Origin of the sequence: Mesorhizobium sp. M1004, assembly GCF_040318795.1 — a bacterium.
GTDB lineage: Bacteria > Pseudomonadota > Alphaproteobacteria > Rhizobiales > Rhizobiaceae > Mesorhizobium.
The window spans coordinates 161907-273902 of record NZ_JAMYNB010000010.1; the positions used below are offsets into that span (position 1 = coordinate 161907).

The following is a 111996-nucleotide window of genomic DNA, read 5'->3' on the forward strand; positions in this document are numbered from 1 at the left end:
TGACAACGATCGATGCTTAAGCGTGACCCCGGAAATCGGGGGTGATTTCCGGGGTCACACATGAGGGCGCCAGGCGGGGGATCCGGCGCGCTCAATGGCCTCCGCCACCGCTGCCCGCGGGCGGCGCCGGCTTGGCGATGACCAGGGTGAAGACCGCCATGGTCGCGAACAGCACGGTCAGCATGGTGAACACGTCCATGAACGACAGCAGCGACGCCTGCTGCTGGACCATGCCCGACAGTTTGGAGATCGCCGCCTTGGTGGCGTCGAGGCCGGGAGTCTGCTGGAAGTCGAGCGTCATGTTCTGCAGCTTGGTCTGCGCCGCCGCACTGCCCCATTCCACATGCTCGGCCAGCCTGGCGTAGTGGAAGGCGCTGCGATCGATCAGCACGGTGTTGATGACGGCAAGGCCGACCGCACCGCCGAGGTTGCGGGTCAGGTTGAACAGGCCCGACGCGTTCTTCAGCCGGTCCGGCGGCAAGGTGCCGAGCGCAATGTTGTTGATCGGCACCATGCACAGCATCATCGAGCTGCCGCGCAGGATCTGCGGGATCAGCAATTCCCAGAAATCCCAGTCGGCGGTCAGATGCGTCATCCACCATGTGCCGGCAGCGAAACCGAACAGCCCGATCATCATCATGATGCGCAAATCCATCTTGCTCGACAGGATGCCGGAAATCGGCGCAGTGACGAACATCGCCAGGCCGCTGACGAACAGGGCTTCGCCGATCATCAAGGAATCGTAGCCGCGGATGCGTCCGAGGAACACCGGGTAGAGATAGGTCAGACCGTACAGGCCGATGCCGATGACGAAGGAGAACAGCGAACCGAAGGCGAAATTGACGTTGGTGAAGGCCCTGAGATCGACGATCGGCTCCTCGGCGGTGAAGGCACGCCAGAAGAACAGCGCCGCACCGACAACCATGATGATGGCGCACATGAACACGGCCTGTTCCTGCAGCCAGTCATGGTTCGGACCTTCCTCGAGCACATATTCCATGCAGCCGAGAAACGCCGCCATGCCGGCAAGGCCCCACCAGTCGAACTTGCTGAACAGGCCGAGATTGGGCTTGTCAAAATCGATCAGGGTCCAGGTCGTGACCGTCACCAGAATGCCTGGAATGACATTGATGAGGAACAGCCAGTGCCACGACATGGCATGGCTGATATAGCCGCCGACGGTCGGGCCGATGGTCGGCGCCAGCGTCGCCACCAGGCCGATCATCGGCGACACCATGGCGCGGCGCGACGGCGGGAAGATGGTGAAGGCGGCGGCGAAAACGCTCGGGATCATGCCGCCGCCGATAAAGCCCTGGATGGCGCGGTAGACGATCATCTGGTCGATGTTGGTGGCGGTCGCGGCCAGCGCGCTGGCCGCCGTGAAGCCGGCCGCGGCGCCTGCAAACAGCACGCGCGTCGACAGCATCCGGCTGAGGAAGCCCGACAGCGGGATCATCACCACTTCGGCGATCAGATAGGCGGTCTGCACCCATGGGATTTCGTCGGAACTGGCGCTGAGGCCGGCCTGGATCTCCGCCAGCGAGGCTGAGACGATCTGGATGTCGAGGATCGCCATGAACATGCCGAACACCATCGCCAGGAAGGCGATGAGGCGGCGCGTCGAGATGGTCGTCGGTACCGCCGGCATGGCAGGCGCCGGCCCCGCTCCTGCAGTTATGGTTGCGGTTGCCATGGCGTTGCTCCCGGCTTTCGCTCAGTTCGTCGTAGCCGGAGCCGTGCGGCTGTCGACGGCGACGACGACGCTCAGGCCGGCGCGCAGCCTGCCTGCCTTCAGCACATCGGCCGGCACGTCGATGCGAACCGGGATGCGCTGCACCACCTTGGTGAAGTTGCCGGTGGCATTTTCCGGCGGCAGCAGCGAGAACACCGCACCCGAAGCCGGCGCCAGCGACGACACCGTGCCTTCGAAATCATGGCCGTCCGTGGCGTCGACCGAGACCCGCACCTTCTCGCCGGGCACCAGCTTGGCCAGCTGCGTCTCCTTGAAGTTGGCAACGATGTAGAGCTTGTCCAGCGGCACCACGACGGCGAGCTTCTGGCCGGGGCTGACGAGGTCGCCCTGCTCGACCGAGCGGTTGCCGACGACGCCGTCATAAGGCGCCTTGAGCACGGTGAAGGACAGATCGCGCGCGGCCTTGTCGCGGTTCAGCCGCAGCGAAGCCAGCGTGCTGGCCGATTCGGCGCGCTGCGCTTCGAACACGCCGATATTGGCCTGTGCGGCTGCAATCTGCGCGTCGGCGCCGACGAGGGCTGCATTGGCCTGGTCGAGAGCGGTCTGGGCATCGTCCAGTTGCGCCTGTGTGCCGACATGCGTCTTGACCAGTTGCGCGGCGCGCTGCTGGGCGCGAGCGGCGTTGTCGGCTGCCGCCTGGTCGGCGACCTTCTGCGCCTGCGCCTGTTGCAGCGAAGCTTGCGCCGCCTTCGTCTGCGCGTCGATACGGTCGAGCGTCTTGGCCAGCGTGGCGATCTGCGCCTCCGCCTGGGCAACGGCTATTCTGTAGTCGCCGTCGTCGATCGTCAGCAGCGGATCGCCAGCCTTGACCTGCTGGTTCTCCGAGACCTTGACTTGATCGACATAGCCGGAAATCTTCGGCGAGACGAACGACATGTCGGCCTGGACATAGGCGTCGTCGGTCGAGATCAGGAACCGGCCGTCCGTCCAGTAATTATAGCCATACCAGGCGCCGGCGCTGAGCAGAGCGAGGCCGATGATCGGCAGCATGAACGAGCGAGCCTCCCGCTTCTTCTTGGCCGGCACCTCGGCCAAAACTTCGGCGGCAGGCTTGATGGGCGCTTCCGGCGCTTCGATAGCCGGCGAGACCTTGGCGTTGGGAAAGGGGCGGACTTCGGCGGTGGTTGGCGTGTTCGAGGACATGATATCTCGCTACCGTAGCTACATAAGGAAAATGTGTTATACTGAACCGTTCGGTTCGATGCGAACGTTGACATAGCGCTAAAGCAGGCCCATATCAAGAGCAATCGAACCGCTCGGTTCGAATTATTTCGCGAGGTGTGACTTTAATGGCCGACACGTTACCCGACGTCGAAAATGATCGGTGCGATGTGCTGGATAGTGCGCGTCGCGGCCGCCCGGCGGCGGGCCAGGATCCGGTCAAGCGCAGCCAGATCATTGAGGGCGCGCGGCGCGTGTTCATCGACAAGGGCTTCGAAGCGGCGTCGATGAACGACATTACCCGCGAGGCCGGCGTCTCCAAGGGCACGATCTATGTCTACTTCGCCAACAAGGAAGAGCTGTTCGAGGCGCTGATCGAGGAAGAGCGCGGCACCATCTTCAAGAACATGTACGACATGCTCGACCGCGCCGACGATCTGCGCCAGACGCTGGTGAAATTCGGCAAGGTGCTGTCGATGAAGATCACCTCGGCCAAGGTCATCCAGGCGCAACGCACCGTGATCGGCGCCTCCGACAGGATACCGGACATGGGCGCGCGGTTTTACGAACGTGGCCCCAAACGCGGCCACGACAAGGTGGTCAAGTTCCTCAATGCAGCCATCGAACGCGGCCTGCTCAAGATCGATGATGTCGATCTTGCCGCCTATCAATTCACCGAACTGTGCCTCGCCGGCCTGTTTCGCCAGTGCATCTTCGCCTACCGCACCACGGCGCCGAGCCAGGATGAAATCGACCACATCGTGCGGTCGGGCGTCAGCCTGTTCCTGAAGTCCTACGGCACCGAAAAGCTTGCCGAGGAAGAAAGCCATCAGATGATCGCGCTCGAGGCGAAGTCCAAGGCAAAGGCCTAGTTAGCCAAAGGTCTTTTTTCGCAACTCCGGACGGAAAACCGCTTCACACTTTTCCCGGAGTTGCTTTTAACCGCCATTGGCCGCCAGCACGATAGCCGCGCGCAGTTCGTCCAGACCCTCGCCCTTTTCCGACGACGTGGCGAGCACGAACGGAAACGCCGCCGGCCGCTTCTTGATCTTCAGTAATGTCTCTTCGATCAGCTGCGGCACGCCGGCGGCCTTGATCTTGTCGGTCTTGGTCAGCACGATCTGGTAGGACACCGCCGCCTTGTCGAGCAGCGACAGCACTTCGTCGTCCTTGGCTTTGATGCCATGGCGGGAATCGATCAGCACATAGACCCGCTTCAGCGTCACGCGGCCCTTGAGATAGTCGAAGACCAGCTTGGTCCAATCGTCCACCTTTTCCTTCGGCGCGCTGGCATAGCCGTAGCCCGGCATGTCGACCAGCGCCATTGGCGGCAGGTCGGTGCCTTCGCCGGAAAACCCGCCCGGCACGAAATAGTTGAGCTCCTGCGTGCGCCCCGGCGTGTTGGAGGTGCGCGCCAGCCCGTTATGGCCGACGAGCGCATTGATCAGCGACGACTTGCCGACATTGGAGCGGCCGGCAAAGGCGATCTCAGGCGGCCCCTCCGGCGGCAGGAACTTCATCGCCGGCACGCCGCGGATGAAGATCCACCCCTTGGTGAACAGGTCGGTGCCGATGACGGTGTTGCCCAGCGCGTTCAAATTGCTGCCTCCAGCCTGGAAATATCGGCGCCCCGGATGGCGTTGAGGTTGCGGCCGATCTTGTCCACCGGCCAATTCCACCACGCCACAGCCAGCAACCGCCGCACCGTCCTGTCGTCGAAACGCATCTTCACCACCTTTGCTGCATTGCCGGCGACGATCGCATAGGCCGGCACGTCATGCGTCACCACCGATTTCGCCGCCACGATGGCGCCATTGCCGACCGACACGCCGGGCATGATCACCGCATCCATGCCGATCCATACATCATTGCCGACCACCGTGTCGCCGCGCAGTTCCTGTGACCACGTCTTCGGGTCGAAGCCTTGCTCCCAGCCATGACCGAAAATGTTGAACGGATAGGTGGAAAAGCCGGACATGGCATGGTTGGCGCCGTTCATGATGAAGCGCGCGCCCTCCGCGATGGCGCAGAACTTGCCGATGATCAGCTTGTCGCCGATGAAGGGATAATGATGCAGCACGCATCGCTCGGCGAATTTGTCCGGTCCGTCAGGATCGTCATAGTAGGTGAACTCGCCGATCTCGATATTCGGTGCGGTGACCAGGGGCTTGAGGAAGCCGACGCGGGTGTGCATCGGGATCGGGTGTTTGATGTCTGGGTTGGGTCCGTCCATGGCGAGATCCGTCGAGAGTGGCGCAAATTAAAGCCGCCATTCTAGATGGCGTGATCCGCCCTATAGCACCAATCGCCCGATGAGCGAGCCCTGCTGGGCTTCGATGTTCAGTTCGTGCCGCGGCAGATCACGATCAGGTCGACCGCCGCCGTCGGCTAAGGCGCCCTGAAACCCAAAAAAACGGGGCCCTGCGAAGGACAAGCAGGACCCCGGTGGTGTCGAAGGCGGCTTCAAAAGAATGGCACCTCCTCGTGAGGTGGGGAAGGCAGACCGAGAAAGCCCATCGCAGCCCGCCGTCATTCCCGGTTGCGTAAAGCCGTTACTTCGGCAACAGCACCTTGTTGACGACGTGGATGACGCCGTTCGACTGGTTGACGTCGGCGACCGTCACCTTGGCGGCGCCGCCGGACTCGTCGACGATGTAGAGCGAGCCGCCCTTGACCTCGGCGATCAGCGTGTCGCCGCTGACGGTCTTCATTTCATACTTGCCACCCATCGCCTTGGCCTTGGTCATCATATCCTTGGCCGAGATCTTGCCGGCCACGACATGGGCGGTCAGGATCTTGGTCAGCTTGTCCTTGTTTTCGGGCTTCACCAGCGTGGCGACGGTGCCGGCCGGCAGTTTCTTGAAGGCGGAATCGGTCGGCGCAAACACCGTGAAAGGTCCCGCGCTTTCCAGCGTGTCGACCAGGCCGGCGGCCTTGACGGCGGCAACCAGCGTCTTGTGGATCGGCGAGTTGAGGGCGTTCTCGACGATGTTCTTGGAGGTCAGCATCGCAGCGCCGCCAACGGCGGGATTGGCGAGCGTATAGGCCGTCGTCGCTGCAAGGCCCGATAGAGCCAGGCCGGCGGAAAAGCATAATGCCTTGAGGATGGACTTTGCCATTGGAGAACCCTTCTGGTGCGACAATTGTTGATTCGATTGTCGGGAAGAGTTACGCGGCAATTGCGGGAAAGTTTCGGTGCAGAGTAAAAAATGATAATGATAACAAACTCTTAAAGGCGAATGCCCATTCCACGCGCCGCATCCCCGCGGTGGACATGACGGGGTCACGGATCAAAAACAGCGGTCTTCGGATTAGAGCTGATCGGTGTTGACCGGCCTTGGCGGTACAAGCAGCAGCCACGCCGGTTGCACGCCGCAAGTTTCGCGCCTCACGGGAACGTGATGCGCCCCTCGTGCAAAAAAACCCCGGACGAGCGGGGGCTTTGATTGCCGGAATAGCACCTTCTATTCAGCCGGCGAGGGTTTCTTTCGGAACAATGCCGTCAGATTGTCCCACAATTCGATCTTGGCGCCCTGGCGCTTCATGATCACGCCCTGCTGCAGGATCGACAGCGTGTTGTTCCAGGCCCAGTAGATGACGAGGCCGGCCGGGAAGCTGCCCATCATGAAGGTGAAGATCACCGGCATCCAGGTAAAGATCTGCGCCTGCGTCGGATCCGGCGGGGTCGGGTTCATGCGCATCTGCAGGAACATGGTGATGCCCATCACCACCGCCCAGGCGCCCATATGCGGCAGGAAGGCCGGTGGCGCGAAGGGCAGCAGGCCGAACAGGTTGAAGACCGAGGTCGGATCGGGCGCGGCCAGATCCTGGACCCAGCCGAAGAACGGCGCGTGCCGCATCTCGATGGTGATGTAGAGCACTTTGTAGAGCGAGAAGAACACCGGGATCTGCAGCGCCACCGGCCAGCAGCCGGCGAGCGGATTGATCTTCTCGGTCTTGTACAGCTCCATCATCGCCTGTTGCTGCTTCATCTTGTCGTCCGCGTATTTCTCGCGGATCTCGAGCATCTTGGGCTGCACCTTCTTCATGTTCGCCATCGACGCATAGGATTTGTTGGCGAGCGGGAAGAAGAGGGTTTTGACGACGACGGTGGTGGCAAGGATGGCCAGACCGAAATTGCCGAAGAATTTGTACAGCGTGTCGATCAGGTAGAACATCGGCTTGGTGATCCAGATGAACCATCCCCAATCGATCAGCCGGTCGAACAGCCTGATCTGGCGGTCCTGGGCGTAGGCGTTGATCTTGTTGACTTCCTTGGCGCCGGCGAAGATCTCGGTCTCGACCGTCGCCGACTGCCCGGCGGCAATGGTGATCGGGTCGGTGAGGAAGTCCGACTGGTAGCGCGGGCGGCCATTGTCGTAATAGGCATAGTGCGGCTGGAACGGCTGCTTCTCGGTCGGCACCAGGGTAACCGCCCAATATTTGTCGGTGATGCCAAGCCAGCCATCGGTCGATTTGCTCGGCGTATAGAGCTTGTTCTTCTCGATGTCGGCGTATTTGTGCTCCTGCAGGCCTTCGGTTCCCGTGACGCCGATCAGGCCTTCATGCAGCACATAGGAGCTGGCGACGGCCGGCTTGTCGAAACGGATGACGCGGCCGTAATTGGACAGCGTGACGGGGGTCGAGCCTGAATTCTGCACCGCATCGGAAACGGTGAACATGTAGTCGCCGTCGACGGAGATCGTGCGCTTGAAGGTCAGGCCCTTGTCGTTGGTGAAGGTCAGCGTCACTGGCGTCGCCGGCGTCAGCGTCGCATTGCCGTCGACGCTCCAGACCGTTTCCGGGCCCGGCACCGTGCCGGTCGTGTCGCTGCCGACAAAGCCGATCTCGGCATAATAGCCGGTGGGCAGCGCCTGCGGATTGAGCAGCTGGATCTGCGGCGATGTCTTGTCGACCGTCTCGGTGTAGTGCTTGAGCTTTAGGTCGTCGAGGCGGGCGCCGGTGAGGTTGATCGAGCCCGACAGACTCGGCGTGTCGATGTTGACGCGGGCCGTCTTGGCCACTTCCTGCGCGCGGCCTTCCGGCGTCGTGACATAGGTGCCGGGCGCGTTTGGAATGGCGCCGGGCGCTGCGGGCGCCGGCGTGCCGCCGGGGTTGGCGGCCTCGGCCGCCTTCTTCTGCTCCGCCGCCCGCTGCTCTTCGATGCGGGCCGCCTCGCGCTGCTGTTCGCTGCGCGGCAGCACATAGAAATATTGCCACAGCCCGAGGATCAGCACCGACAAGACGATGGTGATGTAGAAGTTCCGGTTGTTTTCCATCGAAAGCCCTTGGCCTATCGTGTTCCGCTGAGACGGCGGGAGAGTTCGGCCTTCAACTGGCCGAACGGAATGGTGAGCACGTCTTCACGCCCGACGATGACATAGTCATTGCCGGGCGCCATGTCACTTGCGGCATGGGTGCGCACGGCTTCTTTCAGCCGCCGCCTGACGCGGTTGCGGACAACCGCATTGCCGACCTTCTTGGTGACGGTGAAGCCGACGCGCGGCGGCAGGCCGTCATTGCGGTCGAGAACTTCGACGAGAAAAAGCCGCCCGCGCCGCTTTTCACCGCGGCGGACGGCCAGGAATTCCGCACGTTTCAGAAGCCGCTTGGGGTTTGGTCCCACTGGCTTGCCGGTTGCGGGCAACGATCTCGTCTTCCGTTCAGGCGCTGAGCCGCTTGCGGCCGCGGTTGCGGCGAGCTGCGACGACGCCGCGACCACCCTTGGTGGCCATGCGAGCACGGAAACCGTGCCGGCGTTTGCGGACGAGTTTGGACGGTTGGTAGGTACGCTTCATTTGTTTTAATACCGCGGGGTGCGGCCCTTCTTGATTCTGTCACTGTGTAACAGGAGCTTTGCCGGGCCGGCATTGGCGCGATCGAAACCGCGCCGGGACGAATGGCCCGAGCGTGAGCGGCTTATAGAAAGAAGGGTTTTGGGAGTCAATCCAGCGCGAACTATGAGTTCGTCGCAGCGCGAACGCCAGTTCGTCGCAGTGCGAACTGCCAGTTCGTCACGACGCGACACCCCGTTCGTCGCGGCGCGAACACCCAGTTCGAGGCTATCTTTATTGCTGGTACCATCGTCCAACGAAGGATGAAATTGGCAAAAAAGCCGCAATCGCCTAATCTCAACCGATCAAGCGTTTGTGAATACAGGCCTTAATGAGCGAAGTTGCATCAGCGGATGAAGGGAGCGGCCCGGCGACAGCCGATGCCAGCCCGGCGACCGTTCGCCCGGTTGCGAGCCGTTCGGTGCCCAATCGTTCAGTGCCCTTGGCGCGCGGCCTGTCGACCAAGCTGCTCTTGCTCACCATTGTCTTCGTGCTCCTGGCCGAAGTCCTCATTTTCCTGCCCTGGATCGCCAGCTACCGCCTGGCCTGGCTGAAGGAGCGGCTAAGCACCGCTGCCGCGGTGTCGATCGTGCTGGTGCAGGGCGAGCCCAATTCGCTCTCCCGCGCCGCCCAGAACGACGTGCTGATGGCAATCGGCGCCAAGGCGATCGCGGTGCGCGACGGCGGCGTATCGCGCCTGCTGGTGGTGGCCGAGATGCCGCCGCAGGTCGACGAGCATATCGACATCGCCAATGTCGGCATGATCAAGGGCATGACCGGGGCGCTGGATACGCTGTTCTTCGGCGGCAAGCGCATGCTGCGGGTGTTCGGCCCGGTCGGCGACAGCGACAAGGAATTCGAGCTGATCATGCCCGACTATTCCCTGCGCAACGCCATGCTGCGCTATTCGCGCAACGTCGCCTTCGTCTCGCTGCTGATCTCGCTGTTCACCGCAATGCTGGTCTATGCCGCGATCGACCTGATCATGATCGGCCCGATCCGCACCATGACGCGCTCGATGCTGTCCTTCTCCGAGGCGCCCGACGATCCAGGGCGCATCATCCACCCGGCCGCCCGCGCCGACGAGATCGGCGTTGCCGAGCGCGAACTGTCGCAGATGCAGGAACGGCTGCAAAAGATGCTGTCGGAGCAGAAGCACCTTGCCGACCTTGGCCTCGCCGTCTCCAAGATCAACCACGACATGCGCAACATCCTGGCCTCGGCGCAGCTGATGTCGGACCGCCTGCGCCTGGTCAAGGACCCGACCGTGCAGGCCTTCGCGCCAAAGCTGTTGCGCGCGCTCGACCGCGCCGTCTCCTATTCCGAAGGCGTGCTCCACTATGGCCGCACGCAGGAGCCGGCGCCCTCACGCCGCCGCTTGCGGCTGCGCCAGCTGGTCGACGACGTCCACGGCCTGCTCGACATCGAGGACGGCATCGAATTCGTCAATGCCGTCGAGCTCGCCTTCGAGGTCGATGCCGATTCCGACCAGCTGTTTCGCGTGCTCACCAATCTGTGTCGCAACGCGGTCCAGGCGATGGCGGCCGACGCCGAGAGCGCGCTGGTGCGCCGGCTCGCCGTATCGGCCGAGCGCATAGGCAGCGTAAGCCGCATCATTGTCACCGACACCGGTCCCGGCCTGCCGGCGAAGGCGCGAGAAAACCTGTTCGCGGCGTTTCGCGGCTCGGCCCGCAGCGGCGGCACCGGCCTTGGCCTGGCCATCGCGCATGAACTGATCCGCGCCCATGGCGGCACGGTGGAGCTGGTCGAATCGATCGGCGGACGCACCACCTTCGCCGTCACCATCCCCGACCAGCCGGTCCGCCTCGACCAGGCCCGCAGCGGCCTGCGCCGCCCGGCCTGAGCTGTATTTGATATTCAGCCGAAGTCGGACTTAGCTGAATCTCAGCACACCTTGATCGGCACCGTCGAAAGCAGCTGCGACAAAACTTTTGCCGGATTGGCTTGCTTTTCGGAAATTCAGTCGCTAGGGAACACGTCTTGTCGCGGCCGGTCGTCAGGATCGGTTAGCGGGGCTATGTAAAGCATGGCCTGTTGCGCGCCCGTAGCTCAGCTGGATAGAGCACCAGACTACGAATCTGGGGGTCAGGAGTTCGAATCTCTTCGGGCGCGCCATTTCTGCCGAATCTGCGATTTCCTGCGATCCGCTAGCCGGTCTTGGGCTCGCATATGAAGAGCAGGTCGCGGAACACGTTGCCGAGCACCGCCTCATCCGAGTGCTGGAGAACTGGACGCCGCCTATTCCGGGCTTCTTCATTTATTACCCCAGTCGTCAGCCTGACTGCGCTATAAACGCGCTGCGATGTTCTTGAAACGGGAGAGTACGCGGCGACCGTTATCTGGGCGCAGCGACGCTGAATGCTCATTCACGCCGCCGCGCAGCACGCTCACTTTTCTTCCGCCTTTCCCGGATCAGGGCCCAATAGGCCTCGCTCCAGCCAGATACCGCTCATTGTCAAACGGCTCGGCGTGGGTGCTGCCCGGGCTCCACATGTGGCGGTGGGTCTCGGTCAGATTGCCGAGATAGACATGCAGCGCGCCTGAGCGGGCGATGCCGGTGTTGGCCACCGCGTGCACAGTATCAGGGGTCATGTGCACCACCGCGGGCGCCGCGACGTCGTGGCGTTCCGGCGCATCGATCTCGCTGCCGTCGACGGGATAGATGAAGTTGGTCTCGCTGCCCTTGTAGATGCCGATCAGCGCATCCATCAGATGGTTGTGCGGCGGGTACTGCAGGCCGGGCGAAAGCGTGATGTGGTAGATGGTCAAGTCAGGGCTGGCATGCAGCAGCACCTCATCGTCGTCTTCCTCATGCGCGAGCACGCCTGATGCATGGAAGCGATCGGTGTGTTCGCGCAGCACCGCCTTGACCCGTTCGAAGGCATGAGCACCTTTGGCTGCGTTGACGATATCGGCGGTTACGGCGTAAAGAGGCGAGTTGGCGGCAAGAGGCATTTGTCGTCATCTCCATTGGGAAGCTCAACCAATACAACTGAGATGCTCAGGCTAGCGAATGCCGGCAGACCCGTCAACCGGATGGTCGAAACGGGCAAGCAGACTACGCGGGCAGACCACGCGGGCAGACCAAACGGGCAGGCAGATATGGCTCTTCCGAAATCAGTGTCACCGTCCGCCGTCAAGGCGCCGTCGACCGCCGACATATTGCGCAGCGAGGAAGCTTATGAGCAGCTGAAGAGCGACATCGTCGCCTGCGTCCTGCAACCCGGCGAAAGCCTGACCGAAAAGCAGATCGGCGACCGCTACCAGATCAGGAAGGCGACGATCCGCTCGGCTTTGGCCCGCCTGACGCAGGAAGGGCTGATCAAGAGCGAGCCGCGCCGCGGCTATGTCATCGCACCGCTTAGCCTGCGCGACGTCAACGAGATCTTCGACCTCCGCAGCCTGATCGAACCGGAAGTGTTCCGGGTGGCCGCGGCAAACCTCACCGAACGCGGGCTCGACGACATCAGGCTGGCGGCGCAGAAGGTGCTGAAGCCGGAGACGCTGCGCAGCCATGTCGCCTTTCTAGCGGCCGACCGCGCCTTTCGCCTGGCCCTGGCTGAACTCTCCGGCAATCTGCGGCTGGTTCGCCTGCTCGACCAAACGCTCGACCAGTCGGAGCGTGTCCTCCATCTCGGCTTCAAATCGCGCGACTTCACGCAAGCGATCATCGGCCAGCAGAAGGAGTTGGTGCTTGCCTGCGAGCTGGCCGAAGTCTCGGCCATCGCAAAGCTTGCCCGCTCGCAGTGCCTGTCGCTCAAGAAGCAGGTGCTCGAGGCCTTGCTCGCCGGCTCCAAGCTGCAGGACGCCAATTTGCAAAGCTTCGCCTGAGGCGCGAAGCCCGCGCTCTCTGGCCGATGCTTACTCGTCGATGAAGCGGATGTCCGCATCGGCAAGGCAATAGGGCGCGTAGCGGAAATCGCGGATATGGCTGACCTTTCCATCCTGCCAGTCGACCAGCATGAAGCCGCGCACGGCGTCATCTCCCGCTTGCGGGCTGCGGATCAGGATGGCCGGCCTGCCGTCGACGAAGCCGAGCGACAGCGCCCAATCCTGGACACGGTCGTAATTGCCGAAATAGTTGGAAACCTGCGCCTTGCCGCGCATGCGGGTGCGATTGACGACTTCAAGCTGGATGTCCTCGGTGATCAACGCGCGCACGGCGTCGAAGTCGCGCGCGTTGAACAGGTCGACATAGCGGCGCAGGCGCCGCTCGTCGTCGGCGTCGAGCTTTGGGGCAGGCGCCTGCTCGTCCTGTGACGCCAGCAGGCGCAGCTGCGACCGCCCGCGATGGAGCGCTGCCTTGGTCGCAGCCAGGGTCGCGCCGGACACTTCGCAGGTTTCGTGCAGGCTGAGGCCAAGCACGTCGACAAGGATCACGGCGCTGCGCTGCACTGTTGCCAGCTGCATGAAGCTTCGCAGGCTGGCGGCGGTGGCGAGCCTCGCATCGGCGCTGGCGGAGGGGTCTTCGATCGTCGTCATGTCGGTCTCGCTCATGCGCGCCTGCTCCCGCTGGCGCCGGCGCAGATGATCCTGCGCGGCATTGTGGGCTATGCGGAACAGCCATTGCTCCGGACGCTCGACCGCGGCGTCGCCGTCGATGGCCTGCAGTGCCTTGATCAGTGTCTCCTGGACGATGTCCTCGCCATCGATCACCGAGCCGGCCATGCGGGCGCAGTAGCGGTGCAGCTTCGGTCGCAAGGAGCCGAGCATCGCCTCCAGGGCAACGCGGTCGAGTTTTGCTGTGTTCATCCTGTCCGTTCCCAAAATGCCGGTCTTTGCATTCAAGCCGGCACGACCTCGCCGGCCAGCATACGATAATTGCCGACGATCTTTGCCGGCGATCTGGCAAGCGGCGTCGAGCGGCGTCCGGCATGATCGGCGCTGAAGGCCTTGAAGGCTGTGAGCCCCGTCAGGCCGTCGCCATCCTGGCTGACAAGATGGATGAACTCGCCATTCTCCAGTTCCAGGACGAGGTAGCGCACGGATTGCGGCTTCGTGTCGTCGAGTGCCTCGAACACCTGTGCAACCAGCATACGGTTCTCGGCGATGCTTTCGTCCTTCACGCCGTAGCGGATGAGATTGTAGCCCATTGTCGTCTCCTGTTTTTTCAACTCTGCACGGAGAAGACGTTTCGCGACCTCGAAAAGATTCGTCGCCCGGCGAATCTTTTCGATCATCCGGATCGTCTTTCCCGTGGACGGTTGCGCGGCAGCCATCGAGGAGCAGGAGAGATCCATCATGCACATCCAGTTTGCCGAATTGCCGGTGTTCGACCAGGACCGCGCCAAGGCCTTCTACACCGGCCATCTTGCTTGCCAGGTGGCGGAGGACCAGCTGATGGGCGACAGCGGCTGGCGCTGGATCGAGCTGACATTTCCCGGCGCCGTCACCAATTTGCATTTCGTCAAACGCCCCGATGACACGCCGGGCACTGAGCCCGTGTTGGTGCTCGTTGATGGCGATGTCGAGGCAACGGTCGCGGGCCTGAAGGCGCGCGGCGTCGAAATCATCACCGAGCCGCAGGAAGCGCCTTGGCAGCCGGGCCGCACGGTCGCCGAATTCCGCGACAGCGAGGGCAACCGCATGGTTGTCGCCGGCAAATGATCGGACCCGGCGCAAAGCCGAACTTTGACATGAGAACAACAGGAGAGATGGACATGACCCCCCAAACGTCGACGCTGAAAGTACCGGGCGCCAGCCTCTATTATGAGATGCGCGGTTCCGGCCCCGTACTGTTGATAATCCCCGGCGGACCGCAGGACGCCGGCGTCTTCGCCGATGTCGCGGGCTACCTCGCCGACCGCTACACGGTGGTCGCCTATGATCCGCGCGGCAATTCGCGCAGCACCTTCGACGGAGAGCCGCAAGAGCAGGACCTCGATGTCCATGGCGACGATGCCGCGCGATTGATCGAGGCGCTTGGCGCCGGACCGGCCTATGTGTTCGGCACCAGCGGCGGCGCCCAGATCGGGCTCAACCTCGCCGCCCGCCATCCCGGCCGGGTTCGTGCACTGGTGGCGCATGAGCCGCCCAGCATGATGCTGCTCGACGACCCGTCGCCGTCACTGGCCGGCATGCGCGACCTGCACGACACCTATCGCAGCCAGGGTGTCGAGGCGGCGATGCAGAAATTCTTCAGCGAGAACAGCCTGTCGGAAGGGCCGGGTCAGGATGAAGCCGGGCCGCAGGACGGACCGCCTTCGTTCGAACCGTCGCCCGAGGAGGCCGAGACCTTTGCCAGGGTCAGCGGCAATTTCGAATACTGGCTGGCGCATGGCGTCATGCCGCTGTCGCTCTACCGTCCTGATATCGAGGCGCTGCGCGGCCGCCCGGTCGTGGTCGGCATCGGCGAAGAGTCCATCGGCCAGCCGATCGACGGCATGGGCAAGGCGCTGGCCGACAGGCTCGGCAGCAAGCGCGCCGCCTTCCCCGGCGACCATATGGGCTTTGCGCCCTATCCCGATCGCTTCGCCGAGACCTTGCACCTGACGCTCAGAGGCGCGTGAGATCGTCAGTCCAATAGGAAAGGAGCGTCCGCATGCACAATGCGGACGCCCTTCTCCCATGAAATTACCGGCTAAGATTGGTGTATCAGACGGCCTCCCAGCCTTCCTTGGCACCGGCGCGGAAGATGGCGTCGATGACCTTCTGGTTGAGTACGGACTCCTCCAGCGTGAAGATACGCTCCTTGCCGCCCTGTGCCGCCCTGGCAAACGTCTCGACCTCGCGCCGGTACTGTTGCGTGCCGGGAAAGCGGAACACCTGCGCCTCGGTGTGGTTCTGGTTGTGCAATTCGATGCGGTGATGGTCGTAGAGCCCGGCATTGAACGGCGAGAACACCTCGATGAAACCCTTCTCGCCGTGGAACACCATCACCTGCCGCGCCGCCATCTGCGTCGACAGATAGAAGGACAGTTCGAAATCGCCGAAATCGGCGCGGATCGAGGAATAGATGTCGGTGCCGAATTTCTTGTCGCGCTCGATCGTCGCCTGCACGCGCAGCGGCTCCTTGCCGCTCGAAAACCGCGTCGACACCGTCGGATAGACGCCGATATCAGGCAGCGCGCCGCCGCCGAGATCGAGCTGGTTGCGCATGTTGGTGGGATCGACATTGTAATAGGAGAAGGCGCCCTGCACATGGCGCAGCCGGCCGATGGCGCCATCGGCGATGAGATCGCGCACCTTGATCCATTGCGGGTGGTAGATGACCATGAAGGCCTCGCAGACCAGCACCTTCTTGCTGTCGCGCAGCTTGATCAGCGGCGCGATGTCCTTGGCGTCGAGCGCCAGCGGCTTCTCCACCAGCACATGTTTTCCCGCTTCGATGGCCTTGGCCGTCCATTCGACATGCTGCGAGGTCGGCAGCGGGATGTAGACGCCGTCGACGTCTTTCGAAGCGAGCAGCTCCTCATACGAACCAAAGGCATGCCTGGCGCCGAACCGCTCGCCCAGGGCCTCGGCCTTCGACAGGTCGCGGCTGGCGATCGCGGACAAAACGCCATTCTCGGCCTCGACGATTGCCGGCAACAATTGCTCGCGGCCGATCTTGGCCGTCGACAAAACACCCCATCGGAACATCAGGCTTCTCCTATCGATTTACAGGCGAAGAGGTTTGCCCGAAATTGCGGGAAAAGCCAATGCGGATCGCTGGTCCTGCTAGCCTCGCTTGCCCGTCAGCGTCATGTCGAAATTGACGATATTCGAATAGATCGGCGTGCCGACATCCATGCCGTACCGGGAGCGCAGCACCTTGCCGGTGACGTGGAATTTAATGACGCCGCCCTTCAGCCCGCCGAGCTCGGCAGTGAACTTTTCCGCAAACGTCTTGCCGCGCGCCGTCAGCCGGCCGCTGACCAGCGCCATGGTGTCGCTGGTTCGGGTTACGCTGGTCGAGCGGAACTGGATTTCGGGGCTGTTGGCCACGTCGAACACCGCATCGGAGCGCAGGAAGGCGTCGATGCGGCCCTGGCCGGTGCCGACGCTTTCGGGATAGATGGTGAAGTTGACCGCGGAACGGCCGACATCGCTGTTGTCGATGCGGATAGAGCCCTTGAAGCGGCCAAAGGCGCCGTCGAGGCCGCCGCCACCGACCTTGCCGATGGAGAAGCGAATGCTGGAGCTGGCCGGGTTGACCGTGTAGCTGCCGGCAGCGTCGCCGAGGTCCACAGCGGCGGAGACAGGCATGGCAAGGCAAGCGGCAACAGCCGCCAATCCGAAGATGCGCGCATACATGGGTTTTGTCCTTCTGGGGCAGGCGAAGTGTTGCGCCCTCACTCCAATGAACGAATGCGCGGCGCGCGCTATTCCATGTCCTGATCTGACGAAGGCGTGATCATGCGCGTGAGCACGCCGTCGCGCAGCCAGAAATGATGCCGCAGCGCCGCCAGCGCATGCAGCGCAACCAAGGCAATGCCGGCATAGGCGAGATACCAGTGTGCTACCGCCCAGAAGTTTTCCGCCGCATCGGACACGCCGAGCGGCAGGTTCGGCATCACGAAAAGGTTGAACGGCATGCTGGGGATCTCCAGCATCGACACCGAAACCAGTGCCCAGCCGGACAGCGGCAGCGCGAGCTGGAAGCCATAAAGTGCCAGATGCGCCAGCGGCGCCGTCCGACGCTCCAGGCCTCCGACCGAGGCCGGCAAGGCCGGGGCCGCATTGCCGAGCCGCCAGGCAATGCGCAGGATGAGGAGGCCGAGCAGCAGGAAGCCGAAGGATTTGTGCAGCTGGATCAGCTCGAAGGCGGTGCGCTGGCTGGTCAACCGCACCATGATGAAGCCGAGCATGAACTGGCCGATGAACAGGATGCCGATCAGCCAGTGGAGGACGATCGCCGCCCAGCCGTAGCGGGTTGAGTTGTTGGTGATGAATGCCGGCATGGCTGGTGAACGAATGGCAGCTGGGCTTTCTTCCACCCTCCCCCTTGTGGGGAGGGTCGGCGCGAAGCGACGGGGTGGGGGGGTAGCGCCCTACGAAGACTCCCACCCCGATCCGCTACGCGGATCGACCCTCCCCACCAGGGGGAGGTGGCTAAGCACCGACCTTGAAGAAATCCACAAACGCCCGCAGCGCCGGGCGCATCTGGCGGCGGCTGGGGTAGTAGACGAAGAAACCGTCGAAGGGCGGACACCAGTCTTCCAGCACGCGGATCAAGCGACCGTCGGCGAGCGGCGCGCGCACATAATCGTCGAAGACGAAGGCGAGCCCTGCGCCGTCGACCGCTGCCTGGGCGATCAGATGGTCTTCGTCGAGGATCAGCGGCCCTTGCGCCGCGATCTCGATCTCTTCGCCATCCTTCTCGAATTCCCAGCGGTAAAGAATGCCGCTGGAAAAACGGAAGCGGATGCAGCGGTGGTCGGCAAGATCGCGCGGATGACGGGGTCTTGGCATGGTCGCGAAATAGGATGGCGCGCCGACCACGGCGCCGCGAAGGTCCGGTCCGATGCGCACCGCGATCATGTCGCGCTGCAGGCTCTCACCGAGCCGCACGCCGGCATCGAAGCCGCCTTCGACGACGTCGGTGAAGCGATCCTCGATGACGATTTCCAGCACGATGTCAGGATAGGCCCCGGCAAAGCCGCCGAGCCTGGGCGTCAATGCCAGGTGGGCCGCGGTGCGCGGCACGGTCAGCCGCAGGTTGCCGGCCGGCCGGTCGCGCGCCTCAATCGCCGTTTCCAGCGCCAGATCGATCTCGGACAGCGCCGGCCGCAGCCGTTCGAGCAACTGCGCGCCCTCTTCCGTTGGCGCTACGCTGCGGGTGCTGCGCGCCAAAAGCCGCACGCCGAGCCGCGCCTCCAGGCTGGACACGGCATGGCTCACTGCCGAGGGCGCGATGGCCAGTTCGCGCGCCGCGCCACGAAAACTGCCGCATTGGGCGACTGTTGCCAGTACAGCCAGTTGAGAAAGATGCGCTCGGTTCATTGCTCTATTTTATAGAACAGCCCGTGCGAATGACAGCCGATTATCGAACGTAAAGCCAGGCGCTATCTCCCTTTCATCGCAACAAGGAGACGCGCCATGAAAACCCGCAAACTTGGTACTGAACTCGAAGTCTTCCCCGTCGGCCTCGGCTGCATGGGCATGAGCTTCGCCTATGGCGGTCAGGCAGAGGTTGACGCAATCGCCACGCTGCGCCGCGCTGTCGAGATCGGCGTGACGTTTTTCGATACCGCCGAAGTCTATGGTCCCTTTGAGAACGAGATCCTTCTCGGCAAGGCGTTGAAGCCGGTGCGCGACAAGGTGACGATCGCCACCAAATTCGGCTTCAAGATCTCCGAGGAAGGCTCAGGCCTCGAACGCATGGTCGGCGTCGACAGCCGCCCGGAGCACGTCAAGGCGGTGGCGGAAGCCTCGCTGAAACGGCTCGATACCGATGTCATCGACCTCTACTACCAGCACCGCGTCGATCCCGGCGTGCCGATCGAGGACACGGTCGGCGCCATGGCGGAACTGGTGCGCGACGGCAAGGTGCGGGCGCTGGGCCTGTCGGAGGTCAGTGCCACCACCATCCGCCGGGCGCACGCCGTGCATCCGATCGCTGCCGTGCAGAGTGAGTACTCGCTTTGGAGCCGCGACCCCGAAGACGAAGTGTTCGATGTCTGCCGCGAACTCGGCATCGGCTTCGTCCCCTACAGCCCGCTCGGTCGCGGCCTGCTCACCGGCACCATCGCCAAGCCCGAGGCCCTCAGCGACGACGATTGGCGCCGCACCTTGCCGCGTTTCCAGGCCGACGCCATGGCGGCAAACGCCAAGGTCGTTGCGACGCTGGAAAAGCTGGCGGTGGAAAAAGGCGTCACCTCGGCCCAGCTGGCGCTGGCCTGGGTGCTGCACCAGGGCGACTTCATCGTGCCGATCCCCGGCGCAAGAAAGATACGCCATCTCGAGCAGAACACGGCGGCGGTCGGGATCGAGCTGAGCGCGGCTGAGGTCGCGGCGATCGGCGATGCGCTGTCGCCGGACAAGGTGGTTGGCAAGCGTTATACGGAGGAGCTGTTGGCGCTGGTGAATGGGTGAGTGCCTTTACCCTCCCCCTTGTGGGGAGGGTCGATCCGCGAAGCGGATCGGGGTGGGGGTCCTCGTGAGGCGCGGCCCCCCCCCCCCCGCGCGGGGGGGCCGCCCGCCGACCCCCCGGGGCGGGGGGGGGGGGTCCTCGTGAGGCGCACCCCCACCCCGTCTCTCTGTCTCCGCCTCGCTGCGACAGCGAGCCGACCCTCCCCACAACGGGGAGGGTAAGTCTCACCACGGCACCACCGTAATCTCCGGCCAGCACGCCTTCGCCCTCGCCCCCTTGGCCTCATGCGTGCGCCTGTTATCCATCAGCCGGTTGGGCGTGATGCGAAACGCGAAGAGGTCATCCAGCCCGAACGGCGCCACGACCTCAAGCTGCCCATCGGCATCGTATCGCACCCCGACCGCATGCGTCTTCGAAGCAAAATAGCTCACCGACTCGCTGGAACTCGTATAGCGCGGGCAGGGCTGGCCGAATTTCTGCGGATACCACAGATGCACCCGTGCCTGGTTGCGCACCTCGGCCGGCAGAGCCAGCCCCTCGAAATGCTGCGCGGCTCGACGGATGACCGCGTCCTCGGCCTCGTAGGACAGGTCGCTGTCATCGAAGTAGAAGAGATCGACATCCTTGATGCCGTAGCCCGGCGCCTTGCCGGTCAGGTGGTTCCAGACGCTGTTGTAGAGCGCGCCAACACCACCAGCCAGTCCGGCAACGCCAGCGTGCGGGCCCGCTCCAGCGCGTCGCTGACGAGCGCATCCGCCAACACCATGGCGAGAAACGCTTCGCGCTGGGCTTCGAACGGCAGACCGGAATAGCGCAGATGGTCCATCGCCCTTTGGAGAGCGATTCGCAACTGCCGGCAATCCTCAGAAGCAATTCCAGGAAAAGTGTGTAGCGGTTTTACTGGGAAAGCGCGCCGCGCTTTCCCTAAGACGCGCTTTCCCTAAGAATTGCGTGAAGTCGAAATACGTAGGGCGGCGTTAGCCGCTCTACGTTCTCAGCATGCCGCCCGTTTGCTTGCCAACATTGTCGACGATGCGCTTGGCCAGCGCCTCGAAATCCTCGTCGGTGAGCGTCTTTTCAACCGGCTGGATAGATACTTCGATGGCAATCGACTTCTTGGCGGTCCCGAGAGATGCCCCCTCGAACACATCGAACACCGAAACGCCGGTGACCAGCTTCTTGTCGGCGGCGAGCGCCGCGCGCACCAGCGCGCCGGCCTCCACCGTCTTGTCGACGACGAAAGCAAAGTCGCGCTTCACCGCCTGGAAGGCGGACAGCTCCAGCTTTGGCTTGGTTTTCGTCGGCTTGGCCTTCGGCTCGGGCACGGCGTCGATATAGACCTCGAAACCGCAGATCGGTCCGGAAACGTCCAACCCCTCCAGCGTCTTCGGGTGGAACTCGCCGAAGGTGCCGAGCACTGTCTTCGGGCCGAGCTTGATCGTGCCGGAGCGGCCGGGATGATACCAGGCCGGACCGCCTGGCTCGATCTGCAGCCTGTCGACCGGCGCGCCGCAGGCTTCCAGCGCTGCAATCGCGTCGGCTTTGGCGTCGAACACGCCGACCGGACCGGAATTGCCGGCCCAACTGCGGCCGGAACCGTCGAGCTTGGCGGTGCCGCGGCGCACACCGGCGGCAACGCGCCGCTGCTGGTCGGGGCCGTCGCCCTCATAGGTACCGGAGACCTCGAACAGCGCGACATCGCCGATGCCCTTGTCGGCATTGCGCTGCGCGGCGACGATCAGGCCGGGCAACAACGAGGGCCGCATATCGGACATGTCGGCTGCAATCGGATTAGCGAGCTTCAGCGCCGTCTGGCCGCCGCCGAACAGTTCGGCGTGTTTGGCCGGGATGAACGACCAGGTGAGAACCTCCAGCATGCCCCGCACGGCGAGCGAGCGCTTGGCAGTGCGGGTGCGAACCTGCAGCGTCGTCAGTATCTTGGAGTTGACCGCGTCATGCGCGCCGAGCGGCTGCGGCGCGATGTTGTCGACGCCGTGGATGCGCATCACTTCCTCGACCAGGTCGGCCTTGCCGTCGATGTCAGGACGCCAGGACGGCACAGCGACATCGACGACGTCGCCCGAGCCTGACGGCTTGAAGCCGAGGCGGGTCAGGATGTCGAGGCTTTCCGCCTTCGGCACCTCGATGCCGGTCAGCCGCTTCACTTCCGAGATCGGGAAGGAAACGATCTTCGGCTTGTAGCCGGCATAGCCGACCACCTCCGTCTCGGTCGGCTCTCCGCCGCAGAACTCCAGCACCAGCTTTGTCGCCAGCTCGACGCCGGGCACAATGAATTCCGGGTCGACGCCACGCTCGAAACGGTAACGGGCATCGGTGATGATGCCGAGCGTACGGCCGGTGCGGGCCGTGGTGATCGGATCCCAAAGAGCGGATTCGATCAGCACGTCCGTGGTGTTCTCGTCGCAGCCGGAATGCTCGCCGCCCATGACACCGGCGATCGATTCGACGCCATTGTCGCCGGCGATCACGCACATCTGCGGCGTCAGCGTGTATTCGCGCCCGTCAAGCGCCAGCACCTTCTCGCCGTCGCGTGCGCGGCGCACGACGAGATTGCCGGCGACCTTCTTGGCATCGAACACATGCAGCGGCCGGCCACGGTCGAAGGTGACGTAGTTGGTGATGTCGACCAGCGCGCTGATCGGGCGCAAGCCGATGGCGATCAGCCTTTGCTGCAGCCATTTCGGCGACGGCCCGTTCTTCACGCCTTTCACCAGGCGCAGCGCGAAACCGGGGCAGAGCTCCGGCGCCTCGATGGTCACCTTGACCGGCGTTTCACCTTTGCCAAGGACCGCTTCGACCGGCGCGGTCTTGAGCCGGCCAAGCCCGCTTGCCGCCAGGTCCCGGGCGACGCCGTAAATGCTGGTCGCATCCGGCCGGTTCGGCGTCAGATTGATCTCGATCACCGGATCGTCGAGATGCGCGTAAGCCGCGAAGCTGGTGCCGACAGGCGCATCGGCCGGCAGGTCGATAATGCCATTGTGCTCATCCGACAGCTCCAGCTCGCGCTCGGAACACATCATGCCATGGCTCTCGACGCCCCGGATCTTGCCGACGGTCAGCGTCACGTCGATACCGGGCACATAGGCGCCGGGCGCGGCGAAGGCGCCGATCAAGCCGGCGCGGGCATTCGGCGCACCGCACACCACCTGGACAGGGGCTGCGCCATTGCCGGTGTCGACGGTCAGCACCCGCAGCCGGTCGGCGTCGGGATGCTGCACCGCCGTCAGCACCTTGGCGATGACGAACGGCTTCAGGCCGGCCTTGTCGTCGACATGCTCGACTTCGAGGCCGATCGAGGTCAGCCTCTCGACGATCTCGTCGAGCGTGGCGTCGGTGTCGAGATGATCCTTGAGCCAGGAAAGGGTGAGTTTCATCACTATGTTCCGTTTTGTCTGTACCCGCCCGGACCTTGTCCATCGGGTCTGGGTACGCTTGTCTTCAAATGGCGCGGCAAGTCGTCGGGCATATGCACGAAGGGCAGCTGCTCGCGCACATAGGCATGGTGCGTCGGCCGGAAATAGGCCGGCATGTCCATGGCGCCCAGCATGAAATAGATGTGGTCTTCCAGCCGCTCGTCGACATAGGCGATAGGCGAGCCGCAAATGCCGCAGAACGAGCGCGTCACCGGCCCGTTCTCGTACATCTTCAGCGCCTTGCCGGTGAAAGCCACCTGCTCGGTCAGGAAGCCGACAAAGGCCGACACCGGCGCGCCGCTGGCGCGCCGGCAATCGCCGCAATGGCAATAGCTGATATGGTGCGGTTCGACTGATGCCTCGAACCGTACCGCGCCGCAGCGGCAGCCACCCGTGTGCGGCGCCGTCATGCGGAAAGACCTCCGAACAGCGTCGGCATGTCGAGCGGCCTGAAACCGTAATGCGACAGCCAGCGCACATCGGCGTCAAAGAAGGCGCGCAGGTCCGGCATGCCGTATTTCAGCATGGCGATGCGGTCGATGCCCATGCCCCAGGCAAAGCCCTGATATTCGTCGGGATCGAGCCCGCCGGCGCGCAGCACATTGGGGTGGACCATGCCGCAGCCGAGGATCTCCATCCAGTCGGAGCCTTCGCCGAATCGCACTTCGCCGGGCCGCGAGCGGTCGCACTGGATGTCGACCTCGAGGCTGGGCTCGGTGAACGGGAAAAAGGACGGCCGGAAGCGCATCTTGACCTGCGGCACCTCGAAGAAAGCCTTGCAGAATTCTTCCAGCACCCACTTCATGTTGGCGACATTGGCCGATTTGTCGATCACCAGCCCCTCGACCTGATGGAACATCGGCGAGTGGGTAGCGTCGGAATCCTGCCGGTAGGTCTTGCCGGGAATGACGATGCGGATCGGCGGCTTCTGCTTCTCCATGGTGCGGATCTGTACCGGCGAGGTGTGCGTGCGCAACAGCTTGCGCTCGCCCTTTTCGTCCGGCTGGAAAAAGAAGGTATCGTGCATCTCGCGCGCCGGATGCCCTTCGGGGAAATTCAGCGCGGTGAAATTGTAATAGTCGCTCTCGACATCGGGACCTTCTGCGATGGCAAAGCCGAGATCGCCGAAGATCGCCGCGATCTCGTCGATGACCTGGCTGATCGGATGGATGCGGCCGCGCTCGGCCGGCGATTGCCGCACCGGCAGCGTCACGTCGACCGTCTCGGCGGCAAGGCGCGCCGTGACCGCCACATCCTTCAGCTCGACCTTGCGTGTCGTCAGCGCTTCGGTGACGCGGTTCTTCAGGCCGTTGATCGCGGGGCCCTTGACCTGGCGCTCCTCGGCGCTCATCGCGCCCAGTGTCTTCAGCAATTCCGAGATCGACCCCTTTTTGCCGAGAGCCGCGACGCGCACGGCTTCGATAGCAGCCTCATCGGCGGCCGACGCGACGTCGGCCATCAGGGAGTTTTCGAGAGTATCCAAGCCGGTAGCTATGTCGTTCACGGTCAAACTCGCTGTGTTGGGAGTCAACTTTGAGGTGAAAGTCACTTTCAAGTTGAAAGTTCAGCCATAAGAAAAACCCGCGCCAGCCGTGCCAGCGCGGGTTCCCCAATCAGAATTGCGAATGCTGGGAAGCGCTGGTCTTAGGCGACAGCGCTTTCAAAAGCATTCGGGGTGGTGTTCTTCAGATATTCGAGCGCGACCTTGGCCTTGGCCACGAGTGCGGCGAACGCCTGCGGTTCATGGATGGCCATGTCGGACAGGATCTTGCGATCGATCTCGATACCGGACTTGTTGAGGCCGTCGATGAAGCGGCCATAGGTCAGGCCATGCTCGTGCGTCGCGGCGTTGATGCGCTGGATCCACAGCGCGCGGAACGAGCGCTTGCGGTTCTTGCGGTCGCGATACGCATACTGCATCGACTTTTCGACCGCCTGCTTGGCGATGCGAATGGTGTTCTTGCGGCGGCCGTAGAAGCCTTTCGCGGCTTTCAGGACCTTCTTGTGCTTGGCGTGCGAGGTGACGCCTCTTTTTACGCGTGCCATGTCATGATCTCCTTAAACGCTGTTCCTGAAACCGAATGCTCAGAGGCCGTTCGGCAGAAAATTCTTGATGACCTTCTTGCCATCCGGTTCAGCCAGAACCATCGTGCCGCGGGCATTTCGAATGAACTTGTTGGAACGCTTGATCATGCCGTGACGCTTGCCGGCCGCAGCCGACAGGACTTTACCCGTACCTGTGATCTTGAACCGCTTCTTGGCGGCCGATTTGGTCTTCATCTTGGGCATTTTGCTACTCCGTATTGGTGGCGCACAATCGCGCTTCTTGTTCGCTTCGGGCGGACCAAAGCCCGAAAAGCAAATGAAACCGCCACGGCATGCCCTGCCGGGCGGTTTTCTTGGAACGGCGGTCCTATACGTCAAAGCGGGCTGGCGCGCAACACCCGAGCGGCTGCGACGCTCTCTCCGCGATCAGGGCAGCCTAAACAGCACCGGCAGAATGCCCGATTGCTGGGCGCCATCGATGGTCTCGAACACCGGCAACGCCACCAGAAACACCAGCCCGTCGAGCAAGGTGGTCAGCAAGAGGCGCGGCTTGAAGCTGCCGGTGTCGCCTTCCTGGTAGAGCGACAGCTGGGGGAAGAAACGCGGCACCCGCGCCAGATAGGCTGTATAGGGCGCGCCGAGAACCTCCTTGAGATACCGTTCCTCGCGCAGGATGACGATGTGGAAGGCGCCGGCGCACAAAAGCGCAAACAGGACGATGCCGGAGAACGAGCCGATCTGCGCCCCGACGCCGGCGGCGGCAACGGTCGAGAACACGTAGAGCGGATTGCGGGTGATCGAATAGGGGCCGCCGGTGACCACTTCGGAGGATTTGCGCCCGCCGATATAGAGTGTCGACCACAAGCGGCCGACGACGCCAAGGAAGATCAGCAGCACGCCGACCATCTCGATCGTTTCATGCACCGGGGTATCGGGCGGGAAGGTCGACTGGCCGAACAGCAGTGCCGCAAACAGCACCACCACCAGCACCGCAAGCACCATCCGGCGCATGTGCTGGTAGCCGCCCAGCTCCTTGATGGGCGCAGGGTTGATTTCATTGGCCATGTCGGGAATCCGATCGTCGAGAAGCTTTGCCGGCGATCGCGGCGTCTGGACAGGAGAATCGGCGTCCCGCCGATCGCCGGGACGCCATGAGACAGGATTCAGGCGGATTTAGAGCGCAACGCCCGAACTGATCTAGCGCGGGGCCAGCACCATCATCATCTGGCGGCCTTCCAGCTTCGGCTCGGCTTCGACCTTGGCGATGGTAGCCGTCTCCTCGCGCACCTTGTTCAGGAGCTGCATGCCGAGTTCCATATGCGCCATCTCGCGGCCGCGGAAGCGCAGCGTCAGCTTGACCTTGTCACCTTCCTCGAAGAAGCGCCGCACGGCCTTCATCTTGGTTTCGTAGTCATGGCTGTCGATGTTCGGGCGCATCTTGATCTCCTTGATCTCGATGACCTTCTGGTTCTTGCGCGCCTCGGCCGCCTTCTTCTGGTTGGCGTATTTCAATTTGCCGAGATCGAGAATTTTGACGACAGGCGGCACCGCATTGGGCGAGATCTCGACCAGATCGAGCCCTGCCTCTTCGGCGAGCAGCAATGCGTCGTTGATGGAAATATCGCCGCGGTTCTGGCCATCGGCGTCGATCAGCTGGACCCGGGGAACCCGGATATCACGGTTGGAGCGCGGGCCATCTTTGGTGGGCGCCGCTGCTTTGAAAGGTCTGCGAATGGTCGTGGTCTCCTTGGCCGTTTCGTTCAGGGTTTCAATCTAGAAATGTTCAGGACGCGCCAATGTGGTGAGCGCGCGGGCGGAGTCAATAGCACAGCGCTGACAGAAAATCACCCTGATCGCAGGCCTGCACCAAACAAAGGATGTCGCGAGCACTTTCCGCCTCGCCTGTGCCTGTGTCAAAAGACCGGCGAGTAAAAATCAGGCTCCCACAATCAGGCCCCCAGAACCAGGATTGATCCACAGCCATGACCGCGACCGCCCTAACCCTGCTGGATGTCGACGGCATCGATATCGCGGTTCGCCATTCCTCGGGCGCAACGCCCGGCGTCGTCTGGCTCGGCGGCTACAAATCCGACATGCTGGGCACGAAGGCGCAGACGCTGTCGGATTGGGCGGCCAGGGAAGGCCGCGCATATCTGCGCCACGACTATTCCGGCCATGGCGAATCCGGCGGCGCCTTTGCCGACGGTACCATTTCGAAATGGCTTGGCGAGAGCCTCGCCGCCTTCCGGCATTTCACCGAGGGCAAGCAAATCCTGGTCGGCTCGTCGATGGGCGCCTGGATCGCGCTGCGCATGGTGCAGGAGCTGCGTAAGACGGGCGACAGCAATGTGGTTGGCCTGGTGCTGCTCGCGCCGGCGCCGGATTTCACCGCCGAGCTGGTCGAGCCGGCTCTGACGGAGGAACAGAGGCGCGACCTCCGGGAGAAAGGCTTTTTCGAAGAACCTTCGGACTATTCCGCCGAGCCTTACATCTACACAAGCGCGCTGATCGAGGACGGCAGGGCGAACCGGGTCATGACCGGGCCGATCGATACCCATTGCCCCGTCCACATCCTGCAGGGTCTGGCCGACGCCGACGTGCCGGCAAGCCATGCGCTGAAGCTGGTCTCGCTGCTGCCGGCCGACGACGTCACCTTGTCGCTCATTCCCGACGGCGACCACCGCCTGTCGCGGCCGCAGGATCTCGACATGCTGCTGAGGGCGGTGGGCGACATGGTTCAGCGGGCGGGGTAGGCGAGAATGCGCATTTCCATCCCGATATCCGCCTTTGTCGCGGCAATCGTCGGCTTCGGCGGCACGCTGGCCGTCGTCATTGCCGCCGCCAAGGCGGTTGGCGCCACGCAAGCCGAGACCGCGAGCTGGGTGACGGCAGTGTGCGTGGCGATGGCGATCGAATGCTTGTGGCTGTCCTGGCGCACGAAAATACCCATCATCACCGCCTGGTCGACACCGGGCCTGGCGCTGATGGCGGCATCGAGCGGGTTTACCATGGCTGATGCGGTCGGCGCCTTCATCGTCACCAGCTTGATGTTGATCGCCACCGGCCTGTTCAAGCCGCTGACCCAGCTGATATCAAGGATACCGGCGTCAGTCGCGTCCGGCATGCTGGCGGGCATCGTCGTCACCTTCGCGCTCAATGCCGTCAAGACCATTCCGGTCGACCCCTGGCTGATCCTGCCGCTGATCGCGGCCTTCTTCGTCATTCGCCTGTTCAACCCGGCGCTGTCGGTGCTGGCGGTGCTGATCGGCGGCGGCATCGCCGCATTCCTGACAGGCCGCGTCGGCGGACTGCCGGCGCCGGAACTGTCGACGCTGACGCTGATTGCCCCGCATTTCAGCGCCGCAGCTGTCATCGGCCTGGCGCTGCCGCTCTACCTCGTCACCATGGCGTCGCAGAACCTGTCGGGTCTCGCCGTCTTGCGCGCCGCCGGCTATCACCCCGAACCCGGCCCGCTGATCGGCGTCACCGGCCTGTTCTCGCTGCTGTCGGCGCCGTTTGGCGGCTCGACCACCAATCTGGCCGCGATCTCTGCGGCGATCTGCACCGGGCCGGACGTCCATCCCGACCCGGCCGAGCGCTGGAAGACCGGACCCTTCTATGCACTTGCCTATCTGATCTTCGCGGTTTTCGGCGCCTCGCTGGTGGCGATCTTCGCCGTCCTGCCGCAGAGCCTGATCGTTCTGGTAGCCGGCCTGGCGCTGATGGGATCGCTCGCCAACGCGCTGTCGATCGCCCTCAAGGACGAGGACCAGCGCATGGCCGCCACGGTCACCTTCGTTGTCACCGCGTCGGGGCTGACTTTGTTCGGCGTTGGCGCCGCCTTCTGGGGCCTGGTCGCCGGCCTGGTCGTGCTTTTCCTCGAAGCGCTCAAAAAGCAATAATCATTTCAGGCTGTTGTCCGGTTTTGGCGGGCGTTGTCTTGAATCGCCGTTTTTCTCATCCCATTTCGAATCCACGCAGCCGCTCTTGGCTGTCTCCAACCGAAGGAATGGGAGAAAATGAACACATCCGCATTGATCCGCCCGGCCTGGACGCCGGCGACCATCGCGCTGATGGTGATCGGCTTCATGGTGTTCTGGCCGCTTGGCTTCGCCATGCTCGCCTACATCATCTGGGGCGACCGGCTTGACGGCTTCAAGCGCGACGTCAACCGCGCCACGGACGGCATCTTCGCCGGCTGCCGCCGCGGTTCCGACAAGGCCGCGCGCTGGGGCCACGGTTCGGCTCGCACCGGCAATGTCGCTTTCGACGACTGGCGCGAGAAGGAACTCGAACGCCTCGCCGAAGAGCGTCGCAAGCTCGACGAGATGCTGAGCGAGTTCGATGAGTACGCCCGCGAATTGCGCCGCGCCAAGGACCAGGACGAGTTCGACCGCTTCATGGCCAACCGCAACAAGTCGACAGCGCCTGCGAAGACAGGCTCGGCCGAAACGGCCAAGCCCGCGACGCCCAAGCGCAAGGGCCCGAACCTGCTTGACGACTGAGGCTGCGCGCATGACCCCGAAAATCGAAACCGATTTTCGGAAAGGTTCATGCGCCGAATTAGAGTGCTACAGCGTCCTTTGCGCGTCAGAGACGCGCGGCGCTCTAAGACAGGCCTTGGCATGATGGACGGCGTCGCGCGAGCGGCGCCGTTTCTTTTTTGTTCTGGTCGTTTTCCTCGAATCGCGTATCGTTCAGCCATGTCCTTCGGCTTTTTCCGCAACCTGACCAAACCAAAACCCTCGCCTGTCGAAGAGCGAGAGCACGTCGTTGCCGGCCGCACACTGCCGCTCAGGATCGTCGAGAGCGCCCGCGCACGGCGGCTGACGCTGCGCATCGATTCGGGCGGCCAGGGGCTGCGCATCACCGTGCCGCCGGGCCTGCGCCGCGGCGAGGTGGAGAAATTCCTTCACCGCCACCAGGGCTGGCTGGAGCAGCGTCTGGCCAAGGTACCGACACGGCCGCAAGTGCGCCCCGGCATCAAGATCCCGATACGCGGCGTCGCGCATCGCATCGTCCACGAACCGTCGAAACGCGGCACCGTCACCGTGTCGCGCGACGAGCGCGGTCCGCTGCTGATCGTCCATGGCGAGCGCATACATTTGCCGCGCCGCATCGCCGATTTCCTCAGGCGCGAGGCCAAGAAGGACATCGAGAAGCTGGTGGTCAAGCATACCGAGGCCATCGGCAAGCGCGCCAAGGCTATCCGCTTCAAGGACACGTCGAGCCGCTGGGGCTCCTGCACTTCCGACGGCAATTTGTCCTTCTCATGGCGCATCATGATGGCGCCGACGCCGGTGATAAACTACTTGGTCGCGCATGAGGTGGCGCATCTCAAGGAGATGAACCACGGCCCGAAATTCTGGAAACTGTGCGAGCAGCTCTGCCCCGACACCGACCGCTGCAAGGACTGGCTGAAGCGGAATGGTGGGGCATTGCAGGCGATTGTGTTCGATTAGCCTTCGCCGGCGGCGCGCTCAATCATCATTGGCCGCATTAAGCTCTTCAGGCCGCAGCCCTTCGTCGCCATGGCGCGGCCATGGCAGGAAATTCTGCTCGAACGCATCGCTGCCGAAATAATCCAGGACCCGGTGCGCTTCCGCCCCGTCGAAGGCGGCCTTTTGCATCAGATGGGCGATGACGTCGCGCGCTTGCGCGATCTTCTGCCTGAGTTCGGCTATGCTCTGGTCGGCCATTCGTCTGCTCCGCCTTGCTTCTCCCATCAATAGGTAGCGCCTTTGGCGTTGCCGGCAAACAGCATGCTTTTTCTCGACTCTTGGCCGGTTTCGTGCCAAGCCCCGCGCCATGGCGCTCGATATCAAGATCTGTGGATTGAAGACCGATGAGGCAATGGCCGCGGCCCTGGCCGGCGGCGCCAGCCATGTCGGCTTCATCTTCTTTGCTAAAAGCCCGCGCTATGTCGAGCCTGCGGCAGCCGGCCGCCTGCGCGAGGCGGCAATCGGCAAGGCCAGGGCGGTCGCCGTGACGGTCGATGCCGATGACGCGTTCCTGGATGAGATCGTCGCAAAGATGCGCCCCGACATGCTGCAGTTGCACGGCACGGAGACGCCCGAGCGGGTGGCCGAGGTGAAAGCTCGCTACGGCCTGCCTGTCATGAAGGTGTTCTCCGTCAGTGAGGTAGCCGATCTCGAGCGGCTAAAGCCGTTCATCGGCGTTGCCGATCGCTTCATGTTCGATGCCAAGCCACCAAAGGGCTCGCAACTTCCGGGCGGCAATGGCGTCGCCTTTGACTGGCGCATCCTGGCCGGCCTTGACGCCGGGCTCGATTACATGCTTTCCGGTGGGCTCAACGCCGCCAATATCGGCGACGCCCTGATATCAGCCAATCCGCCCGCGATAGACATTTCGTCGGGGGTGGAAAGCGGCCCGGGCGTCAAGGATCCGGCGCTGATCGAGCAGTTCTTCCGGGCCGTCAGGGCCGCGCGCGACGACCGCGCTGCCTGAGGCACTTCTTTCGAACCCGAGCATGTTCCGGAGAAGTGGGAACCGGTTTTCCGATAAGACATGCTCAGAACCAAGACCAGGAGATCGGCGATGAACAAGCCGGCGACACCCAATTCCTTCCGCACGGGACCCGACGAACAGGGCATGTTCGGCATCTTCGGGGGCCGCTTCGTGGCCGAGACGCTGATGCCGCTGATCCTCGACCTCGAACGGCACTGGAACGAGGTCAAGAACGATCCGGACTTCAAGGCCGAACTGACCGACCTGTCGACCCATTATGCCGGTCGGCCATCAAAGCTGTATTTCGCCGAAGGGCTCACAAAACACCTTCGTGAGGTTTCCTCGGCGAAGGGCCTCGGGGGCGGCGCCAAAGTCTACTTCAAGCGCGAGGATTTGAACCACACCGGTTCGCACAAGATCAACAACTGCCTCGGCCAGATCCTGCTGGCCAAGCGCATGGGCAAGAAGCGCATCATCGCCGAGACGGGCGCTGGTCAGCACGGCGTTGCCGCGGCCACGGTCGCGGCGCGCTTCGGCTTTCCCTGCGTCGTTTATATGGGCGCCACCGATGTCGCCCGCCAAAGCCCCAACGTCTTCCGCATGAAGCTGCTCGGCGCCGAAGTGCGGCCGGTGACCGCCGGTCACGGCACGCTGAAGGACGCCATGAACGAAGCGTTGCGCGACTGGGTCACCAATGTCGAGGACACTTATTACCTGATCGGCACTGCCGCCGGCCCGCATCCCTATCCGGAGCTGGTGCGCGACTTCCAGTCGGTGATCGGCATCGAGGCGCGCGCCCAGATCCTCGAACAGGAAGGCCGGCTACCCGACACCATCATCGCGGCTGTCGGCGGCGGCTCGAACGCCATCGGCCTGTTCCATCCGTTCCTGGATGACAAAGAAGTCCGCATCATCGGCATCGAAGCCGGCGGCCGCGGCCTTGACGGCATCGAGCATTGCGCCTCGATGAATGCCGGCGCGCCCGGCGTGCTGCACGGCAACCGCACCTATCTCTTGCAGAACGCCGACGGCCAGATCCTCGACGGCCATTCGATCTCAGCCGGCCTCGACTATCCCGGCGTCGGCCCCGAACATTCCTGGCTGCGCGATTCCGGCCGCGTCGAATATGTGCCGATCCTCGACGACGAGGCGCTGGAAGCCTTCAAGCTGACGACGCGCGTCGAAGGCATCATCCCGGCGCTGGAATCCGCCCACGCCATCGCGCATGCGGTGAAGATCGTGCCTGATATGGACAAGGACCAGATCGTCATCGTCAACCTGTCGGGACGCGGCGACAAGGATGTGCACACAGTGGCCTCGATGCTGGGCATGGAGATCTGATCATGGTGACCCGCATCGACCGCCGCATGGCAAAACTGAAAGCCGAGGGCCGCCCGGCGCTCGTCACCTATTTCATGAGCGGCGACCCCGACTATGACACCGCTTTGTCGATCATGAAGGCGCTGCCCAAGGCCGGCGCCGACATCATTGAAATGGGCATGCCGTTTTCCGATCCGATGGCCGATGGACCGGCGATCCAGGCCGCTGGCCTGCGGGCGCTGAAAGGTGGCCAGACCCTGGTCAAGACGCTGAAGACGGCGGCTGATTTCCGCGCCACCGACAATGAAACGCCGATCGTGCTGATGGGCTACTACAACCCGATCTACATCTACGGTGTCGATCGCTTCCTCAAGGACGCCATCGCCAGCGGCATTGACGGGCTGATCGTCGTCGACCTGCCACCGGAGATGGACGAAGAACTCTGCATTCCGGCGCTGAAGGCCGGCATCAACTTCATCCGCTTGGCAACGCCGACCACCGACGACAAGCGCCTGCCCAAGGTGCTGCAGAATACGTCGGGCTTCGTCTATTACGTGTCGATGACCGGCATCACCGGCTCGGCTTTGGCCGACACCGGCAAGGTTGCCGCCGCGGTCAAGCGCATCAAGGGCCACACCAATCTGCCGGTCTGCGTCGGCTTCGGCGTCAAGACCGCCGAGCAGGCGCGCATTATCGGCGCCAATGCCGATGGCGTCGTCGTCGGCACCGCGATCGTCAACGCGGTCGCCAATGTGTTGGGACCGAAGGGCGAGAAGACCGCCGACCCGGCCGAGGCCGTCGCCACCCTGGTCAGCGGACTGTCTCAGGGCGTGCGTTCGGCCCGCCTTGCTGCTGCCGAATAGTTTCCCTACTTAGGCCTTGTGCAAGTCGTTATCCCAAAACCGGTTCCCACTTTTGGGCGACATGCACGAGCCAACTCTTCGTCAGGACAGGAGCCGAAGCGATGAACTGGATCACCAATTACGTTCGCCCGAGGATCAATTCGATGCTCGGTCGGCGCACCGACATGCCCGAGAATCTCTGGATCAAGGATCCCGAGACCGGCGAGATGGTGTTTCACAAGGACCTGGAATCCAACCAGTTCGTCATCCCGTCATCGGGCCATCACATGAAGATTTCGGCCAAGGAACGGCTGAAATTCTTCCTCGACGACGGCAAATACGAGCAGCTTGAGAACCCCAAGGTCATGCAGGACCCGCTCAAGTTCCGCGACGAGAAGCGCTACACGGACCGGCTGAAGGACGCCAAGGCCAAGACCGGCCTGGAAGACGCCATCATCAACGCGCTGGGCACGGTCAAAGGCCTGCCGGTTGTGGTGACGGTGCAGGATTTCGCCTTCATGGGCGGCTCGCTCGGCATGGCCGCGGGTGACGCCATTGTGCACGGTTTCGAGGTCGCCTTGCAGCGCAAGCGGCCGCTGATCCTGTTTGCCGCCTCCGGTGGCGCGCGCATGCAGGAAGGCATTCTGTCCCTGATGCAGTTACCGCGCACCACGATCGGCGTCGACCGGCTGAAGGAAGCCGGCCTGCCATACATCGTCGTCTTGACCAACCCGACCACCGGCGGCGTTACCGCCTCCTACGCCATGCTGGGAGACGTCCACATTGCCGAGCCCGGCGCGCTGATCGGCTTTGCCGGCCCGCGCGTCATCGAGCAGACCATCCGGGAGAAACTGCCGGACGGTTTCCAGCGCTCCGAATATCTGATGGAGCACGGCATGGTCGATATGGTGGTGTCGCGGCTGGAACTGCGCGAGACGATTTCACGGCTGTTGAAAATCCTGCTCAAACTGCCGCAGGAGCAAAAGCCGCTGGAGCCGGAAATCCTGCCGCCGTCGGTCATCCCGACGGAAGCCCGCCCGCAAGCCTGACGCGACATTTCTGGCCGCAAACCGCGATTGCGTGCACCTGCGCGCATGCGTAGGATTCGCTCATGACAACGCTTGCCGCAGATCGTGAAATCGAAGCCCTGATGGCGCTGCATCCGAAAGGCTTCGACCTTTCGCTCGACCGCATCACAAGGCTGCTCGAACGCCTCGGCAATCCGCAGGAGCGGCTGCCGCCGGTCATCCATATCGCCGGCACCAACGGTAAGGGCTCGTGCGCGGCCTTTTCGCGCGCGCTGCTCGAAGCCGGCGGCCACCTTGTCCATGTCCACACTTCGCCGCATCTGGTGAACTGGGCCGAGCGCTACCGGCTGGCGGCCGAGGGCGGCGGCCGGCTGGTCGACGACGAGACCTTCGCCGAGGCCATCGCCCGCGTCGCCCGGGCCAATGCCGGCCAGAAGATCACCGTCTTCGAAATCCTAACCGCCGTCACCTTCATCCTGTTTTCCGAGCATCCGGCTGCCGCCGCCATCATCGAGGTCGGCCTTGGCGGCCGCTTCGACGCCACCAATGTCGTTGCCCGGCCGGCGGTGTCGGTGATCATGCCGGTGTCGATGGATCACGAAGCCTATCTCGGCGACCGGGTCGAACTGATCGCCGCCGAAAAGGCCGGCATCATGAAGCGCGGCTGCCCGGTGGTCATCGGCGCGCAGGAGAGCGAGACGGCGCTGCAAGTGCTGATCGAAACCGCCGAGCGGCTGGATTGCCCGACCTTCGTCTACGGCCAGGATTTTCTCGCCTTCGAGGAAAACGGCCGCATGGTCTATCAGGATGAGGACGGGCTGATGGACCTGCCGCCACCGCGCCTGCCCGGGCGCCACCAGTTCGCCAATGCGGCGGCAGCGATTGCCGCCGTCAAGGCCACCGGTTTCGAAATCAGTCATCGCGCCACTGAGAAGGCGATGGCGAGCGTCGCATGGCCGGGCCGCATGCAGAAACTGGTACAGGGCCGGCTGATGGAGCTGGCGCCCAAGGGCGCCGACATCTGGCTCGACGGCGGCCACAATCCGGGCGCCGGCATGGTCATTGCCGAGGCGCTGGCCGAGCAGGAGGAAAAGAACCCGCGGCCGCTGTTTCTGATCTCCGGCATGATCAACACCAAGGACCAGAGCGGCTACTTCCACGCCTTCAAGGGCCTGGCTCGGCACGTCTACACCGTGCCGGTGAGCATGAGCGATGCCGGCGTGCCGAATGACGAGCTGGCGGTGCGGGCGACCGAAGCCGGCCTCACGGCCGAACCGGTCAGTTCCGTCGCCAGTGCGCTGATGCTGCTGCGCGACACCTGGGACGGGCCGGCGCCACGCATCCTGATCGGGGGGTCGTTATATCTCGCCGGCGCGGTGCTGGCCGAAAACGGCACGCCGCCAACCTGAAGCCATTTCACTGCGAGGAGCCCATCATGATCAAGGTCAAGCAACTCGCCCATGTCTGCATCTTCGCGCATGATCTGGAGGCGACGCGAAGCTTCTACCGCGACGTGCTTGGCCTCGACACGCAGTTCAATTTCCTGCGCGACGACAAGGTCTTCGGCTTCTACCTCAATTGCGGCGGCCGCAGCCATGTCGAGGTGTTCCAGAAGGACGGCACTGCATACAGCGAGCAGAACCAGATCAACCATTTCTGCCTGGAAGTCGAAGATCTCGACGCGGCGATCGCCCATATCAAATCGAAGGGCATCGACGTCACCGCCAAGAAGCACGCCTGCGACGACACTTTTCAGGCCTGGATCCGCGACCCCAACGGCGTGAAGATCGAGCTGTTCGAATACACCGCAAAAAGCGCGCAATTTACCGGAGGCGACCGCATCGCCGACTGGTAGTATTTTGGCCCGGGGAATCTATCGGGCGGTTGCCCCTCGGGCAGAAGCCCCGATATGCTTGGCCAAGCATGGAGGCAAGCTCGAATGGTTGTGAAGTGTCTTGTTACCGTCGACAACGACCCGCCGGAGGAGCTGATATTTGAATATGCTCCGCGGGTCGGCGATCATGTGATGTTACCGGGAGCCATCGAGCCACCGCACCCAATTGTTCGAGTGGCCCACAGACCGACGCGCCCCAATGATGCATCCGGCCAGCCCAGTGTCGCGTATTTCGTAAGCCGAGAGACGTTTCTCTATCGTGTGTATACGGGCGCTATAGAGGGATATGGGCAGGTCCTGAAGCCCGCGACCGGACGGAAGCCCGGCAAGCCTAGGCAGGCCAAAAAAACCGTGGCTCAAACTAAATAGACATCGGCGGCCGCGGCACCAGTCTGAGGCCTATTTCAGCTCGATCTCGATGAAGGCGTATTCGCCGTCATTGGCGCTGATGACGTCGTGCTCGACGCCTTCCTTGCGGAAGTAGGGCGCGCCCTTCTTCATTTCAGCAAAACTCTCGCCGTCCTTGGTCACCAGCTTCACCTTGCCGTCCATCAGCGGCACCACGACGTAGTCATGGCGATGCCGGTGCCAGCCGGTGTTGTCGCCGGGCTGGAAGCGGTATTCGGTGACGATGACGCGCTCATTGTCGATGAAGACGGTGGCCTTGGCGGATCCGGTCATTCTGTTTCTCCCTGTCCTGCCTCAAGCAGATGACATGGAGTGCGCCGATGCGAGGGCCAGAGGCGGCCGGGCGATGACGCCAAAGAAAAAGCCCGGCGCGAGGGCCGGGCTTCGATCTCGGGAACTAATGCAGGTCGCCCAAAAGTGGTCCCGGTTTTGGGAGGACGACATGCATCAAAACAAAGCCAGATCAGGCGAGGCTGCCATTGATCCAGTGCGACAGCGCGGTCTTCGGCGCGGCGCCGACCTTCATGTCGGCGACTTCGCCGCCCTTGAAGATCATCAGCGTCGGGATCGAGCGCACGCCGAATTGGGCGGCAAGCTCGGGGTTCTCGTCGATGTTCAGCTTGGCGATCTTGATCTTGTCGCCGAGTTCGTTGGCGATCTCTTCCAGCGACGGACCGATCATCTTGCAGGGGCCGCACCATTCGGCCCAGAAATCCACGACGACGGGCTGCGAGGCGTTGAGCACATCGGCCTGGAAATTGCTCTTGTCGACCTTGACGGTGGCCATACGAAAATCCTTTCGAAATTTATCTCGCACCAAATGTGGTGGTTCAGCAGCCCTTCTTCAAGCAGAACTTGTGTCACGCTCCCGTGAGTCGGGCAAGGGCGTCATCCATCGCTTGCACCGGCAGTTCGATAAGCCTCGGTGCCTCGGTGAACAGCAGTGCTGCCGTCACCGCGCGGCCGGGGTAAAGCGGCTGGAGCAGCGCGCGGTAGAGCGCCAGCTGCAAGATATAGGCCGGCGGCACCTGGGCCAGGCCTGCGGGCGCCGGCCGGTTGGTCTTGTAGTCGACGATCGATACGCGCCCGGGCGTCACCGCCAGCCGGTCGATCTTGCCGGAGATCGAGCGCAGCCTGCCCTTGACCTCAAGGCTGCCCATCACAGCAACTTCGGCGCGGGACGACGGCGAAAACAGCCCGGCAAAACGCGAATCTCTGAGGATCGCCATCACCGAAGCCAGCGCCTTGTTGCGCTCGGCCTCCGGCCAGTCGGCGCCGGCTCGAATGAGATACTGCGCCGCCGCGCCTTGCCGTTCGTCTTCGGCAAAACCGGGCAGCATCTGCAGCAGCTTGTGCAGCGCCAGCCCGCGCATCACCGCAAAGCCCGGCTCCGCCTCGCTGTCCAGCACCGGCGAGCGGGTATCGACAACAGCTTCCTTGGCCTCGTCGATCAGCGCCGACGCGCCGGAAGGCGACAGCGGGCGCGGCAGCTCCTCATAAGGCGGCAAGGGCCGGAACAAGCCCACCGGCAGCGGCGGCACCTGTTGCGGCAGCCGCGACTCGTCGGCTGCCGCTTGCGCCACCGGCGGAAGCTTGGTCATGACGAAACGGTGCACCGGCTCGCTGCTGGCGGGGTGGCGGCGCTCCGTGCTTTCCGGCGCGGCAAGCAGCGCGCGGCTGACAATCGAATGCCAGGTGCCGGTGCTGGGCTGACGCTTGCCGTGATAGCCGCAGACGATCAGCCGGTCCTCGGCGCGCGTCATGCCGACATAGAGCAGCCGCCGGTATTCGTCGTCGGCAAGCTCCCGCGCCCTGGCCGAGGCCGCCTTGGAGAAGCCGTTGGCGACATCGGCGGCCGAGCGCCAGAGATAGCCCTTGCCGTCGAAATTGCGGCCCGAAGCGTCGAACGGCATGAGCCGCGGCAGATGCTGGTCGCTGAACGGCGCCGAACCGCCATCGACCAGGAAGACAACAGGCGCTTCCAGGCCCTTGGCGGCATGCACGGTCATGACGCGGACCTCGTCGCGCAACTGGTCCATCTCGCGCTTGATCTCCGGACCGGTGTTCTCCAGCGTCGCCAGAAAGGCTTCCAGCCCCGGCAGTCCGGTGCGTTCCTCGGCCAGGCAGAAACTCAGGAACTCGTCGAGAATATCGCCGGCTTCCGGTCCAAGCCGGGCGATCATCTTCTTGCGCAGGCCGTCGCGCGCCAGCACCCCGGCGTAGAATTCGAACACCGGCCGGAACGCCGCCTCGTTGGCCCAGCCGTCGAGCCGGGCAACGACATCGGTCAGCGCGGTATTGTCGCCAGCATGCTGGCGTAATGAGGCGATCAGCGATGTTCCGGCTGGCCGTCCGGCGCCAAGCGTAAAAAGCGTCTCCTCCGACACGTCGAAAACCGGGCTGCGCAGCACGGCGGCGAGCGACAGGTCATCCTGCGGCTGGATGAGGAAATGGCCGAGTGCGATCAGGTCCTTGACCGCGATGTGGCCGGGCAGGCTCAGCCGGTCGGCGCCGGCGACGGGAATATCGCGGTCCTTCAGCGCGCGCGACAGCGCATGGACGAAGCGGTCGCGCTTGCGCACCAGCACAAGAATGTCGCCGGCCCTCAGCCTGCGTCCCTTGCCCTCGATGATCTCGCGGTCCTTGAGCCAGGCCTCGATGGTCGCAGCCACATGCTCGGCCACCCGCACAGCCGGCGCGCTGGCATGGTTGACCGGCAACGTCCAGTCGTCGGGCTCCTCGACGGCGTCAGCGCCGAGCGACGGCCAGACCTCGACATAGCCAGGCGCGTCGTTGCGGATCGCCTTATGGTCGAGCGGATCGGGGTCATGGCTGATGCCGCGCCGCACGCCCGGATCGGCAAAGACGCGGTCGACGGCGGCAAGCACGTCGTCGGTCGACCGGAACGACCAGGTCAGTTTCAGGTCGGCAAACGAAGCATTGGCGGCGTTCACGCGTCCGGAAAACAAGAGCCGGCTGTCGGCGAAGGAATCCGGCGCGGCACCCTGAAAGGAATAGATCGACTGCTTTTCGTCGCCGACGGCGAACACCGTGCGATTGGTCGTGCCGCGCTGGCCGTGGCCGGCAAAGAACTCCTCCGCCAGCCGCTTCACCACCTCCCATTGGTCGGGGCTGGTGTCCTGCGCCTCGTCCAGCAGGATGTGGTCGATACCCTGGTCGAGCTTGTACTGCACCCAGGGTCCGGCATCCGGCCGCGCCAGAAGGTTGACGGTGCGGGTGATGAGGTCGTTGAAGTCGAGAAAGCCGCGGCTGCGCTTCAGGCGCTCGTACCGCACGATCAGCCAGTCGGCTATGGTCAACGCCGCGACCGTGCCTTCCAGCATCCGGAACAGCGCCAGCCGGTCGGAGACCTCTGTTATCGCCTTGACGGCCGCCAGATAGCGCTCGGGAAGGTCGGGCAGCCGGCCGAGCAGCGCCTTCTTGAACAACTTTGAGGGATCATAGGGGTCGCCATCGGCCTTGAGAAAGGCTTTGCCGAGCATCTGCAGCCGGCGGGTCGGGTCCGTCTCGGCAAAGGCCAAGCGGGCATAGGGCAAGAGATTGTTGAGCACGGTGCGGGCGTCGGCGGCCTCGGCGGCACTGGCGAACACTGCAAAGAAGTCCAGCAGGAAACCCGGCAGCGGCCATACCGATGCCGCTATGTCTTCGGCGTTCTGCCCGGGGCGAAAATGGAATTCGTCGAACAGGGCACGAAAGCCGGCGCCGTCGCGCCGGACCGCATCGATGAAGCCGCGTAAGCCGTCGCGCTTGCGCACGATTTCGGCGAGCAGCGCGTCGAGCCCGTGTTCGCCGCCGCGCTCCAGCACGGTGGCAAAGGCCTCGGCCAGTCCGGTGTCTCCGGCTGACGTGCCCGAAATCATGTCGCGTCGCGCCGCGGCGAACAGCGAGGCCTCCATCTGCGGATCGAGCATTTCGAAATGCGCCGGGATGTTGGCCTCCAGCGGGAACTGGTGCAACACCGATTCGCAAAAGGCGTGGATGGTCTGGATTTTCAGCCCGCCCGGCGTTTCCAGCGCTTCGGCAAACAGCCGGCGCGCCCGCCGCATCGTGTCGCGGTCGGGCCGGCGGCCGTCCACCGCCTCAATCTTTGTGGCAAGCTCGGCATCGCCGAGTGCTGTCCATTCCGACAGGGTCGAGAACACGCGGTTCGACATGTTGGCGGCGGCCGCCCGCGTATAGGTCAGGCACAGGATCTTCGACGGATCGGTGCCGTTGAGCAGCAGCCGGACGACGCGCTGGGCCAGCACATGCGTCTTGCCCGAGCCGGCATTGGCTGACACCCAGGCCGAGTTCTTCGGGTCGGAAGCGCGCGCCTGGTTGGCGGCGGTTTCGCTCGGGACGGGATAGGCTTTTTTCATGCCTCCCCCGCCTCGTCATCGCTGTCGCCACCGGCCGACCATTCGAGCACGCGCGCCAGATGGTCGTAATCGCCATCGCTCTCGCCCTCGCGAAAAGGCAGCGCCCGCGACAGATAGCCGGTCGTCGGATCGGCATAGTGGACCAGCAGCTTTTCCAACCGCGCCCAAGCCTCCTCGGCGAGGTCTTCGGCGGTCCGGGGCTGGCGGTTGTAGTCGAGGATGGATTCCTCGAAGACTTCGCCATTCGGCTTCAGCCGCACGAATGCGAGCTGGGAGGGCTCGCGCGCGCCAAGCCCCTTGAAGGCGCCGCGCCGGAGCAGCGCCCCTTCGAGCGCCAGCTGTGGTGCCAGCAGCGTGTGGGCCTGCGCCTTGGACGGGGACGAGCCGGTCTTGTAGTCGAGAATGTCGGCCATGCCACCGGCCAAAAGGTCGACGCGGTCGGCATAGCCGGACAGCGTCACGCCGGTGCGGCCGACAGCGGTCTTTTCGGCGCGCTCCTCGGCATGCCGCCGGGCGACGGCGGGAGCGCGGCCGCGCTCCCATTCGATGATGTTGGCGGCAAGCTTTTCGAAGCGCGGCCACCACACAGCCTCGACGTCGGCGGGCAGGGCGATCTCGGCAAAGCAGGTCCGGCCGGCAGCGATGAGGCGTTCCAGAGCTTCGGGCGCGCGGGGATCCGCCACCTCTGTCGAGAACAGATGCAGGATGTCATGAAACAGCGTGCCGCGCTCGGCCGCGCCGGGGTCGCGGATCACCGGCTCGAGCGGCAGAAGGCTCAGAATACGCTTGGCATAGACCGCATAGGGGTCGCGGCGCAGCGTCTCGATCTCGGTCACCGAGAAGTGGGTGGGCCGCATGCTCAGCGGCGGTTTCGGCTGCGGTCGGGGCGCGAAATGCTGCCGCTCGCCGGCATCGAGCGCGCGCGCCCAGGCAAGCAATTCGTCGCCGCGTCCGCGCAGTGCGGCTGCAGGATCCTTGCCGATGAAGGTGAGGATGCGCTGCAACCAGCGCGACGGCACCGCCGGTGCGTCGCTGGCGCGGGCGGAGCGCGTCAGCACCACCTTTTTCGCCCCCATCGCCATCTGGAAGTCGTGGGCGGCAAGGCCGATGCGCCGCTCCGGCGGCTCGAGATCGATGCCGGTCTTCATCAACCGCGACATGAAGCGATCGCTTTCCGGCTTGCGTGGCCACACGCCTTCGTTCAGCCCGCCAATGACAAGCGTGTCGACGCTCTGCAGCCGTGCCTCCAGCGCGCCCCATATCGCGATGTTGCGGTCTGTGCCTTGCCCCGGCTTGACCGTTTCCGGTGCTACCAGCGCGTCCATCACATCAGGCCATTCGTCGGCCGGGAAGTCGAACGATGCAGACGCGGCGACCACACCGCGCAGCAGCTCGGCGAGTTTCTCGCCGGCGTCGCCGGCATAAAATTCAGCCAGGCTGCCCTCCGCCGTGCGGCCGAGATTTTCCAGCGCGGCGACGCTCGCTCTGGTCAACGCGACGAGATCGGCATTCTCTTCACCGCGAAAGGCGGTCAGCGGCGCCAGCGCCGCCACAAGCCGGCTCAGCATATCGCGGGCATCGTCGATGCCGCGCACGCTCAGGCGCGAAAACCAGAAGGGCTGGCGCTTGTCCCCGCTCAGCCCGGCGAGACGCTCCTCGAACAGTGCTGGCAAGGCGGCGATGTCGGGGCGTCCGGTGCCGCCGCGCAGCGCCACGAGTTCGATGAGCTCGGCGGCATGGCGCACGCCGGTGCGCTCAAGTCCGAGCCCGAGCAGCGGATGCTTGAGCAGCGACAAAAGGCCGACGGGATCGCCGGGCCGGAATACCGCTTGAAGTGTGAGCCGCAGCAGGCTGGCGGCAGGCGTGTTGGCGAGCGGCGTGCCGCCGGAATCGTCGGCGATCACGCCGAAGCGCAACAGCTCGGCCGAGACGCGCCGCGCCAGCCCGCGGTCGCCGGTAACGAGCGCTGCCCTTAGTCCCGGCTGTTCCACGGCGGTTTTCAGCGCGATGGCGATCGCCGCCGCCTCGTCGCGTTCGCTGGCGGCTTCGACCAGCGTCACGTCGGCGAAGGCCTCGGCGATGTCTACGGCGTTGAAGCGTATGCGGGTCTCGGCCCATAATTCCGTGGTCTCGGCCGGCCGCAGCGCCTCGCCGACAAGGGCCGCGCGGAGCGCCAGTGCGGGCTCGGCGGAGACCACTTCCTCGACGTCGCCACGCAGCACGCCAATCTTGCCGATCAGCTTGGCCATGCCGTATTGCGGGTGGCCAAGCAGTGCCGGCCGCGCACCGGGCGCCCCAATCGCGGCAAAAGACGGTTCGTCCAGCATCCCATCGAGCCCGGGCAGCACCACGGCGCCGTTGGGCAGGCTGGCGACCGTGGCAAGCAGTTCGGCCGTGGCGGGAATAGAGCCCGTCGAGCCGGCGGCGATCACCGGGCCTTTGGGCGGGTTGCGTTCCAGCCGCTTCGCCTCGCGCCGGATCAGCGCATTGCGGTGCGCGGCCGGGTTGGAGCGGTCGCGCTCCTCCAGCAATTTCGGCCAGGCCTCGGTGACGATACGGAGGAAATCGAGCGTCACAAGCCACCATCCGGCAAGATTGCCGGTGACCAGATCGGCAAGCCTGGTCCAGTCCGTGCCTTCGGTTTCGATCTCGTCCATCAGCCGGGCGAGGTCACGCGCTAGCCAGATCGCATCGGCGGCGGAGGCCGGCACGACGATCTCTTCGTTGAACATATCAAGGACATGCGCCGGCAAGGTGCGCTTCCAGGCCCGCACCAGCGGCGCCAGTAGCAGCAGGCGTTCGATGGCTGCGATCGGCGGCGCCATTTCAAGCTCGGTCGGCGTGCCGGCGTCGAAGGCGGCTTCGTCCTCGTCGAACTCTCCGAGCGGGCGGATGACCGGCAGGATCGCCGAACGGCGGCTCCCCCCCGGTCCCGAAAGCGCGTCGACAAAAGCGCCGCGCAGCGCACGGGCCGCGCGCCGTGTCGGCACATAGATGGTGACATCAGCCAGCGCCAGCGGATCGCCGTCGAACCGGAAGCCGGGCACCAGCCGTCCGGCCAGCAAGGCCTCGGCCAGAGTCGGCAGGAATGGCGCTCCGGGCGGGATCGAAAGAACGCGGCGCGCGCCGCTCATACCACCTTCGCGAGAGCGTCGGCGGCGGCCGCTTCCGCCTGCGGAATGGCGTCGGGAGTGCCGACGGTGATCCAGCTTCCGCGCATCTGCATGCCGAACAGACGGCCAGAGGCGATTGCCTTGTCGAAATGGGTGTTGAGCGAATGCGCCCCGGCCGGCGCATCCCTGAAGATGGCGGGATTGACGATTGCCGCTCCGGCATAGATCAACCCGGCCGGATCGCCTTTCGAGCGCCGCAGGCCGCCATCCGGCGCCATCAGGAAATCCGTGCCGACACCGTGTCCGGTGGCCGAGTCGAGATCGGTAAGCATCAGCAGAATATCCATTTTCGCGCCGTCCCATGCAAGGGCAAGGCGCTCGAGGCTGGGCTGGCCGCTGTCGATCCAGAACGTATCGGCGTTGATGATGTAGAAGGGGTCGCTGCCCAGCAGCGGCAATGCCTTGACGATGCCACCCGCCGAATTCAGCAGTGCGTCGCGCTCGTCGGAAATGACGATCTTTGGCGCCCGCCTGTGGGCGATATGGGCGACGATCTGGTCCGGCAGATAGTGCACGTTGACGATGGCTTTCTCGACGCCGGCCGCTTCGAGACTGTCCAGCCCCCAGTCGAGCAAGGTCCTGCCGGCGATCCGCACCAGCGGCTTCGGCATGGTGTCGGTGATCGGCCGCATGCGCTTGCCAAGACCAGCCGCCAGCACCATCGCTGTGGTCAAGGTCACGGGAGCCGTTCCTCCAGCAGGCCATGTGCCATGTAGAACTCCTTCAGCTGAGCCAGCGCCGGGTGCGCCAGCGCCCGCCTGAGATAATCGTGGATGCGCGGCAGGTGTCGGAGATAATAGGGCTTGCCGTCGCGCTTTTCGAGCCGCACGAAAATGCCGAGGATCTTTGAATTGCGCTGCGCCGCCATGATCGCATAGGCCTCACGGAAAGCGAACTCGTCGAAGCCGCTGGCGACCTGGCGCGCAGCGACATAGGCGTCGACGGTCCGCTGCTCGATATCGGGCGAAACGGTGACGCGGGCATCCATGGCCAGCGACGCAACGTCATAGGCCGCAGGACCCATCAGCGCGTCCTGGACGTCGACGATGCCGAGGCGGTCGTGGCCTTTGCGGTCACCGCGCCAGATGATGTTGGGCGAATGGAAGTCGCGCAGCATCAGCGTGTATTCCTGTGTGTCCAGCCGATCGAGAACCGCGTTCCATTCCCTGTGATAGCCGGCGCGTAAAGCCTCGCTTGCCGGGCTGCCGGTCACCATCGGCACATACCAATCGACCAAGAGATCGGCTTCGATCAGCATGGCGTCGCGATCGAAGGGCGGCACCTCGTGGAAGACGCCTGGGACGGCTTCCATGCGCTGCAGCCAGGTCTTGCCATGCATCATGGCCAGCAATTCGGCTGCTGCCGTGTAGCGCTCGGCCGCCGGCTCACCATTGCCGTCGAGAAAACCTTCCGAGCCCAGATGCTCCAGCAGCAGAAACCCTTGCTCGAGATCCTCGGCATGGATTTTTGGGACACTGACACCTTGCGCCAGCAGCGCCTTGTCGATGGCGACGAAGGCGGTGACCGACTGCGCGGTGTGGGCGATTACGGCATAGGGCTTGCCGTCGCGCACCGGCGGCCCCAGCACCAGCCGCGGCGAATTCATCAGCACGCGCGGCGCAAGGCCGGCGCGCGAGACGATCTCATAGGAGCGCGCCGAGGCGTCGCCGACGAAATGGCGCCGCGCGGCGTCGCCCCAACCGGCCGTTTTGAGGAAATCGCGCATCGCCAGCGATCGCGCCACGCGTTCGAAGGCAACGCCTTGGCCCGATAGTTTCGCCAGGCGGCCTTCGCCCTGATGGACGAGTTCGATCCAGATCGACGTCCTGGGCAGAGCGGCCTCCGCCCGTTCCGGCCACTCGACAAGGGCAGCGCCCTGCAGCAGCGCCTCGTCGAAACCCAGCTCGTCCATCTCGCCGGCCGAGGACAGGCGATAGAGATCGAAATGGTGCACGGGGATGCGCGTGTCGTAGCTTTGCACCAAGGTGAAGGTAGGGCTCGGCACATCGAGGCCGGCATCGTCGGCCAGCGCCCTGATCAGGGCCCGCGCCAGCGTCGACTTGCCGGCGCCGAGATCGCCCTTGAGCGCCAGCACGTCGCCCGGCCGCAGCGCCATGGCCAGGTCCTCGCCGAGCCTTGCGGTCGCAGCCTCGTCGGCGAGAAAACGCTCCAGCACAACAACGGTCATCGAGCGCGCTACTCGGCCGCGGCGCGGATGCCCGACGGTGCATCGGGGAAGGTGCAGATGACGGTGGTGCCCTTGTCCTTGCCGGTCTCGATGCGCACGCTGCCGCCGTGCAGCTCGACAAAGCTCTTGACGATCGACAGGCCTAAGCCCGCACCGCGCCGGCGCCCGCCATTGGTGCGCGGCTCGAAGCGGCGGAACACCGAATCGAGCAGGTCCGGCGGCATGCCGGGGCCGTTGTCATGGACGGAGAATTCCACACCTTGCTCCAAATGCCGGCAGGCAAGCGTGATAGTGCTCGCCTCCGGCGCGTAATTGGCGGCGTTGCTGAGCAGATTGTAGAGGATCTGGCGAACCCGGGTCTCGTCGCCGTGAAAACTCTTCGGCGCCGCAGCGGCGTCGATCCGGAGCTTGATCGAATGCTCTTGCAGCCGGTCGGCGACCAGTTCGGCCGCGGCCTCGATGGTGCGCTCGACGCTTACTTCCGAAATGTCGAGCTGCATGATGCCGGCGTCGACGGTGGCGAGGTCGAGTATGTCGTTGACGATGGTGAGCAGCACCGAGGATGACGAGCCGACATGCTCGACATATTCGCGCTGCTTTGGGCTGAGCGGCCCGGTCGCCGGCAGCGACAGAAGCTCGGTGAAGCCGATGATGTTGGTCAGCGGCGAGCGCAGCTCGTAGGAGACATGCTGCACGAACTCGTTCTTCAGCTGGTCGGATTTCTGCAGCGCTTCGTTCTTGTCCTTCAGCGCGCGCTCGACATTGACGCTGTCGGTGACGTCCACAAAGGTCATCATCACCTGGCCGTTGGGCAGCGGGATGACGGCGTAGCTGAGCACTGTGCCGTTCTTCAGTTCGGTCTGGCCATGGCGGTCGCGGCGCTCGTCGTCGAAACCGGTGATGGCGGCGACGAACCCGCCCCACGGGCTGTCGACGGCGCGCTGGTCGCTGAGATCGCGGATCGCCGAGACATGGACGTTGGGCTTGATCACATCCTGGCTCAGTCCCCACAGCGCGACAAAGGCCGGGTTCGACAGGCGCAGCCGCCCATCGGGACCGAACACCGCGACGCCTTCGGCCAGATTGTCGAGCGTTTCGCCCTGGACCCGCACCGCCGTCTGGTAGCGGCTTTCCAGGTCCATCTTCTCGGTCAGGTTCTCGAACACCCAGGTCACGCCGCCCTTCGGCTGCGGGTTGGCCACCACGCGGATGGTCTTGCCGTCGGGCAGATGCCACCAATGCTCTTGCGATTCCACCGCGCGGTAGGCGCCAAGCAGGCCTTCTTTCCAACGCCGCCATTCCGGCTGCTCGGCGATCTTGCCTTCGCTGCGCAGCCGGTCGAGCAGCAGCGCATTGTCGGGCGCGCTGTGCAGGAAGCCCGGGTCCAGCCCCCACAGTTTCTGGAACGCCTGGTTGAAGAAGCGCAACTTCTCGTTGGCATCGAAGATCGCCACCGCCGTGTTGAGCTGGTCGAGCGTGTCGGCATGGCTGCGCACCGTGCGCTCATATTCGCCGCGAATGGTTTCGGTGGCGCTGGTGTCGCAGGCAAGGCCGGCCGAGCCGTCCGCACCGGCGAAGTCGGTGACGGCGAACACGCGGCGGTCGCCCTCGATCACTGTCGACAGCGTTTGTTCGAAGATTGGGCGCGATTTGTGCTGCGCGGCGATCTGTTCGCGCGCTTGGGCGCCGAGGAATTCCTTGGCTTCGCGCACGGCGGTCTCGGCGTTCGGTGCCTCGACCGCTCCGGCATAGGCACGGTTGACCCATTTCAGCCGCCCGTCGGTGGCGCGCAGCCAGGCCGGCATCGGCAAGGCGTCGAGCAGGCCGATCATGGTCTCGTAGTCGGCGGCCAGACGCTGGTTCTCGATCTTCAGCCTGGCTTGGCTCCTCTGAGTTTCCGACAGCGAGACGAAGCGCACCAGCACATGCGCGGCGCTCTTGCGGCCATGCACTTCAAGCGGCGCCCCGGCCTGCGATTCGATCACGAGATCAAAGGGTTTCGCTTTCTCGCGCAGACCAGCGACGGCATTTTCGAGCGCCGCCGCCGAGCGCGGCATCAGCCAGCGGCCGAAGGCGAGGAAGGCTGCACGGTCGTCCGGCGCACCGCTTTCCAGCGGCAGCGTGCCGATCAGCTCCGGCTTCTTGTTCTCGGACGCCCAGACGATGACGCGCTGGTCACGCAGATTGAGCAGCGCCTCGGAGCGCTGCAGCGCCGCATTGATGTCGGCAATGCGGGCTCTGAGTTCGACATTCTGCGCCGAGGTGCGGGCTCTTTCGCGGATCAGGAAGATGGCCGAGACCAGTGCCGCGCCCATGACGCCGACGAACATGGCGAGCTGGATGACTTCGACCGCGCTGACCGACAGTCCGGCCTTCTGCGCAATGGCCGGCTCGGCATGGGCTGCAAACGAGGTGAGCGGGCCGGCAAGAGCTGAGGTGGCAAGAAAGCCGGCGGTGCGGGCGCCAACGCGCCTCTTCAGGCCACCGCCTGTCGTGACGGAGCCATTGCTATCGGAATCGTCATGGCCGCCGGAAACGGCCGATCCCGCGCGAGGCGGGTTTTCCCCCGGCATGCCTTGGTCCTCTTCGCCGCCTGAATGCAAGACCGCCTAGATCAGGATCACGTTTGATGGAAACGCCCTTCTGACCTAACTCTTTTCTAAAGGGCATGATCTTTTCCGAAAACCGCTTCCCACTTTTCGCTGACGCGGTCCTTCGGTTCGAATCATGCTCTCGATGCGTACGCCGGCCTCGTCCCCGGCCCACGAATCAGCACAATAGCGCGTGCTGGAATCGGCGTGAAGAATCATCCGCGCAAAAAAGAAGCCGGGCGAAAAGTCAATCGCCCGGCTTCAATATCTAGTGGTAAACGCCGCTTTGGCTAATAGCGGTAGTGTTCCGGCTTGAACGGACCCTGCGGGGTCACGCCGATATAGGCGGCCTGTTCGCCGGAAAGTTCGGTCAAGCGGGCTCCAAGCTTGTCGAGATGCAGACGCGCCACCTTCTCGTCGAGGTGCTTGGGCAGCACATAGACCTGGTTCTGGTACTGGCCGGGCTTGGTGTAGAGCTCGATCTGCGCCAGCACCTGATTGGTGAACGAAGCCGACATCACGAAGCTCGGATGACCGGTCGCGTTGCCGAGGTTGAGCAGGCGCCCCTCGGACAGCAGGATCATCCGCTTGCCGTCCGGGAAGGTTATCATGTCGACCTGCGGCTTGACGTTGGTCCATTGCAGGTTGCGCAGCGACGCGACCTGGATCTCATTGTCGAAGTGGCCGATATTGCCGACGATCACCATGTCCTTCATCGAGCGCATGTGGTCGAGGGTGACGACATCCTTGTTGCCGGTGGTGGTGATGACGATGTCGGCGGTCGGTGCGGCATCTTCCAGCGTGACGACTTCAAAGCCGTCCATCGCCGCTTGCAGCGCGCAGATCGGATCGACTTCGGTGACCTTGACGCGGGCGCCGGCGCCCTTGAGCGAAGCCGACGAGCCCTTGCCGACGTCGCCATAGCCGCAGACGACCGCAACCTTGCCGGCCATCATGGTGTCGGTGCCGCGGCGGATGCCGTCGACCAGCGATTCCTTGCAGCCATATTTGTTGTCGAACTTCGACTTGGTGACCGAGTCGTTGACGTTGATCGCCGGGAAGGGCAGCAGACCCTTCTTCTGCAGCTGGTAGAGCCGGTTGACGCCCGTCGTCGTCTCTTCGGTGACTCCGCGAATGGCTTCCTTCTGCTTGGTGAAGAAGCCGGGTGAGGCCTTCAGGCGCTTCTTGACCTGGGCGTAGAAGTATTCCTCTTCCTCGCTCTGCGGGTTGGACAGCACGTCCTCGCCGGCCTCGGCGCGGGCGCCGATCAGTATGTACATGGTGGCGTCGCCGCCATCGTCGAGGATCATGTTGGAGAGGCCCCCATCGGCCCACTGGAAGATCCTGTCGGTATAGTCCCAATACTCCTCGAGCGACTCGCCCTTGACGGCGAACACCGGGATGCCGGCCTCGGCGATGGCTGCGGCCGCATGGTCCTGGGTCGAGAAGATGTTGCACGAGGCCCAGCGGATATCGGCGCCAAGCGCCTTCAGCGTCTCGATCAGCACCGCAGTCTGGATGGTCATGTGCAGCGAGCCGGTGATGCGCGCACCTTTCAACGGCTTCTTGTCGCCGAATTCCTCGCGGCAGGCCATCAGGCCCGGCATTTCGGTTTCGGCGATATCGAGTTCCTTGCGGCCCCAGCCGGCAAGCGAGATGTCGGCGACCACATAGTCATTGCTACCTGTCATGGCAGTGCTCCGGTGTGATTTGTCTTCAGAATGCGCCTGCGCCACACGGCGCGTCGAAGGGCGCGGAATGCCGGCCTGACTAGCAGATCGCCGCCAAGACGACAATGGGATATAAAGAAATCTTTATGCGCGTATGTGTTTTACGGGGATGCATGCCGCCCAAAAGTATCCCGCGGTTTTGGGACAACGGCGTTCAAAGCAAAAACTTCAGCACTCTTCGCCGAAGCGCGAGGCGACCAGCTGCTCCAGCGCGTCCATCGCCGCTGCGGCTTCAGCGCCGCTGGCGGTGACGCGGATCGAATAACCGGGGCTCGCCGCCAGCATCATCAGCCCCATGATCGAGGTGCCGCCGACCTTGAGACCATCCTTCTCGACATGGACGGTGGCGTCGAAGCCGCTGGCGACCTGGACGAACTTCGCCGAGGCGCGCGCATGCAGGCCGCGCTGGTTGACGATCGGGAACTCGCGCACGATCTCACCGGGCGACAGCGCGTTCATTTGCTGCTCAGCAGCTGACTTGCGACGTTGATGTATTTGCGCCCCGCGGCCTGCGCCTCGTCGAGCGCGGTCGCCATGTTGTCGCCCTTGCGGATCGACGACAGCTTGATCAGCATCGGCAGGTTCATGCCGGCGATGACCTCGGTGCGACCGGATTCCATCACCGAAATGGCGAGGTTGGAAGGCGTGCCTCCGAACATATCGGTCAGAACGATGACGCCGGTCCCGGTGTCGACGCGGCCGACGGCGTCGACGATATCGCGCCGACGCTGCTCCATATCGTCATCGGCGCCGATTGCCACGGTTTCGAAATTGTCTTGTGGCCCCACGACATGTTCCACGGCATGGCGGAACTCGGCGGCCAGTTGACCGTGCGTTACAAGCACGAGTCCGATCATTCTATGGTGGCTCCCGTCATCGCCGCTTCACAGGCGCTTTTTATGCTCGCCGGCCATCCCAGGCGGCGGGAGCGCTATCTTGTCGACGCGCGGCGCGTTGACAAGCCCAAAATTGCGTCGGCCATGGCCAATTTGACGCATTGCAGCAAAAAACCGGCGGCGGATCATACGAAAGGCGCAATCGCCAGCCGCGCCATTACCGCCGGCAAAGCCGCAGTGACGTTGCGCTGAACGAGGTCGATGCGCGGCACCACACAGCCGGCAATGGTCGCGCTCGACTCTTCCTGGAAACGCTCCACAGCGTTTGCGGCAACCAGCTGGATCGTAAGGTCGATGACCCCCACAGGTTGGAACAAAAGCGGCTTCGGACCAAGCCCGGGCACCTCTGCGAGGCCGGCAATGCTGGCGGGCGCATGGCAGACCAGCCGCCCGAAACGCGCCGCGACAAACAGCTGGTCGTCGCCGATCAGCCGCGCAAACAGCCCGAGCCGGCTGAAATGGTCGATGAGCGCCAGCGCCAGCGTTGTCTTGCCCGAGCCGGACGGCCCGGTGATCAGGACGCCCCGCTCGCCAATCAGGACTGCGGTGGCATGGATGTTCTCGGGTTCCGCGGTGGGATCGGGCATGCGCAGCCGCGATCAGCCTTCTGCCGGCAGCGTAACGACGAAGCGCGCGCCCTTGATGTCGCCGGGCTTGGTGCCGGGGATGTTCTCGGCGGTCAGCGTGCCGCCATGGGCTTCGACGATCTGCCTGGATATCGACAGGCCAAGCCCCGAATTCTGGCCGAACGCCTCGCCGGCCGGGCGGTCGGTGTAGAAGCGCTCGAAGATGCGGTCGATGGCGTCGGCGCGGATTCCGGGGCCGTTGTCGTCGACGGTGACGATGTTGACCTTGCCCGAGCGTGCCAGGGAAATGGCGATATGGCCGTGGTCCTCCGGCACGAAGGAGCGGGCATTCTCGATCAGATTGGTGATGACCTGGCCGATCCTGAGATCATGGCCGGTGACGAAATAGCCTTTGACGCCTTGCGGCAGCTTGGCGGCCTTGAATTCGATCTCGACAGCCTTTTTGTTGCGCGTCGCTTCGCGCGACACGGCGACGAGATCGGTGATGAATTTCTTCAAATCGACCGTGGCGGCATCCTCACGCGCCAGTTCGGCGTCTAGGCGCGAGGCATCGGAAATGTCGGTGATCAGCCGGTCGAGACGCCGGACATCGTGCTGGATGATCTCCATCAGCCTGCCGCGTGAATTGTCGTTCTTGGCCAGCGGCAAGGTCTCCACCGCGCTGCGCAGCGACGTCAGCGGGTTCTTCAGCTCGTGCGAGACATCGGCGGCGAAGCTTTCGATCGCCTCGATGCGGGCATAGAGCGCATTGGTCATATCGCGCACCGCGACCGACAAATTGCCGATCTCGTCCTGGCGGTCGGAAAAGTCGGGGATCTCCTCGCGGCTCTTGACGCCGCGCCGCACCCGCACTGCCGCCGCCGATAGCCGGCGCAGCGGATTGGCGATGGTGGATGCGAGCAGCATCGACAGGATGGCGGTGACAAGGGCGGCGATGCCGAACACGCGCAAAATAGCCTTGCGTTCGGCGGCGACGATCTTGTCGATGTCGCCGCCTTCCGTCGACAGCATCAGCACGCCGAGAACGGCACGGAAGCGCTGGATCGGCACCGCCACCGAAACGATCTGCTCGCCCTGTTCGCTCACCCGCACGATCGTCGATGGACTGCCGGTCAGCGCCTTGACCACTTCCGGGAAGGCCGCACCGTTGCCGCCCGGCTGCTCATGGTAGACGGGCAGGTCCTTGTTGCGGAAGAAGTCGAAGACGAATTTCTGCACGCGCTCCAGCATATCCGGCTGCTCGTCCTCGACCGGCGGCAGGTCGTAGCGCAGGATTTGGCCGCGCGAATAGAGATGGCGCGAATCGAGCAGCAGATTGGCGTCGCGGTCATAGATGCGGGCCCGGGTGCGCGTCGGCGAAATCAGCCGCCGCAGCACCGGCGCGACGCGCTCGGGATTGATCGGGAAATCCAGATTGTCGAGCTGGTCGGAGCCCGGCCCCAGGCTTTCACCGGCCTGCAGTTCGAGCAGTTTTTCCGGATCGATGCTGATCGAATCGGTCTCGACCGTCGCCGACGCGGCAATGGCGCCGGCGATGATCTCGCCCTGCGTCATCAGGCTTTCGACGCGGGCGTCGATCAGCCCGTCGCGGAAGGTGTTGAGATAGAGGATGCCAGTGACCAGCACGGCGAGGCCGGCCAGGTTGAGGAACAGGATGCGCCGGGTCAGGCTGGAAAAGATGTGGTGGCCGAGGAAGCGGCGCATCGGCACCGTCAACCTCGACAGGAATGCGGGCAGAATCCGCGACCGCCTGACAGCGCTCGTCCGTCTGCTCCGCTGTACATCCACTACCATCGAATAGCAGCTCCCGCCTAGTCTTTGGTTTTATGCATGTCGTCGTCCCAAAAACCGCGACCACTTTTGGGCGACATGCATCAACTCAAGCTTCGCGGAACCGGTATCCGACTCCGTAAAGGGTTTCGATCATTTCGAAGTCGTCATCGACGGCCTTGAACTTCTTGCGCAGCCGCTTGATGTGGCTATCGATGGTGCGGTCGTCGACATAGACCTGCTCATCATAGGCGGAATCCATCAGCGCATCACGGCTTTTTACCACGCCTGGGCGCTGCGCCAACGAGTGCAGGATGAGAAATTCGGTGACCGTCAGCGTCACCGGCTCGCCCTTCCAGGTGCAGGTATGGCGTTCCTGGTCCATGACGAGCTGGCCGCGTTCCAGCGAACGGGCCTGCTGGCTGGGCGCCTTTGCCGCAGCTTCGCGGGCGCTGGCGCGGCGCAGCACGGCGCGCACCCGCTCGACCAGCAGGCGCTGCGAGAACGGTTTGCGGATGAAATCGTCGGCGCCCATCTTGAGGCCGAAAAGCTCATCGATCTCATCGTCCTTCGAGGTCAGGAAGATCACCGGCAGGTCGGACTTCTGCCGCATCCGGCGCAACAGCTCCATGCCGTCCATGCGCGGCATCTTGATGTCGAGGATGGCGAGATTCGGCGGCCGCGCCGCCAGGCCTTCCAGCGCCGACGCACCATCCGTGTAGGTCTCGACGCGATACCCCTCGGACTCGAGGGCGATCGACACCGATGTCAGAATGTTGCGGTCGTCATCGACAAGCGCGATTGTTGCCATTTCAAGCGGCTCCCTCATGAGCTGTCCCTTCTGTCTTAGAGAAGGGGCTTTTGCAGGACAAATTAGGTACAAAATGTGGCACAGGCTCCGTCCGCTGTCACGGAAGGGTTGCCGGTGACCCATCCCGCACCTCTATGCAGATTGGACGCCTGACCCTGGCCAATCCTTTGGGTAACCACTGTAATTTTTTGCATATATAAACGATTTAAACAACTTTCAATTTTTTTAAATCGATTAATGATTTGATATCATTTGGGTTTTCTGGTTCTGACCATCTTAGCCCACTTCGCGGGCCTGCCGGAAATACGACGGCAAAGTGCGGCGATTCCAGAAGAAGGGACCCTTGATGTCGGAAGTCGGCAAACGCAATTCTGCTTGCGCGATCGATCGTATCGGCCTGAAAACCACCGGCACGGTGCATTATAATTTTGGTGCGGCCGCCCTTTATGAGGCAGCGATCCGCCGTGGCGAGGCCCGGTTGACCGCCGGCGGCGCGCTGCTTGCCGAGACCGGCCAGCACACCGGCCGCTCGCCCAAGGACAAGTTTGTCGTCCGCGATGGCGCCACCGAGCCCCATGTCTGGTGGGACAACAACAAGGCGATTTCGGCGGGCCAGTTCGAAATGCTGCTCGCCGATTTCCTTGTCCACGCCGCGAATAGGGATCTCTATGTGCAGGACCTCGTCGGCGGCGCCGATGCCGAGCTGAAGCTGCCGACGCGGGTCATCACCGAATTCGCCTGGCACTCGCTGTTCATCCGCAATCTTTTGATCCGCCCGCAGGCCGCCGAACTCGAGGATTTCGTGCCGGAGATGACGATCATCGACCTGCCGTCCTTCCGCGCCGATCCGGCCCGCCACGGCAGCCGCACCGAAACGGTGATTGCGGTCGATCTCACCCGCAAGATCGTTCTGATCGGCGGCACCTCCTATGCCGGCGAGATGAAGAAGTCGGTGTTCACCATGCTGAACTATCTGCTGCCGGAAAAGGGCGTCATGCCCATGCACTGCTCGGCCAATGAGGGCCCGGCCGGCGACGCGGCGATCTTCTTCGGGCTTTCCGGGACGGGCAAGACGACGCTGTCGGCCGATCCGTCACGTACGCTCATCGGCGACGACGAGCACGGCTGGGGACCGCACGGCATCTTCAACTTCGAAGGCGGCTGCTACGCCAAGACGATCCGGCTGTCGGCCGAGGCCGAGCCGGAGATTTTCGCCACCACGCAGCGCTTCGGCACGGTGCTGGAAAATGTCGTGCTCGACGCCGACCGCGTGCCGGACTTCAACGACGGCCGGCTCACCGAAAACACGCGCTGCGCCTATCCGCTGGATTTCATCCCCAATGCCTCGAAGAGCGGACGGGCCAGCCACCCGAAAAACATCATCATGCTGACCGCCGATGCCTTCGGCATCATGCCGCCGATCGCACGGCTGACCCCGGCGCAGGCGATGTATCACTTCCTCTCCGGCTACACCGCCAAGGTGGCCGGCACCGAGAAGGGCGTTACCGAGCCGGAAGCGACCTTCTCGACCTGCTTCGGCGCCCCGTTCATGCCGCGCCACCCCAAGGAATACGGCAATCTGCTGCGTGAGCTGATCGCCCGCCACGGCGCCGATTGCTGGCTGGTCAACACCGGCTGGACCGGCGGCGCCTACGGCACCGGCAAGCGCATGCCGATCAAGGCGACGCGCGCCTTGCTGGCCGCAGCGCTTGACGGTTCGCTGAAGGCGTCCGGTTTCCGCACCGACGCCAATTTCGGCTTCGAGGTGCCGGTAGCTGTGCCTGGCGTCGAGAGCGCCATTCTCGACCCGCGTTCGACCTGGGCCGACAAGGCAGCCTATGACCGGCAGGCAGCGCGATTGGTCGGCATGTTCGCCGTCAACTTCGAGAAATTCGAGAGCCATGTCGATGCCGTCGTGCTCGGCGCAGCACCCCGCCTGCAGGAAGCTGCGGAATAGTCCAGGCATCTTCACCGAAGCATCCTTGAAAGGCGCGGTCTCGATCGGGCCTTTTCTTTTTTGGTCCGCCGCGCCATGACTGCGGCATGCCTATCGACGACATCATCATATCAGACGAAGCCGTAATCCATCCGGGCGACCTGCACGAGGATTTCATCCGCTCGTCGGGTCCCGGCGGCCAGAACGTCAACAAGGTGGCGACCGCCGTCCAATTGCGCTTCGACGCCGCCAATGCAGCTGGCCTGTCCGAACGCGTGCGCGCGCGCACGATCAAGCTCGCCGGCCAGCGCGCCACCAAGGACGGCGTCATCGTCATCGAGGCCGGCCGCTTCCGCACCCAGGAGCAGAACCGGGCCGATGCCCGGGCAAGGCTGACGGCGCTGGTCGCCAAGGCCGCGGAACCGCCGCCGCCGCCGCGCAAGAAGACCAGGCCGTCGAAAGGCTCGGTGGAGCGGCGGCTGCAAAGCAAGGCAGGGCGCGGCACGATCAAAAAGCTGCGCGGCCGGGTAGAGAACGACTAAGGACCGCGCCGACTGCGCATAAAGCGGCCTCCCCTGCCGCAGCCGCAAGGTTTCGCCATTGCCACAGAAAGGGAGGCCGACAACGGTGGCTTTCGGGTCGCCGTTTCTGATTGGCGGTGGCATGGTTTCAGTATCAACCGGAGGCGAAGTCATGCTCGTTCTGCCCAAAGGCGTCCGCCACTTGCCTGGTTATCTGTCCCGCGCGGCGCAGGAAGCGCTGGTGGAAGAGGTGAGGACCATTGTACAGCGGGCGCCGCTGTACGTGCCGGCGATGCCGCGGACCGGCAAGGAGATGAGCGTGCGCATGACCAATTGCGGCACGCTCGGCTGGGTCACCGACAAGGAGCTGGGCTATCGCTACCAGCCAACGCACCCACTCACCGGAGAGCCATGGCCGCCGATCCCAAACGCGCTGATGCAATTGTGGCAGGAGGTCGCCGCCTATCCGAATCCGCCGGAGGCCTGCCTGGTCAATTTCTATACGCAGGACGCCAAAATGGGTCTGCACCAGGATCGCGACGAAGCCGATTTCTCGGCCCCAGTGGTCTCGGTGTCACTTGGCGACGATTGCCTGTTCCGGGTCGGCCAAGTGACGGGCAGGGGGGCCACACGCGACGGCGGCACCAAATCGTTCCGCCTGAAAAGCGGCGACGTCGTCGTGCTCGGCGGCGAAGGCCGGCTCTGCTTCCACGGCGTCGACCGCATCTATCCGTCGACCTCGGCGCTGCTGAGGAATGGCGGCCGCATCAATCTGACGCTGCGGCGGGTCAATCCTTGACCTGGCGTGCCTCGGGGGTGGCCGTCTCAGTCGCTCGCGGCGACTTTTCCCGAGCCGTTGCGAAGGTAGACGCGGACGGTCCCGTCCTCAGCCTGAAGCCGATAGTTGCTCATGAAGCTGGCGAAATCGTTACGCGCCATCACGTGCGAGACCCATGATACATCCGCCTTCTGGACGATCATCAGCTCGGGCCTGGCGGTATTGAGCTCGCGGATCTTGGCGTCGAGGAAGTTGCGCTCCAGCGCGTCCAGCCGCGCCGCCTCGGCTATATCGCCTGCTTCGCGTTCCTGCTGCGCAAAGGCGGCGGCGAAGCCGCCAAGCCAGTCGCTGCAATAGGCCGATATCCACCGGCCCCCGGCCATTCGAGCGAGCGGGTGACCACTTTCGATGCCCGAGCCGATCAAGCCAACGCCGGGATGATCAGTAACGGCGCGAATGCCGGCGACGAAGTCCGCCTCCGGCTTCTGGGTGGATTGGAACGGCAGCCAGTTCCCCGCAACCACGGCGGCAAGCAGGGTTTTCTGGACCATTTCCGACCGCGCGGCATTGGGTGCCAAAGAGCGTTCGGCGAGACGGCACACGATCGCCGCCAGGATCAGAACCACCGCCGGATAGGCATGGTAGGCCCAGCCTTTGCCCTGGTAGACCAGCGGAACGAAGCCGGCGACCGATGCGATCGCCAGCACCACGACCAGCGGCGACAGCGCCCGGCCGCGACACAACAGCAGGAACAGGCAGATCGAGACCAGGTAGGTGCGGCCATAGCTGGCCAGCACCAGCGTGTATTGCTTGTAGCGCATATAAGTGTCGGCTAGGACCGGGTAGATGTCGCGCATGAACTCGGGATAGAGCCGGAGCACCGCTGCCAGATAGACGACGCAAGCGATGCCGATAACCCAGTATTCGATGGCAAACAGCGGCCGGATGCTGCGCCGGCGCCAGGCGACGTAAAGCGCCGGCGCGAGAATCATCACCGCATAATAGGGTTTCACCAGCACCATGACGCTGCCCGACAGGCCGGCCAGCGCGGCCAGCCACCATTGCGGTTCCGAAGGCCGGTCGCCGCCGGCGCGCCAGGCCATCAGCGCCAGCAGCGGCAGCAGCAGCGCGATCCCCTGGTTCTCCCGTTCGCTGAAACTGTTGCCGGGAAACACCACCAGCAGTGCCAGAAACGCCGGCACCAGCCTGTATAGGGCCGGATTTTCGACGAACCGGGCGCGATGCGCAATGAACCCGGCAAACCACAGGCCAAAAACGCACAATCCATAGCTGTAGGCATGGACGACGTATTCCGGCGCAACCCCGATCCGGTTGGCGACATACACCGCCGGCATATACAGCCAGACGCTGAACGGCGGATTGGTCTCGATCAGGTCGACATAGAGGCGATCGCCGGCCAGCATCCGTTCGCACAGCGTAATCAGCCAGCTGGTATCGGGAATGACCCCCCAGCGCATCTGCCAGAATGGCGCCGCTGCCACGACTGCCAGGCTCGCAATTAGAACCCACGTGGCCTGACGGTGTTGCCTGGCAACAGGCTGGCTGCTCGGCGCGTCGAGATCAGACAGGACGGTCATTGGTAACTGCCGCTCGCCTGGCGACCAACCGGACAGTCATGACTGCCTACGGTGCAACGCAGATAGACGGTGATCAGCGGCTCGGTATACAGCACACGATAGTCCCTCAAAGCGGCCGCAATCCTCTTGTCCTGCAGCATCAGGGCGTTCCAGGACGGACCGGCTTCCGGGCCCGACAGCACGACGTCGGGCTTCTTCGACGCTATCTCGATGGCATGTTCACCAATGAGCTGATCGCGGATGCCTTCCAGTTTCTCTCTTTGATCGGGATTGCCCGCGTCGCGAGCGAGCACGTCCGCATTCCACACCGCCCAGGCGGAAGACTGGCGCGCTATGAAACTGCCGCCAACGACCCTGGTGAGCGGATGCGCAACTTGCATCTGGCCGGCAATCGACACGATCGTTGGATTTTCGATCGTACCGCGAATCGCGGCGGCTGCCCGCACGATCGGTTCGCTGTCGGTGGTCAGCGCCGCATACTGCGCCCTGATCGTCACTTGCAGCACAAGCACGCAGCCGAACACCAGCGCTGCTTTGCGAATGCTGGCCGCACTCTGAAAGCCACCGAACCGCAAAAGCAGGACGCCAAATGCAATCGTGGCGACTACGACCATCGGAAGCGCATGGTTTGGCCAACCCTTGCCCATGATCAGAAAGGCTGGGACAAAGCCCAGCGCGCTCGCCAGCAAGATCTTCAAATCCCAGTGGATGGTTCGCATTCCGCCTGTCGCGATGACGGTTGCGACAGCCAGTAGCAGCACGATCTTCGGCCAATTCGCCAGATTGTCGATGAGCGTGGCATGCACAGGCAAATAGATTTCCCGTACGAAAGGCAGCACTTCGCTGAAATAGGCGCGATCGAACATCGCAACCGAAGCGACGTAGGTAATGACGATCGCAGCGCCGAGGAGATTTTCCGGGACGAAGAGCGGTTTCAGCGACCGTCTTTGAAAGGCAAGACACAGAGACGGCAGTATCAATGCCAGCGCAAAATACGGCGGCTTGACCATAACCACCACGCCCGCACCCAGCCCGGCCACGATGCGCTCCGTAAGCGAGCCGGCGATGAAGTCCGGCATGCGTTGTCGTGCGCACTGCAGCGCCAGCCAGGGAAGAAGGGCGATCAGCGCGAACTGCTCCCGCTGGCCGAATTGATCCGGCAGGAAACACAAGATCATGAACAGCGCGACCGCTACCGCCCAAAGTGCACGGGGCTGCCGGTAAATCGGGTCGGCACGGGCAAGGATTCGAGCGGACACGAACAGGCTGGCCGGACCCAGGACGGTGACACCAAGCGTCAGCCAGAGTTCCGCGCGCCCGCCGACAAGCTTCTCCAGAAGTATGAACGGCATGTAGAGCCAGACCGAGAATGGTGGATTGGTCTCCAGCATATCCGTGTTGAGCCGCTCGCCTCCGAGCAGGCGGTCACAGACGACCAGCAGCCATGAAACGTCGACATTGGTCGGTATAGCCACTGTCGAAAGCCAGACGGCGTACACGACGATCAGACCCATCAGCAGCAATGGACCCGCGCCGAGCCTTGCCAACCGTGAGGACAGGCTTTCGCCGGTCAGCGGCGAGATGACGAATTGCGAACTAGACATCGCGGAACACCCAGCGACCCAGGACGATATAGTTGACCACCGGCACCGCGACGCAGGTGAGCAGGATCGGGATCGAGACCGGGATTCCCAGCATCTGCGTGAGCAGTCCGGGTAAAACAATCGCGACGATGAGCCCGGATGCGGTGAGCAGGAGAAAGCGGGGCAGTTCCATGGCATGATTGCCGCCGGACATGAAGGTGAAATACTTGTGCCCGGTATAGGAGAACAGCGCGGCGATGGCGTAGGCGGCAACCGAGGCCAGCGCCGCCGGCAGAGGCCCGGCTCCCTGGCCTCGCGACAGAAAGAACGCGCAGACCGCATAGATCAGCGTCGAGCCTATGCCGATAAGCGCAAAGCGCGACATGCGGTGATAGGCTGGACACCTCGGCATGCTCTGTTCAAGCCGCCAATCGGCTTGAGACCGGAGCCGTATTCTCGTCGCCCTGTTTGCGAAACACAGCCAGCAGCGAGACGCCGAACGGCAAGGCAGCGCTGGGCACGATGCAGCGCTCGGCCGAAAACATTGCCCGCATCACCGCGTTGATCGGCCCGGGCGGCGTCGCATGGCCGGACGGTCGCGCCGGTTTGCGCATCCGGTCCGCCAGCCGCGCCAGCGCCGCGACCGGAAACAGCGCTGCATTGGTGTAGGTCAGCCGGTCTATCCGGTAACCTGCGGCCTCGATGCGGCCGCGCAGCAGGCGGCGCGAATAACGCCGCATGTGATGCAGGCCGACGTCATGCGTGCTCCACAGCCACTGATGCGCCGGAACCGTCAGCACCACCCGGCCGCCCGGTTTCAGCATGTGGCGGATCGCCTCCAGGGAGGCCTCGTCCTCGGCGACATGCTCCAGCACGTCGAACAGGCAGATGAGATCGAAGCTTGCCGGTGCGACCGGGATGTTGTCGGGCAGGTGACCGGGAAGAAAGTCGTGGCCGGTCTTCTCACGCGCGATCTGCCGCGCGAGATCGCTCATTTCGACTGCGCAGACCTTACCGAACTGTTCCAGCATGGCGATGTTGCCGCCGGTGCCGGCGCCGATCTCAAGTATTTTCGCGACCTGCGGCAGGTCAAGACCACGAATGACGGCTTCGGCAATGGCCCGGCGGCCGCAGAACCACCAGTGCTTGTCTTCGGTCGCTGCCATGTTGCGATAGGCGTCGAGTTCCATCAGTCGGTGCCCCCGAATGTGCGTCGCACGATGTAGATCGGGCGCTGTTTGATCTCGGCATAGACCCTGCCGAGATACTGCCCGACAATGCCGATGCCGAGCAGCTGGATGCCGCCGAGGAACAGCACGCTGACCAGCAGCGAAGCATAGCCGGGCACGTCGATACCGAAGATCATCGTCTTGGCGACGATCACCAAGCCGTACAGGAACGACAGCGCCGAGATGACAGCGCCGACATAGGTCCAGATCTCAAGCGGCGCGGTGGAGAAGCTGGTGATGCCCTCAAGCGCGAAGTTCCACAGCTTCCAGCCGGAGAATTTCGACTGCCCGGCGATGCGCTGGTCGCGGACATACTCGACCGTTGCGGTGCGGAACCCGACCCAGGCAAACAGGCCTTTCATGAAGCGGCGACGCTCCGGCAGCGAACGCAGCGCCTCGATCACCTGGCGGTCGATCAGCCGGAAGTCGCCGACATCGTGCGGAATCTTCTGCTGCGCGATCCAGTTGTGGACGCGGTAGAACATCGAGGCAGAGCGCTGCTTGACGAAACTGTCGCTCGACCTGTCGGTGCGCTTGGCCAGGACCACCTCGAAGCCTTCGCGCCATGTTTCGATCAGCAGCGGAATGACATGCGGCGGATCCTGCAGGTCGACGTCGATCGGGATGGCGGCATCGGCGTCGCAGCAATCGAGCCCGGCGGTCATCGCGGCTTCCTTGCCGAAATTGCGCGACAGGTCGATCACCTGGATGCGCGGATCGGCGCGCTGCGCCTCGATCAGCCGCTCCAGCGTGGCGTCCGTGCTGCCGTCATTGACGAAGATGAGCTCGAACGTTTCCTTCAGCGGGTCGATGCTTGCGCAGACCGCCTTGAGAAACGGAGCGATCGCGGCTTCCTCGTTGTGCACCGGCACGATCAGCGCAACGGTCGCCGTCCCGTCTTGCGGACGCGCGGGGGGGCCTGCTGCTGGCCGATAGATATGAAGGAATGGCGCGTTCATTGCCTGCCCAAGCCCGCGGATCACGCGCAACAATAGGCAAGTCTGGGTTAAGATGACTTTAAGTTATAGCCTTTGATTTCAACCAATAGGGCAGGATTTCACAGTTTCCTGAGCGCCACTTCCTCGACCAGATGATTGGCGCCCTTGCGCAGGATGAGGTCGGCCCGCGCTCGTGTCGGCACGATGTTCTCGCGCAGGTTTTTCAGGTTGATGTTGGCCCACAAGCCTTCCGCAATGGCGCGCGCGGCGTCTTCCGAAAGCTGCGAATAGCGGTGGAAGAAGGAGTCCGGATTGCGGAAGGCCGTCTCGCGCAGCCGCATGAAGCGGGCGATGTACCATTGGTGGATCAGCTTTTCGTCGGCGTCGATATAAATGGCGAAATCGAAGAAATCCGACAGGAACGGCACGATCTTGCCGTCCTTCGGCAATTTGCCGGGCTGCAGAACGTTGATGCCTTCGAAGATCAGAATGTCGGGCCGGTCGATGGTGACGAACTCGCCGGGAATGACGTCATAGGTCAAATGCGAATAGACGGGCGCGCGGACATTGCGCTGCGCCGACTTGATGCCCGAGAGGAAACGCAGCAGCGCACCGACATCGTAGCTGTCGGGAAAGCCCTTGCGCTCCATCAGATTGTCGCGTCGCAACACCTTGTTGGGCAACAGGAACCCGTCGGTAGTGATGAGATCGACCTTGGGGCTCGACGGCCAGCGCGCCAGAAGCTCCTTCAGCACGCGCGCCGTGGTCGATTTGCCGACCGCAACCGAACCGGCAATGCCGATGATGAACGGTGTCTTGACCACATCCAGCGCGTTGAAGAAGGCCTGGCGCTGGCGAAACAGCAACTGGCTGGCCTCGACATGCGCCGAAAGCAGCCGCGAGAGCGACAGATAGATGCGCTTGACTTCTTCCAGGTCGACCGGATCGTTCAGTGAGCGCAGACGGTTGATCTCGTCTTCGCCCAGCGTCATCGGCGTGTCGGCGCGGAAGTTCGACCATTGCTCGGCCGAGAAGAAACGATAGGGGGAATATTTCTCGGTCGGAGCGAGCTGGTCCATCGAGTTTCCTGCCCTCTAGAGCATGATGCCGAAAAGTGTGAAGCGGTTTTCGGGCGGCATCATGCTCCCTCTATCAATTTAGAGACGGATTCAGATATAAGGCCTCGGCCCGAAATCATCCGGCTCTAGCGGTCAGCCTTTCGGCCGGGATGCCTTTTCAGTGACGCCCGAACGGCCGGTGCGGCCCTCAAGCTCCTTCAGCACCTCGCCCAGCGAAACGCCGGCCATGCCAAGCACAACGAGCCAATGATATATGAGATCGGCACTTTCGGAAACGAGGGCTTTCTCGTCGCCCTTGACGGCGGCAATGACGGTCTCGACTGCCTCTTCACCAAGCTTCTGCGCCGCCTTGTCGATGCCTTTGGCGAACAGTTTTGCCGTCCACGAGTCCGGGTCGCCGGAACGGGCGCGTTCGCCAATGATCGTTTCCAGATCGGACAGCGAAAATTCAGCCATGACGCAGTCTACAGCCTTTGTGGAGTGGATTGAACCGGATAGTCCAGCCGCATCGGCAGCCCGGCCTCGGCCATATGCGCCTTGGCTTCCGTAATCGTGTAAGTGCCGAAATGGAAGATCGAGGCGGCGAGCACGGCGCCGGCATGGCCGTCGCGAATGCCCTCGACCAGATGATCGAGCGTGCCGACGCCGCCCGACGCGATCACCGGCGCGCGCACCGCATCCGCTATCGCGCGGGTCAGCGCAATGTCGTAACCGGCCTTGGTGCCGTCACGGTCCATCGAGGTCAAAAGAATCTCGCCGGCGCCGCGATCGACCATTTTTCGCGCAAACTCGACCGCATCGATGCCGGTCTTTTCACGGCCGCCATGGGTGAAGATCTCCCAGCGGCCGGGCTCTTTCGGCGCCGACACCCTCTTGGCGTCGATGGCGACGACAATACACTGGTTGCCGAACTTGTCGGCGGCTTCGGCGACGAAATCGGGATTCTTCACCGCCGCAGTGTTGATCGACACCTTGTCGGCGCCGGCCAGCAACAGTTTGCGAATATCGGCCACCTGGCGCACGCCGCCGCCGACGGTCAGCGGCATGAAGCATTGTTCGGCGGTGCGGGCGACGACGTCGAAGATGGTTTCACGGTTGTCGGACGACGCGGTGATATCGAGAAAGCAAAGCTCGTCTGCGCCGGCCGCGTCATAGGCTTTGGCCGCCTCGACCGGATCACCGGCATCGATGAGGTCGACGAAATTGACCCCCTTGACGACGCGGCCGTTCTTGACGTCGAGGCAAGGGATGACTCGGGCCTTCAGCATCAGCCCTTCTCCATCGTCGCCAGCAACTCGCTGAGCAGTTCGCCGACCAGCGGCGGAACCTCGGCCTGCGCATCGAACGCCGGATCGTAGGCGGAAATGGTGATGCCGGAAATCGGCAGCAGGCCGGCCATGCCGCAGACAGCCTGGCGCAGCTGTTTCGGCTCCGGGCCGCCGGGCGTGGTGTAGCGGTTGGCCTGCAGCGCCCCGGGGTCGTGCACGTCGAGATCGAGATGCAGGTGCACCCGCTTCGCGTCCGGCGCCTTCAGCCTGGTGCTCGCCGTCGCCCAGTCCGGGCATTCGGTGCGGATGACCGGCAAAGTCTTCAACAGCTCTGTTTCGGCCGGATCGAGATCGCGCGCGTTGACCAGCACGCAGCGCGCCGGATCGATCGGCTTGAAGCCGGGGATGGCCGAGGCCATCGGCTTCCAGCACAGGCCGAGAACCGTGGCCAGCGCCATGCCGTCGAGAAAGCCGAAGATGGACGTCTCCGGCGTGTTGAGATCGCCATGCTGGTCGGCCCAGATGATCGCATCGGCATCCTCGCCGGCAACCGCACCGGCCGATGTCAGACAATTGCCGGCCAGCACGATGGGAAGCCGGCCGCGGTCTATGGCGATGCGGACCTCGCCGGAGACGGCGCCGCACACGGCAAAGCCGGTGGCGATCTCGCGCTGCTGTTCGTCGCCAACCCTGCCGATATCGGTGACGACGACGTCATGCCCGGAGAGCGTCAGCGCGTCGACCAGCCCGCCGGCGACGAGTGCATCCGGGCCTCGGCCCATGCCGCCGTGATAGTGGCCGCTGTCATAGGAGGCCAGGATGATGGAGATCTTCAAGATCGGGCCTCCATCGCCTTGCCCTGCAGCACCGCAAGCGCCTCGGCCGGATCGATGCGCCCGTCATAGAGCGCGCGGCCGGAGATGGCGCCTTCGAGTTTCTTCGCGTCGGGCATGGTCATGCGCACGATGTCGGCGATCGAAGCCAGCCCGCCCGAGGCGATGACCGGGATCGACACCGCGTCGGCGAGATCGATCGTGGCATCCCAGTTGATGCCGGTCAGAACGCCGTCGCGGTCGATATCGGTGTAGATGATGGCGGCAACGCCGGCGCCTTCGAATTTCCGCGCCAGTTCGATGACGCCGAGGCTGGAGGCCTCGGCCCAGCCTTCGACCGCCACCTTACCGCCCTTAGCATCGATGCCCACGGCGATCTTTCCAGGAAATTCCTTGCAGGCTTCCCGGACCAGGTCGGGATCGCGCACCGCCACCGTGCCGAGGATGACGCGGGCCAGCCCGCGGTCGAGCCAGTCCTCGATCTGCGCCAGCGTGCGGATGCCGCCGCCGAGCTGCACCGGGTTTTTCGTCGCCTTGAGGATGGCGCCGACCGCCGCGCTGTTGACGCTCTGGCCCTTGAAGGCGCCGTTGAGGTCGACGACATGCAGCCATTCAAACCCTTGCTCTTCGAAGGCCTTGGCCTGGGCCGCAGGGTCGTCATTGTAGATGGTCGCGGTCGCCATATCGCCGTGCTTCAGCCGCACGCACTTGCCGTCCTTGAGGTCGATGGCCGGAAACAGGATCACCGTTCAGACCCCTTCCACAATGGCGAAATGCGAGGTCGAATAAGCGCGCCGGAATTTCAGCGCTGCCTGGTATTCGGGGGAATGGAAGCAAGCCAGCGCGACCTCGTAGCTTTCGAACTCGACGATCACATGGCGATTGCCGGATGGCCCTTCCGGGCTTGACGACTGACCGCCTCGCGTCAGGAATTTCGCGCCGTATTTGTCGAACGCCGCTTTGTTGGCGGCGATGTATTTCGGATAGTTTTCCGGATCGGTCACATCGACCATCGCCATCCAGTAGCCCTTCTTGCTCATCTCAAGGCCTCCAGCGCAGGAAGTTGGTGATCAGTGCCAAGCCGAGCGCCTGGCTCTTTTCCGGATGGAATTGCGTGCCGGCAAGGTTACCGCGCGCGACCGCCGCCGTTACCGGGCCGCCATAATCGGCGACGGCCAGCACTTCGTTCGGCCTTGTCGCGTCGAGATGGTAGGAATGAACGAAATAGGCGTGCAGACCCTTGGGTCCGGTCGCAATACCCGAAAACAGCGGGTGCTTGCGCTCCAGATCGATGGTGTTCCAGCCGATTTGCGGGATCTTCAGTGCCGGATCGGCGGGCGTGATCTCCTTGACGTCGCCGGCAATCCAGCCGAAGCCCTTGGTCACGGTCTTTTCCAGGCCGCGCTCCGACATCAGCTGCATGCCGACGCAGATGCCGAGGAACGGCCGCGCCTTGGCGATCGCTACCTCTTCCACCGCTTCCCACATGCCGGCGACGCCGCGCAGGCCCGCCGCGCAATCGGCATAGGCGCCGACGCCGGGCAAAACGATGCGGTCGGCGCTGCGCACACGCTCGGCATCGGCGGTCAGCTCGATGGCAGCCGCAATGCCGGCTTCATGCGCGGCGCGCTCGAAGGCCTTGGTGGCCGAGCGCAGATTGCCCGACCCGTAATCGATGATCGCGACCCGCATCTCAGGCTTTTCCCGGCGTATGGCTCAGGCCCAGCGTCAGCCCGGTCTGCGCCGGCCGGGCCAGGCTGGCGTCCGGCACGATGCGCGGCAGCGGCGCCGGCTCATCGGCAAGCGCCTCGGCGTCCAGTGACTGGCGGATGTCGGCATCGTCAGGATTGTCGGCTTCGACGACGCCCCATTCATGCCAGCCGCGGCGGCGCAGCGCTGCGAGCCGCAACCCTTGGCCTTCCAGCCCGATATAGAGCGAGACCAGTAAAGACAGTGCGGAGCCGGCCCAGTCCAGTCCCAGCCATTGGCCGAGCACCGAGATGAGCCCCATGGCGACGAAGGCGAGCGCGGCCTCGATCCAAAGCCGGTGCCAGGCGAGCCACAGCGGCGCCACCAGGAAAGCCAGCCAGGAAAAACCGTCGCGGACAAAAATGGTTGCGTCGGCCGCCTCGGTGCGGCCTGGCGGTTCCATCACGACATAGATGGCCATCAGCCTACCCTTTCAGAGATCCCTTGGTGGAGGGAACCGCTTCCGGCTGGCGCGGGTCGCGCTCCAGTGCGAAACGCAGCGCGCGCGCCACCGCCTTGAAGCAGGTCTCGGCAATATGGTGATTGTTGGCGCCATAATGGTTGGTGACATGCAGCGTGATGCCGGCATTCTGCGCCAGCGCCTGGAAGAATTCACGCACCAGTTCGGTGTCGAACGTGCCGATCTTGGGCGACGAGAAGGCGACATTCCAGACCAGGAACGGACGGCCCGACACGTCGATCGCGGCCCGCGTCAGCGTCTCGTCCATGGCAAGGTCGACAGAGGCGTAGCGCATGATGCCGCGCCGCTCGCCCAGCGCCTTGGCCAGCGCCTGGCCGATCGCAATGCCGGTGTCCTCGACCGTGTGGTGGTCGTCAATGTGCAGGTCGCCCTTGGCCTTCACCGTGATGTCGATCAGCGAGTGGCGCGACAGCTGGTCCAGCATGTGGTCGAAGAAGCCGACGCCGCTCGACATGTCGGATTTTCCGGTGCCGTCGACATGGACCGAGACGCTGATCTCAGTCTCCTTGGTCTTGCGGCTGACTTCGGCGGAACGGGACGCCATGACCTTGTCCTTGGCTGAGGGGTTCGAAACTCAAGACGGGGTTCCAAGCTGTCATTTGCTTGAAAACGAAAGCCTTCTAGCAGCATGATCCGGCGATTGCCAGTTGCGATGCGGACAGCCACCGGCCATGGCGTACGCCGTTTGCAATCACCCGCCCCATGCATACATATGGCCGATCGAAATCACTCGTACCGCGCGCCAATCGCCTTATCGGGATCGCGCGAATCGGAGCTAAAAATGTCGAATGAACTGAGCATGCACGCCACGACCATCGTGACGGTGCGCAAGGGCAACAAGGTGGTGATCGCCGGCGACGGCCAGGTCAGCCTTGGCCAGACCATCATGAAAGGCAACGCCAAAAAGGTGCGCCGCATCGGCAAAGGCGGCAATGTCATTGCCGGTTTCGCAGGCGCCACGGCGGACGCCTTCACCCTTTTGGAGCGGCTGGAAGCCAAGCTCGAACAATATCCCGACCAGTTGACGCGCGCCTGCGTCGAGCTCGCCAAGGACTGGCGCACCGACCGTTATCTGCGCCGGCTGGAAGCGATGATGCTGGTGGCCGACAAGTCGGTTTCGCTGGCGCTCACCGGCACCGGCGACGTGCTGGAGCCCGAATTCGGCGTCATGGCCATCGGTTCCGGCGGCAATTATGCGCTGGCCGCTGCCCGCGCGCTGATGGACAGCGACAAGGATGCCGAGGAGATCGCCCGCAAGGCGATGCAGATCGCCTCCGACATTTGCGTCTACACCAACAACAACTTCGTTGTCGAAACGCTCGATGCCGGCTAACCCGCCGGTGCTCTATGATTTTCGACCGGTTACCGAAAAAGACCTGCCGATGATCGCCGGCTGGCTGGCCGAGCCGCATGTCGCCGAATGGTGGGACGATCCGGAGACGGAAATCGCCGAAATCCGGGAGCACATTGACTCTATTTCTGTAGAGCCGCTGATCGTCGAGCTCGACGGCAGGCCGATCGCCTATCTGCAGAGCTACGATCCGCATCTGGAAGAGGACCATCCCTATGCCGACCAGCCGTTCGGCACGCTCGGCATCGACCTGTCGATCGGCGTGCCTGACCTGGTTGGCAAAGGTCATGGCTCGGCGATCGTCAGGCAATTCGTCGAGCAACTGTTCGAGGAAGGCGCGCCGCACGTCATAATCGATCCGCATCCCGGCAATGGCCGTGCCATCCGCGCCTATGAAAAGGCCGGATTCCGCGTCATTGATCGCAGGCACTCTAGATATGGCGACGCGGTGCTGATGGCTGTCGATGGCAAAGAGAGCGACGTGGAAGAAGGGGAATGAGTTGATGGCGACACCGGGCACTGCCAAAAATTACTCGGCCTACGAAGACAGCTGGCGGATGGGGCTTCTGCTCGTGCTCGCTCTGCTCATCTTCCAGGCCGGCGCGCTTTACGGCATTGGCCGCACGCCGATCTGCACCTGCGGTTACGTCAAACTCTGGCACGGTGTGGTGAACAGTTCGGAGAATTCCCAGCATATTTCCGACTGGTACACCTTCTCGCACATCATCCACGGCTTCCTGTTCTACGCCTTGGCCTGGTTCCTGTTCCCGCGCTCGCCAATCGGTCTGCGCCTGGCTTTCGCCGTCGTCATCGAGGGCGGCTGGGAACTCCTGGAAAACAGCCCGTTCATCATCGAACGCTACCGCGCCGGCACCATTTCGCTGGATTACTATGGCGATAGCATCATCAATTCGGTGTCCGACACGCTGGCCATGGTGCTGGGGTTTGTGATGGCCAGAAAGCTACCTATATGGAGCATCGTCGGCCTCGCCCTCATCTTCGAACTGGGTGTCGGCTACCTCATCCGGGACAATCTGACGCTCAACGTGATCATGCTGCTGCATCCGTTCGAGTCCATCAAGCAGTGGCAAAGTGGAATTCAGTGATATGACCACCTTCTCTCCCCGTGAAATCGTTTCGGAACTCGACCGCTTCATCATCGGCCAGAAGGACGCCAAGCGCGCCGTGGCCATTGCCTTGCGCAACCGCTGGCGCCGCCAGCAGCTGGAAGGCCAGATGCGCGAAGAGGTGATGCCGAAGAACATCCTGATGATCGGCCCGACCGGCGTCGGCAAGACCGAGATCTCGCGCCGCCTGGCGCGACTCGCCGGTGCGCCTTTCGTCAAGGTCGAGGCCACCAAGTTCACCGAAGTCGGCTATGTCGGCCGCGATGTCGAGCAGATCATCCGCGACCTGGTCGAGATCGCCATCGGCCTGGTGCGCGAGAAGATGCGCGAGGACGTGAAGGCGCGCGCGCACCTCAATGCCGAGGAGCGCGTGCTGGAAGCCCTGGTCGGCAAGACGGCGAGCCCGGCGACCCGCGATTCCTTCCGCAAGAAGCTGCGCGACGGCGAGCTCGACGACAAGGAGATCGAGATCGAGGTTGCCGACACCGGCACCGGCGGCATGCCCGGCTTCGAGATCCCCGGCATGCCGGGCGCTAATATCGGCGTGCTCAACATCAACGACATGCTGTCGAAGGCGATGGGTGGCAAGAAGACCAAGGCGCGCAAGACGACGGTCAAGGAATCCTACGCGCTGCTGGTCAACGACGAGTCCGACAAGCTGCTCGACCAGGACGAGGTGGTGCGCCGGGCGCTCGACGCGACCGAAAATGACGGCATCGTCTTCCTCGACGAGATCGACAAGATCGCCTCGCGCGAAGGCGGCATGGGCGCCGGCGTCTCGCGCGAAGGCGTGCAGCGCGACCTGCTGCCGCTGATCGAAGGCACGACGGTGGCGACCAAATACGGACCGTTGAAGACCGACCACATACTGTTCATCGCCTCGGGCGCCTTCCATGTCTCGAAGCCCTCCGACCTGTTGCCTGAATTGCAGGGCCGCCTGCCGATCCGTGTCGAGTTGCGGGCGCTGGAGAAGGACGATTTCATTCGCATCCTCACCGAGACCGAGGCCAGCCTCATCAAGCAGTATATCGCGCTGATGAAGACCGAAGGCGTCGACCTCACCTTCACCGACGATGCCATCGATTCGCTGGCCGGCATCGCTGTCGACCTCAACGCCAGTGTCGAAAACATCGGAGCGAGACGCCTGCAGACGGTGATGGAGCGCGTGCTGGACGAGATCTCCTACGACGCGCCCGACCGCAACGGCACCAGCGTCGCCATCGATGCCGCCTATGTGGAAAAGCATGTCGGCGACCTCTCGCGAAACACAGATTTGTCGCGATTCATCCTTTAAACGAGGGCGCCGGTTCATCCGGCGCCGGTATTAGAGCGCCGCGCGTCCTTTGGACGCGCAAAGGTCGCTCTAACAGTATTGAATCGACGCATCGGACTTTCCAAAAATCGGTTTCGATTTTTGGGCCGATGCTTAGGCAACAGTTTCCGGCAAACATCATCGTGTGTGGCCGGATGGTATCATGCGGCCACCTTTCGTCTTGCTGGCTGCAAGGGCGCTCTCGACTCGACCGGGAGCTTTACCTAATTTGCGCGGCAATTCTCTAGGCGGCGGCGCATGAAAAAACTGATCCTGCTCATTCTCGGCTTGACGCTGGCGGCGACGCTGTTCGCGGCTGACGCGGCGACATTGGTGCCGGCGGGCAACCGCAATGTCGTGCAGCCTGACATACCGGGCGCCTCCAGCCGCCGCACCCAGGCCACCAACACCACCTTCCAGGCCAAATACCGCAAGGTCTACGCTCTGTTGCAGAACGACGCCGAATTGCGCGCCAAGATCAGGAAGGCGGCTGCCGCTTACGGCATCAACCCCTTGCACATCGTCGGCGCCATCGTCGGCGAGCACACCTACAATGTCGATGCCTACGACCGGCTGCAGACCTACTACGTCAAGGCGATCTCCTACCTCTCCAGCAAGCTGTCCTTCGCCTATGACGGCGAGGACATCACCGATTTCGTGCAGCGGCCGGAATTCAAGAAGTGCACAATGTCGGACAGCTACGACCTGTGGGAATGCCGCGAGCAGGTGTGGAACCGCTCCTTCCGCGGCAAGACCGTCGGCGGCACCAGCTTTCCCAACGACCGCTTCGGCGCCACCTTCTTCCAGCCCTATTATGCCGGCCAGACCTTTGGCCTCGGCCAGCTCAACCCGCTGACCGCGCTGCAGATGAGCGATCTCGTGCACAAGGTGTCGGGGCTGCCCGAACTCGATGTCGGCGATCCCAATGGGGTCTACAAGACCATCATGGATCCGGATCTGACATTGCCCTACGTCGCAGCGACGATCAGGAAGTCGATCGACGCCTACAAAAACATTGCCGGCTTCGACATCTCAGGCAATCCGGGGCTGACCGCCACGCTCTACAATGTCGGCAATCCCGAGCAGCGCGCCTATGCGCTGAAGGCTGAGAACGACAAGCGCCGCGCCGCGGGTGAGACGGTCAAGCTGCCGGAAGAGAATTATTACGGCTGGCTGGTCAACGACAAGCTGGACGAGCTGAAGGCGCTGTTTTAGTCCCTTTACCTTCCCCTTGTGGGGAGGTCGGACCGCAGGTCCGGGTGGGGGTCTGCGCCGCACCCCACCCCGCTGCTTCGCAGCGACTTGCCGGGGAGAGTCACGGGTCTCGCCCGTCCTTCGGACCCCCACAAGGGGGAGGGTAAACTCAAGCCGCCAGCAACGACTTCAACTTCACATCCTGCGACCCCAGCGCCTCCGGCGCCGGCTTTGCCCGTTTGGCGATCAGCATCTCGGCCAGCCTGATGTCGCGGGCCACCGCATTGCCGGGGCCGATGCCGCTCGCCGCCACCAGCCTGCCATCCTCGGCCAGGTGAAACAGAATGAAGGCGCCGCTTTCGAAGTCGCGGCGCACCGTGCTTTTGCCCTCGTCGGAAAGTCCGGCGATCTGCAGGCTGAGCCCATACTGATCCGACCAGAACCACGGCACCGCCGTATGTGCCTCGCCGGTGCCCAGCATATTCCTTGCCGCCAGCGCGCCCTGCTCCTGGGCATTGCGCCACGCCTCCAGCCGCACCCGCCGGCCGCCATAGACGGCGAGGGGAAATGAGCAGCAGTCGCCAGCGGCGAAAATATCGGGGTCGTTGGTGCGCAGCATGGCGTCGACGGCAATTCCGTTGTCGACGGTCAGACCCGCCTCGGCGGCAAGTCCGGTGACCGGCACGGCGCCGATGCCTATGACGGCGAGATCGGCGTCGATTGACCGTCCATCGGCGAGCATGATGCGGACCTCCGTCCCATCGTCGGCGATGGCTGCGATGCCTTGGCCAGTGAAGATACTCACCCCTTCGCTTTCATGCGCCTGATGGACGACTTCAGCGATCTCCGCCGGCACGCCACGCATCAGGATGCGTGGCTGCGCTTCGATGACGGTGACGGTGGCGCCGAGTTTGCGTGCTGCAGCCGCCAGTTCAAGGCCGATGAAACCGCCGCCGATGATGGCGATACGGTTTGCCGGGCTGAGGTGACTGCGAATGGCGAGTGCGTCGCCAAAGGTGCGGAGGTAGACGGTACGGGTGCCCAATCCGGGCATGGACAGCCTGCGCGGTGTCGAGCCGGTCGCCAGCAGCAGTTTGTCGTAGGGCAGGACCGAATCGTCCGACAGCCGCACCGCGTGTGCCGCACGGTCGATCGCCACGGCCTGGATGGAATGGATATGCCGGATGGATTTCTCGGCCAGCACTGCGTCGCTGGCGATCGCCTTGATTTCAGGCGCATCGCTGACCATCGCGTCTTTCGACAAAGGCGGCCGCTCATAGGGCAGATGCGGTTCGTCGCCGACCAGCGTCACCGGCCCGTCATAGCCGAGGTCGCGCAGCGCAAGCGCTGCTCGCCCGCCGCATTCGCCGGCGCCGATGATGACCATCCCCGCTTGCATCGCCATCAACCGATCCGGATCAGCACTTTGCCGGCCTCGACCTTCACCGGATAGGTCGCGAGGTTGACGCAGACCGGTGCGCCGCGTGCGGCGCCCGTCTTGTAATTGAAGCGGCCATTGTGCTTGGGGCATTCGATGATGTCGTCCATCACCAGCCCGTCGGCCAGATGCACCTTCTCGTGCGTGCAAAGCCCATCGGTGGCGAAATAGTCATCATCCGGGCTGCGATAGATGGCGAAGGTGCGGCCGCCATGATCGAAGCGCATCACATCCTCTTCATCGATGTCGCCGGCGGCGCAGGCCTCGACCCAGTCGCTCATTTGTTCCTCCTCAAAAGCAATTCCAGGAAAAGTGCGTTGCGGTTTTCCCGGGAAAAGCGCTTAGCGCTTTCCCGAGGGAATTGCGTTAAAACAAAGATTGTCATTCCGCCGCCGCGGCGGCGACGGCATCGCTATGGAATTCCTCACGGTACGGCCGCGCCGTTGGCGGCAGTTCGCGCTTGAGGAAATAGTCCTCGTTGCGCAGCTGGCGCAAAAAGGCCGGGATCATCTCGCGGTAGCCGGCCAGGATCGACGGCGTCGGCGCCGGCAGATCGTGCTTGATCAGCGCATGCAGTTTAGGCAGTGCATGATAGGGCACCATCGGGAACATGTGGTGTTCGACGTGATAGTTCATGTTCCAGTAGATGAAGCGGCTGACCGGGTTCATGTAGACGGTGCGGCTGTTCAGCCGGTGGTCGATGACATTTTCCGCCAGCCCGCCATGCTGCAGCAGGCCAACCATGACATGATGCCAGGCGCCGTAGAGCCGGGGCAGCCCGACCAGCATCAGCGGCAGCCATGAACCGAAATACAGTGCGATCACGATGGTGACGGCATAGATCGCCGTCCAGATGCGGGCGATGCGAATGGCCTTAGGCTGCTCCTGTTCGGGGATAAAAGTCTTTTCCGCCGCGCTGATATTGCCGGCGGCATTGCGCAGCATGTCCGACATCGCATGCCAGGCATCCAGCACGCCGATAAAGCCAAGCGCGACCCGGAACAGATCCGGCGGCCGCATGACGGAGATTTCCGGGTCGCGGCCGACGATGATGGTGTCGGTGTGGTGGCGGGTGTGGCTCCAGCGCCAGGTCACCGGATTGCGCATGATCATGAAGCAGGCGATCTGGTAAACCGCGTCGTTCATCCACTGGGTGCGGAAGGCGGTGCCGTGGCCGCATTCGTGCCAGCGTGAGTCGGTGGAGGAGCCGTAGAGCACGCCATAGACGAAGAAGAACGGCACGCACCACCAGCTGCCCCAGAACCAGGCGCCGCCGGCGGCACTCAGGATCAGCGCGGCCAGCCAGATCGCGGTGTCGCGGATCGCCGGCCCGTCGGAGCGCTGCATCAGCTCCTTCATCTGCTTGCGCGGAATATCGGTGTGATACCACTCGGCCGCCGCCAGCCCGGTCTCGACGGCGAGCTTGGAATCGCGGCCCATCAGGCTGTAGTCGCGCCGAAACGGTAGTGTGGATAGTGTCGCTTCCATAGGGGCTGCCTCCGTCGGCCACAGCATCCGTCAGGACGGATATGTCCATTACAGGCGCTTGTGTCCGAGCGCAAAATAGCGCCATGCGGTGATAGTCTCAATATCACAAAGATAGTTTCTATCATTTTCCATCAGAACGATGTAAGCAGTTGCAGGCACTCATGCGGGACAGTCATGGCAAAACGGCCAACCATCACCGATCTGGCGCGCATCTCCGGCGTTAGCGTCGCCACTGTCGACAGGGTGCTGAACAACCGGCTGCCGGTGCGCGAGGAAACCGCGCGCCGCGTCTATGAGGCGGCGACCGGCATCGGCTACCACGCCGCCGGGCTGATCAAGCGGCGCATGCGCCAGGAATTGCCGGAATACCGCCTCGGCTTTCTGCTGCTGCGGGGCAATGATGTTTTTTACGGCGATTTCGCGAGGGAGCTAGAAATGGCGGTCTCGCAATCGCAGCGCTTCCGCGGCGTCGCCACCATCGATTTCGCCAGCTCGCTAGCCGCCGACGAGATCGCCGCCCAGATGCGCAAGCTGGCAGCGAAATCCAGAGCAATCGCCGTTGTCGGTCCGGACCATCCGACGCTGACGGCGGTCGTGGAGTCGCTGAAAGCGAGGGGGCAACCTGTCTTCTCGCTGCTGTCCGACTTTGCCGCTGGCATCCGTGAGGGATATGTCGGCCTCGACAATCGCAAGGTCGGTCGCACCGCGGCCTGGATGATCGCCAGGGCGGCAAAGAACCCCGGCAAGGTCGCCCTTTTCGTCGGCAGTCATCGCTTCCACGGCCATGAACTGCGCGAGATCGGATTTCGCTCCTTCTTCCGCGAACATGCGCCGGACTTCACGGTGATGGAAACGCTGGTCAATCTGGAAGCCAACCAGGTCACCCACGATGCGATGATCGATCTCCTGGTGCGGTATCCGGATCTTGCCGGCTGCTATGTCGCCGGCGGCGGCATGGAAGGCGCGGTCTCGGCGCTGCGGGCTGCGAAGCCCGCAAGCATGCCGGTGGTCGTCTGCAACGAGATCAACGCCGAATCGCGCGCGGCACTCGCCGACAACATCCTGACCATGGTGATCTCGACGCCGCTCGCCGCCTTGTGCCGCGAGCTTGTCGACCTGATGGCGCATTCCATCGAGGCCGGCGCCGCCAACGCGCCGGGCCAGACCTTTCTGCCCTTCGACATATATCTGCCGGAAAATATCTAACGCGTTGCCGCGCCGACCCGTTCGGCGCGGGCTCTCCGGCGATGATAGAATCTATCAGAGTCTGCCTTCAGACACGGCCTGTGCCGCTGCCGGCCTTGATTCGACGTGAAATTGCGGCGAGGCGACCGAAAATCCGCTTTCCGACTTAGGAATCGCTCTTGACGTCTCGCGAAAAAATGGAATAAATATTTCATCAGATTGGTATTTTGGTTCTTTCGTTCCGGAACATCTGTTTCAAACTGGGAGCCTGGCGTTCCATCGCTTGGACAAAACGCCATACGGAACAGGAAGGCATCAGGGAGAGATTCCTCGGGCTATCGGGGATTCCGGGTAGATCGGTGCAGCCGGACACCAATGTGGAGGAGAAACACAATGAAGAAACTGATTTTGGGCGTCGCCTTTGCGGCGCTGATGAGTTCGTCCGCTTTTGCCGCCAAGGTCGGCGTGTCGATGGCCAAGTTCGACGACAACTTCCTCACCGTGCTGCGCAACGGCATGATCGAGCAGGCCAAGGGCATGAGCGGCGTGGAACTGCAGGTCGAGGACGCGCAGAACGACGTCGCCAAGCAGCTCGACCAGATCAAGAACTTCGCCGCCTCGGGCGTCGACGCCATCATCGTCAACCCGGTCGACACCTCGGCCACGCAGGCGATGTCGGACGCCGCAGCCGCCGCCAAGATCCCGTTGGTCTATGTCAACCGCCAGCCGGTCAATGTCGACACGCTGCCGGACAACCAGGCCTTCGTCGCGTCGAACGAGGCCGATTCCGGCACGCTCGAGACCAAGGAAGTCTGCCGCCTGTTCACCGAGGCCGGCAAGAAGGAAGCCAATGTCTATGTCATCATGGGCGAGCTTTCCAACCAGGCCGCCGTGCAGCGCACCAAGGACATCGAAGAGGTGATCGCCACGCCGGAGTGCAGCTTCATCAAGATCATCGACAAGCAGACTTCGAACTGGAACCGCGACGAAGCGCAGAACCTGATGACCAACTGGCTGTCGACCGGCAAGCCGTTCGACGGCGTCATCGCCAACAATGACGAAAGCGCCATCGGCGCCATCCAGGCGATGAAGGCCGCCAACATCGACATGAAGACGGTGGTCGTCGGCGGTGTCGACGCCACGCAGGACGCGCTTGCCGCCATGCAGGCCGGCGACCTCGATGCCACCGTGTTCCAGGATGCGGCCGGCCAGGGCGCCGGCGCGCTCGACGCGGCACTGAAGCTCGCCAAGGGCGAGAAGGTCGAGCACAAGGTCTACGTGCCCTTCCAGCTGGTTACGCCGGCCAACATCGACAAGTTCCTGAAGAAGAACTGAGCCGGCAACTCACGCGTAAGCAATTCCAGGAAAAAGTGTGAAGCGGTTTTCCGTCCGGAATTGCGACAAACAAACAAGAGAGCGGCGCAACCGCGCCGCTCCCGTTTCCCCCACCGCCCTGAGGGGCGGAAGGGCAAATGCGGCCTCACGGAGGACAAGGCATGTCACAGACATCTCATGGCGTCGGCGGGGTCAGCTATGACGCGAAGAGGCGGACATGGCCGGCCGAATTCAACGTCTTCCTGGCGCTGGTCATTCTGGTCGTCATCTTCGAAATGATCGGCCGCATCTTTCTTGGCGACAGCTTCCTGTTCAACACGCGCGACAACGTCGCCGGGATCTTCAATGAGGCCCGCCTGCAGATCATCATCCTGCAGGTGTCGATCGTCGGCATCATCGCCATCGGCGTCACGCAGGTGATCATTTGCGGCGGCATCGACTTGTCCTCGGGCTCGATCGTCGGCGCCACCGCCATGATCGCCATGAGTTTTGCCCAGGTGGCGACGGTCAACGGTAACCCCAACCCCAAGGCGATGTTCCTGGCGCAAGGCTGGACCGACCTGCCGGTCATCGTGCCGGTGCTGGTCGCCATCGGCTGCGGTCTGCTCGCCGGTCTCGTCAACGGCTCCTTGATTGCATACACGCGCATTCCGCCGTTCATCGCCACGCTCGGCATGATGGTGACCGCGCGCGGCATTGCCAAATGGTGGTCCAAGGGTCAGCCGATCTCGTTTCCGACCGAAAGTTTCGCTGGTATCGGCAAGGGCCTGATGCCGGTCATCATCTTCCTGTCGCTGGCGGTGCTGTTCCAGCTGATCATGACCTACACACGCTACGGCAAGCACTGCTACGCCATCGGCTCCAACGAAGATGCCGCGCGCATGTCGGGCATCAAGATCGCCAACCACAAGATCCTCGTCTATGTCATTGCCGGCATCCTCGCCGCGCTGGCCGCCGTCGTGCTATCCTCCAAGAACCTGACGGCACAGTCCGGCATGGGCGTCATGTACGAGCTCGACGCCATCGCCATGGCGGTCATCGGCGGCGTCTCTTTGTCGGGCGGCCGCGGCTCGATCGTCGGCACCGTGATCGGCTCACTGATCTTCGGCGTCATCATTTCCGGCTTCACCTTCCTGCGCCTCGACGCCTACTATCAGGAGATGGTCAAGGGCGTGATCATCGTCGGCGCGGTCGTTCTCGACCAATGGCGCCAGCGCATGCGGGCATTGAGGGCTTGACCATGCCAGATATCTCCACGACAGACATCGTCCTGAAGACCGAAAACCTGACCAAACGCTATGGCGGCGTCCATGCGCTGGAAGGCGCGAATTTCGAGCTGCGCAAGGGCGAGCATGTCGCCATCATGGGCGACAATGGCGCCGGCAAATCCACCTTCGTGCGCCAGATCACCGCCGTCGAGCAGCGCACCAGCGGCCAGATCTGGTTCGACGGCAGGGAAGTGAATTTCGCCGGGCCGATCGAAGCGCGCACGGCGGGCATCGAGACCGTGTTCCAGAATCTGGCGCTGGCCGACGATCTCGACGTGCCGTCGAACCTGTTCCTCGGCCGCGAAAAGGTGCTTTTCAATCTCGGGCCGTTCTCGATCCTCGACCGCAAATACATGCGCAAGGCGACCGAGGCGGCGCTGATCCGCACGGCAGTGAAAATCCCCAATTTGTCCAACACCATTCGCCACATGTCGGGCGGCCAGCGCCAGTGCGTTGCGATCGCCCGGACCGCGACCTTCGCCTCCAAGCTGATCATCATGGACGAGCCGACGGCAGCCCTTGGCGTGCAGGAGACCGCGCAGGTCGAAAACATCATCCGCACGCTGAAGGACAATGGCGAACCGCTGATCCTGATCAGCCACAACATGCGCCAGGTGTTCGACCTGTGCGACCGTATCGTCGTCTTCCGGCGCGGCCGCATCGTCGCCAACCTGCGCAAGGAAAACACCGACGGCAACGACATCGTCTCCTACATCACCGGCGCCAAGACCGGGGAGGCGGAACTCGCGGCCTGAACAGGATGGTCATCCTGTTTTCTGGCGTGCTCCAAAAATTATCTTGCCACCTTTCTCAAAAGGAAGGTGGAGACACAACTCTCTCGAACCCATCCCCCTAGAGGAAATACCCCATGACTGTTCGTTTCGCCCTCCTCGGTGCCGGCCGCATCGGCAAGGTCCATGCCCGCGCCGTCGGCTCCAACCCGCAGGCCAGACTGGTGGCCGTTGCCGACGCTTTTGAAAAGGCTGCGACCGAGTTGGCAACCGCCTATGGCGCCGAAGTGCGCACCATCGACGCGATCGAGAAGGCCAAGGACGTCGACGCCGTGGTCATCTGCACGCCGACCGACACCCATGCCGATCTGATCGAGCGTTTCGCCAAGGCCGGCAAGGCGATCTTCTGCGAGAAGCCGATCGACCTCGACGTCAAGCGTGTCGAGAAATGCCTTGCCGTGGTCGACAAGGCCAAGGCGACGCTGATGGTCGGTTTCAACCGCCGCTTCGATCCGCATTTCGCCGCCGTGCGCAAGGCGATCGACGACGGCGCAATCGGCAAGGTCGAGATGGTCACCATCACTTCGCGCGATCCAGGTGCGCCGCCGGTCGACTACATCAAGCGCTCGGGCGGCATCTTTCGCGACATGACCATCCACGATTTCGACATGGCGCGCTTCCTGCTCGGCGAAGAGGTGGTCGCGGTCAGCGCCCATGCCTCGGTTCTGGTCGACAAGAAGATCGGTGAGGCTGGCGATTTCGATTCGGTCAGCGTCATCCTCGAAACCGCGTCCGGCAAGCAGGCCGTCATCTCCAATTCGCGCCGCGCCACCTATGGCTACGACCAGCGCATCGAGGTGCATGGCTCCAAGGGCATGGTCGCCGCCGAGAACCAGCGGCCGGTGTCGATCGAGGTCGCCAATGAGAAGGGCTATACGCGCCCGCCGCTGCACGACTTCTTCATGACCCGCTATCTCGACGCCTACGCCATCGAGATTGCCGCTTTCATCACTGCTGCAACCTCGGGCAAGAAGGCATCGCCGAGCGGCGCCGACGGCCTCGTGGCGCTGAAGCTGGCCGATGCCGCGCTGAAGTCGGCGAGATCAGGCAAGACCGTCCGTCTCGACAAGTAAGAACCGGAACCAAGGCACAGGAGCAGAGCGATGAGCACATCCGCCGATCGCAATTCGAAGACGCGCGCCATCGTCACCGGCGGCGCGCAAGGCATCGGCTTTGCCGTCGCCGAAGCGCTGGCCGACGAGGGCTGCAAAGCGCTGGCGCTCATCGGCCGCTCGCAGGAGAAGGGCGACAAGGCGGTCGCCCACTTCAAGAAGGCCGGCGTCGATGCGATCTTCATCAGCGCCGACGTCTCGAAAGTGGCGGACTGCAAGCGCGCGGTGGCAACCGCGATCTCGCATTTCGACACCATCAACGCGCTGGTCAACGCCGCCGCCACGTCCGCGCGTGGTTCACTTGTCGAAACTTCGGAAGAGGTGTTCGACCAGATTTTCCACACCAATGTGCGTGGTCCCTTCTTCCTGATGCAGGGCGTGGTGGCGCATCTGCTGGACAAGAAGGCGCCGGGCTCGATCGTCAACGTGCTCTCTATGTCGGCGCATTGCGGCCAGTCCTTCCTGGCGCCCTATTCATCGAGCAAGGGTGCACTGGCGACACTGACCAAGAACGTCGCCAACGCCTATCGCTCCAACCGCATCCGCTGCAACGCCGTTCTGCCGGGCTGGATGGACACCGAGGGCGAGGACATCGTGCAGAAGAAATGGCACGGTGCCTCCGACGACTGGCTGGCAAAGGCAGAGGCCGGCCAGCCCATGGGCCAACTGGTGAAGCCCGACCAACTGGCGCGGCTGATCAGCTACATGGCCAGCCCGCAATCCGGTGTCATGACCGGCTCGCTGGTCGACTATGACCAGAACGTCGCGGGGACCTCGCCGGAGTAGCTTCAAACCCTGTTGCAGCAACATCGCCATTCCCAGATAGTCATGATAGTCATGATAGTCACGAGGGATGCGATGCTAACGTCATCCAAAGGCACCAACTGGACGGTTGCCGGGGCAAAAGCCCGGCTCTCCGAGGTCATCGAGCGCGCGCAGTCCTCGCCGCAGACGATCACCAAGAACGGCAAACCAAGCGTGGTTGTCGTCTCGGCCGAGGAATGGCAGCGCAAGATCGCACGCAAGGGTACGCTTGCCGAGTTCCTGCTGGACTCGCCGCTGCGCGGCGCCGATCTCGACCTTGAACGTCAGCGCGACGAACCGCGTGACCTGCCGCGGTGAGACTGCTGCTCGACACGAATGTCCTGTCCGAGGTGACGAGGCCAGCGCCTGTCGCACGTGTCCTGGGCTGGCTGGACGAGCTTGATGAGGACCGCTCCTTCATCAGCGTAGTGTCGATCGCCGAGATCCGGCGCGGCGTCTCTCTGATGGATGAGGGCCGCAAACGCGAGGCGCTGGCCGAATGGCTCGCCCGGGACCTGCCCCAGCGCTTCGAACAGCGGGTTTTGCCGGTGGACGATGCGGTTGCCTTGCCTGGGGCGACCTGATGGGTCTTGCGAAGCGCCGCGGTCGTGGTCTGTCGTCGATGGACGGCCTGATCGCAGCCACTGCGATTGCGCACGAGCTCACCTTGGCAACGTGCAATACGAAAGATTTCGAAGGCTTTGGGCTTGAACTCTTCGATCCCTGGACCGCATGAGCCGCTCCGCGTTATACGTGTTGGCGATTGGCGAACCGCCGGCACTTCGTCATCCACGGGCGGAGCAAGGAGCGTGGCGACGCAGCGCAGACCCGAGGATCCACGCCGCGACTTCAGAGCGCTGCTACGGTCCAGAATTCTGCTCCGCCGCACTCCACGGCCCAGGTCACGGAATGGATCCCAGGGTCTCCGCGACGGAGCTTCGCTCCTGCTCCGCCCAGGGATGACGAAATCGCGAGGATTCGGCCCATCCCGAATTGTCTCCGCATACCCCACGTGACAAACACCCCCGCATCGACTATATGAGCCTCATGATCAACCTGACCGCCACCTATTGGTACTTTACGAGCTCGCTGGCGGCGGGAGGATTGCGCTCGATCTGAAGATTGCAGCAACAAGTCCGAACAGCCGCCAGACCTGGCGGCTTTTTTGTATCAGCCGGCAGGTCTCCTAAAAACAGGAGCAGAAAGCCGTGTTGACCACCACAGACGATCTTCGGGTCAAGGAAATCCGAGAATTGAGTACGCCGGACGAGGTGATGCGGGAGATCCCGCGCACGCTGACGGCAACGCGCACCGTGAGCGCATCACGCAACGCCACCCATGCCATCTTGAACGGCACCGACGACCGGCTGCTTGTCATCGTCGGCCCGTGTTCGATCCACGACCCGGTCGCGGCCGTTGACTATGCCAGCCGGCTAGTGGCGCTGCGCGAGACCCTGTCCGACCGGTTGGAGATCGTCATGCGGGTCTATTTCGAAAAGCCGCGCACGACTGTCGGCTGGAAGGGCCTTATCAACGACCCCGATCTCGACGGCAGCTTCAACATCGACAAGGGGCTGCGGATGGCGCGCAACGTGCTGTCGGCGGTCAACAATCTCGGCCTGCCCTCGGCCACCGAATTTCTCGACATGACGACGCCGCAATACATTGCCGACCTCGTCGCCTGGGGCGCCATCGGCGCGCGCACCACCGAGAGCCAGATCCACCGCGAACTGGCTTCCGGCCTGTCCTGCCCGGTCGGCTTCAAGAACGGTACCGACGGCAATCTCAGGATCGCCGCCGAGGCGGTGAAATCCGCCGCCCAGCCGCATCATTTCATGGCGGTGACCAAGGGCGGACGCAGCGGCATTGCGACTACTACCGGCAATGAGGACTGCCACGTCATCCTGCGCGGCGGCGTTCAGCCGAATTACGATGCGGCGAGCGTCGAGGCGGCCTCGGTCGAACTTGCCCGCATCGGCGTCGCCCCCCGTCTGATGATCGATGTCAGCCACGCGAACTCGAGCAAGAAGCCGGAGAACCAGCCGAAGGTGGCGGCCGATGTCGCCGGCCAGGTGGCAGCAGGGGACGAGCGTATCATCGGCGTCATGATCGAGAGCAATCTCGTCGCCGGCCGGCAGGACGTGGTATCAGGCAAGCCGCTCGTCTATGGCCAGAGCATCACAGATGGCTGCATAGACTGGGCGACCACAGAGACGGTGCTGCACGGCCTCGCCGGCGCCGTAGAATGGCGCCGCTCAGCCCGCCGCGCCATGATGGAGAACCGGCCGGGCGCCGCCTGATACGAGGCGATGCGCGGGAAGGACGCTGCGGCTCCCTTGCACCCCGGCAACCGGTCTGCTAGATACTGAACCATATGGTTCAGTATACCGACTTGGATTCCTCGTTCGCCGCGCTCTCGGACGCCACCCGGCGTGGCGTTCTGGAGCAGCTCGGACGCGCAGACGCTTCGATCACCGAGCTTGCCGGAAAGTTCCACATGACCCTCACGGGCATGAAGAAGCACGTCGGCGTCCTGGAGCAGGCGGGGCTCGTCACCACGCAGAAGGTTGGCCGCGTGCGGACCTGCAAGCTCGGCCTGCGCGGACTGGAGGAAGAGGCGGCCTGGATCGAGCGGCACCGCCTGCTCTGGGACGCACGCTTCAACGAGTTGGACAAGGTTGTCGAGGAATTGAAACGGAAGGAGAAAGCCGATGCGCCAAAGAACCGAGAGTGAGCCCACGAACAGCCGCACCACGGTCGAACGGAAGTCCGAGCGCGAGCTGGTCGTCACGCGAACAGTCAACGGTCCGGCGCGCATCGTGTTCGAGGCGTGGACCAAGCCCGAGCTGTTCAAGCAGTGGTGGGTGCCGAAGTCGATGGGCATGTTCCTGCGTTCCTGCGAGATGGATGCTCGTACCGGAGGCACGTACCGCCTGGTGTTCGGCCACGACGCCTCGGACCTTCACGAATTCTTCGGCAGGTATATCGAAGTGACACCCCACTCACGCCTCGTCTGGACCAATGACGAAGGTGGTGACGGTGGACCCGTCACCACGCTGACCTTCGAGGAAAAGGGTGGCAAGACGCTGCTGGTCATGCACGAACTCTATCCCTCGAAGGAGGCTCTCGACGCGGCCGGTACCGGGGCGGCGGATGCGATGGGCGAGACGTTCGAGCAATTGGACGAGCTTCTCGTCGTCTTGGGCGAGGGCGTGAGGCGGTCATGACGTCATCGGTCTCGCGGACGGGGTAGCTGCCGCCCTCGACGACGAAAAGACCGGGACAGTGATCCGCAAGCGCCGCGCCGAGGCGAAGAAACGCGGCGTCATCGCTTGATCGGGATCACGCTGCCCTCAACCCTTCCCATGCCGTAAACACCGAGACCGCAAACAGCAGCAGTCCGGCCGCCCGGCCCGCAAAAGCGGTCGCCCGCGGATTGGCCACCAGCAGATTGCGGCTGCGGCCGGCGGTGATGGCGAGCCCGCCATAGATGGCGGCCTGCGTCAGCATCGTCAGCAAGCCCATGACCGTCGCCTGCATCCAGATCGGGCCGTAATCCGGCTTCAGGAACTGCGGATAGACGGCAAATATGAAGAGATAGGCCTTCGGGTTGATCAGGCAGGTCACCAGTCCCTGGCGAAAGGCCTTCCAGGCCGTACGGCTGCCGGCGGGCCCGTCATGGCCGACGGTGATGGAACTGCGCATCAGCGAGATGCCGATGAAGGCCATGTAGGCGGCGCCGGCTATCAGCAGCGGCTTGTACAGGATTGGTACGAAATGCATCAGCAGGCCGACGCCGATGGCGCCGTTCAGCGTGTGCACGATGCCGCCGACCATGATGCCGCCCGTGGCGGCGAGGCCCCGGTCGCGGCCGCCGGTGAGCGCATTGGCCAGCACGAACAGCATGTCCATGCCGGGCACGATGATGATGCCGGACAGCAGGATAAAGAACAGCCAGAGATTTTCCGCGTAACTCATGTCAGTTACTTGTCGCTTCCTGCTGGGGTGCCGTTAAGGAATTTGTTGATTTTCAAGCTGATAGGCAGTCCAATAAATCACCCCAACTGACGGGGATGTGTCAGTAGCGTTTCATCAGGGAGAGGAAATGCGCAAGGCGTCGCGCCTGTTCGAGATCATCCAGATCCTGCGGCTGGCGCGGCAGCCGGTGACGGCGGCGATGATCGCCGGGCAGCTGGAAGTCACGGTGCGTTCGATCTATCGCGACATCGCCGCACTGCAGGCGATGCGCGTGCCGATCGAAGGCGGGCGTGGCATCGGCTATATATTGCGGCCCGGCTTCGACCTGCCACCGCTGATGTTCTCAATCGAGGAGATGGAGGCGATCGTCCTGTCGCTGGCGCTGCTGGAGCGCACGGGAGACAGCGAACTCAAGCAGGCGGCCAAGCGCGTCAGCGCCAAGATCGCCGGCGCCGTGCCGCCGCCACTACGCCAGGCGTTCGACGCCAACGCACTGCATGTCTGGGGGTTCGCTGCACCGGCAATCGGCACCATCGATCTGGCGCTTGTGCGCCGCGCCATCCGCGACGAGGAAAAGCTCGACCTGTCCTATCGCGACGAAATCGGCCGCGCCTCCGAGCGGCTGATCCGTCCAATCGCGCTGATCTACTATTCAGAAACCGCCAACATCGTCGCCTGGTGTGAACTGCGCCAGGCCATCCGCAATTTCCGCAGCGACCGCATCGAGGCTTGCCAGCCGACCGGCCTGCGCTTCAAGGGCGAAGGCGATCGCCTGCGGCAGGTCTGGGTCAATGGCTGGGAGGCGAACGCTGTCGCTGGCGGCTGAAGCGAGCGGATCTTACCGCACATCCACCCAGCGCTTCTCCTCGAACGACCTCGCCATCGCGTGAACGGTGCGCTCGATCTCCAGCCCTTCGGCAAATTCGATGACCCGTGCCGGCTTGCCGGCAAGCCGCGTCAGCAATTCGTGGCACTCGATGATCTTGAGGTCGTTGAAACCGAGCCCATGGCCCGGCGCCGGGAGGAAGGCGTCGTAAGGCTTGTGGTGCGGCGCCACCAATATGGTGCGGTAGCCCTGTTCGGTCGGGCGATCGGCGGTGACGTAGAGCTGGATTTCGTTCATCCGCTCCTGGTCGAACAGGATCGATCCTTTGGAGCCGAAAATCTGTATGGCGATGCGGCCCTTGCGGCCCCAGGCCGAGCGGTTGACCAGCAGCGTGCCGGCAATGCCGTTTTCCAGATGCATCAAAACGCTGGCGATGTCGTAGGTCTCCACCGCACGGCGGCCGCCGCCGGCCAGCTTGCGGTCGGCATAGGGCTTGGCCATGTCGCAGATGACTTTTGCGACGCGGCCGAACAGTGTCGAGACCAGCGACAGCGGATGCACGGCGAAATCGTCGAGCGCGCCATAGCCGGAAGCAGCCTCGTGCTTCCAGAAGAACAGCGCTTCCGGGTCGGCCATGAAGTCCTCGTCCATCTCGATGCGCAGATGGTTGACCTCGCCGATGATCTTTTCCTCGAGCAGCGCACCGATGTGGCGAATGGCCGGGCTCTGTATGTAGTTGTAGCCAAGGGCTGCGACCTTGCCGGATTTCCTGGCAGCGGCCGCCATCGCCGCTGCTTCGGCAAAGCTCGGCGCCATCGGCTTCTCGCACCACAGATGCTTGCCGGCTTCGAGGACGGCGATGGCCATCTCCGGATGGAACTGATTGGGCGTGGTCAGCGAGACGATATCGACCTCGGGGTCGTTGACGACGGCACGCCAGTCGCCCGACGCCTTGGCGAAGCCGAACTCGCCGGCCTTACGCTTGGCCAGCTCCTCGTTGACCTCGCCGAGATGGACCAGCTTCGGCTTGGCGACATCGGGAAAGACGGCGCCGACGGCGCTCCACGCAATGGCGTGGCATTTGCCCATGAAACCCGTGCCGATAAGACCAACGCCGACCATTTCTTTCTCCCAATACCTGAAGCGATCGATGGATGAATTAGTCCATTTATTCTCCGAATGGAATGTCTGCCTCATTTTTTATGGCCTTCTTGCGCAGGCTCGCTATGATGGGGCAGAGAGGACGTCACTTGAGTTAAAGAGAGCATGATGTCGTCCGAAACCGATGCACTCTTTTCGGCATCATGCTCTAATGCATGTCGCCCAGAAGTGTGCCGCGGTTCTGGGACAACGGCATGCATCAAAACAAAGACTTAAAGCGCATCGCACGAATCCGTTCACCGCGACGCGCTTTAGGTGAGCTTGGACGGGGCGACGATGGACGAACGGGTACCTCGCGACTTCGAGACGCTGCGCGCCACGATCCTCGATCGCCGTGAAACCTTGCCCAAGCGCATCGCCCAGATCGCCGCCTATGCGCTCGACAATCCCGATGACATCGCCTTCGGCACCGCCGCCAGCATCGCCGCTTCGGCGGGCGTGCAGCCGTCCACCTTGATCCGCTTTGCCCAGCAACTAGGCTTTGACGGCTTCACCAGCCTGCAGCAGGTGTTTCGCGAGCGGCTGCGCGAGCGCAATTCCTCTTATGACGAACGCCTGCAGGCGCTGCGCGCCAAGGCCGATGCGGGTGCTGGACACCGAGCCATCTTCGACGGCTTCGTCGCCGCCGCCAGCACTTCGCTCAACGACATCTCACGCTCGCTGGACGAGGCGCATCTGGAAGACGCGATCTCGCTGCTGGCCAAGGCCGAGACCATCTATGTCCTGGCCAAGCGCCGCTCCTACCCGGTGGCGAGCTACATTGCCTATGCCTTGGGCAAGCTGAAGATCCGCAACCAGCTGATCGAATCCGCCGCCGGCCTCAATGCCGAGATGGTCGCCTTCGCCACCCCGGCGGACGCCGTCATCGCCATCAGCTTCTCGCCCTACGCACCGGCCACCATCGAGGAAGCCCGCACCATTTCCGAACAGGGCGTGCCGATCGTCGCCATCACCGACAGTTCGTTTTCGCCACTCGCCCAGTTCGCCAAGGTCTGGTTCGAGGTCGCCGAGGCCGATTTCGCCGGCTTCCGCTCGCTGTCGGCCACCATGGCGCTGGCCATGGCGCTCACCGTCGGCGTCGGCGAGAAGCGGCGCAGCACGGGCAAGAAGCGCAAAGCCTAGGCCGGCGCCCGGCGCTCGAATTCGCGGAAGGAATGCTCATTCCATATTGACTATAGATTGGAATTATTATTTCATATTCCCGGCGCCACGCTGCCGCTCGCGCGTGTCCCCCAACTACGTTGCTCAAGACAACAAGACCGACGGGAGGTTCCAATGAGCGAAGCCGTGGACGCCAAACAGGCGACGCTCGATGTCATCACCATCGGTCGCGCTTCCGTCGACCTTTACGGCCAGCAGATCGGCTCGCGGCTGGAGGACATCACCTCCTTTGCCAAATCGGTCGGCGGCTGCCCGGCCAACATCTCGGTTGGCACGGCGAGACTAGGCCTGCGCTCGGCGCTGCTCACCCGCGTCGGCGACGAGCAGATGGGCCGCTTCATCCGCGAGCAGCTGCGGCGCGAAGGCGTCAATGTCGACGGGCTGAAGACCGACAAGGAACGGCTGACGGCTCTGGTGCTGCTTTCGGTCGAGAGCGAAGGCGTCTCGCCGATGATCTTTTATCGCAGCGACTGCGCCGACATGGCGCTCGCCGAAGAAGACATCGATGAAGCCTTCATCGCCTCGGCCCGTTCCATCGTCGTTACCGGCACGCATTTTTCCCGACCCAACAGCGACGCCGCCCAGCGCAAGGCGATCCGCATCATCAAGGCCAGGGGCGGCAAGGTGGTGTTCGACATCGACTACCGCCCCAACCTCTGGGGCCTCGCCGGCCATGCCGAAGGTTTTGAGCGCTATGTCAAATCCGACCGCGTCTCGGCCCAGCTGAAGACGGTGCTGCCCGATTGCGACCTCATCGTCGGCACCGAGGAAGAGATCATGATCGCCTCGGGCGCCGACGATTGCCTGAGTGCGTTGAAGACCATCCGCGCTCTGTCCTCGGCGACCATCGTCTTGAAGCGCGGCGCCATGGGTTGCATCGTCTATGACGGGCCGATCAGCGACGATCTGGAAGACGGTATCGTCGGCAAGGGCTTTCCGATCGAGATCTACAATGTGCTGGGCGCGGGTGATGCCTTCATGTCCGGTTTTCTACGCGGCTGGCTCGGTGGCGAAAACCTGGCAACGGCGGCGACCTGGGCCAATGCCTGCGGCGCCTTCGCCGTGTCGCGGCTGCTCTGCGCGCCGGAATATCCGACCTTCGAGGAATTGCAGTTCTTCCTCAAGAACGGCAGCAAGCACTTAGCGTTGCGCAAGGACGAGGCGATCAACCACATCCATTGGGCGACGACCCGCCGCCGCGATATCCCCTCGATGATGGCGCTCGCCTGCGACCACCGTGTGCAGCTTGAGGACGTCGCGGCAAAGACCGGCGCCGATCCGGCGCGCATCCGCGATTTCAAGGTGCTGGCGGTCAAGGCTGCGGCGAAAGTCGCCGCCGGCCGCGACGGCTATGGCATGCTGATCGACGAGAAGCATGGCCGCGAAGCGATGTTCGAATTCGCCCGCCACCCCTTTGCCTGGCTCGGCCGTCCCGTCGAACTGCCGGGCTCGCGGCCGCTGCGCTTCGAGTTCTCGCAGGACATCGGCTCGCAACTGGTGGAATGGCCGGTCGACCACTGCATCAAATGCCTGTGCTTCTATCACCCCGACGATCCGGCAGCGCTCAAGGAAGAGCAGCAGCAGAAGCTGCGCTCGCTGTTCGAAGCCGCGCGGAAGGTCGGCCGGGAGCTTCTGGTCGAGATCATCGCCGGCAAGCACGGCAAGCTCGACGAAACGACCATCCCGCGCGCCCTGGAAGAACTCTATGCGCTTGGCATCAAGCCGGACTGGTGGAAGCTCGAACCGCAGGCGTCGGCCGGCGCCTGGGCCAAGATCGAAGCGGTGATCCTGAAGCATGATCCGTGGTGCCGCGGCGTCGTGCTGCTGGGTCTCGAAGCGCCGCAGGACGAACTGGAAGCGGCCTTTGCCGCCACCGCCAAGGCGCCGATCGTCAAGGGCTTTGCCGTCGGCCGCACCATCTTCGTCCACGCCGCGGAACAATGGCTGGCCGGCAAGATGACGGATGACGAGGCTATCGCCGACATGGCCGCGCGCTTCGAACAGTTGACCGAAGCGTGGCTTGCCGCGCGTGGCCGTAAAGCAGCATAAAGGCGCGGCAAGAGGACTGCGGAGGAAAACACCATGAGCAAGACAATCCGCCTGACGATGGCGCAGGCGCTGACCCGCTTTCTGAGCAAGCAGATGACCGAGATCGACGGCAGAAGAGTGCCCATCTTCGGCGGTGTGTGGGCGATCTTCGGTCACGGCAATGTCGCCGGCATCGGCGAGGCGCTGTACCAGCTGCGCGACGAATTGCCGACCTTCCGCGCCCACAATGAGCAGGCGATGGCGCATGCGGCGATCGCCTATGGCAAGGCCAATTTCCGCCGCCGCTTCATGGCCGCGACCTCTTCGATCGGCCCCGGTGCGCTCAACATGGTGACGGCGGCGGCGCTCGCCCACGTAAACAGGTTGCCCGTCCTGTTTTTGCCGGGCGATGTCTTCGCCAACCGCATCCCCGATCCGGTGCTGCAGCAGGCCGAGGACTTTTCCGACGGCACCGCGACGGTCAATGACTGCTTCCGTCCGGTGTCGCGCTATTTCGACCGCATCACCCGTCCCGAGCAGATCATCCCGGCATTGGCGCGGACCATGCAGGTGCTGACCGATCCCGCGGAATGCGGCCCGGTGACGCTGTCGCTCTGCCAGGACGTGCAGGCCGAGGCCTATGACTATCCCGAGAGCTTTTTCGCCGAGCGCGTCTGGCACCAGCGCCGGCCGCGTCCGGACCGGAACGAGCTTGCCGCTGCGGTTGCGGCGCTGAAGGGCGCGAAGAAGCCGCTGATCATCGCCGGCGGCGGCGTGCTGTATTCGCAGGCTTCGGATGAACTGGCGAAATTCGCCGAGAGCGCCGGCATTCCGGTCTGCGAGACGCAGGGCGGCAAGTCCTCGCTGCCCGACACGCATCCGCTCAACATGGCGGCGGTCGGCGTTACCGGCACCTCGGCCGCCAACCGGCTGGCCGAGGAAGCCGATGTCGTGCTCGCCATAGGCACGCGCCTGCAGGATTTCACCACCGGCTCGTGGGCGCTGTTCAAGAATTCCGGCAAGACCATTATCGGGCTCAACGTCCAGCCTTTCGACGCCGGCAAGCACCGCGCGCTGCCGCTGGTCGCCGATGCGGCCGAAGGGCTTGTCGAACTGGGTGCGGCGCTGGGGAGCTGGAAAGCACCGGCGACTTGGACGGACAATTCGGCTGCCGGCAAGAAGGCCTGGCAGGTTGACGCCGGCAAGGTGACGGCGTCGACCAACGCCGCCTTCCCTTCGGACGCGCAGGTGATCGGCGCCGTGCAGCGCGCCCTGGGCTCAGGCGTGACGCTGCTGAATGCGTCGGGCGGTTTGCCGGGCGAGTTGCACAAGCTCTGGCAGGCAGGCGCGCCCGGCTCGTACCATGGCGAATATGGCTTCTCGACCATGGGCTACGAGATTGCCGGCGGGCTCGGCGCCAAGATGGCCAAGCCCGACCAGGAGATAGTCGTCATGGTCGGGGACGGCTCTTACCTCATGATGAATTCCGAAATCGCCACGTCGGTGATGCTTGGCCTGAAGCTGACCATCGTGGTGCTCGACAACAGGGGTTATGGCTGCATCAACCGGCTGCAGATGGCCACCGGCGGCGCCAACTTCAACAACCTCTTGAAGGACGCGCGCCACGAGATCCTGCCCGACATCGACTTCGCCGCGCATGCGGCCAGCATGGGCGCTATTGCCGAGAAGGTGCCGTCGATCACCGGCCTGGAGACCGCGCTGCAAAAGTCGAAAACCAACGACCGCACCACCGTGCTGGTCATCGACACCGACCCGCTGATTTCCACCGATGCCGGCGGCCATTGGTGGGATGTCGCGGTGCCGGAAGTCTCCGCACGGCCGCAGGTCAACGCAGCCCGCAAGGCCTATGACGAAAAGCGGCAGATGCAGACTATTGGCGATTGATGCTAAGTCAGCGCTGCCCCCTACCTCCCCCTTGTGGGGAGGTCGGACCGAAGGTCCGGGTGGGGGTCTGGCGCCGCACCCACCCCGCTGCTTCGCAGCGACCCTCCCCACAACGGGAGGGTGAACAAGAAACCGGAGCTAAAACTTGAAAGCCAAACTGGGCATGTCCCCCATTGCGTGGTGGAACGATGATCTTGCCGAACTCAGCGACGACGTCTCGCTGGAAGAGTGCCTGCGCCAGTCGCGCTCTGCCGGCTTCACCGGCATGGAAATGGGCCGGCGTTTCCCAAACGACCCCGAAATCATGCTGCCGATCCTGAAAAAGGCCGACGTGACGCTGTGCGGCGGCTGGTTCTCCGGCACGCTGGTCGATGAGGATATGGGCAAGAACAGGGATCGCATCCAGCCGATGATCGACCTGTTCAGGGCGGTGAATGCGCCTTGCATCGTCTATGGCGAGGTCGGCCGCTCGATCCAGGGTGATCGCTCCAAGCCTCTCGCCACCAAGCCGAAATTGTCGAACGACGAAATGAAGGCCTATGCCAGGCGCCTCACCGAGTTCGGCGAATGGTGCGCAGAGCAAGGCATGCCGCTGTCCTATCACCATCACATGGCGGCGGTGGTCGAGACCGAGCCGGAGCTCGATGCCTTCATGCGCCATTCCGGCGAAGGCATTCCGTTGCTGCTCGATGCAGGGCATCTCGCCTTTGCCGGTGGCGATGTGCTGCGCGCCATCGACAACCACCACAAGCGCATCAGCCATGTCCATGTGAAGGATGTGCGCATGGGCGTGATCGACGGGCTCGACCGCACGAAGCAGTCCTTTCTCGACGCCGTGGCGCTCGGTGCCTTCACGGTGCCTGGCGACGGTTCGCTCGATTTCGGCGCCATCGTGCAGCGCTTCGCCGACCATGGCTATGAAGGCTGGTTCGTCGTCGAGGCCGAGCAGGACCCGAAGAAGAACCCGCCGCTGAAGATGGCCCAAGTGGGTTACAAGGAGCTGATGCGGGTGATGACGGCGGCCGGCTACACGGTGGAAACGCAAGGCTTTCCCAATGCCTGAGGCGATCCGATGAAGGATTACGAGCACCCGTTCTTCCGGCCGCTGTGGCGGCGCGTTGCCGTCGTCGCCGTCTGCGTGATCTGGGCGGGAATAGAAGTCGCCTCCGGCACGCCGTTCTGGGGTGTCATCGCGCTCGGCTTTGCTGCCTACGCGGTGTGGCAGTTCTTCTATCTTTACAAGCCGGTGGAGGAGAGCAAGGCTGCGCCTGATCGACCGAAGACCGGCGAAGCGAAGGCGGACGCCGAACCGAAGGAATGAAGCGGCCGCGGCTCGGAAGAGCTTGCGGGTCGGACACTCGACACCTGGCATATCGCCTACTTCGCGACGGAGCTTCGCTCCTGGTTCGCCCTAGGATGACGAAGTTGAGAGGCCGACCTCGAAGACTTGCGATAGGAGACAAAACATGTCGAAACTGCTCGTCAAAGCCGACAAGGGCCATGGCCGCGTCGCGCATGTCACGCCCAACAGCGCCGGATGGACCTATGTCGGCTTCGACCTGCACCGGCTGAAGCCGGGCGAGACCGCATCCGGCAAGACGCAGGATCGCGAAGTCTGCCTGGTGTTCGTCACCGGCAAGGGCATGGCAAAGGCCGGCGGCCGGGAACTCGGCCTGCTCGGCGAGCGCATGTCGCCCTTCGAGGGCAAGCCGTGGTCAGTCTATATCCCGGAGGGTTCGGACTGGTCGGTCACCGCCGACACCGATCTCGAACTCGCGGTCTGCTCGGCGCCGGGCCTGGGCGGCGGCTTGCCCGTTCGCGTCATCGCACCCGACGACCTCGGCCAGGAGACTCGGGGCAAAGGCACCAACACGCGCTACGTCACCAACATATTGCCCGAGGGCAAGCCCGCCGACTCGCTGCTGGTGGTCGAGGTCATCACGCCCGGCGGCCACACATCGAGCTACCCGCCGCACAAGCACGACCAGGACAATCTGCCTGCCGAATCCTATCTTGAGGAAACCTATTACCACCGCCTCAACCCGCCGCAGGGCTTTGCCTTCCAGCGGGTCTACACCGACGCCGACAAGTCGGGCGCCCGCGAACTGGACGAGGCGATGGCGATCGAGGACGGCGATGTTGTGCTGGTGCCCAAGGGCTATCACCCCTGCGCCGCCTGCCACGGCTACGACCTCTATTACCTCAACGTCATGGCCGGGCCGAAGCGGACGTGGAAGTTCCACAACGCGCCCGAGCACGAATGGCTGATGAAGGCCTGATCGGCCTTCACTTGCGGCGGAAGCTGTTGGTCAAGCAGGAAAAAATCGTCGGCTAACGATCCATGGGGTCGATTTGCCTTCGAAAACCCGCATAAGCTTCGTCAATCCGTCATGGAAATCACCTATGGCAGCGGGCTGACGAGGATTTTCGATGCGCTACGCCATTTATTTCACCCCGAGGCAGGACGAACCGCTGGCGCGGATCGCCGCCAACTGGCTGGGCCGCGACCCCTTTGGCGCCGCCACCAGGCCGGTCGAGGCGGTGGGCGAGCTGTCGGCGGCCGAAGTCGCCTTTCACACCGCATCGGCGCGGCGCTACGGTTTTCATGCGACGCTGAAAGCGCCCTTCCGGTTGGCCGCCAACGAAACCGAAAGCTCGTTGCGCGCGGCGCTGGACGCCTTTGCCGAAGCAACGCCGACGGTCACCATCCCGCGCCTGGTCGTCAGCCAGATCGATGGTTTCTTCGCTTTGCTGCCGGAAGGCCCGCTGCCGCCGCTCAACCGTTTCGCCGATGATGTCGTGCTTAGCTTCGACCGTTTTCGCGCGCCGCTCACCGAGGCCGAGATCGAGCGGCGCAGCCCGGATTCGCTGAAGCCGGCCGAGTTCCGCAATCTCTGCCAGTGGGGCTATCCCTATGTGTTTGAGACCTTTCGCTTCCACATGACACTGTCCGGCCGGGCCGGGCCGCAGGAAAGCCAACGTCTGCGCGCGGCAATTGACAGCCTGTTCGCCGATGTGCTGCAGCAGCCGGTGCTGGTGGATGCGCTGACGCTGTTCGTCGAAACCGAACCGGGCGCTCCGTTCATGGTGCTTTCGCATCATGCGCTCGGCCGCCGCGCTGCCCGAAAAACCGCCTGACCGCAATTCGTCCGAGTAAGCAAGGACTGCCTGAATGACCGCCGAAACTGTTCTCCACAACGCCCGCATCGTGCTTGCCGACGAGATCGTCGAAGGGTCGCTCGTGCTGCGCGACGGTTTTATCTCCGGCGTCGACGCCGGCACCGGCCACACCGGCGGGAGCATGGGCGGCGAGGACATGGGCGGCGACTACATCATTCCCGGCCTGGTCGAGCTGCACACTGACCATCTCGAAGGCCACTATGCGCCGCGCCCGAAAGTGCGCTGGAACCCGATCGCCGCCGTCCTTGCCCATGACGCGCAGGTGGCCACCGCCGGCATCACCACCGTCCTCGACGCGTTGCGTGTCGGCATGGACGAGGACGCGAATATTACCTCCGACGACATCCGCAAGCTCGCCGGCGCGATCGAGGACAGCGTCGCGAAAGACCGGTTGCGGGCCGACCATTTCCTGCACCTGCGCTGCGAGGTCTCGGCGCCGGATTGCTTGCGGGCTTTCGCCAATTTCGATGGCGACGAGCGGGTCAAGCTGGCCTCGCTGATGGACCATGCGCCGGGACAGCGTCAGTTCGTCAATCTCGAGACCTACGCCCATTACTATCAGCGCAAGCTGAAATTGACCGATCGCGACTTCCAATTGTTCTGCGAAAAGCGGATGTCGGAATCGGCGAAGAATTCGGGACCGAACCGGGTGGCGATATCAGCCGCCTGCAACGAGCGGGGCATTGTGCTGGCGAGCCATGACGACGCCACATCAGGCCATGTCGACGAGGCGATCGAGCAGGGCGTGCGCGTCGCGGAATTCCCGACCACGCTGGAAGCCGCCAAGGCCTCGAAGGATGCCGGGCTCGGCGTACTGATGGGCGCGCCCAACGTCATGCGCGGCTCCTCGCATTCGGGCAATGTCTCGGCCCGCACGCTGGCCGGCGACGGCCTGCTCGACATATTGTCGTCCGACTACATTCCCTTCAGCCTGATCCAGTCGGCCTTCTTCCTCGGCGACGTCGTCGAGGGCATTTCCCTGCCGCAGGCGGTTGCGATGGTGTCGAAGAATCCGGCCGAGGCGATCGGCCTCGACGACCGCGGCGTCATCGAACAGGGCCGCCGCGCCGATCTGGTGCGTGTGCGCGTCGACGACCATGTGCCGGTCGTGCGCACCGTCTGGCGCCAAGGGCGCCGGGTCGCCTGATGGTCTCGGCGTCGATCGAGCGCGAACTCAGCAGCGAGGCCTTTCCGCTCCGCAACGGCGTGTTTGTCGCCGTCGTCGGCCCGAGCGGCGCCGGCAAGGATACGGTAATCGGCTATGCCCGCACCTTGTTTGCCGACGAGACGAGGCTGGAGTTCGTCCGCCGGGTCATCACCAGGCCGAGCGACGCCGCAAGCGAGGATCACGACACGCTGGCCGACGCCGCCTTTGCCGAGGCCCAGGCCGACGGCGCTTTCGCCATTTCCTGGGAGGCGCACGGCCTGCGCTATGGCATCCCGGCCGATGTCGACTGGTCGATAGCCAATGGCCATGTCGCCGTGGCCAATGTCTCGCGCGCAGTCATCCCGGTGCTGCGGGAGCGCTATGCCAATCTGGCTGTCGTCGAGATCACCGCTTCGCCGGAAATCCTCGCCGAGCGTCTCGCCCAGCGCGGCCGCGAATCGCGCGGCGAAGTGCTGGCTCGGCTCGCCCGCAGCGCCAATGTCGCTTTGTCCGGACCCGGTGTCACCTCCATCGACAACGGCGGCCAGCGCGAAGCCGCCGGAGAACGCTTCGCCGAGGTGCTGCGCAAGGCGATGGCCTTCTCGGATATCTCCGGCGTGATGTAGCGCTACTCGGCCGCGACAGTCTTGCGGCTGGCATCGAGCATCAGCCGCCTTGCGCGGAACACGCCCCATTGCTGGTCGACCAGCACGCCGATCAGGATCACGCCGCCCATCACCGCGAAGTTGAGCGAGGACGGGATGCCGAGCAGATTGACCAGGTTCTGCAACTCCTGCAGCAGCACGGTGCCCAGGATGACGCCAACCAGCGAGCCTTCGCCGCCGCGCAGCGAGAAGCCGCCGAGCACGGCGGCGGCAATGGCGTAGAGTTCGTAGAACTGGCCGTGGCTGGCCGGCGAGATCGAGCGCGTGTACATCGCGAAATAGATCGCCGACAGCGCCGTCAGAACGCCGCAGATGACATAGGCGGCCATCACGACGCGGCCGGTGCGGATGCCCGAATATTTAGCCGCCTCTTCGTTCTTGCCGATGGCATAGAGGTAGCGTCCGAACACCGAGCGGTGCAGCACCACCCACATGACGATCGAAATGACGATCAGTGCGATGAAACTGTTGGGCACGCCATAGCTGCGGCCCGCGGTGAGGAATTCGAGCTCGGGAAAATTCTGGCCGAAGGCGAAGCCGGCGGTGCCGTCGGCGGTATAGAAACGGGCGACCCCGCGATAGATCAAAAGGCCGCACAGCGTCACCACGAAGGGCTGCAATTTCAGCCTTGTGATCAGCCAGCCATGCGCCAGCCCGATGATGCCGCCCAGCACCAGGATCAGCGGCAGCGCCAGCGGCCATGGCATGTCGCGCACAGCGATGAAATCGATGAACAGCGTGCCGAGCAGCGCCACCAGCGACCCCACCGACAATTCGATGCCGCCGGTGATGATGACGAAGGCCTGGCCGATGGCGAGGATCCCGAACAGGCCGATCAGGTTCGAGGTGTTGGCGAGGTTGATCGGCAAAAGGAAGCGCGGGTTGATGGCGGTCACCACGGCGCCGACCACCAGGATCAGGATCAGCAGGCCGAGATCTTTTTTGCTCATCGTCTTCTCCCCAATGCGCCGGACCGGCAATCGCCTGAAGCCCGCTAGTTTGCCGGCTTGCCGACCGCCAGCAACAGCACGTTTTCCTGGCTGAATTGTTCCTTGTCGAGAATGCCCGAGATCTGGCCCTCATGCATGACGGCGATGCGGTCGGACACGCCGATCACCTCTTCCATGTCGCTGGAGATCATCAGCACGGCGACGCCGGCATCGGCCAAGGCTCGCATCAGCCCGTAAATCTCGGCCTTGGCGCCGATATCGATGCCGCGCGTCGGCTCATCGAGGATCATCACCTTCGGGTTCATCGCCAGCCATTTGCCCAGCACCACCTTCTGCTGGTTGCCGCCCGACAGCGTGCCGGTTCGCGTCTGCACCGACGGCGCTTTGATGCCGAGATTCGTCTTCTGCTTCTCTGCGGTGGCGGCCTCGGAGCTTGCCGACACCAGTTGACGCTTCGCATGCGCCGGCAGGTTGGGCAGCGAGATGTTCTGCGCGATCGACAGGTCAAGCAAAATGCCGGTCAGCTTGCGGTCTTCCGGAACCAGGAAAATGCCATGCGCGACCGCATCGGCCGCCGAACCCAGTACAAGCGGCTTGCCGTCGAGTTCGAGCCCACCGCCAAGCGTGCTGTCGATGCCGAAGAACACCCGCGCCAGTTCGGTGCGGCCGGAGCCGACAAGACCGGCAAGGCCGAGGATTTCACCGCGCCTGATGTCGAGGTCGACCGGCCGGGCAGGGTAGGCGGGGGTGCGGATGGCTTTGGCCGAGAGAGCCGTGGCGCCCGGCGCCCGCGCCGCCTCGGAGGCCTTCTCGCGCTCCTTCAGCATGCGGCCGATCATCAGCTTGACCATCTGGTCGTGGTTGATGGCGCTCTTCGGCAAGGTGCCGGCCAGCATGCCGTCGCGCAGCACCACGACGCGGTCGGCGACGCGCTCGACCTCATGCAGCCGGTGCGAAATGAAGATGACGCTGATGCCATCGGCCTTCAGCGCCTTGATGACGTCGAGCAGCTTGTCGGTTTCGGCAAGCGGCAGGCTCGATGTCGGCTCGTCGAGGATGACCAGCCGGGCCTTGATCGACAGCGCCTTGGCGATCTCGACCATCTGCTGCTGGGCAAGCGACAGCGAGGCAACCGGCGTATCGGCGGAAAAGTTGGCGCCGACACGCTTCAGCAGCGGCGCCACCATTTCGCGCAGCTTGGCGCGGTCGACCAATCTCAGCGGCCCGCCGCGCAACGGCTCGCGGCCGAAGAAGATATTGGCGGCAACATCGAGGTTTTCGAACAGATTGAGTTCCTGGTGGACGAAGGCGATGCCCGACCCCAGGCTGCCTTCGACGGTGAGCCCGTCATGCGCAACGCCGTCGACGGTGATGGCGCCGCTGTCCGGCCTGGTGACGCCGCCGAGGATCTTCATCAAGGTCGACTTGCCGGCGCCGTTTTCGCCGACCAGGCCGATCACCTCGCCCGGCCTGACTTCCATGGAAAAGCCGTCCAGCGCCACCACGCCCGGATAGGTCTTGCGCACGTTCTCGAGGCCGAGGAACGGGGTGGTTGCGACGATAGATGGGTCGGAATAATTCATCACGCCATATTTGATCAGGCTTGCCAGCAGCCGGTGGGCTACAGACTGACGGGCCTTGGCCGACCCGTCAACACGATCGCCGGCTCAAGGCGAACCCTGAGCCGGCGCAACTGCTCGTGGTCTCAGTTTCCGGACATCGCCTTCAGATTGGCGGCATAGGTGTCGACATCGTCCTTACCGATGATCTTGGTCGGGATGATGATCAGGCCGCCTTCCGGAATGCCTGATTTGTCGCCCTTGAGATAGGCGGCCATCAGCTTCATGCCCTGATAGGCCCATTCGAAGGGCTGCTGCACGACGGTGGCCGCCACGGTGCCTTCCTTGACGCCGCCCAGCGTGATCGGATCGTCATCGAAGCCGACGACGGTGATCGAGCCGAGCTTGCCGGCGTCGCGCAGCGCTTCATAGATGCGCGGCGTGTTGTAGGAATAGAAGCCGACCATGCAGGTGATGTCGGGGCTGGCGACCAGCGCGTCCTCGACATTCTTCTTGGCGCGCGCCTGGTCGATGTCGTCGCCGCGCACGTCCACCAGTTCGATCTTGCTGCCGGCGAGGCCGTCCTTCATGCCCTGGATGCGCTCCTTGGCATTGTCGGCGCCGAGCAGGCCGACGAAGCCGAGGCATTTGCCGCCGTCCGGCATCGCCTTCTTGGCGATCTCGGCCGCCTGCTTGCCGGCGTCGACATTGGACGAGCCGATATAGGCGACGCGCTTGGTCTGCGGGGCATCGGAGTCGGTGGTGAACAGCGCCGTTTCCGACGCGATCTTGTTCAGGCCGTCGGTCGAGGTCTTGGGGTCGACGGCCGAGACCATGATGCCCTTGACGCCGGCGGTCACCAGATCGTCCATCAGCCGCTGCTGGATGGCGACCGAGGACTGCTCGGGATATTTGAGTTCGAGATTGTAGTCGGGCAATTCGGCCTGCGCCTTCTTGACGCCGGCTTCGGCGGCCTTCCAGAAATCGGAAGCGCCGTTGACGACGAAGGCCAGCGTCGGTTTGTCGTCGGCGCGCGCAATGGCTGTCGCGGTCAGGCCGAGCAGCAGGGCTGCGGTGGCCACGGATGCATGTCGTATCAAGGATTTCATGTTCAACCTCCCGTTTTGGCTCAGTCGTCGGACTGAACCGATCTTGCATTCACTGACTTGCCGCTCGCGATTTGGACGCCCTCCTCCTCAGGGGTTCCCGGCGCTGAAGAATGGCGTCGTCGGTCGCGATCACGGACTTTAGAGACTCATCCCGTGCTCGTAAATAGTCTGATTTGTCTGACATATCACATGTCCGAGACCAGGCTTGCGGAGGCAAACCCCGCTCACCATCGGGCCATTCACGTGCACTTCTCGCCGCACGGGTCCCACCTGACCGGGCACGGCGGATTGACGTTACAGCGTCGTTTTGTATTAGTAAACACTATTAGCAGAGGTCTCGCGCGGACACTCGGCGGTGGCCCTAGGTCTAATTTGCCCGAACAGGTGCAGCACGGCTTCGCGCAAGCAGATGCCTTGCAGTCCTCGAATTTCACGCGGCCCGAAGCGGCATGGCGGCGAACTTCAAAGCTGCTAATAAAGATAAACGCCTTCGACTATTTCCATTGGTCGACGGCGCGACACCATCTTGTCGGGGTGGCAGGCTTGCGACTAGACAGGCTGGGGATTGGGACGCAATGCCATGAGCGAGACGAGGGATCCGGACGACACGGCGAAGCGGCGCAAGGCGCCGGCGAGAGCTGCCAAGGGCGGCCGCGTCACCATGACCGACATTGCCAGGGCAGCCGGTTGCTCGCAGGCGACCGTCTCTTTCGTGCTCAACGATTCGCCCGGCATCCGGCTGTCGCAGCAGACGCGCGAGCGGGTGATCGACGCCGCGCGCTCGCTCGGCTACGCAGCACCCGCCTTCTCGGCGCTGCGCAAACCTGTTCCCGCCTTCGATGGACTTGACGGTGTCATCGGTTTCGCTGTCGACCAGCTGGCGACAAGCCCGGAAGCCGTTGTCGCCATCGAGGGCGCGCGCCAGGCGTCGTGGAACGCCGGCAATGTGTTGCTCGTGGCGCAGACGATGAGCGACGCCGTCATGGAGCCGCGCGCCATTGCGGCGCTCACCAGGCGCGGCATCTCGGCGCTGATCTACATGACCATCTTCACCCGCGAGATCACGGCGCCGGACTTCCTCTACGGCCTCGACATCCCGGTCATCCTGCTCAACTGCTACACGGCCGATTATGCCTTCCCGGCCGTGGTGCCGTCCGAGATCGCCGGCGGCCAGAACTCGACCCGGCATCTGATCGGCCACGGCCACCGCCGCATCGCTACCATCACCGGCGAGCCGTGGATGCAGGCCGCGCAGGACCGGCTGAAAGGCTACCGCAGAGCGCTCGCCACCGCCGACATCCCGTTCGATCCCGAACTGGTGGTCGAGGGCGACTGGTCGGCGAGCGCCGGCTATGCCGCGACCGTGAAGCTTTTGGCGCTGAAGGAGCGCCCGACCGCCATCTTCTGCCAGAACGACCGCACAGCCATCGGCTGCTACGAAGCGCTGAAGGAGGCGGGCCTGCACATCCCGCAGGACATCTCCGTCGTCGGCTATGACGACGAGGAGATCGCCCGCCATCTGTTCCCGCCGCTGACGACATCGATCCTGCCGCACATGGCGATGGGCCAATGGGCGATCGAACAGCTCGAAGTGCCGGCGCCTCCCGGCCGCGGCCGCTATCCAATCACCAAGCTGGAATGCCCGCTGGTGCAGCGGGATTCGGTGGCAGCTGTGGCTGGATAAAGCTGAACCAGCCCATCCCGATGCAAATCGGGATGGGTCTGTTTGGTGTTTGCGCCTCAGGGCAGGGTCTATCCGGGAACGTGCCGCGGTTAGAACCGCAAGACGACGAAGGAGCGCCTGCGATAGCAGCGCCGGCGTAACCGGCCATGCCGCCAGAACGTGCGGCAGTGCCGTCTCCAGACATGCCGCCTGTGGTGGCGACGATGGTGCCATCGCCGATGCGATATCTGCTCGACATCGCCCGGGCCTTCGTCGTCATCAAACGAATTGGCATCCTGCTTGTCGAGTTCATCGAGAATGCCGTTACCGATATTGGGAACCCCGGCCACGGCCTCGAGAGGCCGAACCGCGGTAGCAAGCGCCGCGGCCCCCGCAACGCCGAACAATGCTGTCAAGAATGATCGCCGATCCATCAAAACCTCCATCAGCAAGACAAGGCTAACATGACGAGCCTAACACAAAGCAGCTAGAGCGGGTGATACAAAAGGCCAGATGCGAATCTTCGAGCCGGCCCAAACGGGTGACCGGACGGACGGCAGAGGTCAGATTAAGGCCGCAACCGGGCGGCGCGCTTCCTTCGGCTCGGTGACCAAGCCATGCAGAATGCCGCCGATGAAAGCGCACAGCCTGACCGGTTCCGCCTTTCCGCGAAACGCTGAACCGCTCGGCAAAGCTCTCTCCCTAAGAATGCCCGCCACCTTGCGGCATTGGGGCTGGCTGAGAGACTGATGCCCCACGGCACATGCGATGTTGCGGTACTCAGCGCCGCGCCAATATCCGGCAGAGCTCCTTCAGGTCCCGGTCGTAGGTGCCCTTGCCGCTGAGCACGCTGGCGCAGCGTTTCTTCATCTTGGCGATCTGGCCGGCCGACATGGCGCTGATGGCAACCACCGCCGGTCGCGTCGGCACCGCCGGCGTGTTGGGATCCCTGGGGCTGGTGGACGTTGTCTGTGTGCCAATGCCGACGCCGACCCCGGCCGTCACTCCACTGCCCACCCCGACCCCGGCGCCGACCCCGACACTGCTGCCGACGGTTGCGCCGACCCCGACCCCGACGCCCGTGCCGACCGATACGCCGGCGCCGGCGGTAACGCCGCTGCCAACCGAGGCGCCGACACTGGCGGTGGTGCCGCTGGTGCCTCCGACCGTCGCTCCGGCATTGACGCCCTTGCTCCCGCCGACCGAGACACCGACGCCAAGCCCGCCGCCACTGCCGCCGACCGAAACACCCACCCCACCGCTGCCGCCGATGCCCACACTGAGCCCGCCCGCGCCAGCCGGAAAGCACAAAGCCACGGTAACCGCGCCGCCGGCCAAGACCTTTGTTAAACTTTTAAAGAAATCCATAACGCCGCTCCCCGTGTTGGTTGCCTGGACGCAGGTTGAACAGCATCCGTTACCAATATGATTACGCGAGTGTAGCGTTTTTAGTTTCTGCAAGAATAGGTAGTATTGGAAATCGTTGTTATGGCTTCTTGCGGCGACCGGAATATATATTTTGGAATTGGCGGAAAAAATCGAGGATTTGCGGTTAGACTCGGAACCTTAGACAGGCAGGACGAGTGCTCGCATGCGGGAATTTACCGGGCGCATGCCTCAGGCCATCTTGCGACGCCGCTTCGCTAGGCTGCGGTGGAGAATGGACCCTCGAGAATGGGGCTCGTACTGCAGAAAAGGGGACGATCCAAGAAACCCGCGACGATCTCCACCGATGTCGGGCGCGTTGTGCGCCACATCGTTCCGCTGCTCGCAGTCGACGGCGTCAGCGCTACCCTTGCGGGCATACCTTCGCCCCGTTTGGCGTTTCTGCCCTTTGGATCGGATGCCGATCGTCCGCTGGCGTTTCGAATCTCTTCAACTTACGCCGAGTTTCGCAAATCCACTTTAATCCCGGCTAACGTTCGAAGGGTTCGCCAAGCGAGGCGACACCGTTCAGCCTGAGCAAGCGGCGGTCCGCCGAGATGACACCGAGCACGACGATCGTAACGAGATAGGGAAGGCTGGAAAGCAGTTGCGATGGCAAGTCCAGACCGGTCGCCTGGGCGGCGAGGCTCATCAGCGAAACCGCACCGAAGAGGCAGGCACCCAGGAAGATGCGGCCAGCGAGCCACGTACCAAAGACAACGAGTGCGATCGCGATCCAGCCACGTCCGGCAATCATACCGTCCGCCCAAAGCGGCGTGTACACCGCCGCCGCATAGGCGCCGGCAAAACCCGCCATCATGCCACCAAAAGCTATGGCCGCGATACGGATAGCGATGACCGGATAGCCGATGGCATGGGCTGCCTTGGGATTCTCGCCGATTGCCCTCACGACAAGGCCGACTCTCGTATAGGCAAACATCGCCCAGATCGCAAACGTCACGGCAAGGGAAAGCCATACGACGACGTCCTGGACAAACAGCCTGCCGACTACCGGGATTTCCGAGAGGCCGGGAAAGGCAAGTTTCGGGAGCCCCTTGACCGTCAAGCTCTCGTAGCTTTTGCCGAACAGCGCCGAAAGGCCCTGGCCGAGAATGCCGATCGCAAGGCCTGTCGCGACCTGGTTTGCCCGGAATCCGAGTGCCAGCACTGCAAAGACGAGGGACAGGACGGCGCTACCGAGGCCGGCGGCAACGAACCCCAGCAGGTGTCCACCGCCGTGGTAGACGACGATGAACGCGAGCACCGCGCCGAGGGCCATCAGGCCCTCTACGCCGAGGTTAAGAACGCCGGCGCGCTCGACCACCAACTCGCCGAGTGCGGCAAGGAGAAAGGGGGTTGCCGCTGCGAGCATGCCCGAAATAATGAACTCGACGGCGTTCATGGCTGGCTCAGGTGATGGGGGCGGCGCCACTCGATGCGGTAGCGCACGAAGGCCACAGCGCCGAGATAGGCGAGCAGCAAGCTGCCTTGGAAGACGCGGACGGCGGCGATCGGCAGGTTTGCCGACACCATCGCATTGTCGCCGCCGATATAGAGGACAGCCATGAAGAGCGCGGAAAAGATGATGCCGACTGGATGCAACCCGCCGAGATAGGCGACAATGATGGCCGCATATCCGTAGCCGGTCGAGATCGAGCGCTGCAACTGGCCGAGCGGACCCGCGACCTCCGCCGCGCCTGCCAGTCCCGCCGCCAAGCCACCGATCAGAAGCGATAGCCAAATCGCACGCCCTTCGCTGAAGCCGGCGTAACCGGCCGCGCGCGGGGCAAGGCCGCCGACCTTGAGCTTATACCCTATGAAGCTTCGCTGCATGAAAACCCAGGCCACCAGCGAGAGCGCAAGTGTGATGAGCAGCGAGACGTTGACACGGGTACCGGTGATCAGGGTCGGCACCATCGCGTCGTTCTGAAACATGACGGATTGTGGGAAATTGAAGCCGGCCGGGTCCTTCCATGGGCCGAGCAGCAAGTAGTTGAGGACTTGCGTCGCAACGAGGCTCAGCATCAGGGAGACCAGGATCTCGTTCGCATTGAGCCTGACGCGCCAGAAGGCGGTGATAGATGCCCAAAGCGCACCGCCGATGGCACCGAGAAGCAGCATCAGCGGCCAGATCCACTGCCCGGTCGCCTGCGGAAACCAGACGGGGATCGCCGAGGCGAAAATAGCGCCCAGGATAAACTGGCCCTCCCCGCCGATGTTGAACACTTTTGCGCGGAAACCGATCGCCAGCCCCTGCGCAATAAGGAGAAGAGGCCCCGCCTTCAGCAGCACCTCCGCGAACGATGCCCAGGAGAGGAACGGCTCGAGAAGCATCGCGTACAGGACGGCCGCCGGATCTCGGCCTATCAGCACATAAAGGCCCAGATTGAGGATGATCGCCATGCCAAGCGCGACAGCCGGGGCCAGCATGGCCGCGACGAGCGAGGCATGCTCCCGGCGGACGAGCGCGGGGAGGAACGTCGCGGCCCAAACGCTCATGCAGGAACCTTCTCTGGCGAGGCATGTGCTCCGATCATGTATCTGCCGATGTCTTCGGGGCGCGTGTCCCGCGTGACCAGAGGCGGACTCAGCATTCCATGATGGAGCACCTGGATGAAATCGCAGAGTTCGAAAAGTTCCTCGAGTTCCTCGGAAATTACGAGGATCGCCACGCCCAGGTTGCGCAACGCGATGAGCCGCCTTCTGATGGCGGATGCAGCGCCAATGTCTACACCCCAGGTTGGCTGCGCCACGAAAAGCAGTTTTGGCGACAGCATCATCTCGCGACCGACGATGAATTTCTGCAAGTTGCCGCCGGACAGCGAGCCCGCTTCGGCATCCGGGCCGGAGGCGCGGACGTCGTACCGACGGATGCATTCGCTGGTGAAAGCCGTCGCTCCGGCGCTGTTGATGAGGCCGCGCCTCACGAGATCGAAAGGATGGGCGGTAAGAACGGTGTTGAGCACGAGCGACATTTCAGGGACCGCGCCGCGTCCCAGCCGGTCTTCGGGCACGAAGGCGAAGCCAAATCTCCTGCGCGCGGCCGCATCGAGTGTGCCTACGTCGCGGCCCATCATGTAGATCCGGTCGCGTTGTTCCTTCAGCAGCATCGCTTCGCCCGAGATGAGCGCGGCAAGCTCGCCTTGGCCATTGCCCGATATTCCGGCTATGCCAAGGATCTCGCCTGATCGTACCGTGAGGCTGATGCCGGAGAGCGGCGTGGCAAAGGGGTCGTCCGGCGTGTAGTCCATGTCGATTATTTCCAGCCGCTTCTCCCCCTCGGGCATGGCCAACGCGGGCATCACCTCGGGCATGTCGCGGCCGATCATCATCCGGGCGAGGTCGTGCGCATCATAGTCGCGCGGGTCGACGGTGCCGATAACGCGCCCTCCACGCAAGACCGTCGCCTGGTCACAGATCGTGCGAATTTCCTCCAGTTTGTGGGAGATGAACAGGATGGACACGCCGCGGTCGCGAAGGCGCCTGAGCGTGTCGAACAGCTTCTTCACCGCCTGCGGCGGCAAGACCGAGGTCGGCTCGTCGAGAATGAGCAGCTTCGGGTCCGTCATCAGGCAGCGGATGATCTCCACCCGCTGCCGTTCGCCGACCGAGAGCGCGTGCACATCGGCGAGAGGATCTACTTCAAGGCCAAAATCCTGGCCGAGGCTGCGGATGCGCCCGGCCAGCTCCGCCTTGCCGCCGGGGACGACGAGCTGGATGTTCTCGACGACAGTCAGCGTCTCGAACAGCGAGAAATGCTGAAAGACCATGCCGATGCCCCTGCGCCGTGCCTCAGCCGGCGAGGCAAGGCGCAGAGGCTCTCCGTTCCAGACGACGGTGCCTTCGTCCGGCTGTTCAACGCCATAGATGAGCTTCATCAGCGTCGATTTGCCCGCCCCATTCTCCCCGAGGATCGCATGGATCGATTGGGGCGCCACGTCCAGATCGATGGCTTCGTTAGCCCGGATCTGGCCGTAGCTCTTCGAGATGCCGCGGAGCGACAGAAGGGGCGGGGTCATGACTTACTTCGGCAGTGGTGTGGTGACACCCTTGACGTGCCAGTCCATCGCGACGATCTCGGGATCCGCTATCGTCGCACCGGCGGCGGCGGCTTCGCTGCCGTCGGCCTTGGTGATTGGACCTGTGAAGGGCGAGAAGCTGCCGTCGGCGATCCTCGCCGCCACTTCCTTGATCTTCGTCATCGTGTCGGCTGGGATATCTGAGTTCCAGTCCACGACCTCCACCACCTTTTCCGCGACGCCGAGGAAGGTGTTGGCGCCCTTGAAAGTTCCGGCGAGATGGGCATCCACGGAAGCCTTGAAGAAGGGCGACCAGTCCGTTGCGATGCAGCCGAGATATTTCTTCGGTGCATATTTCTTCATCGACGAATTGAGGTTGAACGCATAGACGCCAGCCTCCTCGCAGGCCGAGATCACGGAGGGTGTGTCCTGCGCGTTCGAGAAGATCACGTCGCAGTTCTGTGCCATCAGCGCCTTGGCGGCTTCCTGTTCCTTGGCCGGGTCGAACCAGGAGTTCACCCAGACGACCGATACCTCGACATCGGGATTTACAGTCTGTGCGCCGAGCGTGAATGCGTTGATCGAGGTGATCAGCTCCGGAATGGCGAAGGCCGAGACGGAGCCGAGCTTGCCGGTCTTGGAAAGAGCCGCGGCGGCTATGCCGAGCAGGTAAGTGCCCTGGAAATACTTCGCCGCGAAGGGCGAGAAATTCGGCGCGGTCTGGAAGCCGGAGGCATGCAGCACGGTGACCCCAGGATCGCGGCGGGCGATCTGTAATGCACCATTCTGGTAGCCGAATGAGCCGGCGATCAGGAACTTGTTACCGTCGGCGACGGTCTTGTTCATGATCCGGTCTGCGTCCGGCCCTTCGGCGATGTTCTCGATGACGGTGATCTTCACCTTGTCGCCGTAGGCGGCCTTGACCGGCTCGAGCCCGGCGGCGAGCGCATGGCCCCAGCCGACATCGCCGACCGGCGACGGGAGCACGAGCGTGATACCGAGCGGCTCGTCGGCCGCAAAGGCGGGACGGCTGCCAAGCGCGCCGGCAAGCCCTGTCGCGGCAAGGCCCTTCATCAGAGTTCTGCGGGTCAGATAGTTCAGCATGTCAGTTCCCCTGTCTTAAGTTGTTAGAATTCCACCGCGGCAAAAGCGGCTTCCGCGTCCGCAGCAAGCCGGGTCTCGTTCAGCCCGGTAAACGCACCCTTCTCCCAGACGATGCGGCCGTTGATCATGGTCATGTCGGTGGGCATGCCGATGCCGACCTTGGCGATCAGGCTCAATGGATCGTGGCGCGTGCCGACATAATCCATGCGGCGCGTGTCGATCGCGAAGAGGTCGGCGGCCATGCCGGGCGACAGTCGGCCGATGTCATTGCGGCCCAGAAGCGCGGCCCCGCCCGTTGTCGCATAGCCGAGGAAATCGACCGGCGCAGGCACGGGATGAGCGCGCGTCGAGGCCGCCAGGCATTGCAGCA

At 63.5% G+C, this 111996-nt stretch carries 111 protein-coding genes, 1 tRNA gene and 3 pseudogenes (2 of these 115 running past the window's edge); 50 read left to right on the top strand and 65 right to left on the bottom strand.

Annotation, left to right across the window (positions count from 1 at the left end):
- On the top strand, positions 1–20 hold the end of the coding sequence (locus NKH54_RS21375) for an FAD-dependent monooxygenase (protein ID WP_353028827.1). 1549 nt of this gene lie to the left of the window's left edge; 20 of the gene's 1569 nt are visible here — the last part of the coding sequence; the start codon falls outside the window, past its left edge; the stop codon is at positions 18–20.
- A gap of 71 nt (positions 21–91) precedes the next feature.
- On the opposite strand, the gene NKH54_RS21380 is transcribed toward NKH54_RS21375, so the two are convergent.
- Positions 92–1693 carry a DHA2 family efflux MFS transporter permease subunit gene (locus NKH54_RS21380; RefSeq protein ID WP_023714478.1) on the bottom strand — a complete coding sequence of 534 codons (1602 nt, stop codon included), beginning with the start codon at positions 1691–1693 and terminating at the stop codon, positions 92–94.
- Between the two features lie 21 nt (positions 1694–1714).
- The gene (locus NKH54_RS21385; RefSeq protein ID WP_023714479.1) at positions 1715–2896 is read right to left on the bottom strand and encodes an HlyD family secretion protein; all 1182 of its coding nucleotides are present in this window, start codon (positions 2894–2896) and stop codon (positions 1715–1717) included.
- Between the two features lie 146 nt (positions 2897–3042).
- Between NKH54_RS21385 and NKH54_RS21390 the strand changes: the two genes are divergently transcribed.
- Positions 3043–3786 carry a TetR/AcrR family transcriptional regulator gene (locus NKH54_RS21390; RefSeq protein ID WP_023673241.1) on the top strand — a complete coding sequence of 248 codons (744 nt, stop codon included), beginning with the start codon at positions 3043–3045 and terminating at the stop codon, positions 3784–3786.
- Positions 3787–3852: 66 nt separating this feature from the next.
- Here the strand turns inward: NKH54_RS21390 and yihA are convergent, their stop codons facing one another.
- From yihA to rpmH, 6 genes are all read right to left on the bottom strand, one after another.
- The gene (gene yihA / locus NKH54_RS21395; RefSeq protein ID WP_023673242.1) at positions 3853–4512 is read right to left on the bottom strand and encodes a ribosome biogenesis GTP-binding protein YihA/YsxC; all 660 of its coding nucleotides are present in this window, start codon (positions 4510–4512) and stop codon (positions 3853–3855) included.
- Complete coding sequence (locus NKH54_RS21400; protein WP_023701989.1) at positions 4509–5147, bottom strand: CatB-related O-acetyltransferase; 639 nt, start codon at positions 5145–5147, stop codon at positions 4509–4511. Before NKH54_RS21400 ends, yihA begins: the two co-directional genes overlap by 4 nt.
- 319 nt (positions 5148–5466) lie before the next feature.
- Positions 5467–6033, bottom strand: coding sequence for a fasciclin domain-containing protein (locus NKH54_RS21405; RefSeq protein ID WP_353028828.1), 567 nt, complete (start codon positions 6031–6033; stop codon positions 5467–5469).
- Between the two features lie 345 nt (positions 6034–6378).
- Positions 6379–8193 (bottom strand): membrane protein insertase YidC, encoded by a 1815-nt coding sequence (gene yidC, locus NKH54_RS21410; protein ID WP_023681359.1) that lies wholly within the window; start codon positions 8191–8193, stop codon positions 6379–6381.
- Positions 8194–8207: 14 nt separating this feature from the next.
- Positions 8208–8561, bottom strand: a complete 354-nt coding sequence (gene rnpA / locus NKH54_RS21415) for a ribonuclease P protein component (RefSeq protein WP_023672264.1) — start codon at positions 8559–8561, stop codon at positions 8208–8210.
- Positions 8562–8577: 16 nt separating this feature from the next.
- A complete protein-coding gene (gene rpmH / locus NKH54_RS21420) occupies positions 8578–8712 on the bottom strand; it encodes a 50S ribosomal protein L34 (protein WP_008833937.1) in 135 nt (44 codons plus the stop codon).
- 367 nt (positions 8713–9079) lie between these two features.
- On the opposite strand from rpmH, the gene NKH54_RS21425 reads away from it, so the two are divergent.
- The 3 genes and pseudogenes from NKH54_RS21425 to NKH54_RS21435 form a co-directional block, all read left to right on the top strand.
- Positions 9080–10612, top strand: coding sequence for an ATP-binding protein (locus NKH54_RS21425; protein ID WP_023728827.1), 1533 nt, complete (start codon positions 9080–9082; stop codon positions 10610–10612).
- 195 nt (positions 10613–10807) lie between these two features.
- Positions 10808–10884: transfer RNA gene (locus NKH54_RS21430), tRNA-Arg, on the top strand.
- A gap of 32 nt (positions 10885–10916) precedes the next feature.
- Positions 10917–11081, top strand: a pseudogene (locus tag NKH54_RS21435) (LysR family transcriptional regulator); the annotation flags it as partial.
- Between the two features lie 100 nt (positions 11082–11181).
- On the opposite strand, the gene NKH54_RS21440 reads toward NKH54_RS21435, so the two are convergent.
- Entirely contained in the window at positions 11182–11724 is a 543-nt protein-coding gene (locus tag NKH54_RS21440) for an autotransporter (protein ID WP_353028829.1), read from the bottom strand.
- 147 nt (positions 11725–11871) lie between these two features.
- Between NKH54_RS21440 and NKH54_RS21445 the strand changes: the two genes are divergently transcribed.
- Positions 11872–12600, top strand: coding sequence for a GntR family transcriptional regulator (locus NKH54_RS21445; RefSeq protein ID WP_023672267.1), 729 nt, complete (start codon positions 11872–11874; stop codon positions 12598–12600).
- 30 nt (positions 12601–12630) lie between these two features.
- Here NKH54_RS21445 and NKH54_RS21450 read toward each other — a convergent pair whose 3' ends face one another.
- Together NKH54_RS21450 and NKH54_RS21455 are read right to left on the bottom strand one after the other, a co-directional pair.
- The gene (locus tag NKH54_RS21450; RefSeq protein ID WP_353028830.1) at positions 12631–13521 is read right to left on the bottom strand and encodes a sigma-70 family RNA polymerase sigma factor; all 891 of its coding nucleotides are present in this window, start codon (positions 13519–13521) and stop codon (positions 12631–12633) included.
- A 32-nt stretch (positions 13522–13553) separates the two neighbouring features.
- Positions 13554–13862, bottom strand: a complete 309-nt coding sequence (locus NKH54_RS21455; RefSeq protein ID WP_353028831.1) for a hypothetical protein — start codon at positions 13860–13862, stop codon at positions 13554–13556.
- A 148-nt stretch (positions 13863–14010) separates the two neighbouring features.
- Here NKH54_RS21455 and NKH54_RS21460 point away from each other — a divergent pair, with 148 nt between their 5' ends.
- Both NKH54_RS21460 and NKH54_RS21465 read left to right on the top strand, forming a co-directional pair.
- The gene (locus NKH54_RS21460) at positions 14011–14376 is read left to right on the top strand and encodes a VOC family protein (protein WP_023687448.1); all 366 of its coding nucleotides are present in this window, start codon (positions 14011–14013) and stop codon (positions 14374–14376) included.
- A 53-nt stretch (positions 14377–14429) separates the two neighbouring features.
- A complete protein-coding gene (locus tag NKH54_RS21465; protein WP_353028832.1) occupies positions 14430–15278 on the top strand; it encodes an alpha/beta fold hydrolase in 849 nt (282 codons plus the stop codon).
- Positions 15279–15363: 85 nt separating this feature from the next.
- Here the strand turns inward: NKH54_RS21465 and NKH54_RS21470 are convergent, their stop codons facing one another.
- From NKH54_RS21470 to NKH54_RS21485, 4 genes are all read right to left on the bottom strand, one after another.
- Positions 15364–16350: a Gfo/Idh/MocA family protein gene (locus tag NKH54_RS21470; RefSeq protein ID WP_023819907.1), complete on the bottom strand. Its 987-nt coding sequence runs from the start codon at positions 16348–16350 to the stop codon at positions 15364–15366.
- 78 nt (positions 16351–16428) lie between these two features.
- Positions 16429–17004, bottom strand: a complete 576-nt coding sequence (locus NKH54_RS21475) for a YceI family protein (RefSeq protein WP_353028833.1) — start codon at positions 17002–17004, stop codon at positions 16429–16431.
- Positions 17005–17072: 68 nt separating this feature from the next.
- On the bottom strand, positions 17073–17651 hold the full coding sequence (locus NKH54_RS21480) for a cytochrome b (RefSeq protein WP_353028834.1): 579 nt from the start codon (positions 17649–17651) through the stop codon (positions 17073–17075).
- Between the two features lie 151 nt (positions 17652–17802).
- The gene (locus NKH54_RS21485; protein ID WP_353028835.1) at positions 17803–18693 is read right to left on the bottom strand and encodes a LysR family transcriptional regulator; all 891 of its coding nucleotides are present in this window, start codon (positions 18691–18693) and stop codon (positions 17803–17805) included.
- Positions 18694–18789: 96 nt separating this feature from the next.
- On the opposite strand from NKH54_RS21485, the gene NKH54_RS21490 reads away from it, so the two are divergent.
- On the top strand, positions 18790–19785 hold the full coding sequence (locus NKH54_RS21490; RefSeq protein ID WP_353028836.1) for an aldo/keto reductase: 996 nt from the start codon (positions 18790–18792) through the stop codon (positions 19783–19785).
- Positions 19786–20007: 222 nt separating this feature from the next.
- On the opposite strand, the pseudogene NKH54_RS21495 reads toward NKH54_RS21490, so the two are convergent.
- The 8 genes and pseudogenes from NKH54_RS21495 to infC all read right to left on the bottom strand — a co-directional run bounded on the left by NKH54_RS21495 (position 20008) and on the right by infC (position 26997).
- Positions 20008–20609: pseudogene (locus NKH54_RS21495) on the bottom strand (nucleotidyltransferase family protein).
- 160 nt (positions 20610–20769) lie between these two features.
- Positions 20770–23178 carry a phenylalanine--tRNA ligase subunit beta gene (pheT, locus tag NKH54_RS21500; protein WP_353028837.1) on the bottom strand — a complete coding sequence of 803 codons (2409 nt, stop codon included), beginning with the start codon at positions 23176–23178 and terminating at the stop codon, positions 20770–20772.
- 2 nt (positions 23179–23180) lie between these two features.
- On the bottom strand, positions 23181–23627 hold the full coding sequence (locus NKH54_RS21505) for a GFA family protein (protein ID WP_023696009.1): 447 nt from the start codon (positions 23625–23627) through the stop codon (positions 23181–23183).
- Positions 23624–24676, bottom strand: coding sequence for a phenylalanine--tRNA ligase subunit alpha (gene pheS, locus NKH54_RS21510; protein WP_032885996.1), 1053 nt, complete (start codon positions 24674–24676; stop codon positions 23624–23626). The genes NKH54_RS21505 and pheS overlap by 4 nt, the downstream gene beginning before the upstream one ends.
- 185 nt (positions 24677–24861) lie before the next feature.
- Positions 24862–25263, bottom strand: a complete 402-nt coding sequence (rplT, locus tag NKH54_RS21515; protein WP_023672281.1) for a 50S ribosomal protein L20 — start codon at positions 25261–25263, stop codon at positions 24862–24864.
- A gap of 39 nt (positions 25264–25302) precedes the next feature.
- Entirely contained in the window at positions 25303–25506 is a 204-nt protein-coding gene (gene rpmI / locus NKH54_RS21520; RefSeq protein WP_006201248.1) for a 50S ribosomal protein L35, read from the bottom strand.
- Between the two features lie 183 nt (positions 25507–25689).
- On the bottom strand, positions 25690–26328 hold the full coding sequence (locus tag NKH54_RS21525) for a methyltransferase family protein (protein WP_023681388.1): 639 nt from the start codon (positions 26326–26328) through the stop codon (positions 25690–25692).
- Between the two features lie 132 nt (positions 26329–26460).
- Entirely contained in the window at positions 26461–26997 is a 537-nt protein-coding gene (infC, locus tag NKH54_RS21530) for a translation initiation factor IF-3 (protein WP_023744911.1), read from the bottom strand.
- Between the two features lie 248 nt (positions 26998–27245).
- On the opposite strand from infC, the gene NKH54_RS21535 reads away from it, so the two are divergent.
- From NKH54_RS21535 to NKH54_RS21550, 4 genes are all read left to right on the top strand, one after another.
- A complete protein-coding gene (locus NKH54_RS21535) occupies positions 27246–28016 on the top strand; it encodes an alpha/beta hydrolase (RefSeq protein WP_352741942.1) in 771 nt (256 codons plus the stop codon).
- A gap of 6 nt (positions 28017–28022) precedes the next feature.
- Entirely contained in the window at positions 28023–29165 is a 1143-nt protein-coding gene (locus tag NKH54_RS21540) for a benzoate/H(+) symporter BenE family transporter (protein WP_353028838.1), read from the top strand.
- Between the two features lie 117 nt (positions 29166–29282).
- Positions 29283–29768, top strand: coding sequence for a DUF2852 domain-containing protein (locus tag NKH54_RS21545; protein WP_023672286.1), 486 nt, complete (start codon positions 29283–29285; stop codon positions 29766–29768).
- A 198-nt stretch (positions 29769–29966) separates the two neighbouring features.
- The gene (locus tag NKH54_RS21550) at positions 29967–30725 is read left to right on the top strand and encodes a M48 family metallopeptidase (RefSeq protein WP_023681391.1); all 759 of its coding nucleotides are present in this window, start codon (positions 29967–29969) and stop codon (positions 30723–30725) included.
- An 18-nt stretch (positions 30726–30743) separates the two neighbouring features.
- On the opposite strand, the gene NKH54_RS21555 is transcribed toward NKH54_RS21550, so the two are convergent.
- Positions 30744–30962: a hypothetical protein gene (locus tag NKH54_RS21555; protein WP_023672288.1), complete on the bottom strand. Its 219-nt coding sequence runs from the start codon at positions 30960–30962 to the stop codon at positions 30744–30746.
- A gap of 109 nt (positions 30963–31071) precedes the next feature.
- On the opposite strand from NKH54_RS21555, the gene NKH54_RS21560 reads away from it, so the two are divergent.
- The 6 genes from NKH54_RS21560 (at position 31072) to NKH54_RS21585 (ending at position 36776) form a co-directional block, all read left to right on the top strand.
- Positions 31072–31731 (top strand): phosphoribosylanthranilate isomerase, encoded by a 660-nt coding sequence (locus NKH54_RS21560; protein ID WP_023681392.1) that lies wholly within the window; start codon positions 31072–31074, stop codon positions 31729–31731.
- 90 nt (positions 31732–31821) lie between these two features.
- On the top strand, positions 31822–33072 hold the full coding sequence (gene trpB / locus NKH54_RS21565) for a tryptophan synthase subunit beta (RefSeq protein WP_023681393.1): 1251 nt from the start codon (positions 31822–31824) through the stop codon (positions 33070–33072).
- 2 nt (positions 33073–33074) lie between these two features.
- On the top strand, positions 33075–33914 hold the full coding sequence (gene trpA / locus NKH54_RS21570) for a tryptophan synthase subunit alpha (protein ID WP_023693067.1): 840 nt from the start codon (positions 33075–33077) through the stop codon (positions 33912–33914).
- 101 nt (positions 33915–34015) lie between these two features.
- A complete protein-coding gene (gene accD, locus NKH54_RS21575) occupies positions 34016–34942 on the top strand; it encodes an acetyl-CoA carboxylase, carboxyltransferase subunit beta (protein ID WP_023672292.1) in 927 nt (308 codons plus the stop codon).
- 62 nt (positions 34943–35004) lie between these two features.
- Positions 35005–36330 carry a bifunctional folylpolyglutamate synthase/dihydrofolate synthase gene (locus NKH54_RS21580; protein ID WP_023672293.1) on the top strand — a complete coding sequence of 442 codons (1326 nt, stop codon included), beginning with the start codon at positions 35005–35007 and terminating at the stop codon, positions 36328–36330.
- A 26-nt stretch (positions 36331–36356) separates the two neighbouring features.
- Entirely contained in the window at positions 36357–36776 is a 420-nt protein-coding gene (locus NKH54_RS21585) for a VOC family protein (RefSeq protein WP_023681395.1), read from the top strand.
- A gap of 438 nt (positions 36777–37214) precedes the next feature.
- On the opposite strand, the gene NKH54_RS21590 is transcribed toward NKH54_RS21585, so the two are convergent.
- The 13 genes from NKH54_RS21590 to NKH54_RS21650 form a co-directional block, all read right to left on the bottom strand.
- On the bottom strand, positions 37215–37496 hold the full coding sequence (locus tag NKH54_RS21590) for a cupin domain-containing protein (RefSeq protein ID WP_023672296.1): 282 nt from the start codon (positions 37494–37496) through the stop codon (positions 37215–37217).
- Between the two features lie 190 nt (positions 37497–37686).
- Positions 37687–38010, bottom strand: a complete 324-nt coding sequence (trxA, locus tag NKH54_RS21595) for a thioredoxin (RefSeq protein ID WP_023672297.1) — start codon at positions 38008–38010, stop codon at positions 37687–37689.
- A 73-nt stretch (positions 38011–38083) separates the two neighbouring features.
- A complete protein-coding gene (gene addA, locus NKH54_RS21600; RefSeq protein WP_353028839.1) occupies positions 38084–41602 on the bottom strand; it encodes a double-strand break repair helicase AddA in 3519 nt (1172 codons plus the stop codon).
- On the bottom strand, positions 41599–44736 hold the full coding sequence (addB, locus tag NKH54_RS21605) for a double-strand break repair protein AddB (protein ID WP_353028840.1): 3138 nt from the start codon (positions 44734–44736) through the stop codon (positions 41599–41601). The genes addA and addB overlap by 4 nt, the downstream gene beginning before the upstream one ends.
- Positions 44733–45437, bottom strand: a complete 705-nt coding sequence (locus NKH54_RS21610; protein ID WP_353028862.1) for a nucleotidyltransferase family protein — start codon at positions 45435–45437, stop codon at positions 44733–44735. The genes addB and NKH54_RS21610 overlap by 4 nt, the downstream gene beginning before the upstream one ends.
- Before the next feature lie 14 nt (positions 45438–45451).
- Positions 45452–46963: a tRNA (adenosine(37)-N6)-threonylcarbamoyltransferase complex ATPase subunit type 1 TsaE gene (gene tsaE, locus NKH54_RS21615; RefSeq protein ID WP_353028841.1), complete on the bottom strand. Its 1512-nt coding sequence runs from the start codon at positions 46961–46963 to the stop codon at positions 45452–45454.
- 8 nt (positions 46964–46971) lie between these two features.
- Positions 46972–49536, bottom strand: a complete 2565-nt coding sequence (locus NKH54_RS21620) for a sensor histidine kinase (RefSeq protein WP_023672300.1) — start codon at positions 49534–49536, stop codon at positions 46972–46974.
- Between the two features lie 308 nt (positions 49537–49844).
- Complete coding sequence (gene ahcY / locus NKH54_RS21625) at positions 49845–51245, bottom strand: adenosylhomocysteinase (protein ID WP_353028842.1); 1401 nt, start codon at positions 51243–51245, stop codon at positions 49845–49847.
- Positions 51246–51452: 207 nt separating this feature from the next.
- Positions 51453–51743, bottom strand: coding sequence for an HPr family phosphocarrier protein (locus NKH54_RS21630; RefSeq protein WP_023672303.1), 291 nt, complete (start codon positions 51741–51743; stop codon positions 51453–51455).
- Entirely contained in the window at positions 51740–52141 is a 402-nt protein-coding gene (locus NKH54_RS21635; RefSeq protein ID WP_023672304.1) for a PTS sugar transporter subunit IIA, read from the bottom strand. Before NKH54_RS21635 ends, NKH54_RS21630 begins: the two co-directional genes overlap by 4 nt.
- Positions 52142–52305: 164 nt before the next feature.
- Positions 52306–52767: an HPr kinase/phosphorylase gene (locus NKH54_RS21640; protein WP_023672306.1), complete on the bottom strand. Its 462-nt coding sequence runs from the start codon at positions 52765–52767 to the stop codon at positions 52306–52308.
- Between the two features lie 12 nt (positions 52768–52779).
- Positions 52780–54561, bottom strand: a complete 1782-nt coding sequence (locus NKH54_RS21645; protein WP_353028843.1) for a sensor histidine kinase — start codon at positions 54559–54561, stop codon at positions 52780–52782.
- An 85-nt stretch (positions 54562–54646) separates the two neighbouring features.
- Positions 54647–55348: a response regulator transcription factor gene (locus NKH54_RS21650; RefSeq protein ID WP_010912942.1), complete on the bottom strand. Its 702-nt coding sequence runs from the start codon at positions 55346–55348 to the stop codon at positions 54647–54649.
- 346 nt (positions 55349–55694) lie between these two features.
- On the opposite strand from NKH54_RS21650, the gene NKH54_RS21655 reads away from it, so the two are divergent.
- From NKH54_RS21655 to NKH54_RS21665, 3 genes are all read left to right on the top strand, one after another.
- Positions 55695–57305: a phosphoenolpyruvate carboxykinase gene (locus NKH54_RS21655; RefSeq protein ID WP_353028844.1), complete on the top strand. Its 1611-nt coding sequence runs from the start codon at positions 55695–55697 to the stop codon at positions 57303–57305.
- Positions 57306–57391: 86 nt separating this feature from the next.
- Positions 57392–57826, top strand: coding sequence for an alternative ribosome rescue aminoacyl-tRNA hydrolase ArfB (arfB, locus tag NKH54_RS21660; protein WP_023672309.1), 435 nt, complete (start codon positions 57392–57394; stop codon positions 57824–57826).
- Between the two features lie 151 nt (positions 57827–57977).
- On the top strand, positions 57978–58604 hold the full coding sequence (locus NKH54_RS21665; protein ID WP_353028845.1) for an alpha-ketoglutarate-dependent dioxygenase AlkB family protein: 627 nt from the start codon (positions 57978–57980) through the stop codon (positions 58602–58604).
- A 26-nt stretch (positions 58605–58630) separates the two neighbouring features.
- On the opposite strand, the gene NKH54_RS21670 is transcribed toward NKH54_RS21665, so the two are convergent.
- From NKH54_RS21670 to hisB, 14 genes are all read right to left on the bottom strand, one after another.
- Positions 58631–60181 (bottom strand): hypothetical protein, encoded by a 1551-nt coding sequence (locus tag NKH54_RS21670; protein ID WP_353028846.1) that lies wholly within the window; start codon positions 60179–60181, stop codon positions 58631–58633.
- Positions 60178–61695: a hypothetical protein gene (locus NKH54_RS21675; protein ID WP_353028863.1), complete on the bottom strand. Its 1518-nt coding sequence runs from the start codon at positions 61693–61695 to the stop codon at positions 60178–60180. Before NKH54_RS21675 ends, NKH54_RS21670 begins: the two co-directional genes overlap by 4 nt.
- Before the next feature lie 82 nt (positions 61696–61777).
- The gene (locus tag NKH54_RS21680) at positions 61778–62176 is read right to left on the bottom strand and encodes a GtrA family protein (RefSeq protein ID WP_353028847.1); all 399 of its coding nucleotides are present in this window, start codon (positions 62174–62176) and stop codon (positions 61778–61780) included.
- 7 nt (positions 62177–62183) lie between these two features.
- The gene (locus NKH54_RS21685) at positions 62184–62954 is read right to left on the bottom strand and encodes a class I SAM-dependent methyltransferase (protein WP_353028848.1); all 771 of its coding nucleotides are present in this window, start codon (positions 62952–62954) and stop codon (positions 62184–62186) included.
- Positions 62954–63952: a glycosyltransferase family 2 protein gene (locus NKH54_RS21690; protein ID WP_353028849.1), complete on the bottom strand. Its 999-nt coding sequence runs from the start codon at positions 63950–63952 to the stop codon at positions 62954–62956. The genes NKH54_RS21685 and NKH54_RS21690 overlap by 1 nt, the downstream gene beginning before the upstream one ends.
- Before the next feature lie 98 nt (positions 63953–64050).
- Entirely contained in the window at positions 64051–65010 is a 960-nt protein-coding gene (gene coaA / locus NKH54_RS21695; protein ID WP_023672313.1) for a type I pantothenate kinase, read from the bottom strand.
- Positions 65011–65142: 132 nt separating this feature from the next.
- Complete coding sequence (locus tag NKH54_RS21700) at positions 65143–65466, bottom strand: phosphoribosyl-ATP diphosphatase (protein WP_023681408.1); 324 nt, start codon at positions 65464–65466, stop codon at positions 65143–65145.
- Positions 65467–65474: 8 nt separating this feature from the next.
- A complete protein-coding gene (hisF, locus tag NKH54_RS21705) occupies positions 65475–66281 on the bottom strand; it encodes an imidazole glycerol phosphate synthase subunit HisF (RefSeq protein ID WP_353028864.1) in 807 nt (268 codons plus the stop codon).
- Positions 66278–67114, bottom strand: coding sequence for an arginase family protein (locus tag NKH54_RS21710; RefSeq protein ID WP_023741283.1), 837 nt, complete (start codon positions 67112–67114; stop codon positions 66278–66280). Before NKH54_RS21710 ends, hisF begins: the two co-directional genes overlap by 4 nt.
- On the bottom strand, positions 67111–67857 hold the full coding sequence (gene hisA, locus NKH54_RS21715) for a 1-(5-phosphoribosyl)-5-[(5-phosphoribosylamino)methylideneamino]imidazole-4-carboxamide isomerase (protein ID WP_353028850.1): 747 nt from the start codon (positions 67855–67857) through the stop codon (positions 67111–67113). The genes NKH54_RS21710 and hisA overlap by 4 nt, the downstream gene beginning before the upstream one ends.
- Before the next feature lie 3 nt (positions 67858–67860).
- On the bottom strand, positions 67861–68151 hold the full coding sequence (locus tag NKH54_RS21720; RefSeq protein ID WP_023672318.1) for a DUF1330 domain-containing protein: 291 nt from the start codon (positions 68149–68151) through the stop codon (positions 67861–67863).
- A gap of 1 nt (position 68152) precedes the next feature.
- The gene (hisH, locus tag NKH54_RS21725) at positions 68153–68803 is read right to left on the bottom strand and encodes an imidazole glycerol phosphate synthase subunit HisH (protein ID WP_353028851.1); all 651 of its coding nucleotides are present in this window, start codon (positions 68801–68803) and stop codon (positions 68153–68155) included.
- A gap of 1 nt (position 68804) precedes the next feature.
- Positions 68805–69281, bottom strand: a complete 477-nt coding sequence (locus NKH54_RS21730; RefSeq protein WP_353028852.1) for a DUF2628 domain-containing protein — start codon at positions 69279–69281, stop codon at positions 68805–68807.
- A gap of 4 nt (positions 69282–69285) precedes the next feature.
- Positions 69286–69885, bottom strand: a complete 600-nt coding sequence (gene hisB, locus NKH54_RS21735) for an imidazoleglycerol-phosphate dehydratase HisB (protein ID WP_023672321.1) — start codon at positions 69883–69885, stop codon at positions 69286–69288.
- 237 nt (positions 69886–70122) lie between these two features.
- Here hisB and hslV point away from each other — a divergent pair, with 237 nt between their 5' ends.
- The 5 genes from hslV to NKH54_RS21760 all read left to right on the top strand — a co-directional run bounded on the left by hslV (position 70123) and on the right by NKH54_RS21760 (position 74346).
- On the top strand, positions 70123–70674 hold the full coding sequence (hslV, locus tag NKH54_RS21740) for an ATP-dependent protease subunit HslV (RefSeq protein WP_023672322.1): 552 nt from the start codon (positions 70123–70125) through the stop codon (positions 70672–70674).
- Positions 70664–71191, top strand: coding sequence for a GNAT family N-acetyltransferase (locus NKH54_RS21745; RefSeq protein WP_353028853.1), 528 nt, complete (start codon positions 70664–70666; stop codon positions 71189–71191). The genes hslV and NKH54_RS21745 overlap by 11 nt, the downstream gene beginning before the upstream one ends.
- A 4-nt stretch (positions 71192–71195) precedes the next feature.
- The gene (locus NKH54_RS21750) at positions 71196–71798 is read left to right on the top strand and encodes a DUF2585 domain-containing protein (RefSeq protein ID WP_353028854.1); all 603 of its coding nucleotides are present in this window, start codon (positions 71196–71198) and stop codon (positions 71796–71798) included.
- 1 nt (position 71799) lies between these two features.
- Positions 71800–73113, top strand: a complete 1314-nt coding sequence (gene hslU, locus NKH54_RS21755) for an ATP-dependent protease ATPase subunit HslU (RefSeq protein ID WP_023672325.1) — start codon at positions 71800–71802, stop codon at positions 73111–73113.
- 276 nt (positions 73114–73389) lie between these two features.
- Complete coding sequence (locus NKH54_RS21760) at positions 73390–74346, top strand: DUF1402 family protein (RefSeq protein ID WP_023739746.1); 957 nt, start codon at positions 73390–73392, stop codon at positions 74344–74346.
- 148 nt (positions 74347–74494) lie between these two features.
- Here NKH54_RS21760 and NKH54_RS21765 read toward each other — a convergent pair whose 3' ends face one another.
- The 3 genes from NKH54_RS21765 to NKH54_RS21775 all read right to left on the bottom strand — a co-directional run bounded on the left by NKH54_RS21765 (position 74495) and on the right by NKH54_RS21775 (position 77251).
- Positions 74495–75730, bottom strand: a complete 1236-nt coding sequence (locus NKH54_RS21765) for an NAD(P)/FAD-dependent oxidoreductase (protein ID WP_352543724.1) — start codon at positions 75728–75730, stop codon at positions 74495–74497.
- Entirely contained in the window at positions 75730–76044 is a 315-nt protein-coding gene (locus NKH54_RS21770) for a MocE family 2Fe-2S type ferredoxin (RefSeq protein ID WP_023828815.1), read from the bottom strand. Before NKH54_RS21770 ends, NKH54_RS21765 begins: the two co-directional genes overlap by 1 nt.
- A 100-nt stretch (positions 76045–76144) precedes the next feature.
- Entirely contained in the window at positions 76145–77251 is a 1107-nt protein-coding gene (locus NKH54_RS21775; protein WP_353028855.1) for a fatty acid desaturase family protein, read from the bottom strand.
- 174 nt (positions 77252–77425) lie between these two features.
- Here NKH54_RS21775 and NKH54_RS21780 point away from each other — a divergent pair, with 174 nt between their 5' ends.
- From NKH54_RS21780 to NKH54_RS21830, 11 genes and pseudogenes are all read left to right on the top strand, one after another.
- Positions 77426–78457, top strand: a complete 1032-nt coding sequence (locus NKH54_RS21780) for a LacI family DNA-binding transcriptional regulator (protein WP_023672329.1) — start codon at positions 77426–77428, stop codon at positions 78455–78457.
- 372 nt (positions 78458–78829) lie between these two features.
- Positions 78830–79771 (top strand): sugar ABC transporter substrate-binding protein, encoded by a 942-nt coding sequence (locus NKH54_RS21785; protein WP_023684065.1) that lies wholly within the window; start codon positions 78830–78832, stop codon positions 79769–79771.
- A gap of 161 nt (positions 79772–79932) precedes the next feature.
- Positions 79933–81009 (top strand): ABC transporter permease, encoded by a 1077-nt coding sequence (locus NKH54_RS21790; RefSeq protein WP_023687413.1) that lies wholly within the window; start codon positions 79933–79935, stop codon positions 81007–81009.
- Between the two features lie 2 nt (positions 81010–81011).
- On the top strand, positions 81012–81794 hold the full coding sequence (locus NKH54_RS21795; protein ID WP_027049093.1) for an ATP-binding cassette domain-containing protein: 783 nt from the start codon (positions 81012–81014) through the stop codon (positions 81792–81794).
- A gap of 113 nt (positions 81795–81907) precedes the next feature.
- On the top strand, positions 81908–82903 hold the full coding sequence (gene iolG / locus NKH54_RS21800; protein WP_023702088.1) for an inositol 2-dehydrogenase: 996 nt from the start codon (positions 81908–81910) through the stop codon (positions 82901–82903).
- Positions 82904–82933: 30 nt separating this feature from the next.
- A complete protein-coding gene (locus NKH54_RS21805) occupies positions 82934–83728 on the top strand; it encodes an SDR family oxidoreductase (RefSeq protein WP_023702089.1) in 795 nt (264 codons plus the stop codon).
- A 72-nt stretch (positions 83729–83800) separates the two neighbouring features.
- Entirely contained in the window at positions 83801–84064 is a 264-nt protein-coding gene (locus NKH54_RS21810; protein ID WP_023702090.1) for a type II toxin-antitoxin system Phd/YefM family antitoxin, read from the top strand.
- Positions 84061–84482, top strand: a pseudogene (locus NKH54_RS21815) (type II toxin-antitoxin system VapC family toxin). The gene NKH54_RS21810 and the pseudogene NKH54_RS21815 overlap by 4 nt, the downstream one beginning before the upstream one ends.
- A gap of 472 nt (positions 84483–84954) precedes the next feature.
- On the top strand, positions 84955–86046 hold the full coding sequence (locus NKH54_RS21820; protein WP_023695981.1) for a 3-deoxy-7-phosphoheptulonate synthase: 1092 nt from the start codon (positions 84955–84957) through the stop codon (positions 86044–86046).
- A 74-nt stretch (positions 86047–86120) separates the two neighbouring features.
- Positions 86121–86480, top strand: coding sequence for an ArsR/SmtB family transcription factor (locus tag NKH54_RS21825; RefSeq protein ID WP_023672338.1), 360 nt, complete (start codon positions 86121–86123; stop codon positions 86478–86480).
- Positions 86458–86973, top strand: a complete 516-nt coding sequence (locus NKH54_RS21830) for an SRPBCC domain-containing protein (protein ID WP_023702091.1) — start codon at positions 86458–86460, stop codon at positions 86971–86973. The genes NKH54_RS21825 and NKH54_RS21830 overlap by 23 nt, the downstream gene beginning before the upstream one ends.
- Before the next feature lie 115 nt (positions 86974–87088).
- Here the strand turns inward: NKH54_RS21830 and NKH54_RS21835 are convergent, their stop codons facing one another.
- Positions 87089–87724, bottom strand: coding sequence for a LysE family translocator (locus NKH54_RS21835; RefSeq protein WP_023672340.1), 636 nt, complete (start codon positions 87722–87724; stop codon positions 87089–87091).
- Positions 87725–87851: 127 nt separating this feature from the next.
- Here NKH54_RS21835 and NKH54_RS21840 point away from each other — a divergent pair, with 127 nt between their 5' ends.
- Positions 87852–88550, top strand: a complete 699-nt coding sequence (locus tag NKH54_RS21840; protein ID WP_023821754.1) for a helix-turn-helix transcriptional regulator — start codon at positions 87852–87854, stop codon at positions 88548–88550.
- Between the two features lie 12 nt (positions 88551–88562).
- Here NKH54_RS21840 and NKH54_RS21845 read toward each other — a convergent pair whose 3' ends face one another.
- Complete coding sequence (locus NKH54_RS21845; protein WP_352653231.1) at positions 88563–89672, bottom strand: Gfo/Idh/MocA family protein; 1110 nt, start codon at positions 89670–89672, stop codon at positions 88563–88565.
- Between the two features lie 315 nt (positions 89673–89987).
- Between NKH54_RS21845 and NKH54_RS21850 the strand changes: the two genes are divergently transcribed.
- From NKH54_RS21850 to phnN, 9 genes are all read left to right on the top strand, one after another.
- Complete coding sequence (locus tag NKH54_RS21850; protein WP_352765594.1) at positions 89988–90833, top strand: MurR/RpiR family transcriptional regulator; 846 nt, start codon at positions 89988–89990, stop codon at positions 90831–90833.
- A 153-nt stretch (positions 90834–90986) separates the two neighbouring features.
- Positions 90987–92921 carry a bifunctional 5-dehydro-2-deoxygluconokinase/5-dehydro-2-deoxyphosphogluconate aldolase gene (locus NKH54_RS21855; protein ID WP_353028856.1) on the top strand — a complete coding sequence of 645 codons (1935 nt, stop codon included), beginning with the start codon at positions 90987–90989 and terminating at the stop codon, positions 92919–92921.
- Between the two features lie 33 nt (positions 92922–92954).
- Complete coding sequence (gene iolD / locus NKH54_RS21860; RefSeq protein ID WP_352443579.1) at positions 92955–94805, top strand: 3D-(3,5/4)-trihydroxycyclohexane-1,2-dione acylhydrolase (decyclizing); 1851 nt, start codon at positions 92955–92957, stop codon at positions 94803–94805.
- Positions 94806–94950: 145 nt separating this feature from the next.
- The gene (iolE, locus tag NKH54_RS21865) at positions 94951–95868 is read left to right on the top strand and encodes a myo-inosose-2 dehydratase (RefSeq protein WP_353028857.1); all 918 of its coding nucleotides are present in this window, start codon (positions 94951–94953) and stop codon (positions 95866–95868) included.
- Positions 95869–95877: 9 nt separating this feature from the next.
- A complete protein-coding gene (locus tag NKH54_RS21870; protein ID WP_023823972.1) occupies positions 95878–96126 on the top strand; it encodes a hypothetical protein in 249 nt (82 codons plus the stop codon).
- 145 nt (positions 96127–96271) lie between these two features.
- Positions 96272–97084, top strand: coding sequence for a 5-deoxy-glucuronate isomerase (gene iolB, locus NKH54_RS21875; protein WP_353028858.1), 813 nt, complete (start codon positions 96272–96274; stop codon positions 97082–97084).
- Between the two features lie 151 nt (positions 97085–97235).
- The gene (locus NKH54_RS21880; RefSeq protein ID WP_023703742.1) at positions 97236–97943 is read left to right on the top strand and encodes a DUF1045 domain-containing protein; all 708 of its coding nucleotides are present in this window, start codon (positions 97236–97238) and stop codon (positions 97941–97943) included.
- Between the two features lie 34 nt (positions 97944–97977).
- Positions 97978–99132 carry an alpha-D-ribose 1-methylphosphonate 5-triphosphate diphosphatase gene (locus NKH54_RS21885; RefSeq protein WP_353028859.1) on the top strand — a complete coding sequence of 385 codons (1155 nt, stop codon included), beginning with the start codon at positions 97978–97980 and terminating at the stop codon, positions 99130–99132.
- The gene (gene phnN, locus NKH54_RS21890; protein WP_023744939.1) at positions 99129–99758 is read left to right on the top strand and encodes a phosphonate metabolism protein/1,5-bisphosphokinase (PRPP-forming) PhnN; all 630 of its coding nucleotides are present in this window, start codon (positions 99129–99131) and stop codon (positions 99756–99758) included. Before NKH54_RS21885 ends, phnN begins: the two co-directional genes overlap by 4 nt.
- 2 nt (positions 99759–99760) lie before the next feature.
- On the opposite strand, the gene NKH54_RS21895 is transcribed toward phnN, so the two are convergent.
- The 3 genes from NKH54_RS21895 to NKH54_RS21905 form a co-directional block, all read right to left on the bottom strand.
- Entirely contained in the window at positions 99761–100747 is a 987-nt protein-coding gene (locus tag NKH54_RS21895) for an ABC transporter permease (protein ID WP_023672350.1), read from the bottom strand.
- A gap of 44 nt (positions 100748–100791) precedes the next feature.
- A complete protein-coding gene (locus NKH54_RS21900) occupies positions 100792–102330 on the bottom strand; it encodes a sugar ABC transporter ATP-binding protein (protein ID WP_352510633.1) in 1539 nt (512 codons plus the stop codon).
- A gap of 122 nt (positions 102331–102452) precedes the next feature.
- Entirely contained in the window at positions 102453–103415 is a 963-nt protein-coding gene (locus tag NKH54_RS21905; protein ID WP_023672352.1) for a sugar-binding protein, read from the bottom strand.
- Positions 103416–103995: 580 nt separating this feature from the next.
- Here NKH54_RS21905 and NKH54_RS21910 point away from each other — a divergent pair.
- Together NKH54_RS21910 and NKH54_RS21915 are read left to right on the top strand one after the other, a co-directional pair.
- Entirely contained in the window at positions 103996–105099 is a 1104-nt protein-coding gene (locus tag NKH54_RS21910; RefSeq protein ID WP_031199367.1) for a LacI family DNA-binding transcriptional regulator, read from the top strand.
- Positions 105100–105245: 146 nt separating this feature from the next.
- Positions 105246–105500, top strand: a complete 255-nt coding sequence (locus tag NKH54_RS21915; protein ID WP_196813590.1) for a hypothetical protein — start codon at positions 105246–105248, stop codon at positions 105498–105500.
- Positions 105501–105858: 358 nt separating this feature from the next.
- Here NKH54_RS21915 and NKH54_RS21920 read toward each other — a convergent pair whose 3' ends face one another.
- The 6 genes from NKH54_RS21920 to NKH54_RS21945 all read right to left on the bottom strand — a co-directional run.
- On the bottom strand, positions 105859–106446 hold the full coding sequence (locus NKH54_RS21920; RefSeq protein WP_023703734.1) for a hypothetical protein: 588 nt from the start codon (positions 106444–106446) through the stop codon (positions 105859–105861).
- Positions 106447–106993: 547 nt separating this feature from the next.
- Positions 106994–107905, bottom strand: a complete 912-nt coding sequence (locus NKH54_RS21925; RefSeq protein ID WP_023710456.1) for an ABC transporter permease — start codon at positions 107903–107905, stop codon at positions 106994–106996.
- Complete coding sequence (locus tag NKH54_RS21930) at positions 107902–109002, bottom strand: ABC transporter permease (protein ID WP_023683613.1); 1101 nt, start codon at positions 109000–109002, stop codon at positions 107902–107904. The genes NKH54_RS21925 and NKH54_RS21930 overlap by 4 nt, the downstream gene beginning before the upstream one ends.
- Positions 108999–110522 (bottom strand): ABC transporter ATP-binding protein, encoded by a 1524-nt coding sequence (locus NKH54_RS21935; protein ID WP_023699370.1) that lies wholly within the window; start codon positions 110520–110522, stop codon positions 108999–109001. The genes NKH54_RS21930 and NKH54_RS21935 overlap by 4 nt, the downstream gene beginning before the upstream one ends.
- A gap of 3 nt (positions 110523–110525) precedes the next feature.
- A complete protein-coding gene (locus NKH54_RS21940; RefSeq protein WP_196813867.1) occupies positions 110526–111623 on the bottom strand; it encodes a BMP family ABC transporter substrate-binding protein in 1098 nt (365 codons plus the stop codon).
- 26 nt (positions 111624–111649) lie between these two features.
- Positions 111650–111996 carry the 3' end of an amidohydrolase gene (locus NKH54_RS21945; RefSeq protein WP_352510631.1) on the bottom strand. The gene runs 1033 nt beyond the window's last position, so the window shows 347 of its 1380 coding nt (coding positions 1034–1380); its start codon lies off the right edge, out of view; its stop codon occupies positions 111650–111652.

Excerpts from the sequence above, each read along its gene's own strand:
- NKH54_RS21690 (WP_353028849.1), bottom strand. The coding sequence starts at position 63,952 with ATGAACGCGCCATTCCTTCATATCTATCGGCCAGCAGCAGGCCCCCCC.
- NKH54_RS21765 (WP_352543724.1), bottom strand. The coding sequence starts at position 75,730 with ATGGCGATGCAAGCGGGGATGGTCATCATCGGCGCCGGCGAATGCGGC.
- NKH54_RS21455 (WP_353028831.1), bottom strand. The coding sequence starts at position 13,862 with ATGGGCTACAATCTCATCCGCTACGGCGTGAAGGACGAAAGCATCGCC.
- NKH54_RS21380 (WP_023714478.1), bottom strand. The coding sequence starts at position 1,693 with ATGGCAACCGCAACCATAACTGCAGGAGCGGGGCCGGCGCCTGCCATG.
- NKH54_RS21555 (WP_023672288.1), bottom strand. The coding sequence starts at position 30,962 with ATGGCCGACCAGAGCATAGCCGAACTCAGGCAGAAGATCGCGCAAGCG.
- NKH54_RS21590 (WP_023672296.1), bottom strand. The coding sequence starts at position 37,496 with ATGACCGGATCCGCCAAGGCCACCGTCTTCATCGACAATGAGCGCGTC.
- NKH54_RS21935 (WP_023699370.1), bottom strand. The coding sequence starts at position 110,522 with ATGACCCCGCCCCTTCTGTCGCTCCGCGGCATCTCGAAGAGCTACGGC.
- NKH54_RS21925 (WP_023710456.1), bottom strand. The coding sequence starts at position 107,905 with ATGAACGCCGTCGAGTTCATTATTTCGGGCATGCTCGCAGCGGCAACC.
- NKH54_RS21835 (WP_023672340.1), bottom strand. The coding sequence starts at position 87,724 with ATGAGTTACGCGGAAAATCTCTGGCTGTTCTTTATCCTGCTGTCCGGC.
- NKH54_RS21880 (WP_023703742.1), top strand. The coding sequence starts at position 97,236 with ATGCGCTACGCCATTTATTTCACCCCGAGGCAGGACGAACCGCTGGCG.
- NKH54_RS21770 (WP_023828815.1), bottom strand. The coding sequence starts at position 76,044 with ATGAGCGACTGGGTCGAGGCCTGCGCCGCCGGCGACATCGATGAAGAG.
- NKH54_RS21790 (WP_023687413.1), top strand. The coding sequence starts at position 79,933 with ATGTCACAGACATCTCATGGCGTCGGCGGGGTCAGCTATGACGCGAAG.
- NKH54_RS21665 (WP_353028845.1), top strand. The coding sequence starts at position 57,978 with ATGCTCGTTCTGCCCAAAGGCGTCCGCCACTTGCCTGGTTATCTGTCC.
- NKH54_RS21640 (WP_023672306.1), bottom strand. The coding sequence starts at position 52,767 with ATGCCCGATCCCACCGCGGAACCCGAGAACATCCATGCCACCGCAGTC.
- iolD (WP_352443579.1), top strand. The coding sequence starts at position 92,955 with ATGAGCAAGACAATCCGCCTGACGATGGCGCAGGCGCTGACCCGCTTT.
- NKH54_RS21560 (WP_023681392.1), top strand. The coding sequence starts at position 31,072 with ATGGCGCTCGATATCAAGATCTGTGGATTGAAGACCGATGAGGCAATG.
- NKH54_RS21470 (WP_023819907.1), bottom strand. The coding sequence starts at position 16,350 with ATGTTCCGATGGGGTGTTTTGTCGACGGCCAAGATCGGCCGCGAGCAA.
- hslU (WP_023672325.1), top strand. The coding sequence starts at position 71,800 with ATGACCACCTTCTCTCCCCGTGAAATCGTTTCGGAACTCGACCGCTTC.
- NKH54_RS21545 (WP_023672286.1), top strand. The coding sequence starts at position 29,283 with ATGAACACATCCGCATTGATCCGCCCGGCCTGGACGCCGGCGACCATC.
- NKH54_RS21390 (WP_023673241.1), top strand. The coding sequence starts at position 3,043 with ATGGCCGACACGTTACCCGACGTCGAAAATGATCGGTGCGATGTGCTG.
- pheT (WP_353028837.1), bottom strand. The coding sequence starts at position 23,178 with ATGAAACTCACCCTTTCCTGGCTCAAGGATCATCTCGACACCGACGCC.
- rplT (WP_023672281.1), bottom strand. The coding sequence starts at position 25,263 with ATGGCACGCGTAAAAAGAGGCGTCACCTCGCACGCCAAGCACAAGAAG.
- NKH54_RS21585 (WP_023681395.1), top strand. The coding sequence starts at position 36,357 with ATGATCAAGGTCAAGCAACTCGCCCATGTCTGCATCTTCGCGCATGAT.
- rpmH (WP_008833937.1), bottom strand. The coding sequence starts at position 8,712 with ATGAAGCGTACCTACCAACCGTCCAAACTCGTCCGCAAACGCCGGCAC.
- NKH54_RS21540 (WP_353028838.1), top strand. The coding sequence starts at position 28,023 with ATGCGCATTTCCATCCCGATATCCGCCTTTGTCGCGGCAATCGTCGGC.
- NKH54_RS21895 (WP_023672350.1), bottom strand. The coding sequence starts at position 100,747 with ATGAGCAAAAAAGATCTCGGCCTGCTGATCCTGATCCTGGTGGTCGGC.
- NKH54_RS21675 (WP_353028863.1), bottom strand. The coding sequence starts at position 61,695 with ATGGGTCTGATCGTCGTGTACGCCGTCTGGCTTTCGACAGTGGCTATA.
- NKH54_RS21750 (WP_353028854.1), top strand. The coding sequence starts at position 71,196 with ATGGCGACACCGGGCACTGCCAAAAATTACTCGGCCTACGAAGACAGC.
- NKH54_RS21385 (WP_023714479.1), bottom strand. The coding sequence starts at position 2,896 with ATGTCCTCGAACACGCCAACCACCGCCGAAGTCCGCCCCTTTCCCAAC.
- NKH54_RS21465 (WP_353028832.1), top strand. The coding sequence starts at position 14,430 with ATGACCCCCCAAACGTCGACGCTGAAAGTACCGGGCGCCAGCCTCTAT.
- NKH54_RS21930 (WP_023683613.1), bottom strand. The coding sequence starts at position 109,002 with ATGAGCGTTTGGGCCGCGACGTTCCTCCCCGCGCTCGTCCGCCGGGAG.
- NKH54_RS21760 (WP_023739746.1), top strand. The coding sequence starts at position 73,390 with ATGAAAAAACTGATCCTGCTCATTCTCGGCTTGACGCTGGCGGCGACG.
- NKH54_RS21720 (WP_023672318.1), bottom strand. The coding sequence starts at position 68,151 with ATGAGCAAGAAGGGCTACTGGATGGCGATGGTCGATGTGACCGATCCG.
- NKH54_RS21490 (WP_353028836.1), top strand. The coding sequence starts at position 18,790 with ATGAAAACCCGCAAACTTGGTACTGAACTCGAAGTCTTCCCCGTCGGC.
- NKH54_RS21630 (WP_023672303.1), bottom strand. The coding sequence starts at position 51,743 with ATGAACGCGCTGTCGCCCGGTGAGATCGTGCGCGAGTTCCCGATCGTC.
- NKH54_RS21400 (WP_023701989.1), bottom strand. The coding sequence starts at position 5,147 with ATGGACGGACCCAACCCAGACATCAAACACCCGATCCCGATGCACACC.
- trxA (WP_023672297.1), bottom strand. The coding sequence starts at position 38,010 with ATGGCCACCGTCAAGGTCGACAAGAGCAATTTCCAGGCCGATGTGCTC.
- NKH54_RS21635 (WP_023672304.1), bottom strand. The coding sequence starts at position 52,141 with ATGATCGGACTCGTGCTTGTAACGCACGGTCAACTGGCCGCCGAGTTC.
- NKH54_RS21620 (WP_023672300.1), bottom strand. The coding sequence starts at position 49,536 with ATGCCGGGGGAAAACCCGCCTCGCGCGGGATCGGCCGTTTCCGGCGGC.
- pheS (WP_032885996.1), bottom strand. The coding sequence starts at position 24,676 with ATGGCCGACGTCGCGTCGGCCGCCGATGAGGCTGCTATCGAAGCCGTG.
- coaA (WP_023672313.1), bottom strand. The coding sequence starts at position 65,010 with ATGGACCAGCTCGCTCCGACCGAGAAATATTCCCCCTATCGTTTCTTC.
- NKH54_RS21425 (WP_023728827.1), top strand. The coding sequence starts at position 9,080 with ATGAGCGAAGTTGCATCAGCGGATGAAGGGAGCGGCCCGGCGACAGCC.
- NKH54_RS21480 (WP_353028834.1), bottom strand. The coding sequence starts at position 17,651 with ATGCCGGCATTCATCACCAACAACTCAACCCGCTACGGCTGGGCGGCG.
- NKH54_RS21440 (WP_353028829.1), bottom strand. The coding sequence starts at position 11,724 with ATGCCTCTTGCCGCCAACTCGCCTCTTTACGCCGTAACCGCCGATATC.
- NKH54_RS21405 (WP_353028828.1), bottom strand. The coding sequence starts at position 6,033 with ATGGCAAAGTCCATCCTCAAGGCATTATGCTTTTCCGCCGGCCTGGCT.
- NKH54_RS21775 (WP_353028855.1), bottom strand. The coding sequence starts at position 77,251 with ATGGAAGCGACACTATCCACACTACCGTTTCGGCGCGACTACAGCCTG.
- NKH54_RS21610 (WP_353028862.1), bottom strand. The coding sequence starts at position 45,437 with ATGGTGCTGGCGGCTGGTCTTGGCAAGCGCATGCGGCCGATCACCGAC.
- NKH54_RS21825 (WP_023672338.1), top strand. The coding sequence starts at position 86,121 with ATGGTTCAGTATACCGACTTGGATTCCTCGTTCGCCGCGCTCTCGGAC.
- NKH54_RS21700 (WP_023681408.1), bottom strand. The coding sequence starts at position 65,466 with ATGGCTGAATTTTCGCTGTCCGATCTGGAAACGATCATTGGCGAACGC.
- NKH54_RS21870 (WP_023823972.1), top strand. The coding sequence starts at position 95,878 with ATGAAGGATTACGAGCACCCGTTCTTCCGGCCGCTGTGGCGGCGCGTT.
- hslV (WP_023672322.1), top strand. The coding sequence starts at position 70,123 with ATGTCGAATGAACTGAGCATGCACGCCACGACCATCGTGACGGTGCGC.
- NKH54_RS21475 (WP_353028833.1), bottom strand. The coding sequence starts at position 17,004 with ATGTATGCGCGCATCTTCGGATTGGCGGCTGTTGCCGCTTGCCTTGCC.
- hisH (WP_353028851.1), bottom strand. The coding sequence starts at position 68,803 with ATGCGGGTCGCGATCATCGATTACGGGTCGGGCAATCTGCGCTCGGCC.
- NKH54_RS21900 (WP_352510633.1), bottom strand. The coding sequence starts at position 102,330 with ATGAATTATTCCGACCCATCTATCGTCGCAACCACCCCGTTCCTCGGC.
- NKH54_RS21445 (WP_023672267.1), top strand. The coding sequence starts at position 11,872 with ATGGCTCTTCCGAAATCAGTGTCACCGTCCGCCGTCAAGGCGCCGTCG.
- NKH54_RS21550 (WP_023681391.1), top strand. The coding sequence starts at position 29,967 with ATGTCCTTCGGCTTTTTCCGCAACCTGACCAAACCAAAACCCTCGCCT.
- NKH54_RS21535 (WP_352741942.1), top strand. The coding sequence starts at position 27,246 with ATGACCGCGACCGCCCTAACCCTGCTGGATGTCGACGGCATCGATATC.
- NKH54_RS21450 (WP_353028830.1), bottom strand. The coding sequence starts at position 13,521 with ATGAACACAGCAAAACTCGACCGCGTTGCCCTGGAGGCGATGCTCGGC.
- iolB (WP_353028858.1), top strand. The coding sequence starts at position 96,272 with ATGTCGAAACTGCTCGTCAAAGCCGACAAGGGCCATGGCCGCGTCGCG.
- NKH54_RS21525 (WP_023681388.1), bottom strand. The coding sequence starts at position 26,328 with ATGGCCAATGAAATCAACCCTGCGCCCATCAAGGAGCTGGGCGGCTAC.
- NKH54_RS21460 (WP_023687448.1), top strand. The coding sequence starts at position 14,011 with ATGCACATCCAGTTTGCCGAATTGCCGGTGTTCGACCAGGACCGCGCC.
- NKH54_RS21745 (WP_353028853.1), top strand. The coding sequence starts at position 70,664 with ATGCCGGCTAACCCGCCGGTGCTCTATGATTTTCGACCGGTTACCGAA.
- NKH54_RS21840 (WP_023821754.1), top strand. The coding sequence starts at position 87,852 with ATGCGCAAGGCGTCGCGCCTGTTCGAGATCATCCAGATCCTGCGGCTG.
- trpA (WP_023693067.1), top strand. The coding sequence starts at position 33,075 with ATGGTGACCCGCATCGACCGCCGCATGGCAAAACTGAAAGCCGAGGGC.
- ahcY (WP_353028842.1), bottom strand. The coding sequence starts at position 51,245 with ATGACAGGTAGCAATGACTATGTGGTCGCCGACATCTCGCTTGCCGGC.
- NKH54_RS21855 (WP_353028856.1), top strand. The coding sequence starts at position 90,987 with ATGAGCGAAGCCGTGGACGCCAAACAGGCGACGCTCGATGTCATCACC.
- hisB (WP_023672321.1), bottom strand. The coding sequence starts at position 69,885 with ATGGCGTCCCGTTCCGCCGAAGTCAGCCGCAAGACCAAGGAGACTGAG.
- addB (WP_353028840.1), bottom strand. The coding sequence starts at position 44,736 with ATGAGCGGCGCGCGCCGCGTTCTTTCGATCCCGCCCGGAGCGCCATTC.
- NKH54_RS21805 (WP_023702089.1), top strand. The coding sequence starts at position 82,934 with ATGAGCACATCCGCCGATCGCAATTCGAAGACGCGCGCCATCGTCACC.
- NKH54_RS21580 (WP_023672293.1), top strand. The coding sequence starts at position 35,005 with ATGACAACGCTTGCCGCAGATCGTGAAATCGAAGCCCTGATGGCGCTG.
- yidC (WP_023681359.1), bottom strand. The coding sequence starts at position 8,193 with ATGGAAAACAACCGGAACTTCTACATCACCATCGTCTTGTCGGTGCTG.
- NKH54_RS21915 (WP_196813590.1), top strand. The coding sequence starts at position 105,246 with ATGCCGCCAGAACGTGCGGCAGTGCCGTCTCCAGACATGCCGCCTGTG.
- NKH54_RS21645 (WP_353028843.1), bottom strand. The coding sequence starts at position 54,561 with ATGGTAGTGGATGTACAGCGGAGCAGACGGACGAGCGCTGTCAGGCGG.
- trpB (WP_023681393.1), top strand. The coding sequence starts at position 31,822 with ATGAACAAGCCGGCGACACCCAATTCCTTCCGCACGGGACCCGACGAA.
- NKH54_RS21920 (WP_023703734.1), bottom strand. The coding sequence starts at position 106,446 with ATGGATTTCTTTAAAAGTTTAACAAAGGTCTTGGCCGGCGGCGCGGTT.
- NKH54_RS21780 (WP_023672329.1), top strand. The coding sequence starts at position 77,426 with ATGGCAAAACGGCCAACCATCACCGATCTGGCGCGCATCTCCGGCGTT.
- NKH54_RS21685 (WP_353028848.1), bottom strand. The coding sequence starts at position 62,954 with ATGGAACTCGACGCCTATCGCAACATGGCAGCGACCGAAGACAAGCAC.
- NKH54_RS21680 (WP_353028847.1), bottom strand. The coding sequence starts at position 62,176 with ATGCCGAGGTGTCCAGCCTATCACCGCATGTCGCGCTTTGCGCTTATC.
- NKH54_RS21885 (WP_353028859.1), top strand. The coding sequence starts at position 97,978 with ATGACCGCCGAAACTGTTCTCCACAACGCCCGCATCGTGCTTGCCGAC.
- rpmI (WP_006201248.1), bottom strand. The coding sequence starts at position 25,506 with ATGCCCAAGATGAAGACCAAATCGGCCGCCAAGAAGCGGTTCAAGATC.
- NKH54_RS21485 (WP_353028835.1), bottom strand. The coding sequence starts at position 18,693 with ATGAACCGAGCGCATCTTTCTCAACTGGCTGTACTGGCAACAGTCGCC.
- NKH54_RS21905 (WP_023672352.1), bottom strand. The coding sequence starts at position 103,415 with ATGAAATCCTTGATACGACATGCATCCGTGGCCACCGCAGCCCTGCTG.
- accD (WP_023672292.1), top strand. The coding sequence starts at position 34,016 with ATGAACTGGATCACCAATTACGTTCGCCCGAGGATCAATTCGATGCTC.
- NKH54_RS21850 (WP_352765594.1), top strand. The coding sequence starts at position 89,988 with ATGGACGAACGGGTACCTCGCGACTTCGAGACGCTGCGCGCCACGATC.
- NKH54_RS21505 (WP_023696009.1), bottom strand. The coding sequence starts at position 23,627 with ATGACGGCGCCGCACACGGGTGGCTGCCGCTGCGGCGCGGTACGGTTC.
- NKH54_RS21795 (WP_027049093.1), top strand. The coding sequence starts at position 81,012 with ATGCCAGATATCTCCACGACAGACATCGTCCTGAAGACCGAAAACCTG.
- tsaE (WP_353028841.1), bottom strand. The coding sequence starts at position 46,963 with ATGACCGTTGTTGTGCTGGAGCGTTTTCTCGCCGACGAGGCTGCGACC.
- iolG (WP_023702088.1), top strand. The coding sequence starts at position 81,908 with ATGACTGTTCGTTTCGCCCTCCTCGGTGCCGGCCGCATCGGCAAGGTC.
- arfB (WP_023672309.1), top strand. The coding sequence starts at position 57,392 with ATGCCTATCGACGACATCATCATATCAGACGAAGCCGTAATCCATCCG.
- NKH54_RS21845 (WP_352653231.1), bottom strand. The coding sequence starts at position 89,672 with ATGGTCGGCGTTGGTCTTATCGGCACGGGTTTCATGGGCAAATGCCAC.
- NKH54_RS21670 (WP_353028846.1), bottom strand. The coding sequence starts at position 60,181 with ATGACCGTCCTGTCTGATCTCGACGCGCCGAGCAGCCAGCCTGTTGCC.
- addA (WP_353028839.1), bottom strand. The coding sequence starts at position 41,602 with ATGAAAAAAGCCTATCCCGTCCCGAGCGAAACCGCCGCCAACCAGGCG.
- NKH54_RS21655 (WP_353028844.1), top strand. The coding sequence starts at position 55,695 with ATGTCGGAAGTCGGCAAACGCAATTCTGCTTGCGCGATCGATCGTATC.
- NKH54_RS21650 (WP_010912942.1), bottom strand. The coding sequence starts at position 55,348 with ATGGCAACAATCGCGCTTGTCGATGACGACCGCAACATTCTGACATCG.
- NKH54_RS21785 (WP_023684065.1), top strand. The coding sequence starts at position 78,830 with ATGAAGAAACTGATTTTGGGCGTCGCCTTTGCGGCGCTGATGAGTTCG.
- NKH54_RS21730 (WP_353028852.1), bottom strand. The coding sequence starts at position 69,281 with ATGGCCATCTATGTCGTGATGGAACCGCCAGGCCGCACCGAGGCGGCC.
- NKH54_RS21830 (WP_023702091.1), top strand. The coding sequence starts at position 86,458 with ATGCGCCAAAGAACCGAGAGTGAGCCCACGAACAGCCGCACCACGGTC.
- NKH54_RS21910 (WP_031199367.1), top strand. The coding sequence starts at position 103,996 with ATGAGCGAGACGAGGGATCCGGACGACACGGCGAAGCGGCGCAAGGCG.
- NKH54_RS21810 (WP_023702090.1), top strand. The coding sequence starts at position 83,801 with ATGCTAACGTCATCCAAAGGCACCAACTGGACGGTTGCCGGGGCAAAA.